The organism is Stutzerimonas degradans (assembly GCF_024448505.1).
GTDB lineage: Bacteria > Pseudomonadota > Gammaproteobacteria > Pseudomonadales > Pseudomonadaceae > Stutzerimonas > Stutzerimonas degradans.
This window is the reverse complement of sequence record NZ_JAMOHV010000001.1, coordinates 54,625-167,634: the sequence shown is the minus strand read 5'-3', so window position 1 is coordinate 167,634 and position 113,010 is coordinate 54,625. Positions and strand designations below refer to the sequence as shown.

The 113,010-nt window shown below is 67.5% G+C and carries 104 protein-coding genes and 1 tRNA gene (2 of these 105 cut by a window edge); 68 read left to right on the top strand and 37 right to left on the bottom strand.

Annotated elements, in window-relative coordinates; genetic code table 11:
- Both NAV27_RS00815 and NAV27_RS00810 read right to left on the bottom strand, forming a co-directional pair.
- Window positions 1-373, bottom strand: partial view of a YybH family protein gene (locus NAV27_RS00815; RefSeq protein WP_054093910.1) — the 5' portion only. Its footprint begins 77 nt before the window's first position; 373 of the gene's 450 nt are visible here — the first part of the coding sequence; the start codon lies at window positions 371-373; its stop codon lies off the left edge, out of view.
- Window positions 351-506 carry a hypothetical protein gene (locus tag NAV27_RS00810; protein ID WP_180981406.1) on the bottom strand — a complete coding sequence of 52 codons (156 nt, stop codon included), beginning with the start codon at window positions 504-506 and terminating at the stop codon, window positions 351-353. Before NAV27_RS00810 ends, NAV27_RS00815 begins: the two co-directional genes overlap by 23 nt.
- A gap of 131 nt (window positions 507-637) precedes the next feature.
- Between NAV27_RS00810 and NAV27_RS00805 the strand changes: the two genes are divergently transcribed.
- The 19 genes from NAV27_RS00805 to dctM all read left to right on the top strand — a co-directional run bounded on the left by NAV27_RS00805 (window position 638) and on the right by dctM (window position 23,317).
- Window positions 638-2,842, top strand: coding sequence for a TonB-dependent receptor (locus tag NAV27_RS00805; protein WP_102828072.1), 2,205 nt, complete (start codon window positions 638-640; stop codon window positions 2,840-2,842).
- Entirely contained in the window at window positions 2,842-3,969 is a 1,128-nt protein-coding gene (locus tag NAV27_RS00800; protein WP_102828073.1) for a PepSY-associated TM helix domain-containing protein, read from the top strand. Before NAV27_RS00805 ends, NAV27_RS00800 begins: the two co-directional genes overlap by 1 nt.
- On the top strand, window positions 3,966-4,142 hold the full coding sequence (locus tag NAV27_RS00795) for a hypothetical protein (protein ID WP_180981407.1): 177 nt from the start codon (window positions 3,966-3,968) through the stop codon (window positions 4,140-4,142). Before NAV27_RS00800 ends, NAV27_RS00795 begins: the two co-directional genes overlap by 4 nt.
- Before the next feature lie 173 nt (window positions 4,143-4,315).
- On the top strand, window positions 4,316-5,461 hold the full coding sequence (locus NAV27_RS00790) for an MlaE family ABC transporter permease (protein ID WP_102828074.1): 1,146 nt from the start codon (window positions 4,316-4,318) through the stop codon (window positions 5,459-5,461).
- Window positions 5,458-6,243 (top strand): ABC transporter ATP-binding protein, encoded by a 786-nt coding sequence (locus tag NAV27_RS00785; protein WP_369805788.1) that lies wholly within the window; start codon window positions 5,458-5,460, stop codon window positions 6,241-6,243. Before NAV27_RS00790 ends, NAV27_RS00785 begins: the two co-directional genes overlap by 4 nt.
- A complete protein-coding gene (locus tag NAV27_RS00780; protein ID WP_008569279.1) occupies window positions 6,243-7,181 on the top strand; it encodes an MlaD family protein in 939 nt (312 codons plus the stop codon). The genes NAV27_RS00785 and NAV27_RS00780 overlap by 1 nt, the downstream gene beginning before the upstream one ends.
- Entirely contained in the window at window positions 7,178-7,798 is a 621-nt protein-coding gene (locus NAV27_RS00775; protein WP_102828075.1) for an ABC-type transport auxiliary lipoprotein family protein, read from the top strand. The genes NAV27_RS00780 and NAV27_RS00775 overlap by 4 nt, the downstream gene beginning before the upstream one ends.
- Before the next feature lie 102 nt (window positions 7,799-7,900).
- The gene (locus NAV27_RS00770; RefSeq protein WP_102828076.1) at window positions 7,901-8,977 is read left to right on the top strand and encodes an HlyD family secretion protein; all 1,077 of its coding nucleotides are present in this window, start codon (window positions 7,901-7,903) and stop codon (window positions 8,975-8,977) included.
- The gene (rbbA, locus tag NAV27_RS00765) at window positions 8,974-11,718 is read left to right on the top strand and encodes a ribosome-associated ATPase/putative transporter RbbA (RefSeq protein WP_102828077.1); all 2,745 of its coding nucleotides are present in this window, start codon (window positions 8,974-8,976) and stop codon (window positions 11,716-11,718) included. The genes NAV27_RS00770 and rbbA overlap by 4 nt, the downstream gene beginning before the upstream one ends.
- A gap of 1 nt (window position 11,719) precedes the next feature.
- On the top strand, window positions 11,720-12,847 hold the full coding sequence (locus NAV27_RS00760) for an ABC transporter permease (RefSeq protein WP_102828078.1): 1,128 nt from the start codon (window positions 11,720-11,722) through the stop codon (window positions 12,845-12,847).
- 290 nt (window positions 12,848-13,137) lie between these two features.
- A complete protein-coding gene (gene rfbB, locus NAV27_RS00755; RefSeq protein WP_008569274.1) occupies window positions 13,138-14,211 on the top strand; it encodes a dTDP-glucose 4,6-dehydratase in 1,074 nt (357 codons plus the stop codon).
- Window positions 14,208-15,080, top strand: coding sequence for a glucose-1-phosphate thymidylyltransferase RfbA (gene rfbA, locus NAV27_RS00750; protein ID WP_008569273.1), 873 nt, complete (start codon window positions 14,208-14,210; stop codon window positions 15,078-15,080). The genes rfbB and rfbA overlap by 4 nt, the downstream gene beginning before the upstream one ends.
- Window positions 15,077-15,622 (top strand): dTDP-4-dehydrorhamnose 3,5-epimerase, encoded by a 546-nt coding sequence (gene rfbC / locus NAV27_RS00745; RefSeq protein ID WP_102828079.1) that lies wholly within the window; start codon window positions 15,077-15,079, stop codon window positions 15,620-15,622. Before rfbA ends, rfbC begins: the two co-directional genes overlap by 4 nt.
- The gene (rfbD, locus tag NAV27_RS00740; protein WP_054093900.1) at window positions 15,619-16,530 is read left to right on the top strand and encodes a dTDP-4-dehydrorhamnose reductase; all 912 of its coding nucleotides are present in this window, start codon (window positions 15,619-15,621) and stop codon (window positions 16,528-16,530) included. Before rfbC ends, rfbD begins: the two co-directional genes overlap by 4 nt.
- An 87-nt stretch (window positions 16,531-16,617) precedes the next feature.
- Entirely contained in the window at window positions 16,618-18,426 is a 1,809-nt protein-coding gene (locus tag NAV27_RS00735) for a sensor histidine kinase (RefSeq protein ID WP_102828080.1), read from the top strand.
- Window positions 18,423-19,808: a sigma-54-dependent transcriptional regulator gene (locus NAV27_RS00730; protein ID WP_102828081.1), complete on the top strand. Its 1,386-nt coding sequence runs from the start codon at window positions 18,423-18,425 to the stop codon at window positions 19,806-19,808. Before NAV27_RS00735 ends, NAV27_RS00730 begins: the two co-directional genes overlap by 4 nt.
- Before the next feature lie 339 nt (window positions 19,809-20,147).
- The gene (gene dctP / locus NAV27_RS00725; protein WP_102828082.1) at window positions 20,148-21,143 is read left to right on the top strand and encodes a C4-dicarboxylate TRAP substrate-binding protein DctP; all 996 of its coding nucleotides are present in this window, start codon (window positions 20,148-20,150) and stop codon (window positions 21,141-21,143) included.
- Between the two features lie 263 nt (window positions 21,144-21,406).
- Window positions 21,407-22,036, top strand: a complete 630-nt coding sequence (locus NAV27_RS00720; protein WP_054093896.1) for a TRAP transporter small permease — start codon at window positions 21,407-21,409, stop codon at window positions 22,034-22,036.
- Window positions 22,037-23,317, top strand: a complete 1,281-nt coding sequence (gene dctM / locus NAV27_RS00715; RefSeq protein WP_102828083.1) for a C4-dicarboxylate TRAP transporter large permease protein DctM — start codon at window positions 22,037-22,039, stop codon at window positions 23,315-23,317. It begins immediately after the preceding gene.
- Window positions 23,318-23,377: 60 nt separating this feature from the next.
- On the opposite strand, the gene NAV27_RS00710 is transcribed toward dctM, so the two are convergent.
- Entirely contained in the window at window positions 23,378-23,986 is a 609-nt protein-coding gene (locus NAV27_RS00710; RefSeq protein ID WP_102828084.1) for a 2OG-Fe(II) oxygenase, read from the bottom strand.
- Window positions 23,987-24,260: 274 nt separating this feature from the next.
- Between NAV27_RS00710 and NAV27_RS00705 the strand changes: the two genes are divergently transcribed.
- A complete protein-coding gene (locus NAV27_RS00705; RefSeq protein ID WP_102828085.1) occupies window positions 24,261-25,016 on the top strand; it encodes a DUF2059 domain-containing protein in 756 nt (251 codons plus the stop codon).
- Window positions 25,017-25,029: 13 nt separating this feature from the next.
- Here the strand turns inward: NAV27_RS00705 and bipL are convergent, their stop codons facing one another.
- Window positions 25,030-25,968, bottom strand: coding sequence for a phospholipase BipL (gene bipL / locus NAV27_RS00700; protein ID WP_102828086.1), 939 nt, complete (start codon window positions 25,966-25,968; stop codon window positions 25,030-25,032).
- A 133-nt stretch (window positions 25,969-26,101) separates the two neighbouring features.
- Between bipL and NAV27_RS00695 the strand changes: the two genes are divergently transcribed.
- The 6 genes from NAV27_RS00695 (at window position 26,102) to NAV27_RS00670 (ending at window position 32,667) form a co-directional block, all read left to right on the top strand.
- Window positions 26,102-26,668, top strand: a complete 567-nt coding sequence (locus NAV27_RS00695; protein WP_102828087.1) for a DUF6436 domain-containing protein — start codon at window positions 26,102-26,104, stop codon at window positions 26,666-26,668.
- 99 nt (window positions 26,669-26,767) lie between these two features.
- Complete coding sequence (locus NAV27_RS00690; protein WP_102828088.1) at window positions 26,768-28,801, top strand: TonB-dependent receptor plug domain-containing protein; 2,034 nt, start codon at window positions 26,768-26,770, stop codon at window positions 28,799-28,801.
- Between the two features lie 2 nt (window positions 28,802-28,803).
- Window positions 28,804-29,814 carry an ABC transporter substrate-binding protein gene (locus tag NAV27_RS00685; RefSeq protein WP_102828089.1) on the top strand — a complete coding sequence of 337 codons (1,011 nt, stop codon included), beginning with the start codon at window positions 28,804-28,806 and terminating at the stop codon, window positions 29,812-29,814.
- The gene (locus NAV27_RS00680) at window positions 29,811-30,602 is read left to right on the top strand and encodes an ABC transporter permease (RefSeq protein ID WP_008569259.1); all 792 of its coding nucleotides are present in this window, start codon (window positions 29,811-29,813) and stop codon (window positions 30,600-30,602) included. Before NAV27_RS00685 ends, NAV27_RS00680 begins: the two co-directional genes overlap by 4 nt.
- Window positions 30,599-31,423, top strand: a complete 825-nt coding sequence (locus NAV27_RS00675; protein WP_008569258.1) for an ABC transporter ATP-binding protein — start codon at window positions 30,599-30,601, stop codon at window positions 31,421-31,423. The genes NAV27_RS00680 and NAV27_RS00675 overlap by 4 nt, the downstream gene beginning before the upstream one ends.
- Window positions 31,417-32,667, top strand: a complete 1,251-nt coding sequence (locus NAV27_RS00670) for an NnrS family protein (protein ID WP_102828090.1) — start codon at window positions 31,417-31,419, stop codon at window positions 32,665-32,667. The genes NAV27_RS00675 and NAV27_RS00670 overlap by 7 nt, the downstream gene beginning before the upstream one ends.
- A 36-nt stretch (window positions 32,668-32,703) precedes the next feature.
- On the opposite strand, the gene NAV27_RS00665 is transcribed toward NAV27_RS00670, so the two are convergent.
- The 8 genes from NAV27_RS00665 to NAV27_RS00630 form a co-directional block, all read right to left on the bottom strand.
- Complete coding sequence (locus tag NAV27_RS00665) at window positions 32,704-33,591, bottom strand: ABC transporter permease subunit (RefSeq protein WP_102828091.1); 888 nt, start codon at window positions 33,589-33,591, stop codon at window positions 32,704-32,706.
- A complete protein-coding gene (locus NAV27_RS00660; protein WP_102828092.1) occupies window positions 33,588-34,487 on the bottom strand; it encodes an ABC transporter permease subunit in 900 nt (299 codons plus the stop codon). Before NAV27_RS00660 ends, NAV27_RS00665 begins: the two co-directional genes overlap by 4 nt.
- Window positions 34,484-35,635, bottom strand: a complete 1,152-nt coding sequence (locus NAV27_RS00655) for an ABC transporter ATP-binding protein (protein ID WP_008569253.1) — start codon at window positions 35,633-35,635, stop codon at window positions 34,484-34,486. Before NAV27_RS00655 ends, NAV27_RS00660 begins: the two co-directional genes overlap by 4 nt.
- 82 nt (window positions 35,636-35,717) lie before the next feature.
- Window positions 35,718-36,821, bottom strand: coding sequence for a polyamine ABC transporter substrate-binding protein (locus NAV27_RS00650; protein WP_102828093.1), 1,104 nt, complete (start codon window positions 36,819-36,821; stop codon window positions 35,718-35,720).
- 226 nt (window positions 36,822-37,047) lie between these two features.
- Window positions 37,048-38,145: a polyamine ABC transporter substrate-binding protein gene (locus NAV27_RS00645; RefSeq protein WP_008569251.1), complete on the bottom strand. Its 1,098-nt coding sequence runs from the start codon at window positions 38,143-38,145 to the stop codon at window positions 37,048-37,050.
- Between the two features lie 177 nt (window positions 38,146-38,322).
- Entirely contained in the window at window positions 38,323-39,681 is a 1,359-nt protein-coding gene (locus tag NAV27_RS00640; protein WP_102828094.1) for an aspartate aminotransferase family protein, read from the bottom strand.
- A 72-nt stretch (window positions 39,682-39,753) separates the two neighbouring features.
- The gene (locus tag NAV27_RS00635) at window positions 39,754-41,112 is read right to left on the bottom strand and encodes a glutamine synthetase family protein (RefSeq protein ID WP_043295134.1); all 1,359 of its coding nucleotides are present in this window, start codon (window positions 41,110-41,112) and stop codon (window positions 39,754-39,756) included.
- A 35-nt stretch (window positions 41,113-41,147) separates the two neighbouring features.
- Window positions 41,148-41,894 (bottom strand): gamma-glutamyl-gamma-aminobutyrate hydrolase family protein, encoded by a 747-nt coding sequence (locus NAV27_RS00630; RefSeq protein WP_008569248.1) that lies wholly within the window; start codon window positions 41,892-41,894, stop codon window positions 41,148-41,150.
- A gap of 251 nt (window positions 41,895-42,145) precedes the next feature.
- On the opposite strand from NAV27_RS00630, the gene NAV27_RS00625 reads away from it, so the two are divergent.
- From NAV27_RS00625 to aguA, 3 genes are all read left to right on the top strand, one after another.
- Complete coding sequence (locus NAV27_RS00625; RefSeq protein WP_008569247.1) at window positions 42,146-43,522, top strand: glutamine synthetase family protein; 1,377 nt, start codon at window positions 42,146-42,148, stop codon at window positions 43,520-43,522.
- Between the two features lie 140 nt (window positions 43,523-43,662).
- Complete coding sequence (gene aguB / locus NAV27_RS00620; protein ID WP_102828095.1) at window positions 43,663-44,544, top strand: N-carbamoylputrescine amidase; 882 nt, start codon at window positions 43,663-43,665, stop codon at window positions 44,542-44,544.
- A 93-nt stretch (window positions 44,545-44,637) separates the two neighbouring features.
- On the top strand, window positions 44,638-45,735 hold the full coding sequence (gene aguA / locus NAV27_RS00615; protein ID WP_102828096.1) for an agmatine deiminase: 1,098 nt from the start codon (window positions 44,638-44,640) through the stop codon (window positions 45,733-45,735).
- 22 nt (window positions 45,736-45,757) lie between these two features.
- Here aguA and NAV27_RS00610 read toward each other — a convergent pair whose 3' ends face one another.
- The gene (locus NAV27_RS00610; RefSeq protein ID WP_102828270.1) at window positions 45,758-46,756 is read right to left on the bottom strand and encodes a GGDEF domain-containing protein; all 999 of its coding nucleotides are present in this window, start codon (window positions 46,754-46,756) and stop codon (window positions 45,758-45,760) included.
- 409 nt (window positions 46,757-47,165) lie between these two features.
- Here NAV27_RS00610 and NAV27_RS00605 point away from each other — a divergent pair, with 409 nt between their 5' ends.
- The 10 genes from NAV27_RS00605 to NAV27_RS00560 all read left to right on the top strand — a co-directional run bounded on the left by NAV27_RS00605 (window position 47,166) and on the right by NAV27_RS00560 (window position 61,973).
- Window positions 47,166-50,165: a PAS domain S-box protein gene (locus NAV27_RS00605; protein ID WP_102828271.1), complete on the top strand. Its 3,000-nt coding sequence runs from the start codon at window positions 47,166-47,168 to the stop codon at window positions 50,163-50,165.
- Window positions 50,162-50,548, top strand: coding sequence for a response regulator (locus NAV27_RS00600; protein ID WP_043295124.1), 387 nt, complete (start codon window positions 50,162-50,164; stop codon window positions 50,546-50,548). Before NAV27_RS00605 ends, NAV27_RS00600 begins: the two co-directional genes overlap by 4 nt.
- A 39-nt stretch (window positions 50,549-50,587) precedes the next feature.
- The gene (locus NAV27_RS00595) at window positions 50,588-53,005 is read left to right on the top strand and encodes an ATP-binding protein (RefSeq protein ID WP_102828097.1); all 2,418 of its coding nucleotides are present in this window, start codon (window positions 50,588-50,590) and stop codon (window positions 53,003-53,005) included.
- On the top strand, window positions 53,002-53,394 hold the full coding sequence (locus NAV27_RS00590) for a response regulator (protein ID WP_043295096.1): 393 nt from the start codon (window positions 53,002-53,004) through the stop codon (window positions 53,392-53,394). The genes NAV27_RS00595 and NAV27_RS00590 overlap by 4 nt, the downstream gene beginning before the upstream one ends.
- Complete coding sequence (locus NAV27_RS00585; protein WP_102828098.1) at window positions 53,384-55,033, top strand: diguanylate cyclase; 1,650 nt, start codon at window positions 53,384-53,386, stop codon at window positions 55,031-55,033. Before NAV27_RS00590 ends, NAV27_RS00585 begins: the two co-directional genes overlap by 11 nt.
- A gap of 150 nt (window positions 55,034-55,183) precedes the next feature.
- The gene (locus tag NAV27_RS00580) at window positions 55,184-57,964 is read left to right on the top strand and encodes an ATP-binding protein (RefSeq protein ID WP_232249081.1); all 2,781 of its coding nucleotides are present in this window, start codon (window positions 55,184-55,186) and stop codon (window positions 57,962-57,964) included.
- Window positions 57,961-58,350 (top strand): response regulator transcription factor, encoded by a 390-nt coding sequence (locus NAV27_RS00575; protein WP_102828100.1) that lies wholly within the window; start codon window positions 57,961-57,963, stop codon window positions 58,348-58,350. Before NAV27_RS00580 ends, NAV27_RS00575 begins: the two co-directional genes overlap by 4 nt.
- Window positions 58,347-59,474: a YaiO family outer membrane beta-barrel protein gene (locus NAV27_RS00570; protein ID WP_102828101.1), complete on the top strand. Its 1,128-nt coding sequence runs from the start codon at window positions 58,347-58,349 to the stop codon at window positions 59,472-59,474. The genes NAV27_RS00575 and NAV27_RS00570 overlap by 4 nt, the downstream gene beginning before the upstream one ends.
- The gene (locus tag NAV27_RS00565; protein WP_102828102.1) at window positions 59,464-60,576 is read left to right on the top strand and encodes a HEAT repeat domain-containing protein; all 1,113 of its coding nucleotides are present in this window, start codon (window positions 59,464-59,466) and stop codon (window positions 60,574-60,576) included. The genes NAV27_RS00570 and NAV27_RS00565 overlap by 11 nt, the downstream gene beginning before the upstream one ends.
- Entirely contained in the window at window positions 60,573-61,973 is a 1,401-nt protein-coding gene (locus NAV27_RS00560) for a glycosyltransferase family 2 protein (protein ID WP_102828103.1), read from the top strand. Before NAV27_RS00565 ends, NAV27_RS00560 begins: the two co-directional genes overlap by 4 nt.
- 39 nt (window positions 61,974-62,012) lie before the next feature.
- Here the strand turns inward: NAV27_RS00560 and NAV27_RS00555 are convergent, their stop codons facing one another.
- Entirely contained in the window at window positions 62,013-63,506 is a 1,494-nt protein-coding gene (locus tag NAV27_RS00555; RefSeq protein WP_102828104.1) for an aldehyde dehydrogenase, read from the bottom strand.
- A gap of 206 nt (window positions 63,507-63,712) precedes the next feature.
- Between NAV27_RS00555 and aptA the strand changes: the two genes are divergently transcribed.
- A complete protein-coding gene (aptA, locus tag NAV27_RS00550; RefSeq protein ID WP_043295085.1) occupies window positions 63,713-65,038 on the top strand; it encodes an omega-aminotransferase AptA in 1,326 nt (441 codons plus the stop codon).
- Between the two features lie 61 nt (window positions 65,039-65,099).
- On the opposite strand, the gene rpmG is transcribed toward aptA, so the two are convergent.
- Window positions 65,100-65,255, bottom strand: coding sequence for a 50S ribosomal protein L33 (rpmG, locus tag NAV27_RS00545; RefSeq protein WP_014854577.1), 156 nt, complete (start codon window positions 65,253-65,255; stop codon window positions 65,100-65,102).
- 10 nt (window positions 65,256-65,265) lie between these two features.
- Entirely contained in the window at window positions 65,266-65,502 is a 237-nt protein-coding gene (rpmB, locus tag NAV27_RS00540; RefSeq protein ID WP_003290799.1) for a 50S ribosomal protein L28, read from the bottom strand.
- Between the two features lie 341 nt (window positions 65,503-65,843).
- On the opposite strand from rpmB, the gene NAV27_RS00535 reads away from it, so the two are divergent.
- Window positions 65,844-66,629, top strand: a complete 786-nt coding sequence (locus tag NAV27_RS00535) for an IclR family transcriptional regulator (RefSeq protein ID WP_102828105.1) — start codon at window positions 65,844-65,846, stop codon at window positions 66,627-66,629.
- A 28-nt stretch (window positions 66,630-66,657) separates the two neighbouring features.
- Here the strand turns inward: NAV27_RS00535 and NAV27_RS00530 are convergent, their stop codons facing one another.
- A complete protein-coding gene (locus NAV27_RS00530; RefSeq protein ID WP_043295080.1) occupies window positions 66,658-67,236 on the bottom strand; it encodes a TetR/AcrR family transcriptional regulator in 579 nt (192 codons plus the stop codon).
- Between the two features lie 85 nt (window positions 67,237-67,321).
- Between NAV27_RS00530 and NAV27_RS00525 the strand changes: the two genes are divergently transcribed.
- Window positions 67,322-68,188: an alpha/beta hydrolase family protein gene (locus tag NAV27_RS00525; RefSeq protein WP_102828106.1), complete on the top strand. Its 867-nt coding sequence runs from the start codon at window positions 67,322-67,324 to the stop codon at window positions 68,186-68,188.
- Window positions 68,189-68,294: 106 nt separating this feature from the next.
- Here the strand turns inward: NAV27_RS00525 and NAV27_RS00520 are convergent, their stop codons facing one another.
- From NAV27_RS00520 to gabD, 5 genes are all read right to left on the bottom strand, one after another.
- Complete coding sequence (locus NAV27_RS00520) at window positions 68,295-69,437, bottom strand: acyl-CoA dehydrogenase family protein (RefSeq protein WP_102828107.1); 1,143 nt, start codon at window positions 69,435-69,437, stop codon at window positions 68,295-68,297.
- A gap of 12 nt (window positions 69,438-69,449) precedes the next feature.
- Complete coding sequence (locus tag NAV27_RS00515) at window positions 69,450-70,646, bottom strand: acyl-CoA dehydrogenase family protein (RefSeq protein ID WP_102828108.1); 1,197 nt, start codon at window positions 70,644-70,646, stop codon at window positions 69,450-69,452.
- Window positions 70,643-72,760 (bottom strand): 3-hydroxyacyl-CoA dehydrogenase NAD-binding domain-containing protein, encoded by a 2,118-nt coding sequence (locus NAV27_RS00510; protein ID WP_102828109.1) that lies wholly within the window; start codon window positions 72,758-72,760, stop codon window positions 70,643-70,645. Before NAV27_RS00510 ends, NAV27_RS00515 begins: the two co-directional genes overlap by 4 nt.
- Before the next feature lie 198 nt (window positions 72,761-72,958).
- Window positions 72,959-74,164: an HDOD domain-containing protein gene (locus NAV27_RS00505; RefSeq protein WP_102828110.1), complete on the bottom strand. Its 1,206-nt coding sequence runs from the start codon at window positions 74,162-74,164 to the stop codon at window positions 72,959-72,961.
- 150 nt (window positions 74,165-74,314) lie between these two features.
- A complete protein-coding gene (gene gabD, locus NAV27_RS00500; protein ID WP_102828111.1) occupies window positions 74,315-75,763 on the bottom strand; it encodes an NADP-dependent succinate-semialdehyde dehydrogenase in 1,449 nt (482 codons plus the stop codon).
- 313 nt (window positions 75,764-76,076) lie between these two features.
- Here gabD and NAV27_RS00495 point away from each other — a divergent pair, with 313 nt between their 5' ends.
- Window positions 76,077-76,529, top strand: coding sequence for a c-type cytochrome (locus NAV27_RS00495; RefSeq protein WP_008569221.1), 453 nt, complete (start codon window positions 76,077-76,079; stop codon window positions 76,527-76,529).
- Between the two features lie 43 nt (window positions 76,530-76,572).
- On the opposite strand, the gene NAV27_RS00490 is transcribed toward NAV27_RS00495, so the two are convergent.
- Window positions 76,573-77,397, bottom strand: coding sequence for a cytochrome b/b6 domain-containing protein (locus tag NAV27_RS00490; protein ID WP_305127956.1), 825 nt, complete (start codon window positions 77,395-77,397; stop codon window positions 76,573-76,575).
- Window positions 77,398-77,438: 41 nt separating this feature from the next.
- Here NAV27_RS00490 and NAV27_RS00485 point away from each other — a divergent pair.
- Window positions 77,439-77,515, top strand: a tRNA-Arg gene (locus NAV27_RS00485).
- Window positions 77,516-77,656: 141 nt separating this feature from the next.
- Here NAV27_RS00485 and NAV27_RS00480 read toward each other — a convergent pair.
- Both NAV27_RS00480 and NAV27_RS00475 read right to left on the bottom strand, forming a co-directional pair.
- The gene (locus NAV27_RS00480; RefSeq protein ID WP_102828113.1) at window positions 77,657-78,922 is read right to left on the bottom strand and encodes a sensor domain-containing diguanylate cyclase; all 1,266 of its coding nucleotides are present in this window, start codon (window positions 78,920-78,922) and stop codon (window positions 77,657-77,659) included.
- Between the two features lie 151 nt (window positions 78,923-79,073).
- Window positions 79,074-79,964 carry a chemotaxis protein CheV gene (locus NAV27_RS00475; protein WP_043295065.1) on the bottom strand — a complete coding sequence of 297 codons (891 nt, stop codon included), beginning with the start codon at window positions 79,962-79,964 and terminating at the stop codon, window positions 79,074-79,076.
- A 204-nt stretch (window positions 79,965-80,168) separates the two neighbouring features.
- On the opposite strand from NAV27_RS00475, the gene NAV27_RS00470 reads away from it, so the two are divergent.
- Window positions 80,169-80,375, top strand: coding sequence for a hypothetical protein (locus NAV27_RS00470; protein WP_054094303.1), 207 nt, complete (start codon window positions 80,169-80,171; stop codon window positions 80,373-80,375).
- A 38-nt stretch (window positions 80,376-80,413) separates the two neighbouring features.
- Here the strand turns inward: NAV27_RS00470 and NAV27_RS00465 are convergent, their stop codons facing one another.
- The gene (locus NAV27_RS00465; RefSeq protein WP_102828114.1) at window positions 80,414-81,178 is read right to left on the bottom strand and encodes an SDR family oxidoreductase; all 765 of its coding nucleotides are present in this window, start codon (window positions 81,176-81,178) and stop codon (window positions 80,414-80,416) included.
- Between the two features lie 250 nt (window positions 81,179-81,428).
- Here NAV27_RS00465 and phnC point away from each other — a divergent pair, with 250 nt between their 5' ends.
- The 13 genes from phnC to phnP all read left to right on the top strand — a co-directional run bounded on the left by phnC (window position 81,429) and on the right by phnP (window position 91,999).
- On the top strand, window positions 81,429-82,259 hold the full coding sequence (gene phnC / locus NAV27_RS00460; protein WP_102828115.1) for a phosphonate ABC transporter ATP-binding protein: 831 nt from the start codon (window positions 81,429-81,431) through the stop codon (window positions 82,257-82,259).
- Window positions 82,260-82,307: 48 nt separating this feature from the next.
- Window positions 82,308-83,312 (top strand): phosphonate ABC transporter substrate-binding protein, encoded by a 1,005-nt coding sequence (gene phnD / locus NAV27_RS00455; protein ID WP_102828116.1) that lies wholly within the window; start codon window positions 82,308-82,310, stop codon window positions 83,310-83,312.
- A 62-nt stretch (window positions 83,313-83,374) separates the two neighbouring features.
- A complete protein-coding gene (phnE, locus tag NAV27_RS00450; RefSeq protein WP_003303859.1) occupies window positions 83,375-84,169 on the top strand; it encodes a phosphonate ABC transporter, permease protein PhnE in 795 nt (264 codons plus the stop codon).
- A gap of 34 nt (window positions 84,170-84,203) precedes the next feature.
- Window positions 84,204-84,911: a phosphonate metabolism transcriptional regulator PhnF gene (gene phnF / locus NAV27_RS00445; RefSeq protein WP_102828117.1), complete on the top strand. Its 708-nt coding sequence runs from the start codon at window positions 84,204-84,206 to the stop codon at window positions 84,909-84,911.
- 11 nt (window positions 84,912-84,922) lie between these two features.
- On the top strand, window positions 84,923-85,369 hold the full coding sequence (gene phnG, locus NAV27_RS00440) for a phosphonate C-P lyase system protein PhnG (RefSeq protein ID WP_102828118.1): 447 nt from the start codon (window positions 84,923-84,925) through the stop codon (window positions 85,367-85,369).
- Window positions 85,369-85,977 carry a phosphonate C-P lyase system protein PhnH gene (phnH, locus tag NAV27_RS00435; RefSeq protein ID WP_102828119.1) on the top strand — a complete coding sequence of 203 codons (609 nt, stop codon included), beginning with the start codon at window positions 85,369-85,371 and terminating at the stop codon, window positions 85,975-85,977. Before phnG ends, phnH begins: the two co-directional genes overlap by 1 nt.
- Entirely contained in the window at window positions 85,977-87,086 is a 1,110-nt protein-coding gene (locus tag NAV27_RS00430; protein ID WP_102828120.1) for a carbon-phosphorus lyase complex subunit, read from the top strand. The genes phnH and NAV27_RS00430 overlap by 1 nt, the downstream gene beginning before the upstream one ends.
- The gene (locus tag NAV27_RS00425) at window positions 87,083-87,952 is read left to right on the top strand and encodes an alpha-D-ribose 1-methylphosphonate 5-phosphate C-P-lyase PhnJ (RefSeq protein WP_102828121.1); all 870 of its coding nucleotides are present in this window, start codon (window positions 87,083-87,085) and stop codon (window positions 87,950-87,952) included. Before NAV27_RS00430 ends, NAV27_RS00425 begins: the two co-directional genes overlap by 4 nt.
- Window positions 87,949-88,761, top strand: a complete 813-nt coding sequence (gene phnK, locus NAV27_RS00420; RefSeq protein ID WP_102828122.1) for a phosphonate C-P lyase system protein PhnK — start codon at window positions 87,949-87,951, stop codon at window positions 88,759-88,761. The genes NAV27_RS00425 and phnK overlap by 4 nt, the downstream gene beginning before the upstream one ends.
- A gap of 11 nt (window positions 88,762-88,772) precedes the next feature.
- Window positions 88,773-89,477, top strand: a complete 705-nt coding sequence (gene phnL, locus NAV27_RS00415; protein ID WP_077682340.1) for a phosphonate C-P lyase system protein PhnL — start codon at window positions 88,773-88,775, stop codon at window positions 89,475-89,477.
- On the top strand, window positions 89,467-90,612 hold the full coding sequence (locus NAV27_RS00410; RefSeq protein WP_102828123.1) for an alpha-D-ribose 1-methylphosphonate 5-triphosphate diphosphatase: 1,146 nt from the start codon (window positions 89,467-89,469) through the stop codon (window positions 90,610-90,612). The genes phnL and NAV27_RS00410 overlap by 11 nt, the downstream gene beginning before the upstream one ends.
- Window positions 90,613-90,704: 92 nt before the next feature.
- Window positions 90,705-91,259 carry a phosphonate metabolism protein/1,5-bisphosphokinase (PRPP-forming) PhnN gene (gene phnN / locus NAV27_RS00405; RefSeq protein ID WP_102828124.1) on the top strand — a complete coding sequence of 185 codons (555 nt, stop codon included), beginning with the start codon at window positions 90,705-90,707 and terminating at the stop codon, window positions 91,257-91,259.
- Window positions 91,250-91,999 carry a phosphonate metabolism protein PhnP gene (gene phnP, locus NAV27_RS00400; RefSeq protein ID WP_054094291.1) on the top strand — a complete coding sequence of 250 codons (750 nt, stop codon included), beginning with the start codon at window positions 91,250-91,252 and terminating at the stop codon, window positions 91,997-91,999. Before phnN ends, phnP begins: the two co-directional genes overlap by 10 nt.
- A gap of 281 nt (window positions 92,000-92,280) precedes the next feature.
- Here the strand turns inward: phnP and NAV27_RS00395 are convergent, their stop codons facing one another.
- On the bottom strand, window positions 92,281-92,523 hold the full coding sequence (locus tag NAV27_RS00395; RefSeq protein WP_077682342.1) for a hypothetical protein: 243 nt from the start codon (window positions 92,521-92,523) through the stop codon (window positions 92,281-92,283).
- 372 nt (window positions 92,524-92,895) lie between these two features.
- Here NAV27_RS00395 and NAV27_RS00390 point away from each other — a divergent pair, with 372 nt between their 5' ends.
- From NAV27_RS00390 to NAV27_RS00380, 3 genes are all read left to right on the top strand, one after another.
- Window positions 92,896-93,849, top strand: coding sequence for a TAXI family TRAP transporter solute-binding subunit (locus tag NAV27_RS00390; RefSeq protein WP_043295040.1), 954 nt, complete (start codon window positions 92,896-92,898; stop codon window positions 93,847-93,849).
- A 152-nt stretch (window positions 93,850-94,001) separates the two neighbouring features.
- Window positions 94,002-96,029, top strand: coding sequence for a TRAP transporter permease (locus NAV27_RS00385; protein WP_102828125.1), 2,028 nt, complete (start codon window positions 94,002-94,004; stop codon window positions 96,027-96,029).
- Window positions 96,026-96,421, top strand: coding sequence for a DUF1850 domain-containing protein (locus NAV27_RS00380; RefSeq protein WP_008569198.1), 396 nt, complete (start codon window positions 96,026-96,028; stop codon window positions 96,419-96,421). The genes NAV27_RS00385 and NAV27_RS00380 overlap by 4 nt, the downstream gene beginning before the upstream one ends.
- 29 nt (window positions 96,422-96,450) lie before the next feature.
- Here NAV27_RS00380 and NAV27_RS00375 read toward each other — a convergent pair whose 3' ends face one another.
- The 4 genes from NAV27_RS00375 to NAV27_RS00360 all read right to left on the bottom strand — a co-directional run bounded on the left by NAV27_RS00375 (window position 96,451) and on the right by NAV27_RS00360 (window position 101,777).
- Window positions 96,451-97,650 (bottom strand): PepSY-associated TM helix domain-containing protein, encoded by a 1,200-nt coding sequence (locus NAV27_RS00375; protein ID WP_102828126.1) that lies wholly within the window; start codon window positions 97,648-97,650, stop codon window positions 96,451-96,453.
- Between the two features lie 68 nt (window positions 97,651-97,718).
- On the bottom strand, window positions 97,719-100,196 hold the full coding sequence (locus tag NAV27_RS00370) for a TonB-dependent siderophore receptor (RefSeq protein WP_102828127.1): 2,478 nt from the start codon (window positions 100,194-100,196) through the stop codon (window positions 97,719-97,721).
- A gap of 112 nt (window positions 100,197-100,308) precedes the next feature.
- Entirely contained in the window at window positions 100,309-101,259 is a 951-nt protein-coding gene (locus tag NAV27_RS00365; RefSeq protein ID WP_102828128.1) for a FecR domain-containing protein, read from the bottom strand.
- Complete coding sequence (locus NAV27_RS00360; RefSeq protein ID WP_102828129.1) at window positions 101,256-101,777, bottom strand: sigma-70 family RNA polymerase sigma factor; 522 nt, start codon at window positions 101,775-101,777, stop codon at window positions 101,256-101,258. Before NAV27_RS00360 ends, NAV27_RS00365 begins: the two co-directional genes overlap by 4 nt.
- A 130-nt stretch (window positions 101,778-101,907) precedes the next feature.
- Between NAV27_RS00360 and NAV27_RS00355 the strand changes: the two genes are divergently transcribed.
- Entirely contained in the window at window positions 101,908-102,429 is a 522-nt protein-coding gene (locus NAV27_RS00355; RefSeq protein ID WP_102828130.1) for a DUF3617 domain-containing protein, read from the top strand.
- 45 nt (window positions 102,430-102,474) lie between these two features.
- Here the strand turns inward: NAV27_RS00355 and NAV27_RS00350 are convergent, their stop codons facing one another.
- Window positions 102,475-102,834, bottom strand: coding sequence for an NADH:ubiquinone oxidoreductase (locus NAV27_RS00350; protein WP_102828131.1), 360 nt, complete (start codon window positions 102,832-102,834; stop codon window positions 102,475-102,477).
- A 92-nt stretch (window positions 102,835-102,926) separates the two neighbouring features.
- Here NAV27_RS00350 and NAV27_RS00345 point away from each other — a divergent pair, with 92 nt between their 5' ends.
- Window positions 102,927-103,892, top strand: a complete 966-nt coding sequence (locus NAV27_RS00345; RefSeq protein ID WP_043295023.1) for a CobW family GTP-binding protein — start codon at window positions 102,927-102,929, stop codon at window positions 103,890-103,892.
- Between the two features lie 24 nt (window positions 103,893-103,916).
- Here NAV27_RS00345 and NAV27_RS00340 read toward each other — a convergent pair whose 3' ends face one another.
- The 3 genes from NAV27_RS00340 to NAV27_RS00330 all read right to left on the bottom strand — a co-directional run bounded on the left by NAV27_RS00340 (window position 103,917) and on the right by NAV27_RS00330 (window position 105,822).
- A complete protein-coding gene (locus tag NAV27_RS00340; RefSeq protein WP_043295022.1) occupies window positions 103,917-104,291 on the bottom strand; it encodes a DUF3301 domain-containing protein in 375 nt (124 codons plus the stop codon).
- A gap of 28 nt (window positions 104,292-104,319) precedes the next feature.
- Window positions 104,320-104,733 carry an SMI1/KNR4 family protein gene (locus NAV27_RS00335; RefSeq protein ID WP_043295020.1) on the bottom strand — a complete coding sequence of 138 codons (414 nt, stop codon included), beginning with the start codon at window positions 104,731-104,733 and terminating at the stop codon, window positions 104,320-104,322.
- 105 nt (window positions 104,734-104,838) lie between these two features.
- Window positions 104,839-105,822, bottom strand: a complete 984-nt coding sequence (locus tag NAV27_RS00330; RefSeq protein ID WP_102828132.1) for a zinc-dependent alcohol dehydrogenase family protein — start codon at window positions 105,820-105,822, stop codon at window positions 104,839-104,841.
- A gap of 219 nt (window positions 105,823-106,041) precedes the next feature.
- On the opposite strand from NAV27_RS00330, the gene NAV27_RS00325 reads away from it, so the two are divergent.
- Window positions 106,042-106,467: a VOC family protein gene (locus NAV27_RS00325; protein ID WP_045159503.1), complete on the top strand. Its 426-nt coding sequence runs from the start codon at window positions 106,042-106,044 to the stop codon at window positions 106,465-106,467.
- A gap of 6 nt (window positions 106,468-106,473) precedes the next feature.
- Here the strand turns inward: NAV27_RS00325 and NAV27_RS00320 are convergent, their stop codons facing one another.
- A complete protein-coding gene (locus NAV27_RS00320; RefSeq protein ID WP_102828133.1) occupies window positions 106,474-107,010 on the bottom strand; it encodes a gamma carbonic anhydrase family protein in 537 nt (178 codons plus the stop codon).
- Window positions 107,011-107,140: 130 nt separating this feature from the next.
- On the opposite strand from NAV27_RS00320, the gene prlC reads away from it, so the two are divergent.
- Together prlC and NAV27_RS00310 are read left to right on the top strand one after the other, a co-directional pair.
- Window positions 107,141-109,192, top strand: coding sequence for an oligopeptidase A (gene prlC / locus NAV27_RS00315; RefSeq protein ID WP_043295013.1), 2,052 nt, complete (start codon window positions 107,141-107,143; stop codon window positions 109,190-109,192).
- Complete coding sequence (locus NAV27_RS00310; protein ID WP_043295011.1) at window positions 109,189-109,467, top strand: YheV family putative zinc ribbon protein; 279 nt, start codon at window positions 109,189-109,191, stop codon at window positions 109,465-109,467. Before prlC ends, NAV27_RS00310 begins: the two co-directional genes overlap by 4 nt.
- A gap of 811 nt (window positions 109,468-110,278) precedes the next feature.
- Here NAV27_RS00310 and NAV27_RS00305 read toward each other — a convergent pair.
- On the bottom strand, window positions 110,279-111,343 hold the full coding sequence (locus NAV27_RS00305) for an acyltransferase family protein (protein ID WP_102828134.1): 1,065 nt from the start codon (window positions 111,341-111,343) through the stop codon (window positions 110,279-110,281).
- A gap of 236 nt (window positions 111,344-111,579) precedes the next feature.
- On the opposite strand from NAV27_RS00305, the gene NAV27_RS00300 reads away from it, so the two are divergent.
- Complete coding sequence (locus tag NAV27_RS00300) at window positions 111,580-112,644, top strand: PA0069 family radical SAM protein (RefSeq protein ID WP_054094279.1); 1,065 nt, start codon at window positions 111,580-111,582, stop codon at window positions 112,642-112,644.
- Between the two features lie 342 nt (window positions 112,645-112,986).
- On the top strand, window positions 112,987-113,010 hold the 5' portion of the coding sequence (locus NAV27_RS00295) for a hypothetical protein (protein WP_178099546.1). 207 nt of this gene lie beyond the right edge of the window; 24 of the gene's 231 nt are visible here — the first part of the coding sequence; it begins with the start codon at window positions 112,987-112,989; its stop codon lies beyond the right edge, outside the window.

Sequence of the window (113,010 nt, the reverse complement as noted above, 5' to 3'; positions counted from 1 at the left end):
TCACTTTCCAGTCACCGTCACGGCGCGCCCAGACCCGGCTGCCACGCATCCACGCGCTCTGCATCTGGCCCTCGGCGTTGGGGCCGCCGCAATGGTTGAGCATGCGGCTGTAGGCCAGCTCGCCGCCGACCTCCACATGCAGCTCATGGGTTTCGAAGAAACCCTCGCCCTGGCAGAACTCGAAGCAACGCTGCCAGTGCGCGCGGTAATCGGCCACGCCCTTGAATTGCAGCGGCCCGACGGCATCGAAGGCGACCAGCTCGTCGGCGTACTGGGCAAGGATGCGGTCCAGGTCCTTGGCGGCAATGGCGCGCTCGAATTCCTCGTGAAGCTGGCGGATGCGCGCTTCGTCATGGTGCTTTTGCTCGTTCATGTTGATCTCCTGTCGTCGGGTTGAACGGCTGTTCATCACCTGGTCGTTCGGCGCGCTCGGCAATCGACAGGCCGGCCGATTTTTTTTGCGACGCGAGGAATCCACGCGCCAGACGCCCGCCCAGCATTTCCACGAGGTGGCATCAGACGGAACACGGTTGCGAATTGTTATCATTAGAATATGATAGTGGCTCACAGATGGCACAGACTCCCAACTAACGTCGCGCCGTCGCCCTACGCAATCCAACGCCCGCTCAGGTCCGCCATGCCCACTCTCCGCTTGCCGCGTAAAACCGCACTGCTACCCGTTTGCCTGTTAGCCGGCTTCGCCAGTTCGCCGCTGATGGCCCAGCAACGGACCGAAAGCCAGGCACAGGACAATACCGGCGAGCCGGTGGAGCTGCAGTCCGTCGAGATCACGGCCAGCGCCGATGCCTCGGCCGAAGGCCTGACGCAGCCCTACGCCGGCGAGCAGGTGGCGCGCGGCGGCCGTGTCGGCATCCTCGGCAACCGCGACTACATGGAAACGCCGTTCACCTCGACGTCCTACACCTCGCAACTGATCCAGGACCAGCAGGCGCGCAGCGTCTCCGACGTGCTGCAGAACGACCCCTCGGTGCGCGTGGCGCGCGGCTTCGGCAACTTCCAGGAGCTGTACGTGGTACGCGGCTTCCCGGTGTACTCCGACGACATCTCCTACAACGGCCTCTACGGCCTGCTGCCGCGCCAGTACGTGGCCGCCGAGTTCATCGAGCGCGTGGAAGTGTTCCGCGGCGCCAACACCTTCCTCAACGGCGCAGCACCGGGCGGCAGCGGCATCGGCGGGGCGATCAACATCCTGCCCAAGCGCGCGCCGAACGAACCGCTGACCCGCCTGACCCTCGGCGCCGAGAGCGGCGGCCAGGCCATGACCCATGCCGACATCGCCCGCCGTTTCGGCGCCGAGGAGCGCTTCGGCGTACGCCTGAACGCCGCCAAGCGCGCCGGTGAGACCACCGTCGAGGACGAGGAGCGCACCCTCGACATGTTCGCCCTGGGCCTGGACTACCAGGGCGACAACTTCCGCCTGTCCGGCGACATCGGCCACCAGTACCACTTCATCGACCAGCCGCGGCCGAGCGTCACCCCCAACGGCGGCATCCCCAGCGCGCCGGACGCCGAGGACAACTTCGCCCAGCCCTGGACCTACTCGAAGGAGAAGCAGACCTTCGGCACCTTGCGCGCCGAATACGACTTCTCCGACGCAGTGACCGGCTGGCTCGCCGCCGGCGTGCGCGAGGGCGAGGAGAAGAACCGCCTGGCCAGCATCAAGGCCGGTCGCTCCGGCGCGGGCACCTTCTACCGCTTCGACAACGTGCGTGAGGAGGATGTCTTCACCAGCGAAGTCGGCCTGCGCGCCCGTGGCAACACCGGCGCCGTCTCCCACGAGTGGGTGATGTCCGCGGCGATGTTCGATCTGCAAGCACGCAACGCCTACGGCATGTCGGGCAACCTTGCCGCCGATATCCACGACCCGTTCGACGCGGCGATGCCAGGCACCACCTGGACCGGCGGCCAGATGTCCGATCCCGGCGTCACCGAACGCACCCACACCCAGAGCCTGGCGCTGGCCGACACCCTGGGCTTCCTCGACGACCGCCTGCTGCTCACCCTCGGCGCACGCCGCCAGGGCATCGAGGCCAAGAGCTACGACTACAACAGCGGCGACCGCCTGTCCTCCTACAACCGCTACAAGACCAGCCCGGTCGCCGGCGTGGTCTATCAGCTGACCGACGAGCTGTCGCTCTACTCCAACTACATCGAGGGCCTGGTCAAGGGCGACATCGCCCCGGCCAGCAGCGGCGGCGTGACCATCGCCAACGCCGGCGACGCGCTGGAACCCTATGTCTCGGAGCAGACCGAGGTGGGCATCAAGTACGACGGTGGCAACCTGGGCGGCAGCCTGGCGCTGTTCACCACCGACCGGCCATTCAGCACCGTAGAGAACGGCGTGTTCACCGATGGCGGCGAGCAGCGCAACCGAGGCATCGAGCTGTCAGTGTTCGGCGAGCCAACTTACGGCGTGCGCCTGCTCGGCGGCCTGACCCTGCTCGATGCCGAGCTGACCAGCACCCAGGACGGCCTCAACGAGGGCAACCGTGCGATCGGCGTGCCGCGCACCCAGGCCAACATCGGCGGCGAGTGGGACGTGCCGGGCAGCAACGGCCTGACCCTGACCAGCCGCGTGGTCTACACCAGCAGCCAGTACGCCGACGTGGCCAACGATATGCAAGCGCCATCCTGGACCCGTCTGGACCTCGGCGCGCGCTACCGCATGGTCATCGACGAGCGTGACGTGACCCTGCGCGCGCGCCTGGACAACGTCACCGGCCGCGACTACTGGGCCTCGGTGGGTGGCTACCCGAACGCCAACTACCTGGTCCTCGGCGCCCCGCGCACGCTGTCGCTCAGCGCCACGGTCGACTTCTGATGCAGGCACGCACCCTGCGTGGCTGGGGCTGGGTCCACAAGTGGTCCAGCCTCGTCTGCACGCTGTTCATTCTGCTGCTGTGCCTGACCGGCCTGCCGCTGATCTTTTCCCACGAGATCGAGCACCTGACCGGCAGCGAGATCGCCGCGCCGCCGATGCCAGAAGGCACGCCGCATATCGCGCTCGACCGGGTCGCGGCCGAGGCAGTCAAGGCCTATCCGGGCCTGGTGCCGCTGTACTTCTTCGCCGAGGAGGACCTGCCCGATCTCTGGTACGTCAAGCTCGATACCCGGGTGGATACCGACGAGAGCGAGTCGCGGCTGATCCTCTCCGATGCGCGCACCGGCGCCGTGGTCGACGTGCCGGCGTTCGACGAGGGCTTCATGAGCGTGATGTACCGCCTGCACGTCGACCTCTACGCCGGTCTGCCGGGCAAGCTGTTCCTCGGTTTCATGGGCCTGCTGCTGGTGGTGGCGATCGTCTCCGGCGTGGTGCTCTACGCGCCGTTCATGCGCAAATTGCGCTTCGCCGAGGTGCGTCGCGAGCGGGCGCCGCGCACACGCTGGCTCGACCTGCACAACCTGCTCGGCATCGTCACCCTGGTGTGGGCGCTGGCCGTGGGCTTCACCGGGGTGATCAACACCTGGGCGGACCTGATCTTCAAGGGCTGGCAGGCCGAGCAGGTCGCCGCGTTGCAGGCCGGCGACACGCGGGTACTGCTGACCGCCGATGCCAGTGATGCACCCGCTGCGGATGGCTCGCTGCAGACCGCGGTGGATCGCGTGCTGGCCGCCGCGCCGGGCATGGCGATCTCGATGATCGCCTACCCCGGCACGCTGCGCGCCACGCCCGAGCACGTCGCGGTGATCCTGCGCGGCGACACGCCGCTGACCTCGCGCCTGACCCAGGCGCTGCTGGTCGACCCGGCCAGCGGCGAGGTGCTGGAAGCCAGCGCGCGGCCCTGGTACGTCACCGCGCTACAACTGTCCGAGCCGCTGCACTTCGGCGACTACGGCGGCCTGCCGCTGAAGGTGCTGTGGGCGCTGCTGGATGTGCTCACGCTCGTGGTGCTCGGCAGCGGCCTGTACCTGTGGCTCAAGCGCGGTTCAACGGAGGTGCGGGGATGATGCGCATCTGGCGGTGGCCGCTGGTGATCGGCCTGCTCTCGCTGCTCGGCCTGCTCGCCGGGCTGGTTTCCGACGGCGTCGGTGACTGGCTGAGCTGGGCCACGCTGAGCCTGCCGGTAGCCATCGGCGCCAAGGCGCTGGCCGGCGGCCGGCAGACGCGGCGTGCCGGCTGAGGCGCCGGCAGGGGCGCATTCGCGGCCTAGTTATCGAGGGCGATGCCGCCATTCACCCCCGCCAGCCGCGCCAACGGTACGCCGCGCGGGCGGTGCTGCGCCGGCCGAGCTGCTAGGATGCTGACTGTCGCGATCGACGCGACGCACGCGCAGGCTGGATGGACAGGCCCTTCATGCACCCGACCTCATCGCCTCCCGGCACGCTGCAGCTGCAATCCGCGGCCCGATCCGCGCACCTGCGCATCGCCGGCGACTGGACGCTGGCGCACTACAACGCGCTGCGCGACGCCGTCGTGCGCATGGCCCCGCAGCTCGATGAGCACAGCACGGTGGAGCTGGACGGGCTGGGCGCACTGGATACCGCCGGCGCCGGCCTGCTGGTCGAGCTGCTCGGCCCGCAGCGCATCGCCGCCGTGGCGCAATGGGCACCGCAGCTGCCGGCCGAACGTCTGGCCCTGCTGCATACCGTGGCCGCGGCGCTGGATCGCCCCGCCGCCCCGCAGCCGGATCAGGGTTACGAGTTCGGTGACCTGCTGGCGCATATCGGCCGGACCATGCAGAACATCTGGTGCCAGCAGCGCGAGCTGCTCGGCTTCATCGGCCTGACCCTGCAGACGCTGCTCAGCGTTCTGGTGCGCCCGCAACGCTGGCGCCCGACGCCGCTGGTGGCGCACATCGAACAAACCGGGCTGGACGCCATCCCCATCGTCGCCCTGCTGACATTCCTGGTCGGCGCCGTGGTGGCGTTCCTCGGCGCCACGGTGCTGGCCGACTTCGGCGCCAGCATCTACACCGTCACCCTGGTTGGCTTCGCCTTCCTGCGCGAGTTCGGCGTGCTGCTGGCGGCGATCCTGCTCGCCGGGCGCAGCGCCAGCGCCTTCGCCGCGCAGATCGGCTCGATGAAGGCCAACGAGGAGATCGACGCGATCCGCGCGCTGGGCCTCAGCCCGGTGGATCTGCTGGTGCTGCCGCGGGTGCTGGCGATGCTGATCACCCTGCCGATCCTGACGTTCATCGGCATGCTCAGCGGCATCCTCGGTGGTGCGGTGGTCTGCGTCCTGGCGCTGGATATCTCGCCGACGCTGTTCATCACCATCCTGCAGCGCGACATCGACCTCAGCCATTTCCTCGTCGGCATCGGCAAGGCGCCGGTGTTCGCCTTCATTATTGCCGTGATCGGCTGCCTGGAAGGCTTCAAGGTCAGCGGCAGCGCGCAGTCGGTGGGCGAACACACCACCTCCAGCGTGGTGCAGTCGATCTTCATGGTGATCCTGATCGACGCCATCGCCGCGCTGTTCTTCATGGAGATGGGCTGGTGAACGGCGAAGCGCTGATCCAGGTGCGCGGGCTGGTGAACCGCTTCGGCCGCCAGACCGTGCACGAAGATCTCGACCTGGACATCCGTCGTGGCGAAATCCTCGGCGTGGTCGGCGGATCGGGCACTGGCAAGTCGGTGCTGCTGCGCAGCATCGTCGGTCTGCGCCGGCCGAATGCCGGCAGCGTGCAGGTGTTCGGCGAGAACCTGCTGCAGCTGCCGCCCGAGCGGCGCTCGCAGGTGGAGCGACGCTTCGGCGTGCTGTTCCAGCGCGGGGCGCTGTTCACCTCGCTGAACCTGCAGGAGAACGTCGCGCTGCCGCTGATCGAACATGCCGGCCTCGCCCGCGTCGACGCCGAGCATCTGGCGCGGCTCAAGCTGGCGCTGGCCGGTTTGCCGGCCGATGCCGCCTACAAGTACCCCGACGAGCTCTCCGGCGGCATGGTCAAACGTGCGGCGCTGGCCCGCGCGCTGGCGCTGGACCCGGAGGTGCTGTTTCTCGACGAGCCCACCGCCGGCCTCGACCCGATCGGTGCCGCGGCGTTCGACCAGCTGATCCTGACCCTGCGCGACGCGCTGGGTCTGAGCGTGTTCCTGGTCACCCACGACCTCGACACGCTGTACACCATCTGCGACCGCGTCGCGGTGCTGGCGCGCAAGCGCGTGCTGGTGGCCGACCGCCTGGAGGCGGTGCAGGACACCGACGACGCCTGGATTCGCGACTACTTTCATGGCCCGCGTGGCCGGGCGGCGCAGCAGGCCGCTCTTGTGCAGGAGAACTCCTGATGGAAACCCGCGCCCATCACGTGCTGATCGGCCTGTTCACCGTGCTCGCGGTCGGCGGCGCCCTGTTCTTCGCCCTCTGGCTGAGCAAGGCCAGCATCGACCGCGAGTACCAGTATTACGAGATCAGCTTCAACCGCGCGGTCAGCGGGCTGTCCACCGGCAGCTCGGTGGAGTACAGCGGCATCAAGGTCGGCGACGTCGAGCGGCTGTGGCTGGAGCCGGACGACCCGCGCAAGGTGCGCGCACGCATCCGCGTCTACGCCGGCACGCCGATCAAGCAGGACACCCGCGCGCGCCTGGCGCTGGCCAACATCACCGGCAGCATGGTCATCCAGCTGCACAGCGGCACGCCCGACAGCCCGCCGCTGCTGGGCAAGCGCGGCGAGCCGCCGCTGATCATCGCCGATCCCTCGCCGCTCTCCGCGCTGCTGGAGAACGGCGAAGACCTGATGAGCAACATCAACAACCTGTTGCGCAGCGCCAACCTGATGCTCTCCGAAGAGAACGCCGGGCGCATCGGCCAGACCCTGGCCAATCTCGAACAGGCCACCAGTGTGCTGGCCGAACAGCGCGGCGACCTCAGCCAGGCGCTCACCCAGCTCGCCGAGCTGGGCCGGCAGACCAACACCGCGCTGGAGGAAATCACCCGCCTGACGCGCAACGCTAACGGCCTGCTCGACGACGAAGGTCGCCAGCTGCTGGCCAGCGCCGGTCAGTCGATGGCCGCGCTGGAGCGTAGCACCTCGCGGTTGGACGCCCTGCTGGAGGACAACCAGGGCGCGCTGAACAGCGGCGTGAAGGGGCTGGGCGACATCGGCCCGGCGCTCAACGAGCTGCGCGGCACCCTCGGCGCGCTGCGCCGGGTCACCCAGCGGCTGGAAGACGACCCCAGCGGCTTTTTGCTCGGCCGCGAGAAGATCGAGGAATTCGCCCCATGATCCGCACAGCGCTGCACCGCTTCGCCCTGCCCGCTCTGCTGACGCTGCTGTCCGCCTGCTCGGTGCTGCCGCAGGCCAAGCCGGTGCGGGTCTTCCTGCTGCCCGGCGCGCCCGTCGCCCCGAGCACCACGCCGTCGACCCAGGGTGACCTGGCGCTGCGCGTGCACACCCCGCAGGCCAGCCGCATGCTGGCCAGCCCGCGCATCGCCGTGGTGCCGCAGGGTCATCAGCTCAGCGCCTACCAGGGTGCGCGCTGGGCCGATCCGGCGCCGCAGCTGCTGCGCGACCGGCTGATCGAAGCCTTGCGCGCCAGCGGCCGGCTGGCTTCGGTGAGCAGCGACGACAGCAACCTGCAGGCCGACCTCGAGCTGATTGGCGATCTGCGCGCATTCCAGAGCGTCTATCAGGATGGCACGCCGCAGGTGCTGATCCGCCTCGACGCCACACTGGTGGACAGCGCCAGCCGCCGCGGCCTCGCCAGCCGGCACTTCGAGATTCGCCAACCCAGTACCGACGCACAGCTGGAGAGCGTGGTCGAGGCCTTCGGCCAGGCCAGCGACGAGCTGAGCCGCCAGCTGCTCGCCTGGATGCTGGCGCAGCAGACCGGCGACCGTTGAGCCGCCGGCGCCGCCTTGGCGGCGCTTCCTTGATCTGGATGAACTACCTGTAACCCGTCCTCGCCTAGCATGGGGGCGGTCGTAATCGCGCAAGGACCCCGCATGAAACCCTCAGTCAAGAAAACCCTCACCCGTTCCGTGCTGGCACTGGCGGCGCTCGCGGCGGTCGGCCTGATCGTCTGGTCGGAGCTGCGCCCCAACGGCCTGGGCGAAGGCTTCGCCAGCGGCAACGGGCGCATCGAGGCCACCGAGATCGACGTGGCGACCAAGCTGGGCGGGCGCATCCGCGAGATCGCCGTCGACGAGGGCGACTTCGTCCAGCCCGGCCAGGTGCTCGCGCGCATGGACACCGAGGTGCTCGACGCCCAGCTCAACCAGGCCCGCGCGCAGGTACGCCAGGCCGAAAACGCCATCCTCACCGCGCAGGCGCAGGTCGCCATGCGCGAGAGCGAGAAGGCCACCGCCGAGGCCGTGGTGCACCAGCGCCAGGCCGAGCTGACTGCCGCACAGAAGCGCCACAAGCGCACCGAAACCCTGGTGGCACGCAACGCCATGGCGCGCCAGCAGCTGGACGACGACCTCGCCGCCAAGCAGAGCGCACAGGCCGCGCTGGCTGCCTCGCGCGCCCAGGTGCTCTCGGCCGAGGCCGGCATCGCTGCCGCGCGCTCGCAGGTGATCGAGGCGCAATCGGCGCTGGAGGCCGCCCAGGCCAGCGTCACGCGCCTGCAGGCGGACATCGCCGACAGCGAGCTGAAGACCGACCGCGTGGCCCGCGTGCAGTACCGCGTGGCGCAGCCGGGCGAGGTGCTGGCCGCCGGCGGCAAGCTGCTCAACCTGGTCGACCTGGCCGACGTCTACATGACCTTCTTCCTGCCCGAGCGCCAGGCTGGCCGCGTCGCGCTGGGCAGCGAGGTGCACATCGTGATCGATGCCGCGCCGGAGTACGTGATTCCGGCCAGGGTCAGCTATGTCGCCAGCGTCGCGCAGTTCACCCCCAAGACCGTGGAAACCGAGAGCGAGCGCGAGAAGCTGATGTTCCGCGTCAAGGCGCGCATCGACCCTGCGCTGCTGAAGAAACACATGGAGCAGGTCAAGACCGGCCTGCCCGGCATGGCCTACCTCAAGCTCGATGACGCCGCCGAGTGGCCGGCACACCTGCAGGTCAACGTCACGCCATGAGCGAGCCGCTCGCGCCGGTGGCGCAGATCACGGGCGTCACCCTGCAGTATGGCCAGACCCGCGCGCTGGACGCTCTCGACGTCGAGCTGCCGGCCCGCCGCATGGTCGGCCTGATCGGCCCGGACGGCGTCGGCAAGTCCAGCCTGCTGGCGCTGATCGCCGGCGCGCGGCGAATCCAGCAAGGCAGCGTGCGCGTGCTCGACGGCGACATGGGCGACGCCGGCCATCGCCGCGCCGTGTGCCCGCGCATCGCCTACATGCCGCAGGGGCTGGGCAAGAACCTCTACCCGACGCTCACGGTCGCCGAGAACCTGGAATTCTTCGGCCGGCTGTTCGGTCAGGACGCCGCCGAGCGGCGCTGGCGCATCGCCGAGCTAACCCGCAGCACCGGCCTCGCGCCGTTCCTCGAACGCCCGGCGGGCAAACTTTCCGGCGGCATGAAGCAGAAGCTCGGGCTGTGTTGCGCACTGATCCACGACCCCGACCTGCTGATCCTCGACGAGCCGACCACCGGCGTCGACCCGCTGTCGCGCGCGCAGTTCTGGGAGCTGATCGCGCGCATCCGCGCCGAGCGCCCGCAGATGAGCGTGCTGGTGGCCACCGCCTACATGGACGAAGCGCAGCGCTTCGATCATCTGGTGGCGATGGACGCCGGACGTATCCTCGCCACCGGCTCGCCGGCCGAGCTGCTGGCGCGCACCGCCAGCGACAGCCTGGAAGAGGCGTTCATCGGCCTGCTGCCGGAAGACAAGCGCCGCCGCCACCGCACGCTGGAAATCCCGCCACGCGAGGCCAGCGACAGCATCGCCATCGAGGCGCACGACCTGACCATGCGCTTCGGCGACTTCGTCGCGGTGGATCGCGTCAACCTGCGCATCGAGCGCGGCGAAATCTTCGGCTTCCTCGGCTCCAACGGCTGCGGCAAGACCACCACCATGAAGATGCTCACCGGCCTGCTGCCGGCCAGCGAGGGCCGCGCGCTGCTGTTCGGCAAGCCGGTGGACCCGCACGACCTGCAGACCCGCCAGCGCGTCGGCTACATGTCGCAGTCGTTCTCGCTGTACAGCGAACTCACCGTGCGACAGAACCTCGATCTGCACGCGCGGCTGTTCCACATTCCCGCCGAGCGCCGCGAGTCGCGCATCGGCGAGATGCTCGAGCGCTTCGAGCTGGCCGTCGAGGCCAACAGCCTGCCCACCGCGCTGCCGCTGGGCGTGCGCCAGCGCCTGTCGCTGGCGGTGGCGGTGATCCACGCGCCGGAGATGCTGATCCTCGACGAGCCGACCTCGGGCGTCGACCCGGTGGCGCGCGACGGCTTCTGGGAGCTACTGGTGCAGCTGTCACGCGAAGATGGCGTGACCATCTTCATCTCCACCCACTTCATGAACGAGGCGCTGCGCTGCGACCGCATCTCGCTGATGCACGCCGGCCGCGTGCTCGACAGCGACACGCCGCAGGGGCTGATGGCCAAGCGCGGCCTGGCGACGCTGGAAGAAACCTTCATCGCCTACCTCGAGGACGCCGTAGCCGAAGGCGCGGCTGCCGCCCCGGCGAGCCCAGCGCCGACGCGCGTCGCGCCACCGCCGACCGGCAATGGCAATGGCGCCGCGCAGAACCGCTTCAGCCTGCGCCGGCTGCTCAGCTACAGCCGCCGCGAGGCGATGGAGCTGCGCCGCGATCCGATCCGCGCCACGCTGGCGATGCTCGGCACGGTGATCCTGATGTTCATCATGGGCTACGGGGTCAGCTTCGACGTGGAGAACCTGAGCTACGCCGTGCTCGACCGCGACCAGACCACCACCAGCCAGGGTTACCTGCTGAACATCGCCGGCTCGCGCTACTTCATCGAGAAGGCGCCGCTGGCCAGCTACGACGAACTGGACCGGCGCCTGCGCAGTGGCGACATCAGCCTGGCGATCGAGATTCCGCCGAACTTCGGCCGCGACCTCAAGCGCGGGGCGGTGCCGCAGGTGGCGTTCTGGATCGACGGTGCCATGCCGATGCGCGCCGACACCATCAAGGGCTACGCGCAGGGCATCCACCTCACCTACCTGCAGCAACTGGCGCGCGAGGCCGGCGTCGAGGCGCAGCTGTCGCCGGCCGACGTGGCCATCCGCTACCGCTACAACCCGGACGTGCAGAGCCTGCCGGCGATGGTGCCGGCGATGATCCCGCTGCTGCTGATGATGATTCCGGCGATGCTCACCGCGCTCGGCGTGGTGCGCGAGAAGGAGCTGGGCTCGATCACCAACTTCTACGTCACGCCGACCACCCGCCTGGAGTTCCTGCTCGGCAAGCAGCTGCCGTACATCGCCCTGGGCATGTTCAACTTCGCCACCCTGGCGCTCTTGGCGGTGTTCGTTTTCGGCATTCCGATCAAGGGCAGCATCCTCACCCTGTGCCTCGGCGCACTGCTCTACGTCGCCTGCGCCACGGGCCTCGGCCTGTTGATGTCGTCGATCCTCAACAGCCAGATCGCGGCGATCTTCGGCACCACCATCGTCACGCTGCTGCCGGCGATCCAGTTCTCCGGGCTGATCCACCCGGTCTCGGCGATGGAAGGCGTCGGCGCCTTCGTCGGCAAGCTCTACCCGACCAGCCACTTCCTGATCATCAGCCGCGGGGTGTTCTCCAAGGCGCTCGGGCTGGTCGAGCTGTACCCGTATTTCATCCCCATGCTGCTGGCCATTCCGCTGCTGACGGCGCTCAGCGTCGCCGGTCTGCGCAAGCAGGAGAAATGACATGGGCCACACCGCACGCAAGCTCAGCAACATCCTCCAGCTCGGCCTCAAGGAGCTGCGCAGCCTCTACCGCGACCCGGCGATGCTGGTGCTGATCATCTATTCGTTCACCGTGGCCATCTACGAAGGCGCCACCGCGGTGCCGGAAGCGCCGCACCGGGCGAGCATCGCGGTGGTCGACGAGGACCGCTCGCAGGCCTCGCTGCGCATCATCAACGCCTTCCAGCTGCCGTATTTCATCCAGCCCAAGGCCATCGATCTGGCGCAGATGGACAGCGGCATGGACGCCGGCCTCTACACCTTCACCCTGAACATTCCGCCGGGCTTCCAGGAAGACCTGCTCGCCGGGCGCCAGCCGAGCATCCAGCTCAACGTCGATGCCACCCAGGTCAGCCAGGCGTTCACCGGTGCCGGACACATCCAGCAGATCATCGCCAGCGAGACCGGCGAGTTCGTCCGGCGCTACCGCGGCGGCGAAGCGCTGCCGGTCGAGGCGGTGGTGCGCACGGCGTTCAACCCCAACCTCAGCCGCGCCTGGTTCGGCGCGGTGAACGAGGTAATCAACCAGATCACCATGCTGGCGATCATCCTCACCGGCGCCGCGCTGATCCGCGAGCGCGAGCACGGCACCATCGAGCACCTGCTGGTGATGCCGGTGACGCCGTTCGAGATCATGGTCGGCAAGGTCTGGGCGATGGGGCTGGTGGTGCTGGCGGCGTCGGCGTTCGCCCTGCGCTTCGTCGTCGAGGGCTGGCTGGACATCCCGATCCAGGGCTCGCTGCTGCTGTTCGCCGGCGGCGCCGCGCTGCACCTGTTCGCCGCCACCTCGATGGGCATCTTCTTCGGCACGGTGGCGCGCTCGATGCCGCAGCTGGGGCTGCTGGTGATCCTCACGCTGATTCCGCTGCAGATCCTCTCCGGCGGGGTGACCCCGCGCGAGAGCATGCCCGAGCTGGTGCAGCAGGTGATGCTGTTCGCCCCGACCACGCACTTCGTCGAGCTGGCCCAGGCCATCCTGTTCCGCAGCGCCGGCGCCGCGGTGGTCTGGCCACAGCTGCTGGCCCTGGCGGCGATCGGCGCGGTGTTCTTCGTCGGTGCGCTGTCGCGGCTGCGCAAGTCGCTGCGCTAGCGCCGTTCGTCCTGATCCAGACAGGCGATTGCCGGGCATCAGGGCTCACACAAGGCTGGCCCGCGGATCGCCTCGGACAACGCGCGGGGCCTGGCTGGAGGTCCGCTCGCAGCACCTGCAACCCGCCGCCGGACTAGCATCCGGCCAGCACCCTATACTCCTCACCGTAACCAAACGGTCATGGCCGGCGCCGGGCGCCCCCGGGAATTTTTGCATCGCTGCCCGGTCTATCCAGCCGACACACGCTCAGAGCCTGACGCTCCAGAGCACGCCAAGGAAGCCCGATCACTATGCGCATTCTCGTAACTGGCGGGGCCGGATTCATCGGCTCGGCACTGATTCGCCACCTCATCCACGATACCGAGCACAGCGTGCTCAACCTGGACAAACTGACCTACGCCGGCAATCTCGAGTCGCTGGCCGCCGTGGAAGACCATCCGCGCTATCAGTTCCTCCAGGCCGACATCGCCGATCGTGAGCGGGTCAGCGAGGCGCTGCTGGACTTCCAGCCGGACGCCATCATGCACCTGGCCGCCGAATCGCACGTCGACCGTTCCATCGACGGCCCGGCCGAATTCATCCAGACCAACATCGTCGGCACCTATCAGCTGCTCGAAGCCGCCCGCGCCTACTGGCAGAGCCTGCCGGCCGAACGCCGCGAGGCCTTCCGCTTCCACCACATCTCCACCGACGAGGTGTACGGCGACCTGCACGGCACCGACGACCTGTTCACCGAGACCACACCCTACGCGCCCAGCTCGCCGTATTCGGCAAGCAAGGCCGCGTCCGATCACCTGGTCCGCGCCTGGCAGCGCACCTACGGCCTGCCGGTACTGATCACCAACTGCTCGAACAACTACGGGCCGTTCCACTTCCCCGAGAAGCTGATCCCGCTGGTGATCCTCAACGCGCTGGACGGCAAGCCGCTGCCGGTCTACGGCGACGGCGCGCAGATTCGCGACTGGCTGTTCGTCGAGGATCACGCCCGCGCGCTGCTCACGGTGGTGAGCAAGGGCGAGGTCGGCGAGACCTACAACATCGGCGGCCACAACGAGCAGAAGAACATCGACGTGGTGCGCGGCATCTGCGCGCTGCTCGAAGAGCTGGCGCCGCACAAGCCAGCCGGCGTGGCACGCTTCGAGGACCTGATCACCTTCGTCAAGGATCGCCCAGGCCATGACCTGCGCTACGCCATCGACGCCAGCAAGATCGAGCGCGAGCTCGGCTGGGTGCCGCAGGAAACCTTCCAGAGCGGCCTGCGCAAGACCGTGCAGTGGTACCTGAACAACCTCGAATGGTGCCGTCGCGTCCAGGACGGCAGCTATCAACGCGAGCGCCTCGGCGCCCTGGAGAACATCGCATGAAGGGAATCATCCTCGCCGGCGGGTCCGGCACGCGCCTGCACCCCATCACCCTCGGCGTGTCCAAGCAGCTGTTGCCGATCTACGACAAGCCGATGATCTACTACCCGCTGTCGGTGCTGATGCTTGCCGGCATCCGCGACGTGCTGATCATCTCCACCCCGCACGATCTGCCGCAGTACCAGAACCTGCTCGGTGACGGCAGCCAGTTCGGCATTCGCCTGCAATATGCCGAGCAGCCCTCGCCGGACGGTCTGGCCCAGGCGTTCCTGATCGGCGAGGAATTCATCGGCAGCGACCCGGTGTGCCTGATCCTCGGCGACAACATCTTCCACGGCCAGCACTTCACCGAGAAGCTGCAACGCGCCGCGCGCCAGGAAAAGGGCGCCACGGTGTTCGGCTACTGGGTCAAGGACCCGGAGCGCTTCGGCGTGATCGACTTCGACGAGAACGGCAAGGCGCTGTCCATCGAAGAGAAGCCGAAGAAGCCGAAGTCCAGCTACGCGGTGACCGGCCTGTACTTCTACGACAACGACGTGATCGAGATCGCCAAGTCGATCAAGCCCTCGCCGCGCGGCGAGCTGGAAATCACCGACGTCAACATGGCCTACCTCAAGCGCGGCGACCTCAACGTCGAGCGCTTCGGCCGCGGGTTCGCCTGGCTCGACACCGGCACCCACGACAGCCTGCTGGAAGCCTCGCAGTACGTGCAGACCATCGAGCACCGTCAGGGCCTGAAGGTCGCCTGCCTGGAAGAAATCGCCTACCAGCACAAGTGGATCGACCGCGAGCAGCTGCTGCGCCGCGCCGATGCGCTGGGCAAGACCGGCTATGGCCAGTACCTGTTCAAGCTGGCGGGTGAAGACGCATGAAGGTCGTCGAAACCAGCATTCCCGACGTACTGATCATCGAGCCCAAGGTCTTCGGCGACGAACGCGGTTTCTTCTACGAAAGCTTCAACGCGGCCGCTTTCGAGGCGGCCACGGGGCTCAAGCGCCAGTTCGTTCAGGACAACCACTCCAAGTCCCAGCGCGGCGTGCTGCGTGGTCTGCATTACCAGATCCAGCAGCCGCAGGGAAAACTGGTGCGGGTGGTCGCCGGCGAGGTATTCGACGTCGCCGTCGACCTGCGCAAGAGTTCGCCGAGCTTCGGCCGCTGGTTCGGCACCCACCTGAGCGCGCAGAACCAGCGGCAACTGTGGATTCCCGAAGGCTTCGCACACGGCTTCGTGGTGCTCAGCGAGAGCGCCGAGTTCCTCTACAAGACCACCGACTACTACGCGCCGGAGCATGAGCGCAGCCTGTTGTGGAACGACCCGGAGCTGGGCATCGACTGGCCGCTCGACACCCCACCGCAGCTGTCCGCCAAGGATCAGGCCGGCAAGCTGCTGTGCGATGCGGAGCTGTTTGCATGAAGATCCTGATCACCGGCAGCCGCGGCCAGCTCACCCGTGAACTGCAGCTGGAACTGGCCGGCGACGGCAAGGTGCTCGCCCTCGGGCACAACGTCCTCGACCTGGCCGATCCCGCGCAGATTCGCGAACAGGTGCGCCTGCTGCGCCCCGACCTGATCATCAACGCCGCCGCCTACACCGCGGTCGATCCGGCCGAACGCGAGCGCGAACAGGCGTTCGCGGTAAACGCGCGCGGCCCTGGCGTACTCGCCGAGGAGGCGGCACGGCTCGGCGTACCGCTGGTCCACTACTCCACCGATTACGTCTTCGACGGGCGCAAAGCCGGCGCCTACATCGAGCAGGACCCGCCACGCCCGCTGGGCGTATACGGTGCCAGCAAGCTGGCCGGCGAACAGGCGATCCAGGCGGTGGCCGGCGAGCAGCTGATCCTGCGCACCAGCTGGGTCTATTCCCTGCACGGCAAGAACTTTCTACTGACCATGCAGCGCCTGCTGCAGGAGCGCGACGAGCTCTCGGTGGTCGCCGATGAGATCGGCGCCCCGACCTGGGCGCGCAGCATCGCCCGCACCACCGGGGCGATGATCCGGCGCTGGCGCGACGGCCAGCGCCCGCTCGAAGGTCTCTATCACCTGAGCGCCGAGGGCGAGACGTCCTGGTACGGCTTCGCCTGCAGCATCGCCGAGCATCTGCAGAACCAGGGCACGCTGCGCGCGCGGATCGAGCCGATCCGCTCCTGCGACTACCCCACCGCCGCCCAGCGTCCGCTCAATTCACGGCTCGACTGTTCGCGCCTGCAGCGGGACTGGGACCTGCAGCTGCCGGACTGGGAAAGCGCCCTGCACGAATGCCTGAACGCCCCCTGCGCGATCCAGCTGGCGCGCCACGCCGCGCTGCAGCAAAGCCTCTGACCGCCCCGCCCACGGACCGGGCAACCGCGCGGCGCTGAATCTCGCATCACCGAACGTGCATAATGCGCCGGACTCACAGGCGCCCCCATGACCGCATCCGCACTCACTCATCGCCCCCGCTGGCGCAACCTCGCGCTGCTCGCCGTACTGCTGGCGCCGCTGCTGTGGCCGCTGCAGCAACTGGCCGACCGCTACTACCGCAGCGAACTGACCGAACAGAATCGCCAGACCCTCGACCTCTACGTCGCCAACCTGCTCGGCACGCTCAACCGCTACGAGGTGCTGCCGCGCATCCTCGGCGAGCTGCCGGAGCTGCGCTCGGCGTTGCACAATGCCGAAGTGCCGCAGGTCCGTGATCGCGCCAACCGCCTGCTGCGACAGCTGCAGCAACGCACCGGGGCCGACGTGATCTACCTGATGGATACCGCGGGCACCACGCTGGCGACCTCCAACTGGGACGCCGAGGACAGCTTCATCGGGCGCAACTTCGCCTTCCGCCCGTACTTCCGCCAAGCGATGGAAGGCCGTCTGGGGCGCTTCTTCGGCCTCGGCAACACCTCCGGCAAGCGCGGCTATTACTTCGGCTCGGCGGTGCGAGATGGCGACCAGATTCTCGGCGTGCTGGTGGTCAAGGTCGATCTGGACCACACCGAAACGCTGTGGGGCAACACCCCGGAGCAGCTGATGGTGACCGACGCCTTCGGCGTGGTGATCCTCACCTCGCGCGCGGACTGGCGTTTTCGCGCCAGCCGCGCGCTGAGCGCCGAGGAGCGCGAGCAGATCGCCTTCGACCAGCCCTACACCACCCTCGAGCCGCGCGACCTGGCGCTGAACATCGACGCCTGGCTGATCCAGAGCCGCGAACTGAAAGAGACCGGCTGGAGCGTGCGCATCCTCGCGCCGATCGCGCTGGTCGAGCGGCCGGTACGCACCGTGGTCGCCATCGGCGGCGCCACCCTGCTGGCGCTGCTGCTGTTGCTCGGCCTGCTGATGCAACGCCGGCGGCACTTTCTTGACCGCCTGGCGCTCGACGTGCAGGCCCGCCGCGAACTGGAGCAGCGTGTGCAGGAACGCACCCGCGACCTCGAGGCGCTGAACAGCCGCCTGAAGGTCGAGGTGCTCGAACGCGAACAGGCCCAGCAGGAGCTGGTGCGCGCCCAGGACGAGCTGCTGCAGGCCGGCAAGCTGTCAGCACTGGGCACCATGAGCGCCAGCATCAGCCACGAGCTGAACCAGCCGCTGGCGGCGATCCGCAGCTACGCCGACAACGCCGGCGTGCTGCTTGACCAGCAGCGCAACGCCGAGGCACGCGACAACCTCAGGCTGATCAGCGAACTGACCGCGCGCATGGCCTCGATCATCGCGCACCTGCGCGCCTTCGCCCGCCGCGACCAGCACGCGCCCGAGCGCGTCGCCCTGCAGCCGGCGCTGGACGATGCGCTGGCGCTGCTGGCCAAGCGCCGCCAGGCGATGGGCGTCGAGCTGGTGCGCGATCTGCCGGAAGCCACGTTGTGGGTACAGGCCGGCGAGACGCGCTTGCGGCAGATCCTCGCCAACCTGCTGGCCAACGCCCTCGACGCCCTCGCCGAGCGCCCGCCGGTCAGGCGCATCTGGCTGCGCGCCGAACAGCAGGGCAAGGGCGTACTGCTGACCCTGCGCGACAACGGCCCGGGGTTTTCCGCCGAGGCGCTGCGCCGCGCACGCGAGCCCTTCTTCACCACCAAGACCAGCGCCCAGGGGCTCGGTCTCGGCCTGGCGATCTGCGATACGCTGGTGCGCGCGCTGGGCGGCGAGTTGAGCCTCGCCAACCACCCCGACGGCGGCGCCCAGCTGGGCCTGTTCCTGCGCAGCGCCGAACCCGGCGCCGCCTTCCCGACCGAGGATCATCTGCAATGAGCGACAACCTGATCAGCGCCGACGCCCAGGTGCTGCTGATCGACGACGACCCGCACCTGCGCAAGGCGCTGAGCCAGACCCTCGATCTGGCCGGCCTGCGGGTGGTCAGCCTGGGCGATGCGCGCGAGGTGGGCGCACGGCTGCCGGCCGACTGGCCGGGCGTGGTGGTCAGCGACATCCGCATGCCCGGCATCGACGGCCTGGAGCTGTTGCAGCAGCTGCGGGGGCGCGACGCCGAGCTGCCCGTCATCCTCATCACCGGCCACGGCGACATCCAGCTGGCGGTGCAGGCGATGCGCGCCGGCGCCTACGATTTCCTCGAAAAACCCTTCCCCAGCGAAGCACTGCTCGACAGCGTGCGCCGTGCCCTCGCGCTGCGCCAACTGGTGCTGGACAACCGCAGCCTGCGCCTGGCGCTGGCCGATCGTCAGCAGCTGACCGCGCGCCTGCTCGGCCATTCGCCGGCGATGCTGCGCCTGCGCGAGCAGATCGGCGCGCTGGCCGGCACCCAGGCCGACGTGCTGATCCTCGGCGAAACCGGCGCCGGCAAGGAGGTGGTCGCGCGCGCGCTGCACGACCTGTCCAGCCGGCGCAACGGCCCGTTCGTGGCGATCAACGCCGGTGCCCTGGCCGAGTCGGTGGTCGAGAGCGAGCTGTTCGGCCACGAGCCGGGCGCCTTTACCGGCGCGCAGAAGCGACGCATCGGCAAGTTCGAGTTCGCCAACGGCGGCACGCTGTTCCTCGACGAGATCGAGAGCATGAGCCTGGACGTGCAGGTCAAGCTGCTGCGCCTGCTGCAGGAGCGCGTGGTCGAGCGGCTCGGCGGCAACCAGTCGATCGCGCTGGACATCCGCGTCATCGCCGCGACCAAGGAAGACCTGCGCGTCGCAGCCGATCAGGGCCGCTTTCGCGCCGACCTCTATTACCGCCTGAACGTCGCACCGCTGCGCATCCCGCCGCTGCGCGAGCGCAACGAGGACATCCTGCTGCTGTTCCAGCATTTCGCCGAAACCGCCGCCCAGCGCCACGGCCTGCCAATACGCGATCCGCAGCCGGAGCAGCGCGCCCTGCTGCTGCGCCACGACTGGCCCGGCAACGTGCGCGAGCTGCAGAACACCGCCGAGCGTTTCGCCCTCGGCCTCGGCCTGGGCCTGGAGCAGGCCGCCGCTGGCGCGCCGATGCCGGGCGGCGGCACGCTGGGCGAGCAGGTCGACGCCTTCGAGCGCGCGCTGATCGCCGCCGAACTGGCGCGCCCGCACAGTTCGCTGCGCAGCGCCGCCGAGGCGCTCGGCCTGCCGCGCAAGACCCTGCACGACAAACTGCGCAAACACGGCCTGAGTTTCGCCGAGGCTGGCGGAAGTCCGCCCGATGACGGGGAATGATTGGCGGGTTTCCGCCATCCCACCCGAACACGCCTCGCCTGCGACGAATTGCCTCGAATCCTCCCCGCGGCGCCGCCAGCCGCGCCGCGCGCAACCCGCAAAGCTGCGACCCAGACGGCTTTCCTGGCATCTGCCGATTCAAAGCGTCATGCGCAGCTGGTACAAGCTTTGCCCACGCGAGGCTGCAGCCGCCGGCTGGCACAGGCATTGCTAACCTACTGAAGCCTTGCGGGACATGTCGCTCGACGGCAGGAGGCATCGCCAAATGCTGCCTAGACTCATCGCAGGTCACTGCCGAATCGTCGCGCGGCGATTCTTCACAACAAGAGGGAAACACCAATGTTCAAACTGACTGCCAAGGCGCTGGCTTGCGCCCTGTCGCTGAGCATCGCCGGCCTGGCCCATGCGGCCGACCCGATCACCATCAAGTTCTCCCACGTGGTCGCCGAGAACACGCCGAAAGGCCAGGGCGCCCTGCTGTTCAAGAAGCTGGTGGAAGAGCGCCTGCCGGGCAAGGTCGAGGTTCAGGTTTACCCGAACTCCTCGCTGTTCGGTGACGGCAAGGAAATGGAAGCCCTGCTGCTGGGTGACGTGCAGCTGATCGCGCCGTCGCTGGCCAAGTTCGAACACTACTCTAAGGGCGTCCAGGTCTTCGACCTGCCGTTCCTGTTCGATGACATCGCCGCGGTTGACCGCTTCCAGAAGGGCGAGGCCGGCCAGAAGCTGCTGCGCTCGATGGAAGACAAGAACATCACCGGTCTGGGCTACTGGCACAACGGCATGAAGCAGCTGTCGGCCAACAAGAAGCTGATCGAGCCGAAGGACGCCCGTGGTCTGAAGTTCCGCGTACAGGCTTCCGCCGTACTGGACGAGCAGTTCAAGGCCGTGCGCGCCAACCCGCGCAAGATGAGCTTCGCCGAGGTCTACCAGGGCCTGCAGACTGGCGTGGTTAACGGTGCCGAGAACCCGTACTCGAACATCTACTCGCAGAAGATGCACGAAGTGCAGAAGTACATCACCGAGTCCAACCACGGTCTGCTGGACTACATGGTGATCACCAACACCAAGTTCTGGAACGGTCTGCCGGCTGACATCCGCGGCGAACTGGAAAGCATCCTGGCCGAGGTCACCGTCGAGGTGAACAAGCAGGCCGATGCGCTGAACCAGGGCGACAAGCAGCGCATCCTCGATGCGGGCACCACCGAAATCATCACCCTCACCCCGGAGCAACGCGGCATGTGGCGCGATGCGATGAAGCCGGTGTGGAAGAAGTTCGAGGGCGAGATCGGTGCTGACCTGATCAAGGCCGCCGAAGCCGCCAACCAGGCGAAATAAGCTGTACCAGGGGCGGGCTACCCGCCCGCCCCTGCTGTAATTCCGGAAGTACCGACAGCCCAGTGAAAAAACACAGCAGCTAGCGAAGACGACGCCCGCACCAAGGGCAGGACGGCAGAGGCCCAGGCGATCCCGGCCACACCGCTTCTCTGGCGACAACAAGAGTTTTCATTGTGCTGTTACTCCAGCCGCCCCGGCTGGTTCATGGCACACGTTCCGTGTTCGCCCACCGTAAACTTGCAGTCCATCGGGAGATGTCATCCATGAACGCCCTGCGGCGCGTCTGGGACCACTTCGAGGAGAGCTTCATCGCTTTCCTGCTGGCGGCCATGACACTGGTGACGTTCGTCTACGTCATTCTCAACAACCTCTACACGCTGTTCTACGACCTGGGCGATCGGTTCGAGGGCAGCGCCGATTTCTGGTTCGCCATCGGCGACTTCATCATCGGCCTGGCCCAGTCCATGACCTGGAGTACCGCGCTGACCAAGGCGCTGTTCGCCTGGCTGATCTTCTTCGGCCTGGCCTATGGCGTGCGCACCGCCGGCCATATCGGCGTCGATGCGCTGGTCAAGCTTGCGCCGCGCCACGTGCAGCGCATCATCGGCATCATCGCCGGCCTCATCTGCCTGGGCTACGCCGGGCTGCTGAGCGTCGCCAGCTTCGAGTGGATCCACACCCTGTTCAACGCCAACATCGGCGCCGAGGACTTGGGCCACATCGGTATCAAGCAGTGGCACATCGGCCTGATCGTGCCGTTCGGCTTCGCGCTGATGTTCATCCGTTTCGCCGAGATTTTCGTGCGCATCCTGCGTAATCAGCAGACCGGTCTGGGGCTCGCCGACGAAGCCGCCGATGCGGTCAAACTGACCGAGCACGAGGAGCACAAGTAAATGACCATCCTGTTTCTGTTCGCCCTGCTCTTCCTGCTGATGTTCCTCGGCGTACCGATCGCCGTGTCGCTGGGCCTGGCCGGCTCACTGACCATCATGATCTTCAGCGAGGACTCGGTGCGCTCGCTGGCGATCAAGCTGTTCGAGACCTCCGAGCACTACACCCTGCTGGCGATCCCGTTCTTCCTGCTTGCCGGTGCATTCATGACCACCGGTGGCGTGGCGCGCCGCCTGATCGACTTCGCCAATGCCTGTGTCGGCCATATCCGTGGCGGCCTGGCCATCGGCGCGGTCCTGGCGTGCATGCTGTTCGCCGCACTGTCCGGCTCCTCGCCGGCCACCGTGGCCGCGGTCGGCTCCATTGCCATCGCCGGCATGGTGCGCTCCGGCTACCCGCAGGCCTTCGGCGCGGGCATCGTCTGTAACGCCGGTACGCTGGGCATCCTCATCCCGCCGTCGGTGGTGATGGTGGTCTATGCCGCCGCGACCGAAACCTCGGTCGGCAAGCTGTTCATGGCCGGCGTGGTGCCGGGCCTGCTGCTCGGCACGGTACTGATGGTGGCGATCTACATCATCGCGGTGAAGAAGAACCTGCCGGCGCTGCCGCGCGCGACCTTCCGCGAGTGGCTGTCCTCTGCACGCAAGGCGATCTGGGGCCTGCTGCTGATGGTGATCATCCTCGGCGGCATCTATTCGGGCATGTTCACCCCGACCGAAGCGGCCGCCGTGGCAGCGGTGTACTCAGGCTTCGTCGCGCTGTTCGTCTACAAGGACATGACCATCCGCGAATGCCCGAAGGTGATCCTGGAGTCGGCCAAGCTGAGCATCATGCTGATGTTCATCATCGCCAACGCCATGCTGTTCGCCCACGTGCTGACCACCGAGCAGATCCCGCAGACCATCACCGCCTGGGTGCTGGAAGCCGGCCTGCAGCCGTGGATGTTCCTGCTGGTGGTGAACATCGTGTTGCTGGTGGCCGGTGCCTTCATGGAGCCGTCGGCGATCATCCTGATCCTCGCCCCGATCCTCTTCCCGATCGCCGTGCAGCTGGGCATCGACCCGATCCACCTGGGTGTGATCATGGTGGTGAACATGGAGATTGGCCTGATCACGCCGCCGGTGGGCCTGAACCTGTTCGTCACCTCGGCAGTGACCGGCATGACCGTCACCCAGGTGATCCGCGCCGCCATGCCGTGGCTGATGATGCTGCTGAGCTTCCTGGTGATCATCACCTACGTGCCGTGGATTTCCCTGGCGCTGCCCGAAGCCCTGGGCATGTAGCGTTCGACCTCTCTGCTTTCCTTTTTTGCCCGGCCTTAGTGCCGGGCTTTTTTTTGCCGTTCAGGCCGACAGCGGCAGCGCGGCGCGGCGACGGAACCAGCCAGTGACCGACAGGCGGTCGACCTGCGTCGGCAGCACTTCATGCGGGAACTCGCCGGCCATGAACACCACCAGGGTGCCTGCATCCGGGGCGACATCGAGGCTCTCACCGTCGGCCAGATACAGGCGCAGGGCGCCGCCGTGATCGGGCTGCCAGTCCGGATTGAGATAGAGCACGGCGGTCACGCTGCGGCTGTCATCGTCGCGAAAACGGTCGAGATGCGTCTTGTAGAACGCGCCCGGCGGATAGAAAGCGAAGTGACACTCGAACTCCTCCAGGCCGAGGTACAGCTCGCGGTTGAGCTGCTCGCGCAGCGCATCCATCAGCTGCAGGTAGAGATCGCTGGCGGCCGACTGGCCGGATTCCAGCCAGAGAATGCGGTCGCTGCGTATGCCTTCATGCACCGCCTGGCTTCCGCCGCGTCCGATCGCGGCTGGCACCATGACACCCTCCGCCTCGCGGCGGCGACACTCTTCGGCGAGGCGGAGGGAGTCATGGCCTGGGATGAACGCACGCTGTACCGACCAGCCACGCACGGCCAGGTCATCGATGAGAGTCGAAAACTGCAAGATCAGGGCTCCGAGAGATCGGGATCATCGAACCGCCACGGCGGGCCACGCGGCGCAACGGGGAACGATGCGCGCAGCTGACATTCAAGATGATCTGGGGAAGAGGCGCACGATCATGCGCCCGGTGGCGTATTCTGCGCCCGCCGGGTGGCATCGGGAAATGCCCACGTGGCGGCCGGACTGTGGCAATTCGTCCAGCCTCCCGACCGCGCCAGCCCCGCTCGACAGTCGGCCAGGCGGCGTCGACAATGCCCGACCCCGTACAGGAGATCCCATGCGCGCCTTTCTTGCCCTTGCCCTTTTGGTCATCAGCTTCGCCAGCCAGGCGGATGCCTACGAAGAACTCTACGAAACCGCCGGCTGGACCGAGCAGCGCGCCAATTTCAGCGACGCGCTGACCGCCGCCCAGCAGCGCTACAAGGACAGCCTGCCGCCGGCGGTATTCCAGGCGCTGGTCGACAACAGCAACCGCCGTTTCGCCAGCGACGCCGTGGATCGGCGCGCCCTGCAGGCGCTGCGCGAGCACCTGGCCGAGCCGCAGCCGGCGCTGCAGTTCTTCCAGACTCCGCTGGGGCGCAAGGTCGTCGCCGCCGAAGTACTGGCGGCACGCCGCGAACAGCTCGCACAGCATGCCAACGGCCTGCCGCGGATGGACGCCGGCAGCAATCGCCAGTTGTTGATCCGCCATCTGGCGCAGGCCATTCCGGCCAGCGCCGCCGGGGCCGAAGTCAGCCTGGCACTGGCCGGTGTGGCCGCCGACAGCCTCAGCCAGATGCTGCCCGGCATTCTCGGCGGCGGTCAGGCGCAGGGGCTGCTGAACAGCCAGCGCGAACGGCTGGTGCAGCAGATCGAGGGCGATCTGGACAACACCCTGCTGTATGTCTATCGCTCGCTGTCCGATGCCGAGCTGGAGGAGTACCTGCAGTACGCCCAATCCGCCGAGGGCACGGCGTACTACGCGGCGGCGCTACAGGCGCTGCGCGCGGGTCTGGCGGTAGGCCCGGATTCGGTCCAGGCGCAGCAGCGCTGAGCGCCACCCGCGCTCATTTCAGGCGCTCGCGCAGGAAGGCGAAATAACGCTGGCGCAGCGCCTCGCTTTCGTTGACCAAGTGATGGCGCGCGGCCGGCAGGCGCAGGATCTCCGGCGCGGCGAACTTGCTCTGCAGCACCGGCAGGTTGTACTGCCAGTCCACCGTCATGTCCGCCTCGCCCTGGATAATCAACGGCGACTCGCCGCTGCCCGTCGCCTTCTCGATGCGCGGAATCCAGCGCGACAGCGCGCCGACCCAGGCCGTCGGCAGGATGTTCGCCTGCAGCGGGTCCTCGGTCTGCACGAACTGCAGGAAGCGCGTGTCGCTGGAGTTGTCGCTGAAGCTGCGCGGGATCTGCTGGACGAAGCGGCGCACCAGCTCGTAGCTGAGCCTCGAGCGCAGCCAGGCGCGCGGCCGTACCAGCGGCGCCAGCAGGATGGTGCGACCGCGCTCGGCGTTCTGCGGCTGATGCAGCAGATGATCGAGCAGGATCGCGCCGCCGGTACTCTGCCCGAGCAGGTGCCACGGCCGTGGCAGATCGAGCTGGCGCGCCTGCTCGAACAGGCCGTTGAGCACCGCCTGGTATTCCTCGAACTCGTTGATGCTGGCCGGCGGCCCGCTGGACAGACCGTGTCCCGGCAGGTCGCAGGCGAGTACGGCGAAGCCCATGTCCAGGCCCCATTCGACGACATGGCGGTACAGCCCCATGTGATCGTAGTAGCCATGCATCACCAGCAGGCTGGCGTACGGCTGCGGCGGCCACCAGGCCTGGGCCACCACGTCGTAGTCGCCCACGCGAAAACGCCCGAGGCGGCTGTGAATGTCACGCCGCTGTGGCAGATCGAGGCCGTAATAGGCTTGGTAGTGCCGGGCCTCGGGGCTCAGCTCGGTGGCGGCGTGCAGCTCGCCAAGCTGCGCACGCAGCAGGTCGGGTTGGATTCGCTGGGGCATGGCCGTTCAGTTCGTCGAAACAGCGGACGTCATAAGTCCTGTGCAGAAAACCGCCGCAGCGGCGCGGCATGACGGCATATTCCGCTCTGTGGCGGGGCATGGCAAGCTGACGCCCCCGCCGCCGAGACCCGCCATGCACCCGCGCCGCAAACTCCTGCTTGCCTCCCTGCTCACCCTGCTCGTGGCTGGCGCCCTGCTGGCCGCGTTCAAGTGGTTCGAGGGGCGTTATCTGCGCACCTTCGAGGGCGAGCGCGCCGAACTGTTTTCCGGCGACGACCTCAGGCTGCCCACCGAACTGCAAGGCCCGGGGCCGGTGCGCTTCGTGCACTTCTGGGACCCGGGCTGCCCGTGCAACGTCGGCAACCAGCAGCATCTGGAAGAGCTGCTCAAGCGCTTCGCCGGACAGCCGGTGGAGTTCTACGAGGTGCGCAAACCCGGCAGCAAGGGCCGGCTGCCGCCGTCGCTGGCGGCGCTGAAGCCGCTGGCCAACCTCGAAGGCGCCGCCGAACTGCCCGCCAGCCCGGCCGTGGGCATCTGGGATCGCAACGGCGAGCTGGTCTATATCGGCCCCTACAGCGAGGGCGCGGTGTGCAGCTCGGACAACAGCTTCGTCGAGCCGATCGTCGAAGCCGTGCTCGCCGGCCGCACGGTACGCGCCACCCATTCGCTGGCAGTGGCGTGCTTCTGCGCGTGGGATTGAGCGAAACTTGATCCAAATCAAATGATAATTATTCTCACATAACTGAGAATTACTCCCATCTGGCCGGCGCCCCAGCCGGTGCATTTTGGGAGCAGCTCGATGATTCCGCGTCTCCACCCACTGGCCTTGGCCTGCTTCGCCGTCAGCACCACTGCCCTCGCCGCTCCGCTGGAGCTGCAGGAAACCGTCGTCACCGCCAAGGGCTACGAGGCGGCGACGCATGACATCCCGCAAGCCATCGAGGTACTCGAGCCCGCTGCGACTCACGGCACGCAAACTGCTGGTAGCCTGTTGCGCGGCAAACCTGGTCTGGCCGTGCACAGCGACGGCGCCTGGGGTCAGAACCCGGTGCTGCGCGGGCTGAAGAAGGAAAGCGTGGTGCTGATGGTCGATGGCGTGCGGGTCAATTCGGCGCAACCGCTGGGCTCGCTCGGCTCCTTCCTTGATCTCGGCCTGCTGGAACGCGCCGAAGTGGTCAAGGGACCGGGCTCGGTGCTCTATGGCAGCGGCGCGATGGGCGGTGTGGTCAACCTGATCACCCCCGAAGCACGCTTCACTGAGCGGGCCGAACAGGGCGGACGCTTCGGCCTGTCCGCCAGCAGCGTTGATGAAGGTTTCAACGGCGCGCTGCTGCTGCGCGATTCCAGCAGCAATCACGCACTGGTGCTCGGCGCAGCGGGTCGCAAGGCCAACGATTACGACAGCCCCAGCGGCACCGAGGAACGCACCGGCTACAGCTCCGACAGCCTGTTGCTCAAGTACAAGCAGCGCCTGAGCGACGATGTGAACGTCAGCCTAAACCTGCAGCGCCACACCGACCGCGACGTCTGGTATCCCGGCTCGACGCGCACCGGCACACCCGCGCGGCTCGGTCAGGTGACCATGCACTCGCCGGAGCAAAGCCGCGAGCTGTACCAGCTAGGCCTGGAGAACCGCCTCGGCGACGGCACACTGAACACCGAAATATACCGCCAGGAGGTCTACCGCGAGATCCGCGCCTACTCGTCGGCGCTCGAGCGCAACCAGGTGCGCAACGACGTCAGCTTCATCACCCACGGCCTGCGCACGTCCTACCTCATGCCGGTGGGCGATCATTTGCTCACCGTCGGCGGCGAAGGCTGGAAGATGACCGGCGACCCCGAACGGCATATCCACAACAACCCGCCGCTGTTCAATAACGACCAGCGCAACGACCCGTTCAAGGATGGCGAGGTCAGCTCTTACGGCGTCTTCGTGCAGGACGAGTTCGAGCTGGGCCGCACCGCCATCGTTGCCGGCGCACGCCTGGACCACGTCAGCGGTGACGCCAAACAGAAAGGCGCCAACCAGACCAGCGGCCTCGCCAGCAGCGACAACAACCTGTCCTGGTCGCTGGGCGCCACTCATCCGCTGACCGACACGCTCAACTTCTACGCGAACGTCGGCCAAGCCTACCGCGCGCCCGACCTGCGCGAGCGCTTCGAGGACGCCGCGCGCGGCGACGGCTACTACCACATCGGCAATCCGCAACTGGACCCCGAGCGCTCCACCAGCTTCGAGATCGGGCTCAAGGGTCACGGTGGCGCTTTCGATTATCGCCTGGCGGCCTTCCATACCCGCATCGACGACTACATCGCCGGCCGCGTGACCGGCGCCCGCGCGCCCAACGGCCTGCCGATCAAACGCACCGAGAACCTCGACGAAGTCGTGATCTATGGCCTGGAAGGCAGTGCCAGCAAAGCTGTCGGTGCCTTCGTGGTCGACGCCGGCTTTACCTGGCTGCGCGGCGAGAACAAGCAGGACGACGAGCCGCTGTACCAAATGCCCGCCCATGAGCTGACCCTGGGCATCGGCCAGCCTGCCGAGCGCGGCCTGTACTGGCACGCCCAGCTGCGCGCGGTAGCCGAGCAGGACCGCGTCGCCACGCGTTTCTCCAACGGCACCGAGGACGAAACCTCCGGTTTCGTCACTGCCGATGCCAGCCTCGGCTGGGGTTTCGGCAGGATCGGCGTACTGCAGACGGCCAATCTTGACGCCAGGCTGAGCAATATCTTCGACCGCGCCTACCATGAGCACCTTGCCGACGGCGTCAGCGGTTACGAGCTGGAGGCGCCGGGCCGGGGACTCACCTTGGCACTGAGTGGAAGCTTTTGAACATGAGCCTGCTGAACATGAATGTCGTAAGCCGCCTGCTGTTGACCGTCCTGCTGCTCGCCAGCGGGCCGGCCCTGGCGGAAAAATTGCCGCGCCTGGTGCTGGCGGGGCCGTCCTCATCGGTCTCCAATCCGCTGATCCACATGGTCGAGTCCGGCGCTCTGGCCGATCTGGCCGACCAGGTGGAGTTCGTCAACTGGCGAGACCCCGATCAGCTGCGGCTGATGGCGCTCAACGGCCAGGCCGACGTGCTGGCGATGCCGGTCAACGTCGCAGCCAACCTCTACAACCGCGGCGCCAAGCTGCGCTTGCTCAACGTCTCGACCTGGGGCCTGCTCTGGCTGGTGTCGCGCGACCCCGGCCTGACGCGCATGACCGACCTGCGCGGCAAGGAAGTCACCCTGCCGTTTCGCGGCGACATGCCGGACATTCTCTTCGCCCTGCTGGCCGAACGCGAAGGCCTGGACCTGCGCAAGGACCTGCGTCTGCGCTACGTCGCCACCCCCATCGACGCCATGCAACTGTTGCTGACGCGTCGCACCGACCATGCCCTGCTGGCCGAGCCAGCCATCTCGATGGCGCTGCGCAAGGCCAACTCCGGCGCGCTGAGCCTGGTCGCGCCGGAACTGCACCGCAGCATTGACCTGCAGCAGGAATGGGGCCGTCTGCTGCAGCGCGAGGCGCGCATCCCCCAGGCCGGCATCGCGCTGATGGCCAGCGTCAAAGACAACCCAACAATCGCCGCGCGCATCGAAGAGGCCTACGCCGCCTCGCTGCAATGGTGCGGCGAGCATGCGCAGGATTGCGGCAAGCTGGTCGCCAGCCGCCTGACCATGCTCAGCGCCGAGGCTGTCAGCGATTCGCTGGCCGTGGCGCAGATGCATGCCGTGCCAGCCGCCGAGGCACGTGCAGAGGTCGAGTACTTCTTCGATCAGCTGCTGGAGAAGAACCCGGCACTGATCGGCGGCAAACTGCCGGCAGCGGACTTCTACGCTGCGCCGGCTGTGCCATGAGCCTGCTGCGCAGCTGGCTGGGCAGCCTGCCAGGCTACCTGTGGAGCGGCTGGGGCGCGCTGGCCAGCCTGTTCCTGCTGCTCGGCGCGTGGGAGGCAGTCGCCGCCTACTACGGCCCGCTGGTACTGCCTGCGCCGCTGGAAACCTTCACCCGTCTCGGCCAGCTGATCGATGCCGGCGCCGCCGGTCCGGAGCTGCTGGCCACCGCCCGTCGCGCGCTGCTCGGCTTCGCCCTGTCGGTACTGGTCGGCAGCGTGCTGGGCCTGGCCGCCGGCGTGTCGATGACCGCCTCGATGATGTCGCGGCCGCTGGTCACGGTGCTGATGGGCATGCCGCCGATCGCCTGGCTGGTGCTGGCCATGCTCTGGTTCGGCGCCAGTGACGGCACACCGGTGTTCACCGTGTTCATCGCCAGCTTCCCGCTGGTATTCGTCGGCGCGCTGCAGGGCACGCGTACGCTGGACAACCAGCTCAAACAGGTGGCGCTGGCGTTCCGCCTGCCGCGGCGCATGCTGTTCTTTGATGTGTACCTCCCGCACGTGGTGTCCTACCTATTTCCCGCGTGGATCACCGCGCTCGGTATGTCCTGGAAGATCGTCGTGATGGCCGAGCTGCTGGCCACCCAGGATGGCGTCGGCGCCGCCCTGGCGGTGTCACGCTCGCACCTGGACACCAGCGCCACGATGGCCTGGATCGTTGCGGTGGTGGCGCTGCTGCTGGCGGTCGAATACCTGTTGCTGGAGCCGATCAAGCGCGAAGTCGAACGCTGGCGCGAGGTGCCGTCATGAAACGCCTGCATGCACGCGATCTGGCCCACGCCTTCGGTCGCGACGAGATCTTCAGCGGCATCGATTTCAGCCTCGACGCTGGCGAGATTGTCGCCCTGGTCGGCCCGTCCGGCTGCGGTAAGACCACCCTGCTGCGCCTGTGCGCCGGTTTGCTGGACGTGCAGGACGGACGGATCGAAAACGCCTTCGACAACCCCGCCAGCATGTTTCAGCAGCCCAGCCTGCTGCCGTGGAAAACCACCCTCGACAACATCGCCCTGGGGCTCAAGGCCCGCGGCATCGGCAAGCAGCAGCGCCTGCAGGCGGCCGAAGCGCTGGCGTTGCGCCTGGGCCTGGCGACGAGCGATCTCGGCAAGTTTCCGCATCAGCTCTCCGGTGGCATGCAGAGCCGCGTGTCACTGGCCCGTGCGCTTGCGCTGCAGCCGGACCTGCTGCTGCTCGACGAACCCTTCGCCGCGCTGGACATCGGCCTCAAGGAAGAACTCTATGCGCTGCTGCTGGCCGAGCAGGCCGCACGCGGAATGGGCGTACTGATGATCACCCATGACCTGATGGAGGCCGTGCGCCTGGCCGATCGCATACTGGTCATGGCAGCCGAGCCGGGACGCATCGTCAGACGGCTGGAGCTTGGCCTGCCGGCGCTGCAGCGCGACGATGCCTGGATCTACCGGCAGACCGCCGAACTGCTGCAACTGTCGGCGGTGCGCGACAGCTTCGGCCTGACGCCACGCGCCACGCCCGCATCCGATGCCGGGCAGTGCACCGCGCTACGCGAGACGGTCGTCACTCCCCTGGCTGCGAAGGCGCGCTCACGATGCTGACCTCCTCTTCCCGTCTGGACGGCTGGCCGCTGCTGCTGTGCAGCTTCCGTCCGCTGTTCTTGCTCACCGTGCTACTGGCGGTGCTGGCGGCCGCCCTCTGGCTGGGCTTTCTCGGTCTGGGTCTGGCGCTGCCGGCGGTGCCTGGCGGGGCGCTGGTATGGCACGCCCACGAACTGCTGTTCGGTTTTGGCCTCGCCGCCGTGGCCGGCTTCGTACTCACCGCGGTGCCGGAGTTCACCGCCACTGCGCCCTTCGGCCGGCGCATCGGTCTGGCGTTCATGCTGCTCTGGCTGCTGGCGCGCCTGACGTTCTGGCTGTCCGGCCTGCTCGGCCCGTGGCCAGCGGCGCTGTGCAACGGCGCCTTCGCCGTAGCGCTGCCGTTGCTGCTGACGTCGCGCCTGCTGGGCGATCCGCTGCGGCGCCAGTGGGGTTTCTTCGGCGGCCTCGGCGCGCTGGCGCTGGTGGTGCTCGGTTTTCAGGTCGACGTGCTGCGCGGGTTGTACCCGATGCGCTGGCTGCATGCGGCGGTCGGCGTGATGATGGTGCTGATCGTCGTCGCCATGAGCCGTATCTCGATGCGTATTGTCAACGACGCCATCCAGGCCCACCGAGATGCCGGCCACGAGGTGGACGAGGATTACCGCGCGCGGCCACCCCGGCGCAACCTGGCGATCTTCTGCATCACGCTGTTCAGCCTCGGCGAATGGCTGGCGCTGCCCGGCGCGCTCAATGGCTGGCTGGCATTGGCAGCGGCGGCGGCAATGCTCAATCTGCTCAACGACTGGCACGTCGGGCGCGCTCTGCTGGAGCGCTGGGCGCTGATGCTCTACAGCGTCTACGCGCTGATGGCGCTGGGTTATGCGGCACTCGGCGTGGCGCTGCTGTTCGGCGACCTTGCCGCCAGCGCCGGCCGGCACCTGCTGACCGTCGGCGCGATGGGCGTGTCGATTCTCGCCGTGCTGTGTATTGCCGGACGCACCCACAGCGGCTACGCGCTAGATCAGCGGCGCTGGGTGCCGCTGGCCACACTGCTACTGGTAGCGGCGGCGCTGCTGCGTGCGGGTTCGGGACTGCCGGGGATGCCAGCGCAGGCCATGATCCTGCTCGCCGGCATCGGCTGGCTGGGCGCTTTCGCCCTCGCCTGCCGCTACTTGGCGCCGATCTGGCTGAGCCGGCGACCGGATGGCGGCGCAGGCTGCGAGGAGCCGCTGGCAACCGAAGGCACTGGCGGCTGTCGGGTCTGAATTCAGAAAGGGCGCAGTCAAGCACCCTTTGCGCATTCAGCTGTGTGCCGACGGCGGCGCGACGACCGTGGGCCGCCAAGCGGGATGGCCGCTGCTCTCGTCCATCGCCTGCTGCATGGCGCGCACCCGACGCTTCTCGGCGCGACGGCTCAGGTACCAGGCGAAGAACGTCGCCAGCGACACGCTGAGCAGAATCAGGCTGGCCACGGCGTTGATTTCCGGCTTCACGCCCAGGCGCACGGCGGAGAAGATCTCCATCGGCAGCGTCGTCGCACCGGGGCCGGAGACGAAGCTAGCCAGTACCAGATCGTCCAGCGACAGGGCGAACGACAGCATGCCACCCGCGGCCAGCGACGGCGCGATCATCGGCATGGTGATCAGGAAGAACACCTTCCACGGCCGCGCGCCGAGGTCCATCGCCGCCTCCTCGATGGACAGGTCCAGCTCGCGCAGGCGCGCCATCACCACCACCGCCACATAGGACGAACAGAAGGTGGTATGAGCGATCCAGATCGTCACCAGACCGCGCTGCTCTGGCCAGCCGATCAGCTGCGCCATAGCCACGAACAGCAGCAGCAGCGACAGGCCGGTGATCACCTCGGGCATCACCAGCGGCGCGGTGACCAGCCCGCCGAACAGCGTGCGGCCGCGGAACACCGGAATGCGGGTGAGCACGAAGGCCGCCATCGTACCCAGCGCCACCGCAGCAATGGCGGTGTAAAAGGCGACCTCCAGCGAGCGCATCACCGAGCCCATCAGCTGGCTGTTGTCCAGCAGACCGACATACCACTTCACCGACCAGCCACCCCAGACGGTCACCAGCCGCGAGTCGTTGAACGAGTAGATGACCAGGATGACCATCGGCAGGTAGATGAACAGCAGGCCGAGCACCAGGATCAGGTTGGAGAAGCTCCAGCGTTTCATAGCTTGCCCTCCAGCTCTTTCGCCTGGTTTCTGTTGAACAGAATGATCGGCACCAAGAGGATCGCCAGCATCACCACCGCCAGCGCCGAGGCCACCGGCCAGTCGCGGTTGTTGAAGAATTCCTGCCAGAGCACCTTGCCGATCATCAGCGTCTCCGGGCCGCCGAGCAGCTCGGGGATGACGAACTCGCCGACCACCGGGATGAACACCAGCATGCAGCCGGCGATGATGCCGTTCTTCGACAGCGGCACGGTGATCTTCCAGAAGCTGGTGAGGTTGCGTGCGCCGAGGTCGGACGCCGCCTCCAGCAGGCTCGGGTCGTGCTTCACCAGATTGGCGTAGAGCGGCAGGATCATGAACGGCAGGTAGGAATAGACCACGCCGATGTACACCGCGATGTCGGTGTTGAGGATCTGCAGCGGCGTGTCGATCAGCCCGAGGCCCTGCAGCAGGCCGTTGAGCAGGCCGTTGCTGCTGAGGATGCCCATCCAGGCGTAGACGCGGATCAGGATCGCGGTCCAGGTCGGCATCATGATCAGCAGCAGCAGGACCGTCTGCAGGTCCTTGCGCGCGCGGGCGATGGCGTAGGCCATCGGGTAGCCGATCAGCAGGCACAGCAGCGTGCTGAAGAAGGCGATGCGCAGCGAGCCGAGGTAGGCGGCCAGGTACAGTTCGTCCTCGCTGAGGAAGATGTAGTTGCCCAGGTTGATCAGCACCTGCAGCTGCTGCTCGGCGTAGCGGAAGATTTCCGTGTACGGCGGAATCGCCACGTCGGCCTCGGCGAAGCTGATCTTCAGCACGATGGCGAACGGCAGCAGGAAGAACAGCATCAGCCAGAGGAACGGAACGCCGATGACCAGCCGGCGGCCGTTATTCAGCGCGGGCCGGCGGCTCATGCCTGCAGCACCACGCCGCTGTCACTGAGCCAGTGCAGGTAGACCCGCTCCTCCCAAGTCGGCCATTTGACGTGGCGCTCGGCATTGGCGACGAAGGCCTGCAGCAGCATCCCAGACTCCAGCTTGATGTAGTAGACCGAATGGCCGCCGAGGTAGGCGATGTCGTGCACCACGCCCTCGACCCAGTTGTAGTCCGCCATTTCCAGCACCGGCTTCTCCAGGCTCATCAGCAGCTTCTCCGGGCGCAGGGCGTAGGTCACACGCTTGTCCTGGGCGCGGGTACTGATACCGTGGCCGACGTAGATGGGCCGTTCCAGCTGCGGGCAGGCGATCACCGCGTGGTCTTCGAGGTCTTCCACCAGTTCGCCATCGAACAGGTTGACGTTGCCGATGAATTCGCAGACCAGCCGGCTGGCCGGGGTCTCGTAGATGTCCATCGGGCTGCCGACCTGGGCAATCCAACCCTGGCTCATGATGGCGATGCGCTCGGCCATGGTCATGGCCTCTTCCTGGTCATGGGTAACCATCACGCAGGTCACACCGACGCGCTCGATGATCTGCACCAGCTCCAGCTGCATCTGCGAGCGCAGCTTCTTGTCCAGCGCGCCCATCGGCTCGTCGAGCAACAGCAGCTTGGGTCTTTTCGCCAGCGAACGCGCCAGAGCCACGCGCTGGCGCTGGCCGCCGGAGAGCTGGTGCGGCTTGCGCTTGGCGTACTGGGTCATCTGCACCAGGCCGAGCATCTCGCTGACGCGCCCGGCGATCTCGTCCTTGGACAGGCCATCCTGCTTGAGGCCGAAGGCGATGTTCTGCTCGACCGTCATGTGCGGGAACAGCGCGTAGGACTGGAACATCATGTTGATCGGCCGCTCGTAGGGCGGCAGATCGGTGATGTCCTGACCGTCGAGGAAGATACGCCCCTCGCTCGGCCGCTCGAAGCCGGCGAGCATGCGCAGCAGGGTCGACTTGCCCGATCCGGAACCGCCCAGCAGCGCGAAGATCTCGCCCTGATGAATGTTCAGCGAGACGTCATCGACCGCCACCGTTTCGTCGAACTTCTTGGTGACGCGGTCGATCTTCAGCAGCACCTGCTTGTTCTTGCTCTCGCCGGTGAGGGCTTTCTTGTAGGCGCTGGAGGCAACGGCCATGCGCGAACTCCCGAAAATGTAGGTTGGCCGGTCAGCGCCGGATATCGATGGTCGTTGCAGCGGGCGGCAACCGCCCGGGTATCTATTTGCCGGACTTCACCTTGGTCCAGCTGCGATTCATCAGCCGCTGGATCTTCGCCGGCAGCTCGGCCGAGACGTACAGGCGGTCCAGCACTTCCTGCGGCGGATAGATCGAAGGATCGTTGCGTACCTCTTGATCCATCAGTTCGCCCGCCTTGAGGTTGGGGTTGGCATAGCCGACGTAGTCGCTCACCGAGGCGATCACCTCGGGGCGCAACAGGTAGTCGATGAATGCATGGGCCTGTTCGACGTTGCCGGCATCGGCGGGGATGGCGAGCATGTCGAACCAGAGGTTGCCGCCTTCCTTGGGAATGGCGTAGGCGATCTCGATGCCCTTGCCAGCTTCCTCGGCACGGGCGGCGGCCTGGAACACATCGCCGGAGAACCCGGCGGCGACGCAGATATTGCCATTGGCGAGATCGGAAATGTACTTGGAGGAGTGGAAATAGCGCACGTGCGGACGCACTGCCAGCAGCTTCTCCTCGGCCTTGCGGTAGTCGGCGGGATTCTCGCTGTTGGGATCTAGGCCCAGATAGTTGAGCATGGCCGGAATCATCTCGTCGGCCGAGTCGAGCATGGCGATGCCGCAGCTGGCGAGCTTCTCCGCATTCTGCGGCTCGAACAGCACCGCCCAGGAGTCGATGGTGTCGACGCCGAGCGCTGCCTTGACCTTCTCCACGTTGTAGCCGATGCCGTTGGTGCCCCACAGGTAGGGCGCGGCGTGGGCGTTACCCGGATCGTTCTTCTGCAGTTGCTTGAGCAGCGCGGGGTCGAGGTTCTCCCAGTTCGGCAGCTTGGACTTGTCGAGCTTCTGGAAGGCGCCGGCGCGGATCTGCTTGCCGAGGAAGTGGTTGGACGGCACCACCACGTCATAGCCGGTGCGACCGGCCAGCAGCTTGCCCTCGAGGGTTTCGTTGGAGTCGAAGACGTCGTAGACCGGCTTGATGCCGGTCTCCTTCTCGAACTCTTCCAGCGTCGTTTCGCCGATGTAATCCGACCAGTTGTAGATGTGCACCGTGGCAGCCTGGGCCGTGGCGGCGCCAGCGAACGCGGCGGCGCCAGCGAACGCGGCGGCGATGATCAGCGACGTGAGGGTCGAGCGCATGGGATGAGTCCTCTGGTTTCAGGCCGTGCGTTGCCCCGAGGGGAAAGCCGGGCTGTTTATTGGAAAAACCTCTGAAAATCAACAGGTGACGCAACAAAAACCGAGTGTTGCGCGAGGAAATGCTGCGCCAGCGGACTACAGACTGGCGCAACTCCCGTCGGCTCGGCACTCCCTCGCCTTATAGCGACCGGGCAGCACGACGGCTGCCGGGCCGGCACGTCAGGCTTCAGCGACCCGACTTGATCTTGGTCCAGCTGCGGGTCATGGCGCGCTGGGTCTTCGGATCGAGGTCGGGGAAGGTGTAGAGCTTCTGCAGCACCTCCTGGCTCGGGTAGATGCCCGGGTCGGTACGAATAGCCTCGGCCACCAGCGGGGTCGACGCGGCGTTGGCGTTGGGGAACTGCACGTAGTCGGTGATCGACGCCATGACTTCCGGCTTCATCAGGTAGTTGATGAAGACGTGGGCGTTCTCGACGTTCTTCGCATCGGCGGGAATGGCGACCATGTCGAAGAAGCTGCCGGCGCCTTCCTTGGGAATCTTGTAGCCGACGTTGACGCCGTTCTTGGCTTCCTCGGCGCGCGCCTTGGCCTGATAGATGTCGCCGGAGTAGCCGATGGCCACGCAGGTCTCGCCGTTGGCCAGGTCGGAGATGTACTTGGACGAGTGGAAGTAGGCCACGTGCGGGCGAATCTGCATGAACAGCTCTTCGGCCTTCTTCAGTTCATCGGCCTTGCCGCTGTCCGGCGCGTAGCCCAGGTAATGCAGGGCGGCCGGCAGGATCTCGGTCGGCGAGTCGAGGAAGGAAACGCCGCAGGCCTTCAGCTTCTCGATGTTTTCCGGCTTGAACACCAGGTCCCAGGAATCCACCGGCGCGTTGTCGCCGAGCACGGCCTTGACCTTGTCGACGTTGTAGCCGATGCCGATGGTGCCCCACATGTAGGGAATCGCGTACTGGTTGCCCGGATCGCTCGGGTCCAGCGCCTTGAGCAGGCTCTTGTCGAGGTTTTCCCAGTTCGACAGCTTGGATTTGTCCAGCTTCTGGAATACCCCGGCCTTGATCTGCTTGGCGAGGAACGGGTTGGACGGCACCACCACGTCGTAGCCGGAGCTACCGGCGAGCAGCTTGGCTTCCAGCACTTCGTTGCTGTCGAAGACGTCGTAGACGACCTTGATGCCGGTTTCCTTGGTGAAGTTCTCCAAGGTGTCTTCGGCGATGTAGTCGGACCAGTTGTAGACGTGCAGTACCTTTTCCTGGGCCTGCGCAGCCCCGGCGACAGCGCCGGCCAGCGTCATGGCAAGTAGGGTCTTGGCGAAGGGATTCATCCGTGCAGCTCCTGTTGTCGTCATTTATGTCGGGGCAGTGGAACAGACCATGAACAGCGCGGCGGTCTGACGATGCACCGTATCGGCGCATCTTCGGTTGGCTCCGGCCACGCACAGCGCGCAGTCTGGCAAGGTCGGGGACGCTTTTTCAACAGACCGTACGCTGCCCGGTGAACCTTAGCCCAGCACGTCACGCGCGGTGGCATCCAGACACAGCCGGACCTTGCCGATCAGCTCGTCGATTTCCTCCTCGGCGATCACCAGCGGCGGCGAAACGATCATGGTGTCGCCGACCGCGCGCATCACCAGGCCGTTGCGGAAGCAGTGCTCGCGACAGCGCATGCCCACCCCCGCCTCGGCGAAGCGTTCGCGGGTTTTCTTGTTCTTCACCAGCTCCAGCGCGCCGAGCATGCCGACGCCGCGCGCCTCGCCCACCAGCGGATGCTCGGCGAGTTCCTGCCAGCGAGATTGCAAATAGGGTGCCGTCTTCGTCTTCACCCGCTCGACGATCTTCTCCTCGCGCAGGATGCGGATGTTCTCCAGCGCCACCGCGGCGGCCACCGGATGCCCCGAATAGGTGAAGCCGTGGTAGAACTCGCCGCCCTCGTTGAGCGTGCGCACCACTTCGTCGCGCACCACCACGCCGCCCATGGGGATATAGCCCGAGGTCAGCCCCTTGGCGATGGGCATCAGATCCGGCTCGAGGCCGTAGTAGTCGCTGCCGAACCACTCACCGGTACGGCCGAAGCCGCAGATGACCTCGTCGGCGATGAAGAGGATGTCGTAGCGCGCGAGGATTTCCTTGATCCGCGGCCAGTAGCTCTCGGGGGGGATGATCACGCCGCCGGCGCCTTGGATCGGTTCGGCGATGAAGGCGGCGACCTTGTCCTCGCCGACCTCAAGAATCTTCTGTTCCAGCTGGTCAGCGATGCGTACGCCGAACTCTTCCGGGCTCATGTCGCCGCCCTCGCCGAACCAGTAGGGCTGGTCGATATGCTCGATGCCTGGGATCGGGCCGTCACCCTGCTCGTGCATGGCCTTCATGCCGCCAAGGCTGGCGCCGGCGATGGTCGAGCCGTGATAGCCGTTCCAGCGGCCGATGATCACCTTCTTCGCCGGCTGGCCCTTGATCGCCCAGTAATGGCGCACCATGCGCAGCACGGTGTCGTTGGCTTCCGAACCGGAGCCGGTGAAGAACACATGGTTCATCCCCTGCGGGGCGATGTCGGCGATCGCCTTGGCCAGCGCCACCGCCGGCGGGTGCGCGGTCTGGAAGAACAGGTTGTAGTAGGGCAGCTCGCGCATCTGCTTTGCCGCGGCCTCGACCAGCTCCTCACGGCCGTAACCGACGTTGACGCACCACAGGCCGGCCATGGCATCGAGGATCTTGTGGCCCTCGCTGTCCCACAGGTAGACGCCGGACGCCTTGGTGATGATGCGCGTGCCCTTGGCGTTCAGCGCCTTGTAGTCGGTGAACGGCGGCAAGTGGTGGTCGCGGCTCAGGGCTTGCCAGTGCAGGGTTTGCGAATCGCTCATCGAATCACCTCTTTTTGCCTATGTGAGTGGTCGGTGGATGAGCACCGCGTCATCCACCCCTACGGCAGTTCGTTACACCGAGAGCATCAGGAACTCGCGCTCCCAGGAGCTGATGACCCGGTGATAGTTCTCCTGCTCGGTGCGCTTGACCGCGACGTAGCCGGTGATGAACTTCGGGCTCAGGTATTTGCGCAGCTCGCGGCAGTTCTCCATGCGCTCCAGCGCCGCTTCCAGCGTCAGCGGCAGCCGCAGGTTGCGGCGCTCGTAGCCGCGCCCCTTGACCGGCGGGCTCGGGTTGATGCCCTCGACCATGCCGATGTAACCGCACAACAGGCTGGCGGCGATGGCCAGGTAAGGGTTGGCGTCGGCGCCCGGCAGGCGGTTTTCCAGGCGACGGTTCTGCGGGTCGGAATCCGGCACGCGCAGGCCGACGGTGCGGTTCTCCTCGCCCCACTCGACGTTCACCGGCGCCGAGGTATCGGGCAGGAAACGGCGGAACGAGTTGACGTTGGGGGCGAACAGCGGCAGCAGTTCGGGGATGTATTTCTGCAGACCGCCGACGTGATGCAGGAACAGCTGGCTCATCGAGCCGTCCGGGTTGGAGAACACGTTACGCCCGCTTTCTAGGTCCACCACGCTCTGGTGCAGATGCATGGCGCTGCCCGGCTCACCGGTCATCGGCTTGGCCATGAAGGTGGCGGCGACGTTGTGCTTGAGCGCGGCCTCACGCATGGTGCGTTTGAACACCAGAATCTGATCGGCCAGATGCAGCGCCTCGCCATGACGGAAGTTGATCTCCATCTGCGCGGTGCCTTCCTCGTGGATCAGCGTATCGAGGTCCAGGCCCTGGGCCTCGCACCAGTCGTACATGTCCTCGAACAGCGGATCGAATTCGTTGGCCGCGTCGATGGAGAACGACTGGCGGCCGGTCTCCTGGCGACCGGAACGACCGATCGGCGGCTGGAACGGCAGGTCCGGGTCCTCGCAGCGGCTGGTCAGGTAGAACTCCATCTCCGGCGCAACGATCGGCTGCCAGCCACGGTCGGCGTACAGCTTCAACACGCGCTTCAAGATGTTGCGTGGCGACAGCTCGATGGGGTTGCCCATCTTGTCGTAGGTGTCGTGGATCACCTGGGCGGTGGGCTCGATGGCCCAGGGCACGAGAAACACGGCATTGGGATCGGGGCGGCAGAACATGTCGATGTCGGCCGGGTCGAGCAGTTCGTAATAAATGTCGTCCTCGACGTAGTCGCCGGTGACGGTCTGCAGCAGCACGCTCTCGGGCAGGCGCATGCCCTTCTCGCCGAGGAACTTGCTGGTCGGGGAGATTTTGCCGCGGGCGATGCCGGTCAGGTCGCTGATCAGGCATTCCACTTCGGTGATCTTGCGTTCTTTGAGCCAGCTGGTGAGCTGGTCGAGCTGGGTAGTCATGATGACCTCGGGTTGGGTGTTGGCGCCGCGTCCGATCAGCGCTGTCTCGCGCGCTCCCGACAGGCTTCGGCGAAGCCCTGGAACAACGCCAGGTAATGCGGGTGCTCGTGCACCTTCCATTCCGGATGCCACTGTACGCCGAGGGCGAAACTGCGGGCATCCTCCACCGAGAACGCCTCGATAAGACCGTCCGGCGCCAGCGCCTCGATGCGCAGGCCCTCGCCCAGACGCTCGACGCCCTGGCCATGCACCGAATTGACGCGTACCAGCGGCGGCAGGCCGAGGCGATCGAGCAGGCCGCCGGGTTGTACGTGCAAGTCATGGCTGAGGCCGTACTGATCGTCGAGCGGCGCCTCGGGGTTCTCGCGATGGTCCTGGTAGGGTTCCACCTCGTGCACTTTTTGCAACAGGCTGCCACCGAAGGCCACGTTCATTTCCTGGAAACCGCGACAGATGCCGAACACCGGAATACCGGCATGCACGGCCGCGCGGATCAGCGGCAGGGTCAGGCGGTCGCGCGGCGGATCGTGCGGAGTGCCGGGCGCGCTCTGCGGCCCGGCGTAATGCTGCGGTTCGACGTTCGACGGCGAGCCGGTGAACAGCAGGCCATCAAGGCTTTCCAGCAGCGTGGCCTGGTCGATCAGTTCGTCCAGCGCGGGGATGATCAGCGGCACACCGGCGACCGCGGCGGCGCGCAGATATTTGTCGCCGGCAATATGAAAACCGTGCTGGCCGATCATGCGGGTGCAGGCGGAAACGCCGATCAGGGGCTTGCGCGACATGGGATGCTCGTCTTCCGGTTGATGGCCTACCGGAGAGTAGTCTTGTTCATTTTTATAGACAATAGCCGAACGGAGCGGCGATCTCGTGGTTTTTTCAACATCGCACGCCGGAGACGAAAATGCCCCGCAAGTGCCCACTCTGGGCCATCATGGGGCGTCCGGGAGGGCTATTGACAGGCAACAGGCTTTCGGATTGACTCCTAATCGAGCAGTCTGATGATTGAAATTTTTAACAATTAAGGTGCTTCATCATGCTTCCCCCGCCGCGTGCCGTTCAGCTCAACGAAGCGAACGCGTTTCTCAAGGAACACCCGGAGGTGCTTTACATCGACCTCCTCATTGCAGACATGAACGGCGTCGTGCGTGGCAAGCGCATCGAACGCGCCAGCCTGCACAAGGTGTACGAGAAAGGCATCAACCTGCCCGCCTCGCTGTTCGCCCTGGATATCAACGGCATCACCGTGGAAAGCTCCGGTCTGGGCATGGACATCGGTGACTCGGACCGCACCTGCTTCCCGATTCCCAACACGCTCAGCCGCGAACCCTGGCAGCGTCGCCCCACCGCACAGCTGCTGATGACCATGCACGAGCGCGATGGCGAGCCGTTCTTCGCCGACCCGCGCGAGGTGCTGCGTCAGGTGGTGAGCCGCTTCGACGAACTGGGCCTGACCATCTGCGCCGCGTTCGAGCTGGAGTTCTACCTGATCGACCAGGAGAACGTGAACGGCCGGCCGCAACCGCCGCGCTCGCCGATCTCCGGCAAGCGCCCGCAGTCGACCCAGGTCTACCTGATCGACGACCTCGACGAGTACGTCGACTGCCTGCAGGACATTCTCGAAGGCGCCAAGGAACAGGGCATCCCGGCCGACGCCATCGTCAAGGAAAGCGCCCCGGCGCAGTTCGAGGTCAACCTGCATCACGTCGCCGACCCGATCAAGGCGTGCGACTACGCGGTGCTGCTCAAGCGGCTGATCAAGAACATCGCCTACGACCACGAGATGGACACCACCTTCATGGCCAAGCCCTATCCGGGCCAGGCCGGCAACGGGCTGCACGTGCACATCTCGCTGCTCGACAAGGACGGTAACAATATCTTCGCCACCGACAACCCGCTGGAAAGCCAGGCCCTGCGCCACGCCATCGGCGGCGTGCAGGAGACGATGGCCGCGTCGATGGCCTTCCTCTGCCCCAACGTGAACTCCTATCGCCGCTTCGGCGCGCAGTTCTACGTACCCAATGCACCCTGCTGGGGCCTGGACAACCGCACCGTAGCGCTGCGCGTGCCGACCGACAGCCCGGACGCCGTACGCATCGAGCACCGCGTCGCCGGCGCCGATGCCAACCCCTACCTGTTGCTCGCCTCCGTACTGGCCGGCATCCATCACGGGCTGACCAACCGCATCGAGCCGAACGCGCCGATCGAGGGCAACTCCTACGAACAGGTGGAACCGAGCCTGCCGTCCAACCTGCGCGACGCGCTGCGCCAGCTCGACGACAGCGAGATCATGGCGCGCTACATCAGCCCGGATTACATCGACATCTTCGTCGCCTGCAAGGAAAGCGAACTGGCCGAGTTCGAGCATTCGATCTCCGACCTGGAATACAACTGGTACCTGCATACCGTCTGATCCACCGGCCCCGCTGCCGCGCGCCCGAGCGGGCGTGCAGCGCGGCGCCGTGAGCGGCCGCCCCCTGCCCGGCGCCGAACAATCTCGCCTAGAATCACTCCATTCCTGACCGAACCATTATTTTTCCGCGAGGCCAGCCCATGTCCCGTACCGTCACTGTCGCCGCCACTCAGATGGCCTGCTCCTGGGATCGCCAGGCGAATATCGCCAACGCCGAGAAGCTGGTGCGCGCAGCCGCCGCCAAGGGCGCGCAGATCATCCTAATTCAGGAACTGTTCGAGACCCCCTACTTCTGCCAGAAGCCCAACCCCGAATACCTGCAGCTGGCCACCTCGGTCGAGGACAATCCGGCGATCCGGCATTTCCAGAAGGTCGCCGCCGAACTCAAGGTGGTACTGCCGATCAGCTTCTTCGAACTGGCGGGCCGCGCGCGCTTCAATAGCATCGCCATCATCGATGCCGACGGCTCGCTGCTCGGCGTCTACCGCAAGAGCCACATTCCGGACGGCCCCGGCTACCACGAGAAGTACTACTTCAACCCGGGCGACAGCGGCTTCAAGGTGTGGAACACCCGCTACGCCAGGATCGGCGTGGCCATCTGCTGGGACCAGTGGTTCCCCGAGACCGCCCGCAGCATGGCGCTGATGGGTGCCGAGCTGCTGTTCTACCCCACCGCCATCGGCAGCGAGCCGCACGACCCGAACATCACCTCGCGCGACCACTGGCAGCGCGTGCAGCAGGGCCATGCCGGCGCCAACCTGATGCCGCTGATCGCCAGCAACCGCGTCGGTAAAGAGGAGCAGGACGGCTACGACATCACCTTCTACGGCTCGTCGTTCATCGCCGATCAGTTCGGCGCCAAGGTCGAGGAAATGGACGAGACCAGCGAGGGCGTGCTGGTGCACCAATTCGATCTCGACCAGCTGGAGCACATCCGCAGCGCCTGGGGCGTGTTCCGCGACCGCCGGCCGAACCTCTACGGGCCGATCCGCACCCTCGACGGTCAGACGCCGTCGGAATGAACGCAGGGTGGAAAATGGCCAACGGCCTTTTCCACCGGTTGCACCCTCGGTGGAAAACGCTGCGCGGTTTTCCACCCTACGAGAGAGATCGCGATGACCACCCTCACCTCCACGCCCCGCCAAGACGGCTTCCACATGCCCGCCGAATGGGCGCCGCACAGCCAGACCTGGATGGTCTGGCCGGAGCGCCCGGACAACTGGCGCAACGACGCCGGCCCGGCGCAGCAGGCCTTCACCGCCGTGGCCAAGGCCATCGCGCGTTTCGAGCCGGTGACTGTGTGCGCCTCGGCCGCGCAATACCTGGCCGCCCGCGAGCAGCTCGACGATCCGCGCATCCGCGTGGTGGAAATCAGCAGCGACGACGCCTGGGTGCGCGACACCGGGCCGACCTTCGTCATCGACGGCAAGGGCGGCCTGCGCGGCGTCGACTGGAGCTTCAACGCCTGGGGTGGCGAGGATGGCGGGCTGTATGCGGACTGGCAGCGCGATGATGAAGTGGCGCAGAAGATCCTCGAACTGGAACGCTGCGAGCGCTACCGCACCGAAGGTTTCGTGCTCGAGGGCGGCTCGATCCACGTCGACGGCGAAGGCACGCTGATCACCACCGAGGAATGCCTGCTCAACCGCAACCGCAACCCGCAGCTGTCACGCGAGGAAATCGAGGCGGTGCTCGCCGAGCACCTGGCCATCGACAAGGTGATCTGGCTGCCGTGGGGCCTGTACAACGACGAGACCGACGGCCACGTCGACAACTTCTGCTGCTTCGTGCGGCCCGGCGAGGTATTGCTGGCCTGGACCGACGATGTCAACGACCCCAACTTCGAGGGCTGCCAGCAGGCGCTGCGCTGCCTCGACCAGGCCCGCGACGCCCGCGGTCGCGCGATCAAAGTGCACAAGATGCCGATTCCCGGCCCACTGTATGCGACCGAGGAAGAATGCGCCGGCGTAAAGCCGGCCGAAGGCAGCCAGACACGCGCCGCAACGATCCGCCTGGCCGGCAGCTACGTGAACTTCCTCATCGTCAACGGTGGCATCGTTGCGCCGAGCTTCGACGACCCGCACGACAGCGAGGCCGAGGCCATTCTGCGCCGGCTGTTTCCCGAGCGGGAGGTGGTGATGGTGCCGGGACGGGAGATTCTGCTGGGCGGCGGCAACATCCACTGCATCACCCAGCAGCAGCCGCAACCGTAGGTCGCGGCAAGGTGCGCGCCGGCTAGGCGACGATGACCTGGTTCTTGCCGAGTCGCTTGGCCTTGTACATCGCCGCATCGGCGCGGGCGAATACCGACGCCAGTTCGGTGTCGTCGGCCCGCAGGTAGGTCAGGCCGAAGCTCGCGGTGACGCTGAAGCGCGTCCCGTTCGGCAGGGCGAACGACAGGCGCTGGATTTCGCGCTGCAGGCGCTGGGCGATCTGCTCGGCCAGGTCCGGCTGGCAGCCGGGCAGCACCGCGGCAAATTCCTCACCGCCGATGCGGCCGAACACATCGCCACGGCGCAGCACCGAGGCGCCGCACTGCGCCACGCGCTGCAACACCTGGTCGCCGATCGGGTGGCCGTGGGTGTCGTTGATGCGCTTGAAGTCATCGATATCCAGCAGCAGGAACGCCAGTGGCGAAGCGAACTGCTGGGCATGTTCGAATTCGCGCTGCGCGCAGTCGAAGAAGTGCCGGCGGTTGCTGCTCTGGGTCAGCACATCGGTGGTGGCCAGACGCTGCAGTTCGCCTTCGAGCTGCTTCTTCTCGGTGATGTCCTCGGCGATGCCGACGATGATCGGGCCCTGGCCGTTCTCGGCGCGCCGGCCGAGGAAGCACTTGTCGCTCAGCCAGCGCAGCTGGCCGTCGCCGCGGATGATGCGGTACTCGCGGGTTTCCACGGCACCCTCGTCGAGCACTTCGAGCAGGCTCTTCTGCGCATAGTCCAGGTCGTCCGGGTAGATGCTGTTGCGCCACTCGCCGTAGTCGGCCAGCAGCAGCGCCGCCGAGCGACCGAAGATCTGCTCGTAGGCCGGGCTGACGTAGACCATCCGCTGCGCCTGCCAGTCGAAGGCCCAGAGCACGGCGTTGACGCCGCCGAGCAGGGTGCTGAACAGCTGATCGCGCGCACTCAGGCGCGCCACCTCGCCGCGCGCATGCATCAGCGCCATCAGCGTCTGTGCATCTACGCCCGGCAGCATCCCTATCCCCTTTTCGCTTTGCTTGCTCGCCAACTGCATGTGCTCGTCCCGACCCGCCGCAACCGTCTGCCGCAGCAGCTTCAATGATTCAAGAAGCTGTTCAGAGAGTCGGCAACCGACAAAGTTCCGGGGCAGCCCCCAACGGTCGCTTGCGCCGTCCGAAAGGTCGCAAGCGGGCTGTCGGGTGGCGTATCTCGCACATGCCGCAGACAAGACCGACCGTCGCCTGACAGCTGATTTTCCGTCGCCCTTCGGTTGTGATGAACGACATGTTGGCGCCGACCCCTGCAAACCGCCGCACGAGTTGGCTACAATTCGCGCCCTCATGATGTCAGTACGCCATCACCCGTTGTTTCTGGAATCTGCCGGCGATGCAGCATCGATCTGACGTTTCTCCTCCCGTGTACCGTGTGGCCGCACACCGCTGCTGCCGGAACGCGCCATGCGCATGACCTTTCTGCGTCTGCCCAAGCCCCGGCGGTTGTTCGGCCTCGGCAGTCTGCTGCTGGCGCTGCTGTTCGGCGCACTGGCACTCAACGACCATTTCGGCCGCGCGGCACTCTGGAAACTGGAAGTCAGCAACCACGGCAACCTGCAGAGCCTCGCCCTGCAGAGCGCTCAGCGCGGCCAGGAACGCCAGGCGCAGACCCTCGCCGCCACGCTGGCGGATGACCCACGGGTGCTCGCGGCGATGCGCCAGCTCGACCCGCTGCTGCGCGCCGGCACGCCCTGGAGCGACTCGCGGGTACGCCTGCTGCGGCTGCAGCTGAGCGAGTACCTGCTGCCGGCGTGGCAGGCCATGCAGACTCAGCAGGGCTTGCAATTGCAGCTGTTCTGGGGCGCCGAGGGCTACAACGTGCTGCGCATGCAGCGCCCCGATGCCTATGGCGATCCGCAGGCCGCGCAGCGCCCGCTGCTCGCCGCGGCGCTGCGTGAAGGGCGCAGCCAGGTCGGCCTCGACATCGGCCGCCACGGCGCCAGCAACCGCAGCATCGTGCCGCTGCGCGGCGAGGGTGACGCCGCCGGCGAGGTCATCGGCGCACTGGAGGTCGGCTTCGACGCCCTGCCCCGGCTGGACGAGCTGGGCGAGCAACTACGCGCCGGGCTGGCACTGATCGTCGACCGCAAGGCCTTGCTGGCCGCACAGGTGCCGCCGCCGGTCGGCGCGCAGCTGGGCCGTAACAGCGACTGGCTGCTCGTCGGCCACTCGGCCACGCAGGTCCTGCACTGGGCGCAGCGGGAGCTGCTGCCGGCACCGGCGAGCGGCATGGCGCAACGCGTGCTGCAGGCGGACGGGCGCAGCTTTCTGGTCAACCAGATTCCGCTGCACGATGCCCGGCAGCTGCAGGCGACGCGCGCGCCCGTGGCCGCCGCGCTGGTCTGGCGCGACATCAGCACACTGGTCGCCGAGCGCGCGCGGGCCGAGCAGCTGGTACTGCTGAAATGGGGCATGGCCTGGCTGATCGCCGAGCTGCTGCTGTGGCTGCTGGTCTTCCTGCTGCAGCGGCGCCTGATCGTCCAGGAACAGCACCGCCTCAGCCAGCAGCAACAGGCCCGCAGCCACCAGCGCATGCTCGAACGCGCGCAGAAGATCGCCAGCCTGCTGCCGGGCATGGTTTTCCAGCTCAAGCGCTACGCCGACGGCCGCTACGCATTCCTCTATATCAGCGAAGGCGCCAGCGCGCTGTATGGCCGGAACGCCACCGAGCTGACCGGCGATCCACGCCTGGCGATGCGCAGCGTGCACCCCGACGACCTGCCGCGCCTGCGCCACACGCTGACCCGCGCGATCCGCGAAGGCAGCGCAGCCACCGAATTTCGCCTCGACAACCCACAGCGCGGCACCCTCTGGCTGGAGGGTCGCGCCAGCGCCGAGAATCTCGCCGACGGCTCGGTGCTCTGGCACGGCGTCGTCACCGAGATCACCGAGCTGATGCAGGCCACCCGCGCGCTACAGCAAAGCGAGAGTCGCTATCGCGGCATGGTCAGCAACCTGCCTGGCGCGGTCTATCGTTGCAGCGACGATGCCGAACGCCGCATGCACTACCTGAGCGAGGGCATCGAACGCCTGACCGGCTACCGGGCGGACGACCTGATCGGCGAGCGCGCGCGCAGCTATTTGAGCCTGGTCCATCCCGACGATCTGCCACAGGCGCGGCGCCCGGCGGGGCAGGACGTCTACGAACTCACCTACCGCATCCGCGACGCCAGTGGCCGCGGGCTCTGGCTGCGCGAACGCGGCCGGCTGCTGCACGACGCCGACAGCGGCGAGGCATGGTGCGAAGGTTTCATCTGGGACATCACCGCGCACCGCCGCGCCCAGCAGGACATGCAGGAGCGCGAGCGCTACCTGAGCATGCTGATCGCCAACGTCATCGACGCGATCATCATCATCGACCAGCGCGGAATCATCGAAACCTTCAACCACGCCGCTGAGACCGTGTTCGGCTACAGCGCCGCGCAGGTGCTCGGGCGCAACCTGTCGATGCTGATGCCCGAGCCCGATCGCTCGGCGCATGACGGCTACCTCGACACCTACGCCCGGCGCGGCATCCCCCGCGCGCTGGAGCAGAACCGCGAGCTGACCGCGCTGCGCAGCAATGGCGAAACCTTCACCATCGAACTGCGCGTGTCGCAGATCACCCACCACGGCGAATGCAAGTTCATCGGCCTGGTGCGCGACATCACCGAGCGCAAGCGCATCGAACGGCTGAAGAGCGAGCTGGTCTCCATCGTTAGTCACGAACTGCGCACGCCGCTGACCTCCATTGCCGGCGCGCTCGGGCTGATCACCGGCGGCGCGCTCGGCGAGGCGCCGGCGCCGATGCGCGACATGCTCGCCATCGCCCAGCAGAACAGCCTGCGCCTGGGCCGGCTGATCGACGACCTGCTGGACATGGACAAGCTGGTCGCCGGCAAGATGACCTTCGCCCTGCGCGTTCAACCGCTGCTCCCGCTGCTGCAGCAGGCGCTGGCCAGCAACCGCGGCTATGCCGGGCAGCAGCGCGTGCGGCTGGTCCTGCGCGGCGAGGCGGACCCGCTGGTCAACGTCGACGACGATCGCCTGCAGCAGGTGCTGGCCAACCTGCTGACCAACGCCATCAAGTTCTCGCCGGTCGAAGGTGTGGTCGAACTGAGCATCGAACAGCGCGGCGGGCACGTCTGGGTCGGCGTGCGCGACCAGGGCCCCGGCGTGCCGGAGGCGTTTCGCGCGCGGATCTTCGAGAAGTTTTCCCAGGCCGATTCGTCCGACACCCGGCAGAAGGGTGGCACCGGCCTGGGCCTGGCGATCAGCAAGGAGCTGATCGAGCACATGGGCGGACGCATCGGTTTCGACTCCGTGGCCGGCCAGGGTGCCTGCTTCTGGTTCGAACTGCCCGTCGCCACGCCTGCACCGTTCGAGCGCCGCAATGAACCCGATTGGCAACCACCGGAGAACATCGCATGAGTGAGCTACGACGCATCCTCCACGTCGAGGACGATCCGTCCATCCAGGCCGTGGCCCGCCTGGCGCTCGAAGTGGTTGGCGGCTTTCAGGTGCTCTCCTGCGCCTCGGGCGCGCAGGCACTGGACGAAGTCGAGACCTTCGCCCCCGACTTCATCCTGCTGGACGTTATGATGCCGGGCATGGACGGCCCGCAGACGCTGCGGTGCCTGAGCGAGCGCATCGATCTGGCGCAGGTGCCGGTGGCTTTCATGACCGCCAAGGTGCAGCCGCGCGAGATCGAACACCTGCGCAGCCTCGGCGCCCGCGACGTGATCATCAAACCGTTCGATCCGATGCGCCTGGCCGATCAGATTCGCAGCATCTGGGCGGCTGGCCGATACTAGAGCGCTAGTCACCCCGATTCATGACCCGTGCAGGCTTCCATGCAGTCAACACCACCGAGCCCAGCGTCACCCCCGGCGCCCTCCGCGCCCCGCGAGCTGTCGCGGCTGGCGGCGCTGCTGCGCTACGAAATCCTCGATACGCCCGAGGAAGACCAGTTCGATGACTTCACCGTGCTCGCCGCGCGCCTGTGCGGTACGCCGATCGCGCTGATCTCGCTGGTCGACGAGCACCGCCAGTGGTTCAAGAGCCGCGTGGGTCTGGGGGTCAGCGAAACCCCGCGGGAAATCTCCTTCTGCACCCACACCATCGCCGGCAGCGGCATCTTCGAAGTCGCCGATGCGCAGCAGGACCCACGCTTTGCCGACAACCCGCTGGTCACCGGCGACCCGCACATCCGCTTCTACGCCGGCGCGCCGCTGAGCACCCCGGATGGCTACCAGCTCGGCACGCTCTGCGTCATCGACCGCCAGCCGCGCCAGCTCGACGCCGAGCAGCGCGACACCCTGGCGCGTCTGAGCCGCCAGGTCATGCGCCTGTTCGAGACACGCCTGCTGGCACACCGCCACGCCGAACAGGCCGCGCTGCAGCAGGCAATGCTCGACAGCGCCACCTCGGCGGTGCTGGTCACCGACATCGACGGCCATATCGCCAGCCTCACCCCTACCGCCGAGCGGCTGCTCGGCTTCAGCCAGCAGGAGCTGCTCGGCCAGCCGCTGGTCGGGCTGTTCGACCCGCGCGCGCTGCAGCGGCACGCCGCGGTGCTGAGCGCCGAATTGGGCCGCTCGCTGGACAGCGACTTCGCCGCGCTCACCACGCCGCTGCCCAACTGCCGGCGGGAAATGTCGCGCTGGCAACTGCGCCATCGCAACGGCGCCGAAGTGCCGGTGCTGCTCAGCGTCGCACCGATCCGCGACGAACAGGACGCGCCGCGCGGCTACCTGATCAGCGCCTACGACCTGGCCTACCAGGAGCAGCTGCGCCTGCGCCTGCAGCAGATCGCTGCGCAGGTGCCGGGCATGCTCTTCCAGTTCCAGTGGCGGCCGAACGCACCGGGACGCTTCCTCTACGTCAGCGAAGGCGTCGAGGCGATCTACGCGCTGACGCCCGCCGAGCTGAGCACCAGCATCGCGCCGATCTTCGCGCGGGTGCCGCTCGCAGACCGCCCGGCACTGCTGCGCAGCATTCGCCAGGCCACCTCCAGCCTGAGCAGCTGGCATGCCGAACACCGCATCGATCACCCGCGCAAGGGCCTGATCTGGATCGAAGCGCGCGCCACGCCGCTGCCGCAGGCCGACGGCTCGGTGCTCTGGCACGGCCTGGTCACCGACATCACCGCGCGCAAGGCCGAGCAGCTCGAGCTGGACAAGCAGCAGGAAATGAACCGCCGCCTGCTCGAAGCGCTGTCCGAAGCCGTCATCGCCTGCGACGCGGCCGGCAACCTGACGCTGTTCAACGAAAAGGCCAAGCAGTGGCACCGCGCCGATGTGCTGCCGATCCGCGTGCAGGAGTGGAGCGCGCATTACCGGCTGTGCCTGCCCGACGGCGTGACGCCGATGCCGGCCGAGCGGATTCCGCTGTGGCGCGCGCTGCACGGCGAGCGCATCAGCAACGAGGAAATGACCCTGATCGCCGGCGACGCGCCGCGCCACGTGCTGGTCAACGCCGATCCGCTGTACACCTCCGACGGCGAGCCGATGGGCGCGGTGGCGGTGCTGCACGACATCACCGAACGCAAGCGCATCGAACGCCTGCAGCGCGAGTTCATCTCCACCGTCAGCCACGAGCTGCGCACGCCGCTGACCTCGATCACCGGCGCGCTGGCGCTGCTCGGCTCCGATGTCATGGGCGTGGTGCCGGGCGAGATGCGCGAGCTGCTGGACATCGCCTACCAGAACAGCCAGCGGCTCGGCGTGCTGATCGACGACCTGCTCGACATGGACAAGCTGGCCGCCGGCAAGATGCGCTTCGTCCCGCGCCTGCAGCCCCTGCAACCGCTGCTGCAGCAGGCGCTGAGCGGCAATCGCGGCTACGCCGAACGCCACGGCGTGCATTTGCAACTGCAGCCCGGCGAGGCCCTGCGGGTGCGCGTCGACGACCGGCGCCTGCACCAGGTGCTGAGCAACCTGCTGGCCAACGCGGCGAAATTCTCCCCGCCCGGCGAAACCGTCGAGTTGCGTGCCGAACGACGTGACGGCCGGGTACGCGTCAGCGTCCGAGACCGGGGGCCGGGAATCCCCGCGGGCTTTCGCGAGCGGGTGTTCCAGAAGTTCGCTCAGGCCGACTCCTCCGACAGTCGCCAGCAGGGCGGCACCGGCCTGGGCCTGGCGATCAGCAAGGAGCTGATCGAGCACATGGGCGGACGCATCGGCTTCGATTCGGTCGAAGGCGAAGGCGCCTGTTTCTGGTTCGAACTGCCCTGCGAGCCACCCGCGACGGCCGAGGAAGGCGCCCGATGAGAGAGCTCAAACGCATTCTGCATGTCGAGGACGTGCCGTCGATCCAGGTGATCACCCGCATCGCGCTGGAGAAGCTCGGCGGTTTCGAGGTGCTCAGCTGCCCGTCCGGTCAGGCCGCGCTGGAGCAGGTCGAGGCCTTCGCGCCGCAGCTGATCCTGCTCGACGTGATGCTGCCGCAGATGGACGGCGTCGAGTTGCTGCGCCAGCTCGCCGAACGCATCGACCTGAGCGACGTGCCCGTGGTGTTCCTGACCGGCAATCTGCAGTTCGAGGAGCACGACGAGCTATCCCGGCTGGGCATGCACGCCGTGCTGCACAAGCCGTTCGACCCGCTGCAGCTGGCCGCCCGACTGCGCACCATCTGGGAGGAGCGTCACCATGCTGTCTGAGGGCGCACTCGCCGAACTGCAGCGCCAGCTGCAACTGCAGAACGAGCAGTTCGCCGAGCGCCTGCGCCACGAGCTGCCGGCACTCGGCGAGCTGGCCGGCGAACTGCAGCACAGCGGCAGGCCGGCGCAACGCCGCGAGCAGGTCCGGCGGATCCGCGAGCAACTGCACAAGCTGGCCGGCGCGGCAGGCAGCTTCGGCTTCGGCCCGCTCGGCGAGCGCGCGCGCGTGCTCGAACAACGCGCAAACCGCTGGCTCGACAGCAGCAAGCCGAGCGCGCAGGCGCTCGGTGCGTTCGCCCGCGCCGTGCGCCAGTTCGCCGAGTTCGCCTGGCACGACGGCCATGCGGTACCCGACCTGGGTCCCGGCGATCTGCACGACGAGCCGCTGCCGGGCTGCCGCATCTATCTGCTGGAAAGCGATGCCGTCGCCGGCGCCGGCATGGCGCAGACGCTGGACAACTTCGGCTACGAAACGCTGCTGTGCCGCGATTTCCCCACGCTGCAGCAGGCCGTCGAGCAGCAGCTACCGGATGCGCTGATCGTCAGTGTCAGCCGCGACGACGAGCTGCTGCCGATCGCCGCGCTGCAGCAGCGCCTGGGCACCCCGCTGCCGCTGCTGGCGATCCATGCGGACGCCGGCTTCGCCAGCCAGCTGGCCGCCGTGCGTGCCGGCGCCCAGGGCTTCTTCTCCCGTCCGCTGGACCTCGCCCAGCTGGAGAACAGCCTGGAGCGCTGCCTGAACCGCCAGCAGGGCGAACCCTATCGGGTGCTGATCGTCGACGACGACCACGCCCTGGCCGAGCGCTACGGCCTGGTGCTGCGCAACTCGCAGATGCAGGTGCAGACGCTCAGCGAGCCGCAACGCGTGCTGGAGCTGATGCACACCTTCAATCCCGAGGTGCTGGTGCTGGATGTCGACATGCCCGGCTGCAGCGGTCCGGAGCTGGCGCAGATGATTCGCCTGCACGACGAATGGCTGCGGGTGACGATCATCTACCTGTCCGCCGAGACCGACATCAACCGGCAGATGGCCGCGCTGCTCAAGGCCGGTGACGACTTCCTCAGCAAGCCGCTGGGCGACAGCGAACTGATCGCCGCGGTGTACTCCCACGCCCAGCGCGCCCGCTCGCTGAGCACCGCGCTGTCGCGCGACAGCCTGACCGGCCTGCTCAAGCACGCCGACATCAAGGACCAGCTGGCCATCGAAGTGCAGCGCGCCAGCCGCGCCAGCAAGCCGACCAGCGTGGTAATGCTCGACCTCGACCACTTCAAGCAGGTCAACGACCGCTACGGCCACGCCGCCGGTGACAGCGTCATCCGCGCGCTGGCCAATCTGCTGCGGCAGCGCCTGCGGCGGATCGACAGCCTCGGCCGCTACGGCGGCGAGGAATTCGTCGCGGTGCTGCCCGAATGCACCGCCGAGGAGGCGCGGCGCATCTTCGACGAGATTCGCGAGCGCTTTGCCACGCTGACCTTCAACGCCAGCGACGCGCGCAGCTTCACCGTTTCGCTCAGCGCCGGCATCAGCGCCACCGACGGCGAGACCCCGCCGGCCGTGCTGCTCGAACAGGCCGATCAGGCGCTGTACATCGCCAAGGGCGACGGCCGCAACCAGGTCCGCATCGCCAGCGTCGGCTGACCACCGAACCACCGCAGCCGCAGCGGGTCCAACGTCATAGCCCGAATCCGGACGGCCATGCCATGCGCGTTCGTCCAGCGGCACAAGGAGTCCAGTTTGCATACCCGGCCCGCCATACGCTGGCACCCATTCGCCTTTGTCGTTGCGTTCATGCTACTGGTCGCCCTCGGCTGGCAAGGCAAGCGCACCCAGGAAGCGGTGCTGCAGACCAACCAGGCCGTCAGCCAGAGCCTCGAAACCATCACGGCGATCCAGGCGATTCGCTCCGCGCTGCAGGACATCGAAACCGGCACGCGCGGCTTCGTCATCACCGCCGACGAGGCCTATCTCGACGCCTATGCCAGCGGCCTGATCGAACTGGAAGCCCACCGCCGCCAGCTGCAGGAGTTTGCCGACGCGCGCGGCTACCCGCAGCAGCGCTGGTTCGAGCAGTTCGACAGCACCGCCGCCGAGCGCCTGACCATCGCGGCCAGCAATATCCGCGTGCGCCGCGAGAGCGGCCTGGCCACTGCCGCCACGCACCTGCACCAGGCCGGCGGCAAGCAGCTCATGGACCGTCTGCGCGAACTGCTGGATGGCGTCGAACGTCGCGAGCGGCAGCAGCTCACCGATGCCAGCCTGGCGGTGCGCGAGACCATCGCCCACAGCCGCCGCGTGGCGCTGATCGGCAGCCTGCTGGTGGCCGCGCTGTTTTTCGCCGCGCTGTGGGCGGTACGCCGCAACCTGGTCACGCGTCAGGCGCTGGCCCGACAGGCGCAGGCCGGCGAGGCACGACTGGATGCGCTGCTGCAGACCATTCCCGATCAGCTGTATGCGATCGACGCCCGGCAGCAGGTTTCCAGCCTGTCGCAGCCGCGCAGCATCCGCGGCCCTGCGCCGCAGGCCATCGAACCGCTGCTGCTCGACCTGCTGGCGCAGCCGGATGCCGACTACCCGCGGCAGAACATCTGGTGCGAGGTGGCCAGCCGACGCATGTTCGAGGTCCGCCTGCTGCCCACCGGGCTCGGCGACCACCTGGCCATCGCCCGCGACATCACCGAGCTGCAGCGTAACCGTGACAGCCTGCAGCAGCAGCAGGCGTTCCTGCGCAAGGTGGTCGACACCGACGAAAACCTGATCTTCGTGCGCGACGCTCACGGCCGTTTCCTGCTCTGCAACACCGCCTTCGCCGCGCTGCTCGACTGCCAGCCACAGCATATCGAGCAGCGCCGCCTCGACGAGCTGCCGGGCGCGCAGCGGCTGCTGCCGTTGTTGCAGGGCGAAAGCGAACTGCTTGCCGGCGGCGAACTGCGCAGCAGCGACGTCAGCCTGATCGACGCCTTCGGCCAGGAACGCTGGCTGCAACTGGTCAAGCGGCCGCTGCGGCTGTCGCCGAGCATCTGTCACGTGGTCACCGTGGCGGTGGACATCTCCCTGCGCCGGCGCATGGAACAGATGAAGACCGAGTTCATTTCCACCGTGAGCCACGAGCTGCGCACCCCGCTGACCGCGATCCGCGGCGCGCTGGGCATGCTCGCCAGCGGTTTCGTCGCGCCCGGCACGGCCGAGGCACAGCCGCTGCTGGAGATCGCCCACAAGAACAGTGAGCGCCTGGTGCGCCTGATCAACGACATCCTCGACATCGAAAAGCTCGAGGCCGGCCGCCTGACCTTCGACCTGCAGCTGTGCGATGTGCGCGCGCTGGTCGCGCAGGCGCTGCACGACATCGAACCCTATGCGCGCAGCTTCGACGTGCAGCTGCAGCAGGTGCCGCCGGACGCCGCCGCACGCGTCGAGGCCAACCTCGATCCGGACCGCTTCGCCCAGATCATGGCCAACCTGCTGTCCAACGCGATCAAGCACTCGCCCGCCGGCGGCCGCGTCAGCGTCGACCTGCGCAGCGGCGCGGACGGCCTCGAACTCGGCGTGCAGGATCAGGGGCCAGGCATCCCGGAGAGTTTTCGCGGGCGCATCTTCGAGCGCTTCGCCCAGGCCGACGCCTCCGACGCCCGCCGCCGCGGCGGCACCGGCCTCGGCTTGGCGATCACCCGCTCGCTGGTCGAGCAGATGCACGGCAGCATCGGTTTCGACAGCCAGGAAGGCCGTGGCACGCGCTTCTGGCTGCGCCTGCCGCTGGCGACTGCGTCGGCCCCTGCGCTCGCGCCGCCAGCCGCGGCCGGGCAGAGCCACATTCTCATCGTCGAACCGGATTGCGCCGCGGCCGCGCGACTGGCCGAGACGCTGCACGAGCAGGGCTACGCCACGCTGCTGGCCGCCACGGCGCTGGACGCCCGCGACCTGCTGGCCGAATACCGCGTGCAGGCGCTGACGCTCAGCCCGGCGCTCGCCGACGAGGACGTCGGCGCCTTTCTCCAGGGCCTGCGCAGCCAGCCGGCCTACCGCCATCTGCCGGTGCTGATCGTCGGTCTGCAGCCGCAGCGCCGCGACGAAGACGACGGCCAGCTGCGCGGCGGCGCGGTGCGCGTGATCGACTGGCTGCCCAAGCCGGTCGACCCGGCGCGCCTGCTGGATGTGGTCAACGCCTGCCTGACCGAGCACCCGGCACGGCCACGCATCCTCCATGTCGAGGATGACCAGGACCTGCGCCTGCTGCTGGCGCGGCAGATCGAGCCGCTGGACATCGAACTGCAGGGCGCCGCCAGCCTGGCCGAGGCGCGCCGCCTGCTCGGCGCGCAGAGCTACCAGCTGGCGATCGTCGACCTGATGCTGCCCGACGGCGACGGCAGCGAGCTGTTCGACCAACTGGCGCAGGCCGTACCGCCGCCGCCGGTGATCATCTTTTCCGCGCTGGATGCGCCCGTGCACGACAGCCGGCTGGTCCTGCGCCAGCTGGTCAAATCCCGCCACGACGGCCGTGAGCTGGGGGCGCTGATCCAGCACCTGTTGCACCACCGTACCCCCGCAACCGAGGCAGACGAGGACGATGCATGAGTGACTCCAGCGGCCAACGCATCCTGATGGTGGAAGACGAAGAAGACATTTCCTTCCTGGTGCGCTTCATGCTGGAGCGCCACGGCTTCAGCGTCGAACACGCAGCCAACGGGCGGGAGGCACTGGAGCTGATCGCCGGTTCGCCGCCGCCCGACCTCACCCTGATGGACATCATGCTGCCGTACCACGACGGCCTCGAACTGATCGAGCGCCTACGCGCGCAGCCTGGTTGGGAACGGGTGCCGGTGCTGATGCTGACCGCCAAGGCCCGCGAGGTGGACATCGTCCGCGCGCTGGAGCTGGGCGCCGACGACTACGTGACCAAGCCGTTTCAGCCGGAGGAATTGCTGGCGCGCATCCGCCGCCTGCTGCGGAGGCCGCGATGAAACGATGGCTCTGGCTGGCGCTGGCACTCTGCGCGCCGCTGGCGCAGGCGGATGTCGCCACAGCGCGGCGCCAGGTCGAGGCCCAGCAGCTCGGCGCCGCGCAGGCGACGCTCGAAGCGCATCTGGCGCGCCAGCCGGAAGACGCCGAGGCGCAGTTCCTGCTGGCGCGCGTGCTGGCCTGGCAGGGCCGCACGCAAGCGGCACTGGCGCGCTATCGACAGCTGCTGCAACGCGAACCGGACAACGCCGACTACCTGCTCGGCCAGGGCCAAGCGCTGCTCTGGGTCGGCCGGCCGCGCGCCGCACTGGAGGTGCTGGAACGCGCCGCGCGCCGCGCGCCGGACTATGCCGAGGTGCAGCAGCTCATGCAGCAGGCCCGCGCCGCACTGACCTCACCGGCCACCACAACGGCGCCGGCACTCGCCGAGCCGCCGCGGCGACGCCACGAGCTGGAACTGTCGACCCGACGCGACTGGCTCGACAGTGGCTACGACGACTGGCGCAGCCAGCGCCTGGACTACGCCTCGACCCAGCCCGAAGGGCTCGGCTGGTACGCCGCGCTGCTGCGCGAACAGCGCTTCGGCGAGTGGGATCGCGGCGCCGAACTCGGCGGCGTGCTACCGCTGGATGCCAACTGGACCGTCCAATCGGAAGTCGGCTACCAGCCTTCGCCACATTTTCTGCCGCAGTGGCATGCCGACCTGCGCCTACAGCGGCGCCTGCCGGCGGGCTTTCTCGGCGCGGCGAGCATCCGTCGCACCGAGTACGAAACCACCCGCGTCGATCGTCTGGCGCTCAGCGGCGAGCGCTACTGGAATGCCTGGCGCGCCAGCTACACGCTCAACCTGACCGACGTGCAGAACGCCGGCACGCCGATCGGTCACGACCTGGCGCTGGACTACTACTACGACAACCTCAGCTACGCCGGCCTGCGCCTGACCGTCGGCGAGGAAGAGGCCGTCGAGGAGCAGCGACTGATCACCAGCGACGTGCGCGCCATCGGCCTGCAGGGGCGCCACTGGCTCGACGGGGGCTGGGCGCTGACCTGGGAATTCGGCCAGCACCGCCAGGGCGACTACTATCAGCGCCGCTGGCTGCAGCTGGGGCTGCGCCATGCGTTCTGAGTGGCTCGCCGGCTGCCCGACCTGGCTGTGCGCCCCGCTGCTCGACCTCTGGCCGCAGGACCGCATGCTGCAGCTGGCCCTGCAGGCGGCGCTGGCGTTGAGCGCACTGACCCTGCTGGTGATGCTGCAGGTCCTGCTGCTCGGCGAACTGGCGCGCCGTCGCGCCGCACGCCGCCAGCAGTTCAACGAACGATGGCGCCCGCTGTTCGCCCTCTGCAGCCTCGGCGAGGAGCTGCCCGACCCGTTGCCGGCGCTGCCGCGTCGGCAACGCCTGTGGTTCCTGCTGCAATGGAACCGCACCCAGCTGCAGCTGCGCGGCAGCGCCCGCGAGCGGATGAACCGCGCACTGCTGGCGCTGGGCATGGATCGGCACGCGCTGGAGCTGCTGCGCGGGCGGGTGCGCAGCAAGCTGATCGGCCTCACCTGTCTGCGCCACCTCGCCGACCCGGCGCACTGGGACGCGGTGCAGCCGCTGCTGTTCAGCCGCAATGCCAGCGTCTCGCTGGCCAGCGCCTACACGCTAATCGCCATGCAGCCGGCGCGCGCCATGCAACTGATCCTGCCGGCCGCCGCGGCGCGTACCGACTGGGCCTTGCCGCGTCTGGCGGGCCTCTGTCAGCAGGCCGGCGAGCAGGCGGTGACCGAACCGCTGCTGGCGGCCCTGGCCGATCCGGTGATTGCCGGCCGCGAGCGGCTAATCGCACTGTTGCCGCATGGCGAGCCACGCCAAGCCGCGCCCTGGGCACGGGCGCAGCTGGACGAAGGTGCCGCGGCCGAGCACCAGCAGGTCGCGCTGCGCTGCCTGACCGAGCTGGGCGATCCGCGTGACCGTCCGCGCCTGTTGCTGGCGCTCGGCCACAGCGACCCGGATGTGCGCCTGCACGCGCTGCAGGCGCTGGGCCGGCAGGCACGCAGCGATGATGCGGAACTCTTCCTGCCGCTGCTCGCCGACCAAAACTGGGGCGTCCGACAGGCAGCCGCCGATGGCCTGGCCAGGCTGCCCGGCACCAGCCTCGAGCGCCTGCAGGCACTGCTTGCCCAGGTGCCGGACCGCTACGGCCAGGACGCCCTGCGCCGCGCCATCGCCGAGGTACGCCGATGAGCATCGACTGGCTGTGGTGGCTGCAGCTGGGCTTCATCCTCTACTTCCTGCTGCTCAACGGCATGTACCTGCTGCTCAACGTGCTGTCGATGGCGAGCCTCACCGGCTACATGCGCCAGCGCGCCGAAGTCGGCGAGATCACGCCTTATCTCGGCGTCGAGCCGCCGGTTTCCGTGCTGATGCCGGCCTTCAACGAAGAGGCGACGATCCGCACCTCGGTGCGCTCGATGCTGCAGCTGCAGTACCCGGAGTTCGAAGTGCTGGTGATCAACGACGGCTCGAAGGACGCCACGCTGGCGCTGCTGATCGAGGAGTTCGATCTGGTGGCGCACCCCGCCCCGCTGCGCCAGAGCGTGCCCCACCAACCCATCGAGGCGGTCTACCGCTCGCGCCGTTACGCCAACCTGCGGGTCATCGACAAGCTCAACGGCGGCAAGGCCGATGCGCTGAACGCCGGCATCAATGCCGCGCGCCACGGTCTGTTCTGCGGCGTCGATGCCGACTCCATCCTGCAGCGCGACAGCCTGCTGCGCGTGGTGCAGCCGTTTCTCGAGGACGAACGCACCGTCGCCGCCGGCGGTACGGTGCGCATCGCCAACGGCTCGCAGGTGCGTGGCGGCTTCCTGATCCAGGCTGGCCTGCCGCGCAACTGGCTGGCGCGTCTGCAGATCGTCGAGTATCTGCGCGCCTTTCTCTTCGGCCGCCTCGGCTGGTCGCCGCTCAATGCGGTGCTGATCATTTCCGGCGCCTTCGGTCTGTTCGACCGCGAGCGGGTGATGGCCGTCGGCGGCTATCGCACCGACACCGTCGGCGAGGACATGGAGCTGGTGGTACGCCTGCACCGCTACCATCGCGAACGGCGCCTGCCCTATCGCATCCGCTACCTGCCCGATCCGATCTGCTGGACCGAATGCCCCGAAGACCCCGGCACCCTCGGTCGCCAGCGCAGCCGCTGGCAACGCGGACTGGCCGAAAGCCTGAGCCGGCACGCACGGCTGGCCTTCAGCCTGCGCGGCGGCGCCGCCGGCTGGCTGGCCTGGCCGTTCATGGCGCTGTTCGAGTGGCTGGGGCCGCTGATCGAGCTGGCCGGCTACGCCTTCATGCTCGGCGGTTTCGCCGTCGGTGCGGTGTCCTATGCGGCGCTGGCGGCGTTCCTGCTGGTGGCTATCGGCATGGGCATCCTGCTGTCGGTCAACGGGCTTCTGCTGGAAACCCTGTCGTTTCGCGTCTACGAACGGCGCCGCGACATGCTGCGGCTGTTCCTGATGGCGGTGCTGGAGAATTTCGGCTATCGCCAGCTCAACACGCTCTGGCGCTGCCGCGGGCTCTGGCAGTGGTTCTCGCGGCGCAAGCACCACTGGGGGGCGATGCGCCGCAGCGGGCGCTGGGGGCAGTAGGCGAAGGGCCGGCACGCGGCCGGCCCTGCGCAACCGCCGTCAGAGCTTGATCCAGGTGGCCTTCAGCTCGGTGTACTTGTCGAAGGCGTGCAGCGACTTGTCGCGGCCGTTGCCGGACTGCTTGAAGCCACCGAACGGCGCGGTCATGTCGCCGCCGTCGTACTGGTTGACCCACACGCTGCCGGCACGCAGCGCCCGCGCGGTGCGGTGTGCCTTGGACAGGTCGGCGGTCCACACCGCGGCAGCGAGGCCGTAGGGCGTGTCGTTGGCGATCGCCACCGCTTCCTCGACGCTGTCGAAGCTGATCACCGAGAGCACCGGGCCGAAGATTTCCTCCTGGGCGATCTTCATCGCATTGTCGACGCCATCGAAGATGGTCGGCTCGACGTACAGCCCGCCGGTTTCCTCCAGCGTCCGCTGACCGCCGATCAGCACCTGCGCGCCGGCCTGACGCCCGGCGTCGATGTAGCCGAGCACGGTATTGAGCTGCTGGGTATCCACCAGGGCGCCGACGTTGGTTGCCGGGTCCAGCGGGTTGCCCGGCTTCCAGCCCTTGAGCGCCTCCACCACCATGGGCAGGAAGCGCGCCTTGATCGAACGCTCCACCAGCAGCCGCGAGCCGGCGGTGCAGACCTCGCCCTGGTTGAAGGCGATGGCGCCGGCCGCGGCCTGGGCAGCGGCCTGCAGGTCGGGCGCGTCGGCGAAGACGATGTTCGGGCTCTTGCCGCCCGCCTCCAGCCAGACGCGCTTCATGTTGGATTCGCCGGCGTAGATCATCAGCTGCTTGGCCACCCGCGTGGAGCCGGTAAAGACCAGGGTATCGACGTCCATGTGCAGCGCCAGCGCCTTGCCGACGGTGTGGCCGTAGCCCGGCAGCACGTTGAGCACGCCGGCCGGAATGCCGGCCTCGATCGCCAGCCGGGCAATGCGGATGGCTGTCAACGGCGACTTCTCGGACGGCTTGAGCACCACCGAGTTGCCTGTGGCCAGTGCCGGGCCGAGCTTCCAGCAGGCCATCATCAGCGGGAAATTCCACGGCACGATGGCCGCCACCACGCCGACCGGTTCGCGGGTCACCAGACCGAGCTGGTCGTGCGGCGTCGGCGCGACTTCGTCGTAGACCTTGTCGATCGCCTCGCCGCTCCAGCGCAGCGCCCGCGCCGCGCCGGGAATGTCCACCGTCAGCGAATCGCCGATCGGCTTGCCCATGTCGAGGGTTTCCAGCAGCGCCAGCTCCTCGGCGTGCGCCTCCAGCAGCTCGGCGAAGCGGATCATGACTGCCTTGCGTTTGGCCGGTGCCAGCTGCGCCCAGCTGCCTGCCTCAAACGCGGCCCGCGCGCTGGCTACGGCGCGCTCGGCATCGGCCTGGTCGCAGCTGGCCACCTGCGCCAGCAGCCGACCGTCGATCGGGCTGATGCAGTCGAACTGGGCGCCGTCCGCGGCCGCGGTGTATTCGCCCTGGATGAAGGCACGGCCTTCGATGCGCAGGTCACGGGCACGCTGTTGCCAGTCGGCGAGGGTCAGGGTGGTCATGAGGCATCCTCTTGCGGTTATTCGGCTGCGGGAAAAGGCACCCTAAACCAGCGGCGCGGGGGCTATCAATATTTTTTACGGGCGCCGCCGTTTGTGCCTTGTTTTGTTCGTTTTATTAAACATAGACTCGAACGACCTTCGCCGTGCACACGGCCTCTCGCCGGTGCATGCCCATCGCCGCACTGCCGCCTTTGCCGGAGCCCGTCATGGCCAACGATCTTCATCCGACCGCATCGCCCGATCACTTCTGGATGCCCTTCACCGCCAATCGCCAGTTCAAGGCCGGCCCGCGACTGCTGGAGAGTGCCGAGGGGCTGTACTACACCGCCAGCGACGGCCGCCAGATCCTCGACGGCACCGCCGGGCTGTGGTGCTGCAACGCCGGTCACGGCCGCCGCGAGATCAGCGAAGCGGTGAGCCGGCAGATTGCCAAGATGGACTTCGCACCGACCTTCCAGATGGGGCATCCGCTGCCATTCGAGCTGGCCGAGCAGCTCAGCCGCATCACCCCACCGGGGCTGAACCGGGTGTTCTTCACCAACTCCGGCTCCGAATCGGTGGATACCGCGCTGAAGGTCGCCCTGGCCTACCAGCGCGCCATCGGCCAGGGCACTCGCACCCGCCTGATCGGCCGTGAGCTGGCCTATCACGGCGTCGGTTTCGGTGGCATTTCGGTCGGCGGCATGCCGAACAATCGCCGCGCCTTCGGTGCCCTGCTACCGGGCGTCGATCACCTGCCGCATACCCTCGATCTGCAGCGCAACGCCTTCAGTCGTGGCCTGCCGCAGTATGGCGTCGAGCGCGCCGACGAACTGGAGCGGCTGGTGACGCTGCATGGCGCGGAAAACATCGCCGCGGTGATCGTCGAGCCGATGTCCGGCTCGGCCGGGGTGATCCTGCCGCCGCTGGGTTACCTGCAGCGTCTGCGCGAGATCACCGCCAAACACGGCATCCTGCTGATCTTCGACGAGGTGATCACCGGCTTCGGTCGCGTCGGCAAGGCCTTCGCCGCCGAACGCTGGGGCGTCACGCCGGACATCCTCACCTGCGCCAAGGGCCTGACCAACGGCGCGGTGCCGATGGGCGCGGTGTGCGTCGCCGATCACCTGTTCGAGGCCTTCATGAGCGGCCCGGAAAGCGCCATCGAGTTCTTCCACGGCTACACCTACTCCGGCCACCCGGTGGCCTGCGCCGCAGCGCTGGCGACCCTGGAGATCTACCGCAACGAGCAGCTGTTCGAGAAGGCCATCGCGCTGGAAGACTACTGGCAGGACGCGCTGTTCAGCCTGCGCAGCCTGCCCAACGTGATCGACATCCGCACCGTCGGGCTGGTTGGCGGCCTGCAGTTCGCCCCCCATGCCGACGGCGTCGGCAAGCGTGCCTACGAGGTGTTCCGCCAGAGCTTCGAGAACGGTCTGCTGGTGCGCGCCAGCGGCGACACCATCGCGCTGTCGCCGGCGCTGATCGTCGACAAGCCGCAGATCGACGCGATGATCGCGCGCTTCGCCGATGCCATCCGCACGGCCGGATAAACCCCGGCCCGGAAATGAAAAAACCCGCCGAAAGGCGGGTTTTTCTTCAAGGGCCGATCAATTACTTGATCTTGGCTTCCTTGTAGATCACGTGCTTACGCACGACCGGATCGTACTTCTTGATCTCGATCTTGTCGGGGGTGGTGCGCTTGTTCTTGTCGGTGGTGTAGAAGTGGCCGGTACCGGCGCTGGACACCAAACGGATCAGGTCACGCATGATTTTCTCCTTAAACCTTTTCGCCGCGGGCGCGCAGCTCGGCCAGAACGGCGTCGATGCCACGCTTATCGATGACGCGCATGCCCTTGGCGGAAACGCGCAGACGCACGAAGCGCTTCTCGGACTCGACCCAGAAGCGGTGATGCTGCAGGTTCGGCAGGAAACGACGACGGGTTTTGTTGTTCGCGTGGGAAATGTTGTTCCCGGTTACCGGACCCTTACCGGTAACTTGACAGACTCTCGACATGCCTCAGCCCTCTAAACCACATGCCCAACCCGGCATGGGTTGGCCGCTTGAATTCACTTGTCAGTTCGGCGCTCAGCGCCACGTTTCATGGGGGTCTTACCGGTCACGTTGCGCACAAAGATACCGGGCCCCTAGAAAAGAGCGCTGCTTTATATCAGAAAGCCCCCAGAGCAACAAGCGCGGGATGGTTTTTCCCGCCTGGCTGCGATGGACGGAGCCGGCCGCAACACAAGCGCCTTCATGGCCCCGCCAGCCTGTATAAGCGGGCCGAGGACCGGGTGCGACGGTCGGGCGATCTGCTATCGTTCGCCACCCGCTGTTCACCGCCGCACGAGCCCACCATGAACGACGCCGCCGAAGATTCCAGCCAGCCCAAGGACCGCAAGTTCGTCGAGGCCCTCTCGCGCGGGCTGGAAGTGCTGCGCGCCTTCACCCACGGCTCGGTGGTGCTCGGCAACCAGGACATCGCGCGCATCACCGGGCTGCCCAAGGCGACGGTCTCACGCCTGACCTACACGCTGACCCAGCTCGGCTACCTCAGCTACTCGCAGCAGCTGGAGAAGTACCAGCTGGATTCCGGCGTGCTGGCGCTCGGCTACGCCTACGTCTCCAACCTGCGCGTGCGCCAGCTGACCAAGCCGTACATGGACGAGTTCGCCCGGCGCACCAATACCACCGTCGGCCTGACCTGCCGCGACCGGCTGTCGATGATCTACGTGGAGAACTGCCGCCCGGCCGACGTCACCACCCTGCGCATGGATGCCGGCGTGCGCCTGCCGCTGGCAACCACCGCCGCCGGCCGCGCCTTTCTCGCCGCCACGCCGGAACAGGAGCGCGAACACCTGTTCGCCGCGCTGGCCGCCAAGTACGGCGACGGCTGGCCCGCCATGCACGCCTCGCTGCTGAGCTCTTTCGCGGAGTTCGAGCAGCACGGCTTCTGCCTCTCGCTCGGCGACTGGGACCGCAATGTCATGGCTGCCGGCGTGCCGCTGCGCCTGGCCGACGGCAGCATCATGGCGCTGACCTGCGGAGCGCCGTCCTTCCAACTGACCGAAGACACCCTGCGCACCTCGCTGGCCCGCCAGCTGGAGATGCTCGCGCGGGATATCGAGAGTCTGGGCGCCTGACCCCGCTCGACCGGCCCACCAGCCGGCGCTAGGCGCGCACGCTGTCCCAGGCGATCTGCGCCAGCAGGTCGCGATGATCGGCCAGCGGGCGTTTGCTGCGCCCGGCCAGCCAGTTGCGCGCCATGTCCTGCGCCGGGCCGATCACCACCGAAACGAAGCACTCGCCGGGAATCGCCTTGAACGCGCCGGCCTCGCGATGCCTGCGCAGCACCGCGCCGATCCGCTCGCCATGGCTGCGGTTGACCTCGCGCAGCTGGTCGCCCAGCTCGCCGGCCTCCACCCGTCCGCGGTTGTGCAGGACAAAGCGCGCCCAGTCCGGGTTGGCCACCACCCAGTCGATATAGCTGGTGACGAACAGCTTCACGCAGGCCTCGGCGTCCAGCGTGTCGATCAGTCCCGCCTCCAGCAGCGCGGCGTACTCGCCGATGCCCTCCAGATAGAGCGCGGCGATGATCCGCTCGCGGTTGCCGAAGTGGTGATAGAGGCTGCCGATGCTGGCGCCGGAGCGATCGCGGATCATCTCGATGGTGGTGCCGTCGACCCCGGATTCGGTGAAACAGGCCAGGGCGGCCTGGAGAATCTCCTGCTTGCGACTGCTGCGGGCCATGCGCGCTCCGATACTAGAATAATTTTCTAGAACAATTTTCCGAACGCCCTATACTGCCACGCACCCGTCGCCTCGGAGAACAACAATGACCGCACCCGAATTCCAGCCACGCACCCTGGAAAACCGCAAGGGTCGCCCGCTGGCCAGCCGCTGGTACGCGCCGCGCGGCGAGCCGCTGGGTGCCGTGCTGATCGCGCCGGCCATCGGCGTGCCGCAGCGCTTCTACCGTGACTTCGCCAGCTGGCTGGCCGAGCGCGGCTATCTGACCGTCACCTTCGACTACCTGGGCATCGGTGAATCGCTGCCCGGCTCGCTACGCGAGCTGGAGGTGAACGTGAGTGATTGGGGCCGCGATGATGGCAGCGCGGTGCTCGATGCGGTCGCGGCGGCCGCCGGCGATCTGCCGCTGTTCTGGCTGGGCCATAGCCTGGGCGCGCAGATCCTGCCACTGGTGGAAGGGCACCAGCGCATCGCGCGGATCATCACCGTCGCTGCCGGTAGCGGTTACTGGCGCGACAACAGCCCGCAGATCCGCCGGCAGGCCTGGCTGCTGTGGCACGGCCTGGCGCCGGTGCTGACGCCGCTGTTCGGTTACTTCCCGGGCAAGCGCATCGGCGCCGTCGGCGATCTGCCGGCCGGGGTGATCCGCCAGTGGCGGCGCTGGTGTCTGCACCCGGAGTACCTGGTGGGCGCCGAGGGCGAGCCGATGCAGCGCGCCTTCAATGCCGTGACCACGCCGCTGGTGTCGCTGTCGTTCAGCGACGACGAGATGATGTCGGCGCAGAACACCGCCTCGCTGCACGGCTTCTACCGCTCAGCGCCGAAGACCATGCACCGCATCGCGCCGCGCGATGTCGGCGTGGAGCGCATCGGCCACTTCGGCTTCTTCCGTCCGACGCTGCGCGAAGCGCTGTGGGAGCCGCACCTGCTGCCAACGCTGGCGCCGGCCTGATTCGCCGGGCGTAGGGTGGAAAACTCGCACCGCGATTTTCCACCGGCTCGGTGTAGATCGGTGGAAAAGCCTTCGGCGTTTTCCACCCTACGGCCGGCCGCCGCCTTCAGGCCACCTGCAGCAACTTCGCATAGGCCTTCAGGTGATGATCGTCGTCACCGAACTGGTGGGCGATCATCACCAGGCGCTTGGCGTGATGGGCGAGGTTGTATTCCCAGGTCATGCCGATGCCGCCGTGCAGCTGGATGGCTTCCTCGGCCACCTTGCGCGCGGCGCGGGCGCAGATGTATTTGGCGGCGGCGATGATGCGGCGGCGCTCATCGGTGTCTTCGCCATCGGCAAAGGTCGCGGCGAGGATCGCCATGCTGGTGGCCTGCTCCAGCTCGGTCTGCATGTCCACCATGCGGTGCTGCAGGACCTGGAACTTGCCGATCGGCACGCCGAACTGCTTGCGCGTCTTCAGGTAGTCGAGGGTCAGCTTGCAGGCTTCCTGCATGCTGCCCAGCGCATCGGCGCACTGCGCAGCGATGGCGCGGCCCTGCTGGTAGCGCATCGCGGGCAACCCATTGCCCAGCTCGCCAAGCAGCGCATCGGCACCGACCTGCACGTTGTCGAGGAACAAGTCGCAGCCCTTGCGCCCGTCAATGGTCGGGTAGACGCGACGACTGACGCCGGCGGCGTTCGGGTCGATCAGGAACAGGCTGATGCCGGCTTCATCGCGGCTGTCGCCGGCACTGCGCGCGGAGACGATGATCTGCCCGGCGCTGTGCCCGCCGATGACCACGGCCTTGCGGCCGTTCAGACGATAGCCGCCGTCGACCGCTTCGGCGCGAGTCTGTACATCGTTCAGGTTGTAGTGGCTCTGCGGCTCGTCGAAGGCGACCGCCAGTTGCAGCGAACCGGCGGCGAGCTGCGGCAGCAGGTCCTGCTTCTGCGCGTCGGAACCGAGCTGGTTGATCAGGCCACCCGCGAGGATCACCGATTGCAGATACGGCTCCAGCGTCAGGCCGCGACCCAGTTCGGTCATGACCAGCATGGTTTCCACGCCGCTACCACCAAAGCCGCCGATGTCCTCGGAGAACGGCACCGCGGTCAGGCCCAGTTCGCCCAGCTGCGACCAGAATTCGGCGGAAAAGCCCAGCTCGGACTCGCTGAACTTCTCGCGCTGTTCGAACGGGTAGGCGTCACGCACCAGACGCGCCGCGGTGTCTTGCAGCATCTGCTGCTCTTCGGTCAGTTTGAAGTCCATGGCGTTGCCCCCTTACAGCTCGAGAATCATCTTCGAGACGATGTTCTTCTGGATTTCGTTGGAGCCGCCGAAGATCGACAGCTTGCGCATGTTGAAGTAGTCGCCGGCCAGCGACGCGCTGTAGTCGGCGTGCAAGAGCTCACCGTCGTAGTCCAGCTGCAGCTCCTCTTCGAGGAACGGCAACGCGTAGGGACCGATGACCTTGCGCAAGAGGTGAGTGATCGCCTGACGGATCTCGGTGCCCTTGATCTTGAGGATCGACGACTCGGCGCCGGGTACGCCGCCCTCCTTCGCTGCCGCGAGGATGCGCAGGGTGCTCATCTCGATGGCCATCAGCTGCATCTCGACCTCGGCGACCTGAGCGCGGAACAGCGGGTCTTCGAGCATCGGCTTGCCGTCGCAGACTTCCTGCATGGCGATGCGCTTGAGGTGCGCCAGCACCGCCTTGGACGAGCCGATGCCGGCCAGGCCCGTGCGCTCGTGGGTCAGCAGGTACTTGGCGCAGGTCCAACCCTGGTTTTCCTCACCGACAAGGTTTTCCACCGGCACGCGGACGTTGTCGAAGAAGACTTCGTTGACCTCGTGGTCGCCGTCCAGGGTGATGATCGGCCGCACACTGATGCCCGGGCTCTGCATGTCGATCAGCAGGAAGCTGATGCCGCGCTGCTGCTGGGCCTCGGGGTCGGTGCGCACCAGGCAGAAGATCATGTTGGCGTGCTGACCGAGGGTGGTCCAGGTCTTCTGGCCGTTGACCACGTAGTGGTCGCCATCACGCACAGCGCGGGTCTTGAGGCTGGCCAGGTCGGAACCGGCACCGGGCTCGGAATAGCCCTGGCACCACCAGTCCTCGCCGGAGAGGATGCGCGGCAGGTAGTGGTCGATCTGCTGCTGGGTGCCGAACTTGATGATCACCGGGGCGACCATGTTGACGCCGAAGGGCACGGTACGCGGCGCCCCGAAGGCGGCGCACTCCTCGTCGAAGATGTGCTTTTCCACCGGGCCCCAGCTGGTGCCGCCCAGCTCCACCGGCCAGCCCGGCGCATACCAGCCGCGCTTGACCAGGATCTGCTGCCAGCGCTGGTGATCTTCCTTGGACATGTGCTTGCCGAGCTTGACCTTGGCGGCGATATCCGCCGGCAGCTCGCTTTTCAGGAAGGCGCGTACTTCGTCGCGGAAGGCGAGCTCTTCGGCCGTGTAGTTGACGTTCATGCCTGTTCTCCTGAGTGATGCGCGGGCTGCCAGCCCGAAAAGGTCCGCCCCTCGGCGGCCAGCTTTTCCAGCAGCGGTGCCGGTTTCCACCAGTCGCCGCAACGTGCGTGCAGTTCCTTCACCGTGGCCAGCACCTTGTCCAGGCCGACGCTGTCGGCATAGAACATCGGCCCGCCGCGCCAGGCCGGGAAGCCATAGCCGTTGAGGTAGATGAGATCGATGTCGCTGGAGCGCTGGGCGATGCCCTCTTCGAGGATCTTCGCGCCCTCGTTGACCAGCGCGTAGAGGCAGCGCTCGACGATGTAGCGCTCGTCCAGCGTCTGGCGTTCGAGGCCCTTCTCGCGCGAGGCGGCTTCCAGCACCGGCGCCAGCGCCGGGTTCTCCAGCGGCGTGCGGTTGCCGGGCTCGTAGCGGTAGTAGCCGACGCCGGTCTTCTGCCCGAGCATGCCGGCGGCACAGAGGCGGTCGGCCACCGTCGGGAACGTCAGGTGCGCCGGCAGGATCGCGCGCTGGCGCTTGCGGATCGCCTGGCCGATGTCCAGGCCCGACAGGTCGCGCACGGCGAACGGCCCCATGGCCATGCCGAACGTGCGTAGCGCGCCGTCGACCTGCTGCGGCGTGGCACCTTCCTCCAGCAGGAATTCCGCCTCGCGGCCGTACTGGAACAGCATGCGGTTGCCGACGAAGCCGTCGCAGACGCCGACCACCACCGCGACCTTCTTCAGGCGCTTGCCGATGGCCATCGCGGTGGCCAGCACCGCGTGGCTGGTCCGCGCGCCGCGCACCACTTCCAGCAGGCGCATGACGTTGGCCGGGCTGAAGAAGTGCAGGCCGACCACGTCCTCGGGGCGCCGGGTGAAGGCGGCGATCTGGTTGAGGTCGAGCGACGAGGTATTCGAGGCGAGGATCGCGCCGGGCTTGCACACCGCATCGAGCCGCTCGAAGACCTGCTGCTTGACGGCCATGTCCTCGAACACCGCCTCGACCACCAGATCGACCTCGGCCAGCGCGGCGTAATCGGTGACGCCCGCGATCAGCGCCAGACGCCGCTCCATCTCCGACTCGCTCAGGCTGCCGCGCCGGACACTTACGGCACAGGTGTCGCGGGCGCGTTGCAGCGCACGCTGCAACGCTTCCTCGCCGACCTCCAGCAGCTTCACCGGCACGCCGGCGTTGGCGAAGCACAGGGCGATGCCGACGCCCATGGTGCCGCCGCCGATCACCGCCGCCGTGGCGATCTCACGCGGGCGGGTCGCGGCCGGCAGATCGGCGATCTTGCTAGCCTGGCGTTCGGCGAAGAAGGCATGCACCAGTGCCGCGCGCTGCGGCGAATGCAGGCATTCGAGGAACAGCTGACGCTCGCGCTCGAGCCCTTCGGCGAGCGGCAAACGGGTCGCGGCATCCACCGCGGCGATGCAGCGCAGCGGTGCGAACAGGCCGGGCGTGCGCTTGGCCACCTCGGCGTGCCGGGCGGCGATCAGCTCGGCGCTGTCGGTGCCGGGAACGCTCAGCTCACCGGTGCGGCGCGGGCCGCGGCCCTCGTCGAGCAGCCGCTGCGCGTAGGCCAGCGCGGCCGCGCGCGGGTCACCGTCGAACAGTTCATCGACGATGCGATGCTCCAGCGCCTCGGCCGCGCCGATCGGCTGGCCGCCGACGATCATCTCCAGCGCCTTGGCCACACCGGCCAGGCGCGGCAAGCGCTGGGTGCCGCCGGCGCCGGGCAGCAGGCCCAGCTTCACTTCCGGCAGGCCGACCTTGGCGTCCGCACGGGCGATGCGGTAATGGCAGCCCAGCGCCACTTCCAGCCCGCCGCCCAGCGCCGTGCCGTGGATCGCCGCGACGCAGGGCTTGGTGCAGGCCTCGATGGCGGCGATGACTTCCGGCAGCGCCGGCGCCTGCGGCGGCTGGCCGAACTCCTTGATATCGGCACCGGCGAAGAAGGTGTTGCCGGCGCAGACCAGCGCCACCGCGCGCACCTCTGCGTCCGCCTCGGCGGCGCGCAGGGCGTGCAGCAGTCCCTGACGGACCGCCACGCCGAGCGCATTGACCGGTGGGTTGTTGACCGTGACGAGCGCGATGGCGCCCAGTCGTTCGAGCCGTACGACGTCCGTCATGCTGGCCTCCGCTGTACTGATTGGATTTGTTATTTCACGGAATCATGTTTCGCACTGCAGAATATGCGAGTCATTTATTCGTGTCGATAGCACGCGCAGCCCAGGAAAAATAGCCGCGCAACCGCGCGCCGTGGCGGCTCAATGGCAGCAAGCTGAGCGTTATTGACCCACTGAATAAGGCGCCACAGCGCCGTGGGCTCAGCCCTGAATGGCGTGGCGAGGCGCGCGGGCCAGCAGCACGGGGTCGAGACGCAGCAGGCGCACGCTGCGTTCGTCTGCCAGACGGCTCGCATCGGCCTCGGCCGGCAGTTCGAGCAGCAGGCGTGCGAGGTTGAGGACCAGCGCCTCGCGGCGCAGCACGCCGGCGCCCAGCGCGTAGTAGGCGCTGATCACCTGGCGCAGCTCCAGCGGCAGGCGCCAGTGCGCGCGCAACGCCGAACCGAAGCCCGCGGCACGTTCGCGCAGACTGCGTTGCACGGCCGCCTCGTCCAGCTCGCCACCGCTGTCGAGCCACTCCTGCAGGCTGCGCAGCAGCGTCAGTTCACCGAGGTTCTGCAGCAGGCCGGCGGTGTAGCACAGCGCCTCGTCGAGCCGGAGCTGATGCGCCAGCCAGCTCGCCAGGCGCGCGGTGCGCAGCGCCTGGGCGCCGAGCTGCGCGGTCAGCTCGGCCAGTCGCGGCTCGGCCAGCCAGGCGTTGTGCTGCAGCGCCAGCTCGGTCACCAGTTGCTGGCTGCGCAGCGTACCCAGACGCTGCTGCGCCTGCGCCAGGCTCAGACAGGGCGCCGTCTGCTGGGCGTCGCTGGCATTGGCGAGGCTGATCAGCCGCGCGGTGGCCTGCGGATCGCGCGCCAGCAGCTCGGCCAGCTCGCCAGGGTCCTGATCGCCACCCTGCAGGCGCTGCAGGGCCTGCAGCAGCGGTTGCTGCAGCGGCGCGCCACGGTTGTGCTGGCGCATGCGTTCGAGGAAGTGGTCCAGGCTGTCCGACTCGGCCACAGCCACCACGCCGCCGCCGGCCGAGCGTGGCAGCAGCCGGTCCAGGCGCAGGCGCAAGTCGTCGAGATCGTAGGGTTTACCGAGATAGGCCGCCGGCGCCAGCGGCAGCACGGTGCGCACGCTGGCGGTATCGGTGCGCGCGCTGATCAGCACGCAGGGCAGCCGCTGGGTCGGCCCGTGCCGGCGCAGCTCGCGCAGCAGCTGGCGGCCGTCGAGGCCATCGAGTTCGCCATCGATGATCAGCAGGCTCGGCACCTGACGCTTGCAGGTCGCCAGCGCCGCATGGCCATCACCCACCGGCACCACGCGCGTGCCGGGACGCAATGCACGCACCAGCTGGCACAGCTGATCCGCCCGCCAGGGCTCGTTGTAGGCGACGAGGACGAAGGAAACTTGGGCCGAGATGCTCACTGCGCTGCTCGCTGGAAGACACTGCCAGCCTAGCAAGCGGACGGGCAGCTGCAGCGCGTCGCCGATGACAGGCAACGACGCGCGGGGCAGCGATTCTGACCGTATAGATGGCAAAGAGCCAGCCCGCCGGACGGGACGGGCTGTCGCAGGCTAGAGCGCCATGCAGAGGTACTTGATCTCCAGGTAGTCCTCGATGCCGTACTTGGAGCCTTCGCGGCCGAGGCCGGACGACTTCACCCCGCCGAACGGCGCCACTTCGGTGGAGATCAGCCCGGTGTTGATGCCGACCATGCCGTACTCCAGCGCCTCGGCGACGCGGAACACCCGGCCCAGATCGCGGGCGTAGAAGTAGGAAGCCAGGCCGAACTCGGTGTCGTTCGCCTTGGCGATCACCTCGGCCTCGTCCTTGAAGCGGAACAGCGGCGCCAGCGGGCCGAAGGTCTCTTCCTTGGCCACCTTGGCGCTGTCCGGCACATCGACCAGCACGCTCGGCTCGAAATAGCTGCCGCCCAGCGAATGCGCCTGCCCACCGGCTACCAGCCGCGCGCCCTGGGCGACGGCATCCTCGATGTGCTCGCGCACCTTGGCGGCGGCGCGATCGTCGATCAGCGGGCCGATGTCGGTGCCCTCTTCCAGGCCGTTGCCGATCCGCAGCTTGGCCACCGCCGCCTGGAATTTCTCGGCGAAGGCGTCATACACGCCGTCCTGCACATAGATGCGGTTGACGCACACGCAGGTCTGCCCGGCGTTGCGGTACTTGGACTGCATGGCGCCCTTCACCGCCTCGTCGAGGTCGGCATCGTCGAAGACGATGAACGGCGCATTGCCGCCCAGCTCCAGGGAAACCTTCTTGATGCCCGGCGCGCACTGCTCCATCAGCCTGGCGCCGACTTCGGTGGAGCCGGTGAAGGAAATCTTGCGCACCTTGGGGTTGGCGGTCAGCTCGTTGCCGATGTCGCCGGCCGAGCCGGTGACCACGCTGAGCACGCCCTTGGGAATGCCGGCGCGCTCCGCCAGCGCGACCAGCGCCAGCGCCGAGAATGGCGTCTGCGAGGCCGGCTTGATCACCATGGTGCAGCCAGCCGCCAGTGCCGGGCCGGCCTTGCGGGTGATCATCGCCGAGGGGAAGTTCCACGGAGTGATCGCCGCGGTCACGCCGATCGGCTGCTTGATGACGATGATGCGCTTGTCTTTCTGATGGCCGGGAATGGTGTCGCCGTAGATGCGCTTGGCTTCCTCGGCAAACCACTCGATGAACGAGGCGGCGTAGGCGATCTCGCCCTTGGCCTCGGCCAGCGGCTTGCCCTGCTCCAGCGTCATCAGCCGGCCGAGGTCGTCCTGATTTTCCATCAGCAGTTCGAACCAGCGGCGCAGCTTCTGCGAACGCTCCTTGGCGGTCAGCTCGCGCCAGGCCGGCAGCGCCCGCTCGGCGGCCTCGATGGCGCGGCGGGTCTCGGCGGCGCCCATCTTCGGCACCGTACCGAGAATCTCGCCAGTGGCCGGATTGTTCACGCTGATGGTCTGGCCGCTGTCGGCATCCAGCCAGGCGCCATCGATATAGGCCTGCTGGCGGAACAGCGCGGGGTCTTTGAGTTGCATGGCAGTCTCCTCGGACATCGTAGCGGCAGGCCCGCTGCGGAAAATTTGGCTAACGCGACGATGATCTGAACCGTCCTCGGGCGTCCGGTTCCTGCCGCTTCGTTACTGCGAATGGTCATGCTAGGACCGCGGCCAGCCGGCCGGCAAGTTCATGGCGCGCGGCGTTGTCCTGCCATTGACCGGTCTGATGCACGGGCGCGTCTGTTACGCCTTGTTACCCATTGCCGGCCACCCCGCACGGTATAGTCACGCGCCGGCGGCCAGGCCGCCGCATACCGTTGACCGATAAATGGAGCTATTCGTGAAAGCATTGATGACAGGCGTCGCGACTGCCGTTCTGCTGCTCAGCACCGCCGCGCAGGCGCAGTTGAAACCGGAAGAAATGGTCGAAACCCGCCAGGCCGGCTACCAGTTCATGTCGTGGAACATGGGCAAGATCAAGGCCCAGGTGGTCGACGGCGAGGAGTCCTACGATCAGGCCAAGGTCGCCGCCGCCGCCAACGCCATCGCCGCCATCGCCAACTCCGGCATGGGCAGCCTCTACAGCCCGGACACCACCACCGCACAGCTGGGCGACAAGACCCGTCTGAAGCCGGAGTTCTTCCAGAACCTCGACGAAGCCGGGCGTATCGGCCGCGAATTCAACACGGCCGCCAACCAGCTGGCCAAGGTGGCCGCGGAAGGCGATCAGGCCGCTATCAAGAAGGCCTTCGGTGACGTTGGCGGGAGCTGCAAATCCTGCCACGACAAATTCCGCGCCGAGTAAGCGCTCCGGCCTGCCGGTCGCCTGCCGCGACCGGCCGTGCCCCCTACCAGTCCAGACTGGGCGCCGCGGCGGCGGGTGCCGGCTTCATCCGCTCCGCCACCGCCTGCACCGCCCATACGCTCCCCACCGCCACGATAACCGCCAGCGCGGCCGCCAGCAGCGAGCCACCGCGGGCATCCTGCTGCGCCGGATGCTCACGCCGGGCGCGCCCGCCGATCATCGCGCGCACCAGCGGCTTGCGCCTGACCAAGCCGTACCAGGCGATCGCCGCGAGGTGCAGCCCGATCAGCGCCAGCAGCAGCCACTTGGCCTGGCGATGCAGGCCGCTCAGCCAATCGCTGGTCGCGCTGTCGACCAGCGCATAGAGCGGCCCCTGAAAGGCGATGTCGTCGGTCGCCAGCAGTCCGCTGCCCACCTGGAAGCCGACCAGCCCCAGCATCGCCAGTACCGAGAACGCGCCGAGCGGGTTGTGCCCGGCCTCGCGCCAGTTGTCCTGCAGGTAGTCGCGCACGCCGAGCGTCGCCGCAAGAATCCGCGACCAGCGTGCATAGGTGGAACCGACAAAGCCCCACAGCAGGCGGAACACCAGCAAGCCCAGTACCAGCAGACCGAGGCGGCCGTGCCAGACCATCAGATTGCCGCCGATCCAGCCGGTGACAATGGCAGCCGTCACCGACGCGGCGAACAGCCAGTGAAAGATCCGCAGTGGCGCATCCCACAGTTTGATATGACCCACGTGCCCCCTCAGCGATCCAAACCCACACGGCCGCCGTGGCCGTGCGGCCGCAAGGGTAACAGCCGTCCGCAACGCCGGCAGCCGTCCGGCGGTCGCACCGCGTCGCGCCGACAACGGCGCCCCGGCCGGCATGGACGCCTGCGGAGGACATGCGTATGATTGCGCCCCGCAACGCATCCGTAGCTCAGCTGGATAGAGTACTGCCCTCCGAAGGCAGGGGTCGTGGGTTCGAATCCCGCCGGATGCGCCATCTCTCCCGCCGCTGGTTTGCCTGAAGCCAGCGCCGCGCTCAGCAGCACTTCTTCCTGCTTCCGAACGCATCACCCGTCGCATCGCGGCCGGTGCGCTCATGCACGCCGCTGCGGTGCCATGGCGTCACTTCGCGTGCCGCTTAGTCGGCGCTGCAGACGCGATTGCGGCCCTGGCGTTTGGCCTCGTACAGCGCGCGGTCGGTGCGGTCGATCAGGCTGGCGACGGTTTCGCCGGCGTTCAGTTGCGCGACACCCAGCGACAGCGTGATCGGCCCCACCTCCGGTTGCGGCGTACGTTCGATGCGTGCGCGAATCCGTTCGGCCTGCTCCATCGCGGCACGCAGCTCGCAGTGCGGCAGGATCACCATGAACTCCTCGCCGCCCCAGCGCACCACGCCATCGGTCGCCCGCACGCAGGCGCGCAGCAGACGCCCGACGCGCTGCAGCACGCGGTCGCCGGCCGGATGGCCGAAGGTGTCGTTGATCGCCTTGAAGTGGTCGATATCCGCCAGAATCAACCCAAAGGGCGCGCCACCCTCGCGCGCGCCGATGTAGATGCGCTCGAGCAGGCTTTCGCCGCCGCGGCGGTTGTACAGCCCGGTCAGCACGTCCAGTGAGGCGGCGTCACGCAGCGCCTGTTCGTGGCGCACGCGCGCCGTCAGGTCGCGGATGATGCTGACGAAGTGGGTGCGGTTGTCATCGCGGCCACGCACCGGCGAGATGGTCTGGTCGGCGTGAAAGATGTGACCGTTGCGGTGGCGGTCGGCGAAGGTCGCATGAAATGGCCGGCCGGCGCGCAGGCTCTCGTAGAGGCTGGCGTAGAAGGCGTCGTCGTGCTCGCCGGAGCGCAGGAACGCCGGGGTGCGACCGAGCACTTCAGCCACCGCGTAGCCGGTCATGGCCTCGAAGGCCGGGTTGGCGAATTCGATAACGCCGTTCTCGTCGGTGATCAGCACCGCGTCATGCGAGACAGCCAGCGCCTCGAAGAGCAACTGGCTGGTGTTCTGCGCCGCGACCAGTTCGGAGAAGCCGCGCTGCACCGACACGTAGTGGCTGACGGTTCCCTGCGCATCGCGAATCGGCGAGATGTTCCATTCGACCCAGTACGGCTCGCCGTCCTTGCGGTAGTTGACCGTCGAGCCATGGAAGAAACGTCCGTCGCGCAGGCACTGGCGCAGCTCGTCGAGCACGTCGCGATCGGTCAGTGGGCCTTGGAGGATGCGTGGCGTCTGCCCAACCAGTTCCTCGGTGCTGTAGCCGGACAGTGCGCAGAACGCGGCATTGGCATAGAGAATCCGCGGGCCGTGCGGGGCCGGCTGCGCGTCGGTGATCAGGACCGAGTTGAAGGCCTGCTCGACTGCCTGAAGCAGCAGCTGCGGCGAGATTGCATCGGGGATGGCCTTCATGGCTTCACTCTGGCGGCAGGAACAACGTGCATTCTAGAGGCAGGCCACCGTGACGCACTTGATCGACACGCACCTGCCACTCATCCATTAGGCGTAGTCGAAGTGCGCCGCGGATTAATCATCCACTGCCCTGCAAGCCCGCGCGGCCTGCTCAGCGACGATGGATCGCCCGCGCGGCGTTGAGGATGCAGCGCGTCAGCTCCGGCACCGAGAACTTGGTGAGAATCTCGTTGGCGCCCACCGCCTTCGCCCGGTCGGTGCTGATGGTGCTGTCCAGCGAGGTGTGCAGCAGCACATAAATGCCGGCGTAGGTCGGGTGCTGGCGCAGCGCCTGGGTGAAGGCGTAGCCGTCCATCTCCGGCATCTCGATGTCCGAAACCACCACGTTGATTTCCTCCGGGCCGCCGTGCAGCTCATCGAGCCTGGCCAGCGCGGCGCGCGCGCCGGTGACGGCATGGCAGGTCACGCCCAACTGGCCCAGCGCAGCCAGCGACATGCTGCGCGCGACCTGGCTGTCGTCGACGATCAGCGCGCGCGTCTCGGTGAGCAGCTGCGCATCCTCGACGTTCAGGTCGGACAGATCGGCTTCGGCCGAAGCCGGCGAGATGTTATGCAGCACCTTTTCAATATCCAGCACCTGGATCAGCTCGCCATCCACCTCGGCGGTGCCGGTGATGAACGAGCGCCCCTTGGCGCCGTAGGGCGGCGGCAGGATCTTCGAGGTGGCGCAGCTGACGATCCGCGCCACCGCCTGCACGTGCAGGCCGTGCTTCTGCCGGCTGATCTCGGTGACTACCAGGCAGCCGCCGCGCGGGTCCTCCAGCGGCGCCATGCCGATCGCCTGGCTCAGATCGATCACCGACAACGGCTCGCCGCGCAGGGTCGCGACGCCTTCGATGTGCGGATGCGCCTCGGGCAGCCGCGTTAGCCGCGGCATCGGGATGATCTCGCTGACCTTCAGCAGGTTGATCGCCATCTGCTTGCCGCTGCGCAGCGTGAAGAGAAGAAGCGACAGTGAATCGGCGGTGTAGGAGTTGCTCATGTCTTGCCCTGCGACTGCGTTGGCCGATGGCCGTTGCGCGGGTTATCGGCACGCCTTGGATTTCTTGCAGTCCGGCGATGCGCTTTGCCTGCCGTTCGGCGGCTGTCATCTGCCGGACGATGAATGGTCGGCCGTGCATCATGCCTCAATGTCACAATGACATCATTGTTCAGCCCTACCCCGCACCACCACGAGCTCACCTCCATGCACGCCGACATCCGCTATTCCGTCATTCTCGAACGCACCGGGCAGACGCTGCTCGCCCAGGCCGATCTGCAGCAACTCGAAGCCTTCTGGGACGCCCACGATGCGGAGTACGTCGGCCTGCGCATCGAGGACGAGCAGAGCCGCCACCCGCGGGTGATCGTTACCGACCAGCTGCCCGCCGAGGAAGACGCCGATCTGGTGTGACGACGCGGCGCTACCGCGCCACGTCGGCGGCAGGCGGTTTACTTGTCGCGATCGATGTTGAACGGCGACCAGGCCTGGCGCGTCGGCATCACCTCCAGGCGGTTGATGTTGATGTGATCCGGCAGCGTGGCGACGTAGAAGATCTGCTCGGCGATGTCCTCGGCGGTCAGCGGCGTGGTGCCGCGGTAGAGCTTGTCGCTGGCGGCCTGATCGCCCTTGGTGCGCACCAGGGTGAATTCGGTTTCGGCCATGCCCGGCGCGATGTCGGTGACGCGCACGCCGGTGCCGAGCAGGTCGCAGCGCAGGTTGTAGCCGAACTGCTCGACGAAGGCCTTGGTCGCGCCGTAGACGTGGCCGCCCGGATACGGCCAGTGGCCAGCCACCGAGCCGATGTTGACGATGCTGGCGCCGGCGCCGGTGGCGATCAGCGTCGGCAGCAGGGCGTGGGTGACGTTGACCAGGCCGGTGATGTTGGTGTCGATCATGGTGTGCCAGTCGGCGAGATCGACCTGCTGCGCCGGCTGCGGCGCGAGCGCCAGGCCGGCGTTGTTGACCAGGCAATCGATCTGGCGGAATTCGGCGGGCAGCTGCTCGACCACCTCCTTCACCGCGCCGGCGTGGCGCACGTCGAGCGTGGCGATGTGCACCGGCACCTTGGCCGACAGCTCGGCCTGCAGTTCTTCCAGACGCTCGCTGCGCCGCCCGGTGAGGACCAGCGCCCAGCCGGCCTCGGCGAAGCGGCGGGCGGTGGCGCGGCCGAAGCCGGAGGTGGCGCCGGTGATGAATACGATCTTCTGTTTCATGCTCTTCCTCTTTTCTGACAGGCCCGACCGTCGTGTAGGCGACGCGGCAGCTCGCTGACCAGCTTAGGGGCGCGCGCCGCGAAGGCAAAGCCTTGCGTGCGCCGACTGGCCGCTGCGCTGACCGTCGAAGCTTCACCGAATGGTCATCGCAGGTTCACGGACGCTTAGCGGGACTGCAACAGAGCCTGACTACCTTCTCGTCTAGACAAGTTGGCCGACCTCCCCGGCCGCGCAGACGAGAGGGCAAGACATGAATGCGGCTATTCGAGTCGAGCGACTGAACAAGACCTTCGCCGGCAAGCAGGCGCTGTTCGACCTGGGCCTGGCGATACAGCCGGGCGAGATGGTGGCGCTGATCGGCGCGTCCGGTTCCGGCAAGTCCACGCTGTTGCGCCACCTGGCCGGACTGGCCTGCTGCGACCGCTCCGCCGGCGGGCGCATCGAGGTGCTCGGCCGCGAGGTACAGGCCACCGGCCGACTGCATGGCGAGGTGCGCCGCCTGCGCGCCGACATCGGCTACATCTTCCAGCAGTTCAACCTGGTCACCCGCCTCAGCGTGCTGGACAACGTCCTGCTCGGCTTTCTCGGCCGCATGCCGCGCTGGCGCGGATCGCTGGGCATGTTCAGCGACGAGCAGAAGCGCCAGGCCATGGCCGCACTGGAGCGCGTCGGCCTGGCCGAGCGCGCCGCGCAGCGTGCCTCGACGCTCTCCGGCGGCCAGCAGCAGCGGGTGGCGATCGCCCGTGCGCTGACCCAGCAGGCCGAGGTGATCCTCGCCGACGAACCCATCGCCTCGCTCGACCCGGAGTCGGCGCGCAAGGTCATGGAAATCCTCGCCGACATCAACCGCCAGGACGGCAAGACCGTGGTGGTGACCCTGCATCAGGTCGATTACGCCCTGCGCTACTGCTCCCGCGCCGTGGCGCTCAAGCACGGCCGCATCCACTACGACGGCCCCTCGGCGGCACTCAGCGACCACCTGCTCAACGATCTCTACGGCGCCGATCTGGACGCCAGCCTGCTGTTCTCCGACCGCGCCCGCAATGCCGAGCCGCGGCAGCTGCAGCTGGTCAACGGCTGAGCCGCAGGCCAACCCGACAACCAACGCCACACCCCAGGAGTGATCTCCATGTTGAAACGCTTCAGCCGCGCCCTTGCCGCCTCCACGCTGCTGGCCGGTGCGCTCGCCGGTACCGCTCAGGCCGCCGAGACCATCACCTTCGGCATCATTTCCACCGAGTCCTCGCAGAACCTGCGCAGCGTCTGGGACCCCTTCCTTGCCGACATGAGCAAGCAGACCGGCTACGAGGTGAAGGCCTTCTTCGCCCCCGACTACGCCGGGGTGATCCAGGGCATGCGCTTCGACAAGGTCGATCTGGCCTGGTACGGCAACAAGTCGGCGATGGAGGCGGTGGATCGCGCCGGCGGCGAAATCTTCGCCCAGACGGTCGCCGCCAACGGCAGCCCGGGCTACTACAGCCATCTGATCGTGCACAGGGACAGCGCCCTGAATTCGGTCGAGGACGTGCTGAAGAACGCCAAGAGCCTGACCTTCGCCAACGGCGACCCGAACTCCACCTCCGGCTACCTGGTGCCCGGCTACTACGTGTTCGCCAAGAACAAGGTCGACGCCAGCCAGGCCTTCAAGCGCAGCCTCAACGGCAGCCACGAAGTGAACGCGCTGTCGGTGGCGAACAAGCAGGTCGATGTCGGCACCTTCAACAGCGAAGGCATGGAGCGCCTGGAGATCACCGCGCCGGACAAGGCCGCGCAACTGAAGATCGTCTGGACCTCGCCGCTGATCCCGGCCGACCCGCTGGTCTGGCGCAAGAACCTGAGCGACGAGCAGAAGAACAGGGTGCGCGAGTTCTTCATGAGCTACGGCGCCAAGCCGGCCGAGAAGGAAATTCTCGCCGCGCTGCAGTGGGCACCGTTCCGCGCCTCCGACAACGACCAGCTGCTGCCGATCCGCCAGCTGGAACTGTTCAAGAAGCGCAGCGAAGTCGCCGCCGACAGCAAGCTCTCCGACAGCGACCGCCAGGCGCAGCTGCAGGGCATCGACCAGGAGCTGGCCAAGCTGGAGCAGCGCATGGCCGAGCGCGAGCAGAAGAGCGCCGCCGCCAAGGCCAGCTGAGCAACGCCGGGCGTGGCGCGCTGGCGCCACGCTCCCGTCCGCGCCGTTTTCGAGAACCGAACATGACCACTCTGAGCACCACACCGCCACTGGCGGGCAACGACAAGCGCAGCTGGTTGCGCCTGCTCGGCTGGGGCCTGTGCCTGGCCGTGCTGGCCTGGTCCTGGCAGGGCGCGGAGATGAATCCGCTGCTGCTGATTCGCGACAGCGCCAACATGGCGACCTTTGCCGCCGACTTCTTCCCGCCGGACTTCAGCAACTGGCAGCTGTACCTCAAGGAGATGGTCACCACGGTGCACATCGCCCTCTGGGGCACCCTGCTGGCGATCGTCTGCGCCATCCCGCTGGGCATTCTCAGCTCCGAGAACATCGTGCCCTGGTGGGTCTACCAGCCGGTGCGCCGGCTGATGGATGCCTGCCGGTCGATCAACGAGATGGTCTTCGCCATGCTCTTCGTCGTCGCCGTCGGCCTCGGACCCTTCGCCGGCGTGCTGGCGCTGTGGATCAGCACCACCGGCGTGCTCGCCAAGCTGTTCGCCGAAGCGGTGGAAGCCATCGAGCCGGGCCCGGTGGAAGGCGTGCGTGCCACCGGCGCCAGTGCGCTGCAGGAAGTCATCTTCGGGGTGATTCCGCAGGTGCTGCCGCTGTGGATTTCCTACTCGCTGTACCGCTTCGAATCCAACGTGCGCTCGGCCACGGTGGTCGGCATGGTCGGCGCCGGCGGCATCGGCGTGATCCTCTGGGAAGCCATCCGCGGTTTCCAGTTCGGCCAGACCGCCGCCCTGCTGCTGATCATCATCGCCGTGGTGAGCCTGATCGACCTGCTCTCCCAGCGCCTGCGCAAGCTCTTCATCTGACGGAGCGAGGCGCTGTGCGCCTCTCGAAAACACCATGCAGTTGTCTAGACAACCCAGCGAACCGCTCTACCTCGAACTGGCCCAGGTGCTGCGCGGCGAGCTGCGCCACTACCGCATCGGCGACTTCCTCCCCGGCGAGATGCAGCTGGCGCGGCGCTTCGCGGTCAACCGCCACACCCTGCGCCGCGCCGTCGACGAGCTGATCAACGAAGGCCGCCTGCTGCGCCGCCAGGGCAAGGGCACCCAGGTGTTGCAACGCCCGCTGGTCTATCCGCTGCAGGCCGACAGCGCCTACAGCGAATCGCTGGCCGCCCTCGGCTTGCGTACCGAGGCGCGCCTGCTCGAGCGGCGCCAGCTCAGCGCCAGCGCCGAGGAAGCGCGCCACCTGGAACTGGCCGAAGGCGCCGCGCTGATCGAGCTGAGCACCCTGCGCCTGCTCGACGGCGAGCCGGTCAGCCTGATCCGCCACCGCTACTGCGCCAGCCACGCCGAACGGCTCGCCGATTACCAGGGCGGATCGCTGCGCCGCTACCTCGGCGAACGCGGCCTGCCGCTGACGCGCCGTTTCAGCCTGATCGGCGCACGCCTGGCCGATCGCGACGAGGCCGCACAGCTGCTGATGCCCCTGCGCATGCCGCTGCTGTCGGTATTCACCCTGTCCTGCGATGCCAGCGGGCAACCGGTGGAGATCGCCCTCTCGGCCAGCCGTTCCGACCGCTTCCAGTACCAGGTCGCCACCTGATGGAGAACCCCATGCACACCCGCGAACGATCCCCCCGCCAGCGCTGGATGGCCGTGCTGGCCCGCGCCAGCGCCGCCGACCTGGCGCCTTTCGAGAGTGACCTGCGCGACTGCGCCTACCAGCTGATCCGCCCCGCGGAAATCGGCATGACCCTGGTGCGCGGCCGCATGGGCGGCACCGGTGCGCCGTTCAACCTCGGCGAGATGAGCGCCACCCGCTGCGTGGTGCGCCTGGCCGACGGCAGCACGGGCTACAGCTACCGCGCCGGCCGCGACAAGCGCCAGGCCGAGCTCGCCGCCCTCGCCGACGCCCACCTGCAAGGCCCGCAACAAAGCCGCTGGCTCAATGAACTGATCGAGCCGCTGGCCGCCGCGCAGGCCCGAAGCGCCGCGCAAAAGGCCGCCGAAACCGCCACTACCCGCGTGGAGTTCTTCACGCTGCTGCGAGGAGAAGACTGATGAATCGCGCCCCATCCGACCTGTTGCAGGCCGCCTTCGCCGACCCGGTGCTGGATGCACAGAAGAGCTTTCGCGCCGCGCTCAAGTCCCTGGCCGAGCCGGGCACGTGCCAGCCGCTGGTCAACGTCGCCGCCATCGACCATCTGCAGGCCGCCAGCTACGCGCTGTGCCTGAGCCTGCTGGATAACGACACACCATTGTGGCTGGCGCCGGCCTTCGACACCCCGGCGATCCGCGCCAACCTGGCCTTTCACTGTGGCTGCCCGATCGTCGAGGCACGCGAGGAGGCGATGTTCGCCCTGCTCGACGCCGCCGCGCTGGACGACCTTTCCGGCTTCTACGCCGGCAGCGAGCGCTACCCGGACCAGTCCTGCACGCTGCTGATCCAGCTCGACCGTCTCGACCGCGGCCCGGCGCTGAGCTGGCAGGGCCCGGGCATCGACGGCAGCCGCCTGGTCGGCCTGCCGCTGAAGCCGGCCTTCTGGCAGCAGCGCGCCGCACGCAACGACTTCCCGCGCGGGCTGGACGCGCTGTTCTGCGCCGACGGCGAAGTGCTCGGCCTGCCGCGCAGCACCCGCATCGGCGATTCGCTGCAGGAGGTGGCCTGATGTACGTCGCGGTCAAGGGTGGCGAACAGGCCATCGATAACGCCCACGCGCTGCTGGCGAAGAAGCGCCGCGGTGACACCGCTATCGCCGAGCTCGGCGTCGAGCAGATCCGCCAGCAGCTGCCACTCGCCGTGGCGCGAGTGATGAGCGAAGGCTCGCTGTACGACGAGCAACTCGCCGCACTGGCGATCAAGCAGGCCGCCGGCGATCTGGTCGAGGCGATCTTTCTCCTGCGCGCCTACCGCACCACGCTGCCGCGCTTCGCCGAAAGCCTGCCGCTGGACACCGGCGCCATGCAGCTCAGCCGGCGCATCTCGGCGACCTTCAAGGACGTGCCCGGCGGCCAGCTGCTCGGTCCGACCTTCGACTATACCCACCGCCTGCTGGACTTCGCCCTGCTCGCCGAAGGCGAACGCCCAGGCCCGCCGGTGGATGAAAGCGCCACGCTGAGCAACTGCCCCCGCGTACTCGGCCTGCTCGGCGAGGAAGGCCTGATGACCCCGGAAATCGACCGCGGCGAGCCGGTTCCGGACCTAACCCGCGAGCCGCTGGAGCTGCCCTGCAGCCGCGCCGAGCGCCTGCAGACGCTGGCCCGTGGCGACGAGGGCTTTCTCCTGGCGCTGGGCTATTCGACCCAGCGCGGCTACGGCCGCAACCACCCGTTCGCCGGCGAGATTCGCATCGGCACCGCCGAGGTCTGGATCGAGCCGCAGGAGCTGGGCTTCCCGCTCTGCCTCGGCGAGATCGAGCTGACCGAGTGCGAGATGGTCAACCAGTTCGTCGGCGAGAGCGCCGCGCAGGCGCAGTTCACCCGCGGCTACGGCCTGGCCTTCGGCTATGCCGAGCGCAAGGCGATGGGCATGGCGCTGGTCGATCGCGCGCTGCGTGCCGCCGAGTACGGCGAGGAGGTGCAGGGCCCGGCGCAGCAGGAGGAATTCGTCCTGATGCACTGCGACAACGTCGAGGCTGCCGGCTTCGTCTCGCACCTGAAGTTGCCGCACTACGTCGACTTCCAGTCCGAGCTGGAGCTGATCCGCAAGCTGCGCCAGCCGCAGGCCGAGCCGACCGAAGCGCTCGCTGAAACGCCTGCTAAGGAGAAACGCGCATGAATGCCCACGCCATTCCCGCCCGCGAGGCGGGCTACAACTTCGCCTACCTCGACGAGCAGACCAAGCGCATGATCCGCCGCGCACTGCTCAAGGCGGTCGCCATACCCGGCTATCAGGTGCCATTCGGCGGCCGCGAGATGCCGCTGCCCTACGGCTGGGGTACCGGCGGCATGCAGCTGACCGCGGCCATTCTCGGCGCCGACGACGTGCTCAAGGTGATCGACCAGGGCGCCGACGACACCACCAACGCGGTGTCGATCCGCCGCTTCTTCGCCCGCACCGCCGGGGTCGCCACCACCGAACGCACCCCGGAAGCGACGGTGATCCAGACCCGCCACCGCATCCCGGAAACCCCGCTCGCCGCCGGGCAGATCATGGTCTATCAGGTGCCGATACCCGAGCCGCTGCGCTTCATCGAACCGTCGGAAACCGAGACGCGCACCATGCACGCGCTGGGCGACTACGGCGTGATGCACGTGAAGCTCTACGAGGACATCGCCACCTTCGGCCACATCGCCACCAGCTACGCCTACCCGGTGACGGTGGACGGGCGCTACGTGATGGACCCGTCGCCGATTCCCAAATTCGACAACCCCAAGCTGGACCGCAGCCCGGCGCTGATGCTGTTCGGCGCCGGCCGCGAGAAGCGCCTCTACGCCGTGCCGCCGTATACCCGCGTGGTCAGCCTGGATTTCGAGGATCACCCCTTCCAGATCCAGCAGTGGGAGCAGAGCTGCGCCATCTGTGGCAGCGGCGATTCCTACCTCGACGAGCTGATCGTCGACGACGCCGGGACCAAGCAGTTCGTCTGCTCGGATACCGACTATTGCGCGCAGCGCGCCCAGCCCCAGGAGAGCCGCCCATGAGTGCCGCCGAACAATTGCTGCCCGCCGCGAGCGTCGCCACCGAGCCGCTGTTCGCGGTGCGCGACCTGACCCGTCTGTACGGCCCGGACAAGGGCTGCCAGGGCGTGTCCTTCGACCTCTACCCCGGCGAGGTGCTGGGCATCGTCGGCGAGTCCGGCTCGGGCAAGTCCACCCTGCTCTCGCTGCTCTGCGGCCGCTGCCCGCCGGATCGCGGCACGGTGCTCTACCGCGACGCTGCCGGCGACTGGCTCGACCTCTACGCCGCCAGCGAGGCCGAGCGGCGCACGCTGCTGCGCACCGAGTGGGGCTTCGTCGAACAGAACCCGCGCGACGGCCTGCGCATGGGCGTTTCCGCCGGCGCCAACATCGGCGAGCGGCTGATGGCCCAGGGCGTTCGTCATTACGGCCAGCTGCGCGCCGCCGGGCTGGACTGGCTGCAACAGGTGGAGATCGACCCGGCGCGCATCGACGACCTGCCGCGGACCTTCTCCGGCGGCATGCAGCAGCGTCTGCAGATCGCCCGCAATCTGGTCTCCAGTCCGAAGCTGGTGTTCATGGACGAACCCACCGGCGGCCTCGACGTGTCGGTGCAGGCACGCCTGCTCGACCTCCTGCGCGGGCTGGTGCGCGAGCTGGATCTGGCGGTGGTGATCGTGACCCACGACCTCGCCGTGGCACGCCTCCTGGCCGACCGGCTGATGGTGATGCGCCGCTCGCGGGTGGTGGAGGCCGGCCTGACCGACCAGATCCTCGACGACCCGCAGCATCCCTATACGCAGCTGCTGGTGTCCTCGGTGCTGCAGCCATGAAGGAATCCGCCATGAACACGCTGATCGAGGTCCGCGACCTCGCCAAGACTTTCACCCTGCACCAGCAGCACGGCGTCAGCCTGCAGGTGCTGCGCGGGCTGAACTTCACCGTCGCCGCTGGCGAATGCCTGGTGCTGCACGGTCAGTCCGGCGCCGGCAAGTCGACCCTGTTGCGCACGCTGTACGGCAACTACCTGCCGGCCGGCGGCAGCATCCGTATCCGCCACGCCGGCGACTGGCTGGAGCTGGTCGGTGCCGAGCCACGCCAGGTACTCGCCGTGCGCCGGCAGACACTGGGCTACGTCAGCCAGTTCCTGCGGGTGATCCCGCGGGTGCCGGCGCTGGAGGTGGTGATGGAGCCGGCGCTGGCGCGCGGCTGGAGCCGTGCCGATGCCGAGGCGCGGGCCAAGGCCCTGCTGACCCGACTGAACATTCCCGAACGGCTCTGGCAGCTCGCCCCCGGCACCTTTTCCGGCGGCGAGCAGCAACGCGTCAACCTGGCCCGCGGCTTCATGGTCAGCTGGCCGGTGCTGCTGCTCGACGAGCCCACCGCCTCGCTGGACGAAGCCAACGCCGGCGTGGTGCTGGAACTGATCGACGAGGCCAAGGCCGCCGGCAGCGCGCTGATCGGCATCTTCCACGATCGCGCAATCCGCGAGGCAGTCGCCGATCGTTACCTGGACATGACGCAGGAGGACCTGGCCCATGCCAGCTGAACAGATACTCAGCAACGCCCGACTGGTGCTGGCCGATCAGGTGATCCACGGCAGCCTGCTGATCCGCGACGGTGTCATCGCCGACATCAGCGAGGGCGCCAGCAGCCTGCCGCAGGCCCAGGACCTGGGCGGCGATCTTCTGCTGCCGGGGCTGGTGGAACTGCACACCGACAACCTGGAAAAGCACATGAGCCCGCGTCCTGGCGTGGACTGGCCGTCCGCCTCGGCGGTGCTGACCCATGACGCACAGATCGTCGCCGCCGGCATCACTACGGTGTTCGATGCGCTGTCGATCGGCGATATCAATCCCAAGGGCAAGCGCATGCAGCAGCTCGGGGTGATGCTCGAGGCCATCGCCGAGGCCGAGGCGGCCGGGCAGACCCGCGCCGAACACCGCCTGCACCTGCGCTGCGAAGTCAGCCACCCGCAGTGCCTGGAGCTGTTCCGCGAGCTGGTCGAGCAGCCGCTGGTGCAGCTGGTCTCGGTGATGGACCACGCGCCGGGCCAGCGCCAGTTCGCGCGCATGGAGAAGCACCGCGAGTACTACATGGGCAAGTACCACCTGAGCCCGGCGGAGATGGATGCCTTCGTCACCGAGCAGCTGGCCAACTCGGCGCGGCACAGCGACCAGCAGCGCGCCGCCATCGTCGATATCTGTCACAGCCGCGAACTGGCGCTGGCCAGCCACGACGACGCGACGCTCGATCATGTCGAGGAATCGGCCGGCTACGGCATGGCCATCGCCGAATTCCCGACCACCTTCGAAGCCGCCGAGGCCAGCCACGCGCGCGGGCTGAAGGTGCTGATGGGCGCGCCGAACATCGTCCGTGGCGGCTCGCACTCGGGCAATATCGCCGCTGCCGATCTGGCCCGGCGTGGCGTGCTGGACATCCTCTCCAGCGACTACTACCCGGCCAGCCTGCTGCAGGCCGCGCTGGGCCTGGCCGAACAGGACAACGGCTACAACCTGTCGCGCGCCATCGCCACCATCAGCCTGGCGCCGGCACGCGCGGCCGGGCTGGATGATCGCGGCGAGATCGTCGTCGGCCTGCGCGCGGATCTGGTGCAGGCGCAGGTGCACAAGGGCCAGCCGGTGATCGGCCAGGTCTGGCGCCAGGGCCGGAGGGTGTTCTGATGCAGTCGCGTCGTGCAATGCTGGCCCCTGCCGGGCGGGTTACCGCTACGATGCCGGCACGTTCGCGTTCTTGTGCTGATGGAGGTGATCTGATGCAAGGCCGCCTGATCTACCTGATCGGCCCTTCCGGCGCCGGCAAGGACAGCCTGCTCGACGCTGCCCGCGCGCCGCTCGCCGAGCGTGGCGTGCGCATCGCCCGGCGGGTCATCACCCGTTCGGCCGAGGCGGTCGGCGAAGCCGCGCATTCGGTGAGCGCCGAAGAGTTCGCGCGGATGGAGGCCGAGCAGGCCTTCGCCCTCGCCTGGCGCGCCAACGGGCTGGCCTATGGCATCCGCGCCGAGATCGACGCCTGGCTGGCGGCCGGCGAGGATGTGCTGGTCAATGGCTCGCGTGGTTACCTGGCCGAGGCGCGCCAGCGCTACCCGGACCTGCTGGCGGTGCTGCTGACCGTCGAGCAGGACGTGCTGCGCGAGCGCCTGCTGAATCGCGGACGGGAAACCCCGGAGCAGATCGAGGCGCGACTGGCGCGCAACGCGCTGTTCAGCGGCGAGCTGGACGACTACATCCGCCTGGACAATTCCGCCTCGCTGACCAGCAGCGTCGAACGCCTGCTGCAGCTGCTCGACGAGCACCGCCAATGCGGCTGACCCTGCTCGGCACCGGCGATGCCGCGCAGCTGCCGGTGTACAACTGCGGCTGCCCGGCCTGCGCCCGCGCCTGGCGCGAACCGGCCTATCGCCGCGGTCCGTGCTGCGCACTGATCGAATGCGCCGGCCAGCGCTGGCTGCTCGACAGCGGCCTGACCGATCTCGGCGAGCGCTTCGTCCCCGGTAGCCTCAGCGGCATCCTGCAGACGCACTACCACGCCGACCACGCCCAGGGTCTGCTGCAGCTGCGCTGGGGCACCGGGCTGCGCATTCCGGTACACGGCCCGGACGATCCCGCGGGCTTCGCCGATCTCTACAAGCACCCGGGCATCCTCGATTTCAGCCAGCCGTTCGCCGCCTTCGAGCGCCGTGCGCTGGGCACGCTGCGCGTCACGGCGCTGCCGCTGCAGCACTCGAAGCCGACATTCGGCTACCTGCTCGAAGGCGTCGGGCGCAAGATCGCCTATCTCACCGACACCCTCGGCCTGCCGGACGACACCCGCGCCTACCTGCAGGGCATCGCGCTCGACGTGCTGGTGCTCGATTGCTCGCAGCCGCCGCAGGAACCGCCGCCGCGCAATCACAACGACCTGACCCGCGCGTTGCAGAGCGTCGAAGCACTGCAGCCGGCACAGGCCGTGCTGACCCACGTCGGTCATGCGCTGGATGCCTGGCTGATGGAACAGCCACGGGAACTGCCAGGCAACGTGCGGCTGGCGTACGACGGCATGATGCTCTAGCGCTTCGCAGATAGGCGTTTCCATGGACCCGAGGTGGGAGAAACACCGAGCCGCCTGCTCGCAACGCGTGGAAAACGCTGCGCGATTTTCCACCCTACGAGTGCCAATCCGATGGCGATGGCGATGGTGATGGCGGTCGTAGGGTGGATAACGCGAAGCTTATCCACCATGGGTCCGTTGCATGGCGAAACGTCGGGCAGGGCCTCCGACGCGTGGAAAACGCTGCGCGATTTTCCACCCTACGGCCATGAAGCATGGAGCGGATTCCGGGCTGACGCCGGCTAGCGCCCCGGCTGCGGCCGGAAACCCGGAACTGTACTGGGCCGTTCGACCCGCGCGGCGGGCAGCGAGCAGTTGAGATCGCGGAAGGCGCGCTCGTTGAGCCGCTGCCAGCCCTCGCCCGGGGAGGTCTGGCGGCAGATGACGGTGCCGTCGAGCTTGCTCTGCCACTGGTAGTACGGCGCCGGCGCGGCGTCGGCCAGCAGCGGCAACGACAGGCAGAGGAACAACGGAAGCAGGCGCATGACAGGCTCGGGAGGGACGATGGCGCCACTCTAATCCATCGTCGGCGCCACGCAAGCACCGCCGGGCGCGCCGGGTATCGGCAAGAATCCGCCGATCACCGATGCAGCATGAGCGATTCTCCGCCTATCGGGAGTCCGCAGCGGCCGCGCACGCCCGAGATAGCGCCTTCGCGCTAGCTGGCACAGCACATGCAAAGGCCTTCCTGCCCGTTGCGATCACACGAACAAGAAAAGCCGCACGCCGCGCTCCGCTTCCCCGGGAAGCCTCCGCTCGCCGCCTCGTCTTTTCCTGTCCGCCGGCAACCTGCAGGGTTGCCGCCGATCGCCTATGGTCTACAGCGCCCGAATCCAATAACAACACGGAGAAACACCATGAGACTGACCAAGCGCATCAGCCTGCTGGCTGCCGCCGCAGCCTTCACGGCCAGCACCGCGGCCGTCGCCGCGCCGACCTTCATCAACATCCTCACCGGCGGCACCAGCGGGGTGTACTACCCCATCGGCGTGGCGCTGTCGCAGCAGTACAACAAGATCGACGGCGCCAAGACGTCGGTGCAGGCGACCAAGGCCTCGGTGGAAAACCTCAACCTGCTGCAGGCCGGGCGCGGCGAACTGGCGTTCGCCCTCGGTGATTCGGTGGACGATGCCTGGAACGGCGTCGAGGATGCCGGCTTCAAGGCGCCGCTCAAGCGCCTGCGTGCCATCGCCGCGACCTACCCGAACTACATTCAGATCGTCGCCAGCCAGGAATCGGGCATCAAGACGCTGGAAGACCTCAAGGGCAAGCGCATCTCCGTCGGCGCGCCGAAGTCCGGCACCGAGCTGAACGCCCGCGCCATCTTCAAGGCCGCCGGGCTGAGCTACGAGGACATGGGCCGGGTGGAATTCATGCCCTACGCCGAGTCGGTCGAGCTGATCAAGAACCGCCAGCTGGATGCCACGCTGCAGTCCTCGGGCCTGGGCATGGCGGCGATCCGCGACCTGGCGTCGATGGTGCCGATCACCTTCGTGGCGATCCCGGCCGAGGTGGTGGAGAAGATCGGCAGCAGCGCCTATCAGGCCAAGGTGATCCCGGCCGGTACCTACGACGGCCAGGACGCCGACGTGCCGACCGCGGCGATCACCAACATCCTGGTCAGCCACGACAAGGTGTCCGACGAGGTGGCCTATCAGATGACCAAGCTGATGTTCGACAACCTCGATCGCCTGGTCAGTTCGCACTCCGCGGCCAAGGACATCAAGCTGGAGACCGCCACCGAAGGCCTGCCGATCCCGCTGCATCCGGGCGCCGAGCGTTTCTACAAGGAAGCCGGCGTGCTCAAGTAAGCACGTCCGCCGCCAGCCACCGCGCGATGCAGCCGGTGGCCGGCGGCCCTTGCGGAACCCGCAATGACACGCTGCCCGCGCCACGGGCAGCGTCCCCCGCATCGTCCGCTTGAAGCCCCGACGCTTGAAGCCGCTGTTCCGGAGAGTTCTCCATGAGCGAATCCAAAGGCCTGCACGCCAGCCCCAGCGAATGGCCGAAGGCGCTGTTCTACACGGCCCTGCTGTTTTCCACCTATCAGATCATCACCGCGGCCTTCCACCCGGTGTCCAGCCAGGTACTGCGCGCCGGCCACGTCGGTTTCCTGCTGCTGATGGTGTTCCTCTGCTACCCGGCGCGCGGCAACGACCGCCCGTGGCAGCCGATGGCCTGGCTGCTGGGCCTGGCCGGCATGGCCACGGCGTTCTACCAGTGGTACTTCGAGGCCGATCTGGTGCAACGCTCCGGTGACCTGACGCAGACCGACCTGATCGTCGGCATCACCCTCACCGTGCTGGTATTCGAGGCCGGGCGCCGGGTGATGGGTATCGCCCTGCCGCTGATCTGCGCGCTGTTCCTGGCCTACGGGCTGTTCGGCGAATACTTGCCGGGCGACTTCGCCCACCGCGGCTACGGCTTCGACCAAATCATCAACCAGCTGTCGTTCGGTACCGAAGGGTTCTACGGCACGCCGACCTACGTCTCGGCGACCTACATTTTCCTGTTCATCCTGTTCGGCTCGTTCCTCGAGCAGGCCGGGATGATCAAGCTGTTCACCGACTTCGCGATGGGCCTGTTCGGGCACAAGACCGGCGGCCCGGCCAAGGTCTCGGTGGTGTCCTCGGCGCTGATGGGCACGATCACCGGCTCGGGTGTGGCCAACGTGGTCACCACCGGCCAGTTCACCATCCCGCTGATGAAGCGCTTCGGCTACAAGCCGGCCTTTGCCGGCGCGGTGGAAGCCACCGCGAGCATGGGTGGGCAGATCATGCCGCCGGTGATGGGCGCGGTCGCCTTCATCATGGCCGAAACCATCAACGTGCCGTACGTGGAAGTCGCCAAGGCAGCGCTGATTCCGGCGATGCTGTACTTCTTCGCGGTGTTCTGGATCGTGCACCTGGAGGCGCGCAGCAAGGGCCTCAAGGGCCTGCCGAAGGACCAGTGCCCGAGCGCCTGGGCATCGGTCAAGGAGCGCTGGTTCCTGCTGGTGCCGCTGGCGGTGCTGGTGTTCCTGCTGTTTTCCGGCCGTACGCCGATGTTCTCCGGCACGGTGGGCCTTGCGCTGACGGCCATCGTCATCCTCGGCTCGGCGATCATCCTCAAGGCCAACAGCTTCTGGCTGCGCGCGGTGTTCTGGATCGCCCTGGGCGTGCTCTGCGCCGGCTTCTTCCAGCTCGGCATCGGAGTGATCTTCGGCGTCATCGGTGCGCTGGTGGTGGCCTGCTGGTTCATCAAGGGCGGTCACGACACCCTGCGCGCCTGCCTGTACGCCCTGGTCGAGGGCGCACGCCACGCGATCCCGGTGGGTATCGCCTGTGTGCTGGTGGGGGTGATCATCGGCATCGTTTCGCTGACCGGCATCGCCAGTACCTTCGCCGGCTACATCCTGGCCATCGGCGAGAACAACCTGTTCCTCTCGCTGCTACTGACGATGCTGACCTGCCTGGTGCTGGGCATGGGCATTCCGACGATTCCCAACTACATCATCACCAGCGCCATCGCCGCGCCGGCGCTGGAGCAGTTGGGCGTGCCGCTGATCGTCTCGCACATGTTCGTCTTCTACTTCGGGCTGATGGCCGACCTGACGCCGCCGGTCGCACTCGCCTGCTTCGCCGCGGCACCGATCGCGCGCGAGAACGGCTTCAAGATCAGCCTGTGGGCGATCCGCATCGCCGCCGCCGGGTTCGTGGTGCCGTTCATGGCCGTCTACGACCCGGCGCTGATGATGCAGGGCGACAGCTGGCTGGCCACGGCGTACATGGTGGTCAAGACGGTCTTCGCGGTGTGCCTGTGGGGCATGGCGGTTACCGGCCACCTGAGCCTGCGCATGCCGATCTGGGAGCGCCTGTGGGCGTTCGCCGCTGGCGTCGCGCTGATTCTGGCCATGCCGGTCAGTGATGAAATCGGCTTCGTGCTGGGCATTGCGCTGGTGGCGCAGCATATCTGGCGTGCCCGTCGCACCGAGCGGCTGGCGACGGCGTGATCGGCCTCTGTCTGGGCCTGGCCGGGGTGGTGTGGGCGCAACTGCCCACACCCGCCTTCACCCTGGCGTGGAATCACACCATTGAGAAGATCCGCTGGGAGGAGGATTACCGCGTCACGGCGGACGGCCTGCTGCTCGGCGAAGCGCGGATCAAGGGTTCGGGGGCCGGCATGGAAGCGCCGCAAGGTGCCGAACTGCGCGACGGCGCCTGGCACTACCGGCGCCAGGTGCCGGCGCTGCAGCCACTGCGCGTCGGCCGCACCCCAGAGGCCGGCGACTACCAGCTGTGCTTCGACGGGCAATGCCACGCATTGAGCGAATGGCTCGGCCCGCCGCGCGCCGACCGGCCGGCGCTGGAGCTGTGGAGCTGCGAGGTGGCGGCGCAGTCCTGAGCCTCGGCGCTGGATCGTTAAAGCGTTGCCTACTCGACGCTCCTGCTCAGACCGCCAGCTCTACTTCCCGCCGCAAGCGCCGCGTGCTGCCGCGCGCGGCGCTTGCGCCACCAGATCACCACGCCGGTCACCGATAGCACGGCAATCGCCACACCGAGAACGGCGATCAGGATGCGCCCCGGCAGGCCGAGGATGCGTCCGCCGTGGATCGCCGGTTGCAGCAGGTGGAACTGCTGGCCCAGCGTGCCCTGGCCGGGAATCTCCTGGCCGAGCAGACGGGTGCCGTCGGTGCCGTGGAAGAACAGCCAGGCGTTGCCCTGGTTGCTGTCGTGCGCACCGAAACCGGCGCCGTAGAAGTTGTACTCGAAGCTGTAGTACAGCTCGGTGATCGGCTCGCTCAGGCCCAGCGTCGCGGCGTGCTGCATGGCGTAGTCGTAGGCCTGATGGAAGTCGTAGGCGGTGCTGCCCAGCTGATCGGCCGGCAGGCGGCCACGCGCCTCATAGACGCTCAGCTCCACGGGCGAGAACAGCGAAACCACCGGTTTGAACACCTGCTCCGGCAGGTTCATCGCCACGCTGCTGACCGCCACCGGCGTCAGCAGCAGCCACAGCCACAGGCCGCCGGCGCGGTGCACGTCGTGGTTGAGGCGCTGGCGCTTGATCTTCCACGCCGTCCACCACTTGCCGAAGAACGGCCGCCCGCGCGGCAAGGTCAGCAGCAGCGAGACCAGGCAGTCGATCACCCAGGCGATCGCCACCAGGCCCATCAGCCACAGCCCCCAGTTGCCGGGCAGCGCCAGGTTGTAGTGGAACTCGAGCAGGAACGGCACCAGATTCTTGCGCGAGAAGCAGCACTCGCCCCAGTAGCGCGTGCCCACCGTCTCGCCGGTCACGGTGTCGAGGTAATGCACCACCGGGCGCTCGGCAAAGGGCTTGCCGCTGACCGGATCGTTGCGCGGCACCAGGGCCAGCAGCGCGGCGTGGCCCGGCTCGTCCGCGAACTCCATGTACCAGACCTGCAGGCGCGGGTTGGCCGCCTCGACCCGCTCGACCAGCGTGCCCGGCGCCAACACAGGCCCCTCGCTTGCGGTGTGGTAGAACTCCGGGTTCAACCACTCGTCCAGCTCGTGATGGAAGGCCAGCACGCTGCCGGTGAGGCCGGCGAGAAACAGGAACAGCGCGGTCGCAAGGCCGACGTAGCGGTGCAGCAGCACGAGGATCGGGCGCATCGGCAGTCTCCATTTGCAGAAAATACAAAGCCGCCGGCCCGTTGGGAGCCGGCGGCCGCTGGGGGCGCTCAGAAGTCGTAGGTCACGGTCGCCATGACATTGCGCGCCTCGCCGTAGTAGCACTGGCTGAGGCTGTTGCACGCGGCCACGTACTTCTCGTCGGTGAGGTTGTTCAGGTTCAGGCGCACGCCGACCCCCTGCAGCCCGACGCGCGACAGGTCGTAGCCGAGCATGGCGTCGTACAGCGTGTAGGACGGGATGTGCAGGGTGTTCTCCGCATCGGCCCAGCTCTTGCCGAAGTAGCGCGCGCCACCGCCGATCTGCAGACCGGCCAGCGGTCCCTGATCGAACGTGTAGTCGGCCCACAGCGAAGCCATGTTGCGCGCCACGGCGTTGGGCCGGTTACCGCGGTTGTTCACCCCGGCGGCGCCGGTGAAGTCCTTGGAATACTCGACGTCCATGTAGGTGTAGCTGGCGATCAGGTTGACCTGCTCCACCGGCTTCAGGCGCGCCTCGACTTCCACGCCCGTGGAGGTCAGCTCGCCGACCGCGCGGTAGAAGTTCTCGTTGGAATCCTTGTTCGCCAGGTTGGACTGTTTCAGGTCGAACCAGGAGATGGTGTAGAGATCATCGGTGCCCAGCGGCTGGTACTTCAGGCCGACCTCGACCTGCTCGCCTTCGGTGGGATCGAGCAACGCGATGTCGTAGACGCCCGGTGCAACCTCGTTGTAGGCCGCGGTGGCGTTGGGGTTGAACGACTCGGAGTAGCTGGCATACGGCGACAGGCCGTTGTCGAAGGCATAGAGCACGCCGACGCGGCCGGTGAACTGCTCGAGCTTGGCGTTATCGGCCTGATCGCCGTAGCTCGCATCCTCGGTATGGTCGAACGACACATCCACCCAGTCCTGACGCATGCCCAGCGAGAAGCGCCAGTTGCCCAGGCTGATCAGGTCCTGCACATACAGGCCGGTCTGCTCCAGCTCGCGGGTCTCGTCGTACTGGTGGTAGAACACCGGGCTGCCGACGCCGACTGCGCCGCTGTAAGGGTTGATCGGCGCCAGGCCGTAGCCGGCGTCGTAGGCGACCTTCGCCTTGCGCCGCTGATAGTCGAGGCCGGTCACCAGGGTGTGGCTGAGCGCGCCGGTATCGAAGAGAAACTGCAGCTGGTTGTCGATCGTCCAGGCGTGCAGCGCCTCGTCGGCACCGGTGTAGTAGCGCACCAGCTCGTCGGCCGTCGCGTAGCCGTACTGGTAGACCTGGCCGGATTCCACGGTCGAGTCGAGGTACTGGAAGTTCTGCCGCGCCGAAACCACGTCGTTGAAGCGATGCTCCAGCTGATAGCCGATCATCTGCTGGTCGCGCTCGAACTGCTCGTAATCCTCGTCGCCCTCGAAGAAGCTGCGCGCAATGCGCTTGCCGTTGTGCGAGGTCATCGTGCCGTCCGCCGGCAGGCCACCGTGATAGCCGCTCTCGGGGTCCTTCTGCAGCATCGCCAGCAGGGTCAGGCGGGTGTCGTCGGTAAAGTCGATGCTCACCGACGGCATCACCGCGTAGCGCTGTTCCTCGATGCCATCGACCTGGTTGTCGGCATCCTTGACCACACCCGCGAGGCGATAGGCGATGCGCTCGTCCTCCAGCGGCCCGGTGAAATCGAACGCGGTCTGCTTATAGTCGTGGCTGCCGTAGGAGAACTGCAGCTGGCGACGGGTTTCGTGCTGCGGCTTCTTGGTGGTCATCGCCACCAGCCCGCCGGGCAGGCTGCGGCCGTAGAGCACCGAGGACGGCCCCTTGAGGATGTCGATGCGCTCGATGAAGTATGGATCGACCTGCAGGCTGCTGTAGGTGCCGCTGTCACCGAGCAGCTTCTGCCCGTCGAGGTAGAGGTTGTCCACCGAACCATCGGTGATGCCGCGCATGGCGACATAGTCGTAGCGGGTCGTCGCGCCGTAGGGCGTGCTCATCAGGCCCGGCGTGTAGCGCACCGCCTGGGCGATGGAGCGCGAGCCCTGATCCTCGATCTGCTGGCGGGTGACCACCGAGACGGTCTGCGAGGTTTCCACCAGCGGCATGCTGGTCTTGGTCGCCACGCTGCTGTGGGTGGCGCTGTAGCCGTCCATCTCGCCCAGCGCGTTGCCCAGGGCGAAGCCCTGCACCGTCATCGGCTGCAACTCGACCGCACCGGTTTCGCTGGCGCGGCGGACCAGCGAGTAGGTGCCCTGGCTGTCGCGCACCGCCTGCAGGCCGCTGCCGGCAAGCAGTGCGGCAAAGCCATCGTCGACACCGTACTGGCCGCGCAGACCGTCCGACTGCAGGCCCTGCAGCAGGCTGCCATCCACCGACAGCAGCACGCCGGCCTCGCCGGCGAAGCGGCTCAGCACGCTGGACAGCGCGCCGGCGGGAATGTCGTAGCGGCTCTGCGCCTGCTGGCTCGAAGCCGGTTCGGTGGCGCTCGCCAGGCCGGGCAGCGTGGCCGTCAGCGGCAGGCAGAACAGGGTGGCGCGGATGGCGCGCGCAAGCACGCGCGGACGATGGGGGGCTGAACGCATGAAGAAATCCCTAGTGGTGAGGACCGGCACATGGCCTTTGCAGCTGAAGCCCGTCACCACCGATAAAAGGGAACCTCATATGCGATTATTTTTCATTGGCGATGCAATCGCATCACGCCGCGCCGGAAGGCTCCAGGCTGACCCACCAGGACATGCGCCGCTGCACGCGTACCGGCAGCGTCGCCGCCAGCGCATCGAGCACACGGTCACTGTCGGCCAGCGGGAAGGCACCGACCACGCGCAGTTCGGCGATGCGCGGATCGCAGCCGAGATAGCCGTGGCGGTAGCGCGCCAGCTCGGCGAGGAAATCCACCAGGCGCAGGTTGTCCGCCAGCAGGATGCCGCGCGACCAGGCCTGCTGCCCGGCCTGTACCGGCGCGGGCGGACCGATCCGGTTGGCACTGAAGCCGACCTGCTGCCCCGCGCCGATGCCACGGCCGAGTCCGCTGTCATCCGGCTGGATGTCCACCATGCCGCTGAACACGCTGAGCTGGGTGCTGCCGTCACGCTGGCGCACCGAGAAGCGCGCCGCCTGCGTGACGCGCAACTGGCCCTCGCGGCTTCGCAGCAGCAGCGGTCGCGCTTCGTCCACGGCTTCGACCAACACTTCACCGCGATACAGCGCCAGCCGCCGGATCGCGCCGTCGAAGCCGGCATCCGCCGCGCTGTCGGTGTTCAGCCAGAGCCGCGATCCATCGGCGAGCCGCGTCTCGCGCACCTCGCCGACGCCGGTGCGCAGATCGGCGCTCCAGCCCTGCCAGGGCAGCCTGCCGCCCGCCAGCCCCAGCGCCGCACCGCCACACACCAGCGACAGCAGCTTGAGCGCCTGCCGGCGGCTCGGCGTGCGCTGCTGCAGCATGCCACCCGCCGCGCGCCCGGCCGGATGCGCGCTCAGCGGCGCGAATCGACCGCTGATGCGCTGCACCTTCTGCCAGGCGCGCGCGTGTTCCGGCTGGCGCACCCAAGCGGCCCAGGCCTCGCGCTCGGCGGCGTCGTCCGTATCCGATTCGAGCCGCGCGAACCATTCGGCAGCCTCCTGCAGCACGCGATAATCGAGGCTCATGCGTCGTCGTCCAGCAGCATCAGGCAATGCAGCATGGCCTGCGCCATGTACTTCTTGACCATCCGTTCGGACACTTCCAGCTCGGCGGCGATGGCGGCGTAGGTCATGCCCTGCAGCTGCGACATGAGGAAGGCGCGGCGCACCTTGTGCGGCAGGCGGTCGAGCATCGCGTCGATCTGCAGCAGCGTCTCGACGATCAGCGCCTGCTCTTCCGGCGACGTCGCCAGCGGTTCGGGCTGCAGCGCCAGCGCATCGAGATAGGCCTGCTCGATCTGCCGACGCCGCCAGTGGTTGATCAGCAGCCCCTTGGCGATGGTGTGCAGGTAGGCGCGCGGCTCGCGGATGGCGGACAGGTTCTGCGGTTCCCTGGTCAGCACGCGGACGAAGGTGTCCTGCGCCAGGTCGGCGGCACGCTGGCTGCACTGCAGGTGGCGGCGCAGCCAGCCGTTCAGCCAGCCATGATGCTCGACATAGAGCCGCTGGACGAATTGCTGCCGGATGAAACCGTCGGCGGCCATGAGGACCTCCCGAATGCTGAGCGCTGAATGCTAACGCTTCTCAACAACCCACGCCACGGCATTCGCCTTGCGCGCGTGCTCCCAGGGTTTGGCTACGCTGGGTAAACCCCTGTTGCCACGGAGCCACGCCATGAACCGCACCCTGATCGCCTTCGCCTTCCTGCTCTCATGCAGCCTGCCGGTGCAGGCCGCGCCGATCCTGCCTGGCCTGTGGGAATTCACCAGCCGCGACATCCAGGTCGACGGCCAGCAGATGCCTGGCGTCAGCGAGATGCTCGAACAGATGCAGAACCTGCCGGCCGCGCAGCGCCAGCAGATGGAGGACATGCTCGCCGCGCAGGGCGTACAGCTCGGTGGCCAGGGCGTGCGTATCTGCCTCAGTGAGGCGCAGGTGAATGCCGAGGAGCTGCCGTTCAGCGATCAGCCCGACTGCACCCAGGAGATCACAGAACGCACGGATCGCCTGTGGAAATTCCGCTTCCAGTGCCCGGATGCCAGCGGCCAGGGCGAAACCCGCTTCATCAGCGAGCGTGAATTCGTCAGCGTGGTGGAAAGCCAGTACAGCGCCGGCGGCGAGCGCGGCAGCAGTCGCATGGAGTCGCAGGCGCGCTGGCTCGGGGAGGATTGCGGCGCGCTGAAACCCGCACGCTAGCCGGTCGTTCCACGTGAAACCCCCGGCCGCACTGGGCTGCGCGGGTCAGTCGCCGCTTTCCCAGCGCCCGCCGCTGTTCTGTTCGCAGGCCGGCCGGAGGAAGCGGCCGTCGCTGGCGACGCCGTAATAGTGGATGTCCTGGCGGTACGGCAGGTTGGACACCTGCGCGTCGCGGCAGACACCGAATGCACCACCCGGGCAGCTCTCGACGAACTCCACGTCCACCTGCTGGTCCTTGAGCTGCGGCTGGCAGAAGCCGCTGCGAAACAGTTCGGCGGGGATGTTGCGGTTCTGCTGGCAGAGCCGCACTTCGATGCGCGCGTCCTGGCTATGGACGATGCAGGCCTCGGCCAGCACCTCACCGGCCAGACTCAGCAGCAGCGGCAGCAGCAACATCGGACGCATCGCGTGACCTCTCCCTCGAACGGCGGCGACTCTAGCATGGCGGCGCGGAAAAACGGCTTCCCCGTGCACGCCAAAATGCGGACCATGCCGGCATGCTCACACAAATTCCTACCCACCTGATCGGCGGCCCGCTGGGCGCCGGCAAGACCAGCCTGATCCGCAACCTGCTGAGGCAGAAGCCGGCGGGCGAGCGCTGGGCGGTGCTGGTCAACGAATTCGGCCAGATCGGCCTGGATGCCGCCCTGCTGAGCACCGATGCCGCTGGCATCGGCATCGCCGAGGTTGCCGGCGGCTGCCTGTGCTGCGTCAACGGCCTGCCGTTTCAGGTCGGCCTGACGCGCCTGCTGCGCCAGGCCCGGCCGCAGCGCCTGCTGATCGAACCCTCCGGGCTTGGCCATCCGGCCGAGCTGCTGCGCCAGCTCCGCCAGCCGCCGTGGACCGAGGTGCTGGCCGTGCAGCCCAGCGTGCTGGTACTGGATGCCGCCGCGCTGGCGCACGGCGCGGCACTCCCGGACAGCCAGCAGCAGGCGCTGGACAGTGCCGGCCTGCTGGTGCTGAACAAGAGCGCAGCGCTGGATGCCGCGACGCGGACGGCACTCGCCGCGCGCCTGCCGGCGCGGCCGCTGCACTGGACCGAACAGGGCGCGCTACCGCTGGCGCAGCTGCCGGGCAGCGCCCAGCAGGCGTGCGCGGACAATGGTCGGGATGCACTGCCGGCCGCTGCGGCGCCACTGCCCGGCATCTGGCTCGATCCGCGTCAGCCGATCTGCCAGGTTCAGGCCGGCGCGGACGGCTGGAGCATCGGCTGGCGCTGGCATCCGAGCCAGCGCTTCGACATGGCACGGCTGCAACACTGGCTGCGCCGCTGGCCATGGCGGCGCGCCAAGCTGGTGCTGCATGGCGAAAGCGGCTGGTTGTCCGGCAACGCGCTGGATGGCGCGCCGATGCATCTGCAACCGAGCGAGTGGCGCAAGGATTCGCGACTGGAGCTGATCTTCGTCGCACCGCAAGCGCAGGCGGCGCTGCAACAGTCGCTCGATGAATGCCGGATCGGCTAGTCAGCAGGTTGCTTTCAGCGCCGGCTAGTGGCGCCGCCAGTCATCGAGCTGGATGACCTGCCCGCTCGGCGGCTCGGCGGGGGCACGGAACGGATGCGCCTCAAGCTCGATCCGCCCGACGTGCGCGCCGAACATGACGATCTGCCCGACGTGCCGCTGCTCGCCGGTCACGGTGAACTCGAAGCCATAGACGCGCGCCAGGCGACGATGTCCGGCGCCATCGCGCAGCAGCGCCAGACGCTTGAAGGCGACGTTGCCGTCGAGCAGCTCGACGTCCAGCTTCTGACAATGCCGGCGCGCCGCGACCAGCGCGCGCTCGCGAATGCCGTGGCCGTGCCAGAGCCACGCCACCACGCTGGCCAGGACCAGGAAGACGAACAGGTTACCGAGCGTCAGCATGGCGCGTTCCCGCCGCTCATCGCGATGCTCATGCGCCGCTTTCCAGCCACACGTCGCGCACCCAGTGCCAGACCGTTTCCCAGGTCTGCTCGGTGAGCTCGTGGCTTTCGCCGTCGAACAGCGTGACCTCACCCTCCAGATCGACCACGTAGTAATCGGGGCCGTCCTGGCAGATCGGCAGCAGATCGCGCGGCACGCCGGCGTCCCAGGCGTTGGCGGCCACTTCCGGCAGGTAGGTGTGCGACTGCGGATCGCTGGCGGTGACCGGCTCCAGCCGGCCGTAGACCACGTCGCTGACCAGCAGCAGGAACTCGCGCAGGCCGAACGGCAGGTTGATGAACAGCTGCTCCTCGACCTCGACCAGTTGTTCGTCGTCCGGCAGCTCGAGCGGCACCGGCACCGGCTCGTTGCGTTCGCGCAGCTCTTCGATGACTTCTTCCATCGCTCCTCCTGTTCATGCACCGCGGGGCAAGGCGCCGTTATACAGCCCCGCGGTGCGCCGAACCAGCCGCGCGGCGCCGGTGGCGCGGCAGCCGTGCCCGGCGGTTCAGGGCACCAGTACCGCCGCGCCCTGAAAGCGCCCGTGGCGCAGATCGTCCAGCGCCTGGTTGGCCTTTTCCAACGAGTAGGCATGGATTTCGGTATGGATGCCGACCTGCGCGGCGACCGGGAAGAAGTCCAGACCATCCTGTCGGGTCAGGTTGGCCACCGAAACCAGCTCGCGTTCCTGCCAGAGGATGTCGTAGGGAAAGCTCGGGATGTCGCTCATGTGGATGCCGGCGCAGACCACCCGGCCGCCCTTGCGCACGGCACGCAGCGCCGCCGGCACCAGTTCGCCGGCCGGTGCATAGATGATCGCCGCATCCAGCGGCACCGGCGGAAGCTCGCCCGAATCACCCGCCCAGAGCGCGCCCAGCGAGCGGGCGAAGTCCTGCGCGGCCACATCGCCAGGGCGGCTGAAGGCATAGACATCACGTCCCTGCCAGCGCGCCACCTGCATTACGATATGCGCCGCGGCGCCGAAGCCGTATAGCCCGAGGCGCTTGCCGTCACCGGCCTTGACCAGCGAACGCCAGCCGATCAGCCCGGCGCAGAGCAGCGGCGCCAGTGCTACGGGGTCGCCGTCCTCGCCGAGGGCGAAGGCGAAACGCGCGTCGGCCACCACGTATTCGGCGTAGCCGCCGGGACGGGTGTAGCCAGTGAATTGCGGCGCGTCGCAGAGGTTTTCCTCGGCGTGCTGGCAATAGCTGCAGGTGCCGCAGGTATGCCCCAGCCACGGAATGCCGACGCGCTGGCCCAGCTCGAAACCGCTGACGCCCTCGCCCAGTGCATCGACCCGCCCGACGATCTCGTGGCCCGGAATGATCGGCAGCGGCGCCGCCGGCAGCTCGCCATCCACCACGTGCAGGTCGGTGCGACACACGCCGCAGGCCAGCACCTTGACGCGCAGCTCGCCGGGGCCGGGCTGCGGCTGGGGAATGTCACGCAGGTGCAGCGGTTCGCCGGTTCGTTCCAGCAGCATGGCGCGCATCGACGGCTCTCCTTTCGTCTCCTGTTCTGCTGCAGGGTAGGCCGATCAGCGGAAAAAGGCTCTAGGTACCGCCCATTCGAGGCACGCCTGGTGGGCTGAAGCCCACCCTACGGGTTCGGCGTGGCTTTGTAGGGTGGGCTTCAGCCCGCCCACGGCACTCGGCACTGCGAGAAAAGTCTCTACACTCGACACGTCTTGCCATTTCCGGAGTACGACCCGATGACGCTTTCGCCCTTCCATCTCGCCATTCCCGTCTACGATCTGGCCGCCGCCCGTGCCTTCTACGGCGAGGCGTTCGGCTGCGCCGAGGGCCGCAGCAGCGAGCACTGGGTGGATTTCGATTTCTTCGGCCACCAGCTGGTGATCCACGAAGCGCCGAAGATGCCGCATCAGGAGGCGGCGCACAGCAACCCGGTGGATGGCCACGACGTGCCGGTGCCGCACTTCGGCGTGGTACTCGGCTGGGAGCAATGGGAGGCGCTGGCCGAACGGCTGAAGGCGCGCGGCACGCGCTTCGTGATCGAGCCCTACGTGCGCTTCCAGGGCCAGGTCGGCGAGCAGGCGACCATGTTCCTGCTCGATCCCTGCGGCAACGCCCTGGAGTTCAAGGCGTTCAAGGACATCGGCCAGCTGTTCGCCAAGTGAGCGGGATCAGCCGCGCTCGGCGAGGTGCTGGTCCTTGAGCTTGACGTAGTTGCCGGCGGTATAGCTGAAGAAGCTGCGCTCCTGGTCGGTCAGCGGGCGCGCCTGCTTCACCGGGCTGCCGACATAGAGGTAGCCGGACTCGAGCGTCTTGCCCGGCGGCACCAGGCTGCCGGCGCCGATGATCACCTCGTCCTCGACCACCACGCCGTCCATCACGATCGAGCCCATGCCCACCAGAATGCGGTTGCCCAGGGTGCAGCCGTGCAGCGTGACCTTGTGCCCGACCGTGACCTCGTCGCCGATGGTCAGCGGAAAGCCGTCCGGGTTGTACGGCCCGGCATGGGTGATGTGCAGCACGCTGCCGTCCTGGATGCTCGAGCGCGCGCCGATGCGGATGCGGTGCATGTCGCCGCGGATCACCGTCAGCGGCCACACCGAGCTGTCGGCGCCGATCTCGACATCGCCGATGACCACCGCGGAGTCGTCGACGAACACGCGCTCGCCCAGTGTCGGAGTGCTGTTTTGGTAGCTGCGTATCGCCACGATAGAAACCTCTCTGGCTGCGGGAAGGATCGATTGTAATTAAGATGGCCGGCATTGCCGCCGCCGCACGCCCGGAGCATCGCCCGGCCGGTGTGGTCTGAGTTCTACCCTCTTCGATCCAAGGTGTCCCGTGAGCGCGAACAATCCCCTGCTGCAAGACTTCGACCTGCCGCCCTATTCCGCCATCCGCCCGGAGCACGTCGAACCGGCCATCGACAGCATCCTCGGCGACAACCGCGTGGCGATCCTGGAGCTGCTCAGCCGTCCGGCCGAAAGCCTTGACTGGCAAACCCTGGTGGTCGGCCTCGACGAGCTGAACGACCGCCTCGGCCGCGCCTGGGGGCCGGTCGGCCATCTCAACGCGGTGTGCAACAGCCCGGAACTGCGCGCCGCCTACGAGGCCTGCCTGCCCAAGCTGTCGGCCTACTGGACGGAACTCGGGCAGAACCGCGCGCTGTTCGAGGCGTACCAGGCGCTGGCCCAGCGCCCGGAAGCGGCCGGTTACGAGGTGGCGCAGAAGACCATTCTCGACCACGCGCTGCGCGACTTCCGCCTGTCCGGCATCGATCTGCCGCCGGTCGAGCAACAGCGCTTCGGTGAAATCCAGATGAAGCTCGCCGAGCTGGGCAGCCGCTTCTCCAACCAGCTGCTGGACGCCACCCAGGCCTGGACCCGCCACATCACCGACGAAAGCCTGCTGGCCGGCATCCCCGACTCGGCCAAGGCGCAGATGGCCGAGGCAGCCAAGGCCAGGAACCTCGACGGCTGGTTGATCAGCCTGGAATTCCCCAGCTACTACGCGGTGATGACCTACGCCGACGATCGTGGCCTGCGCGAGGAGGTTTACGCCGCCTACTCCACCCGCGCCTCCGATCAGGGGCCGAATGCCGGGCAGTTCGACAACGGCCCGGTGATGGAAGAAATCCTCACGCTGCGCCACGAACTCGCGCAGCTGCTGGGCTACGGCAACTTCGCCGAGCTGTCGCTGGCGACCAAGATGGCCGAATCCACCGAGCAGGTGCTGAGCTTCCTGCGCGACCTGGCGGTGCGCAGCAAGCCTTTCGCCGCGCGCGACCTGGCCGAACTGCGCGCCTTCGCCGCCGAGCAGGGGCTGGACGACCTGCAGAGCTGGGATCTGGGCTACTACGCCGAGAAGCTGCGCCAGAGCCGCTACAGCCTGAACCAGGAGGAGCTGCGCGAGTACTTCCCGATCGACAAGGTGCTCTCCGGCCTGTTCGCCATCGTCCAGCGCCTGTACGGCATCGAGATCCGCGAGCTGGAGGGCTTCGAGCGCTGGCACCCGGACGTGCGCCTGTTCGAGATCAGCGAGCACGGCGAGCACATCGGGCGTTTCTTCTTCGACCTCTACGCGCGGCCGAACAAGCGCGGCGGCGCCTGGATGGACGGTGCCCGCGACAAGCGCCGCACCGCCGCCGGCACGCTGCAGACGCCAGTGGCCAACCTGGTCTGCAACTTCACTCCGCCGGTGGGCGAGCGCCCGGCGCTGCTGACCCATGATGAGGTCACCACGCTGTTCCACGAATTCGGCCACGGCCTGCATCATCTGCTCACCCAGGTCGAGCACGCCGGCGCCTCGGGCATCAACGGCGTGGCCTGGGATGCGGTGGAGCTGCCGAGCCAGTTCATGGAGAACTGGTGCTGGGACCCCGAAGGCCTGGCGCACATCTCCGGCCACTACCAGACCGGCGAGCGCCTGCCGCAGGACAAGCTGGACCGCATGCTGGCGGCGAAGAACTTCCAGTCCGGCATGATGATGGCGCGCCAGCTGGAGTTTTCCCTGTTCGACTTCGAGCTGCACGCCACCCACGGCGACGGCCGCAGCGTGCTGGAGGTGCTCGAACACATCCGCGACGAGGTCTCGGTGATGCGGCCGCCGGCCTACAACCGCTTCCCCAACAGCTTCGCGCACATCTTCGCTGGCGGTTACGCGGCCGGTTACTACAGCTACAAGTGGGCCGAGGTGCTGTCGTCTGACGCCTTCTCGCGCTTCGAGGAAGAAGGCGTGTTCAACGCCGAGACCGGCCGCGCCTTCCGCGAAGCGATCCTCGCCCGTGGCGGCTCGCAGGAGCCGATGGTACTGTTCGTCGATTTCCGAGGCCGCGAGCCGTCCATCGACGCCCTGCTGCGCCACCTCGGGCTGGTAGCGGAGGCCGCGGCATGAGCAACGACGTATCCCGAATCACCACCAAGCGCTTCATCGCCGGAGCCGTGTGCCCGGCGTGCAGCGCCAGCGACTGCATCAAGATGTGGGATGTCGACGGCGTGCCGCACCGCGAATGCGTGGTCTGCGGCTATGCCGATATCCTCAACGCCCAAGGCCAGTCGGTGCCGCTGGAGCTGGGTACGCGGGTCAACCGCGTGCAACCCAAGGCGGCCAATCCGCAGGTGCAGTCGGTGCAGTTCTTCCCGAATCCGAAGTTGAAGAAGCCGGAGTGATGCGGCTCGGTTGAACCAAAAAAAGCCCGCCAAATGGCGGGCTTTTTGTTTTCTTCTCATTCATGTTTGGGGCGAACTGCCAGTTTTCGGGCATTGCTGGGCACGTTGCAGTCACGCCGGTCGGCAGAGTCGCTTGAAAGCTTGGTTTCGCCCTGCTGGGCGAGTCACTTTTGCCAGTCGCGGCAAAAGTAACCAAAACCGCTTGCCCCTGCATCCGGCCCTGCGCTTCGCGCAGGGTCCGTTCGTTCCATCGCCGCTTCAAGGGGGCCGGCTTACAAGGCCATCCTTGGCCCTTTAAGCCTCTCGCCGCATCCATGCGGCTCGCTCCCTTACGCAACGATTCCACTCACCCTCCTGAAAGGGGCGGTTGGTGCCGCCTGAAAGCCCGTGCAGCTAAAAGCCAAAGCAACAACGAAAAACCTTCAGGCGACTCGGGCTCCGATCCCGTCAGGAGGCCGAGTAGAGGTGTCGCGCAGGGGGACGCGAGGCAGGACGCCGAGCGAGTCACGAAGGGACAGGGACGTCCCTTCGTGACGTGCCCCCGGAGCGGCGCCGGAGCGAGGGAAGTCTGGTCGCAGGCCAGACCCGGATGTCGGGCGCGCTTTCTCTTTGGTCACTTTCTCTTTCGCGCGAGCAAAGAGAAAGTGACTCGGCCGGGTGGCCGAAACCAGAACCACCATCTCACGCGGTAATGGCCCTGATCTCCAGACCACAAACCTAAACGAGCAGGCAGACCACCCAGTCCTGCCAGCCCAATACCGCCAATCTTTGCTTTTTCAGGGAAAGCGCGATGACCCTTGGGGCCGCCGGATCAGCCCTCGCTGCCCCGTGCCGCCCGCCCCGGCTGCGGCGCGCGGGCAAACAGGCGCTTGAGCTTCATCGCCGGCGCCTCGACCAGGTGCCAGGACAGCGCCGCGCAGATCAGCGTCGGCACGAACGCGATCAGCGACAGACCAAGCACCCCGATCTGCGGGCCGAACAGGTAGACCGCCAGCTGCTGGAACGGAAAGGCGTAGATGTACAGACCATAGGAAAAGTCGCCGTACTTGCCGAAACGCGACACCCACGGCAGCGGCGCGTAGGCGAGGTAGAGCACCAGATACGGCAGCGCGACGAAGTACACCAGCTGTCCGATGTCGGTGCGGAAGGTCGCTACCAGCGCGGCGAACAGCAGCGCAGCGATCCAGCCGCGCCAGGGGATGTCGTCGCGATAGAGAAACAGCGCCGAGCCCGCGTAGTAGAGCAGGCCGAGCTTGAAGATGTTCTTGATGAAATACGAGTCGATGCCGAGTTTGCCCAGCAGCCAGAAATGCCCGACAGCGAGCGCGGCGATCGGCAGGAAGATCAGCCGCCGCTTGAGGAAGCCGGTCAGCCCGAGGATCATCACGCCGATGTACATCAACACTTCCAGCGGCAACGTCCACAGCGAACCGTTGACCACGTCCGGGTAGATGTTGCCGTCGAACACCCCGGGCAACTCGAAACGGGTCACCAGCAGGATGTTCTGCAGGTAGGTCCAGGTGCCGTCCGCGGCGAGGTAGCGAGCAAGGTCGAACTGCGTGACCAGCGGGCCGAGAACGAAGGTGGTCAGCAGCACCGCGACGATCAGCGCCGGGAAGATGCGCAGTGCGCGCTTGAGCAGGAAGCTCTGCGGACTGCTGCTGGCCAGCCAGGACGAGGCGATCAGGTAGCCGCTCATGACGAAGAAGATGCCGACCGCGATCGAGCCGCCCTTCTCGTAGCCGGTCAGCACGGTCAGCGGCTCGTCACCGCGCCGCCCGACCAGCGGATAACTGTGGGCGAACAGCACCAGCGCCGCGGCGAAGAAGCGCAGGAAGTCGAAGTTGTTCTCCCGCGTGTGGAAGGAGGTCTGCATGGTCTGCTCCTGAGGTGTCGGCAGCCGATGGAATTGAAGAGGCCTGGCCGGTACTGCCGGGCCGGTACGCGTACCGGCATCCCTGTGGAATCCGACCAGACTGGTTTGTCCCGGGCGCGGCGCAAATGTTCCCGGAGCGGATGACCGGTGGTCATCGCACCGTCGATCGGATCGCGCTAGCAGGCTGCTGCTCGAGTAAAATACTGTACGAATAAACAGTAACAGGCTCGATCCTCATGCCCGGCTTGCCTCAGACACCCCGCGGTCGCGGAACCGCGATCAATCCCGACAACCGTTTCGCGCCGACACGCAGCGAGGCCTACGATGACGGCTGGCAGCAGGACGTGCCGCCGACACGCGCCACCGAGGTGCGCCGGGAGATCGCCAAGTCGGTGCTGACACGCAATCAGTCGCCGGATGTCGGCTTCGACCGCTCGGTGAACCCCTATCGCGGCTGCGAGCACGGCTGCATCTACTGTTTCGCGCGGCCCAGCCATGCCTACTGGGACCTGTCGCCGGGTATCGATTTCGAGACGAAGCTGATCGCCAAGACCAACCTCGCCGAGCGCCTGGAAGCGGAGCTGAGCAAGCCGGGCTATGTGCCGCAGCCGATCGCGCTAGGGGTGAATACCGACGCCTACCAGCCGCTGGAGCGCGAGCAGCGGCTGACGCGCCAGGCGCTGGAGATCCTGCTGCGCTACCGCCATCCGGTGCACATCATCACCAAGGGTTCGCTGGTGCTGCGCGACCTCGACCTGCTGGTGCCGCTGGCCGAGCAGCGGCTGGTCAGCGTGTCGGTCAGCCTCACCACGCTGGACGACGAACTCAAACGCATCATGGAGCCGCGCGCGGCCTCGCCGGCGGCGCGCCTGCGGGTGCTGCGCACGCTGCACGAGGCCGGCGTGCCGGTCAGCGTGATGTGCGCGCCGATGATCCCGATGATCAACGATATGGAGCTGGAACACCTGCTCGAAGCCGCCCGCGGCGCCGGCGCGGCGTCGGCGGGCTACGTCCTGCTGCGTCTGCCGCACGAGCTGGCAGAGCTGTTCGAGGCCTGGCTGGCCGAGCACTTCCCGCAGCGCGCCGCGCATGTAATGAGCCTGGTGCGCCAGTCGCGTGGCGGCCGCAGCAACGACAGCCGTTTCGGCAGCCGCATGCGCGGCGAAGGCCAGTTCGCCGAGCTGCTGGCGCAGCGCTTCCGCCTGGCCTGCCGGCGCCTGGGCTTCAACCGCCGCGAGCAGAACCATGGTCTGGATTGCAGCCGTTTCGCCCCGCCCGGCCGGCAGATGAATCTGCTTTGACGGCGTGCCCCGGCAGCGCGTAGATGCCGGCGCATGCGTGGAAAACGCTGCGCGGTTTTCCACCCTACCAGCGGACCGGGCAGGCGTAGGGTGGATAACGCTCTGCTTATCCACCGAAAGGCAAGGCCAGGCGTGTTTGCCCAGCGAGAGCGGTGAGGCCAGCCAGAGTCGGCAGCGCGCAGATGCCGACGGACGCGTGGAAAACGCTGCGCGGTTTTCCACCCGACGCAGCGTCCGCGGGCCAGGCGGCGAGGAACTAACTGGCGCTGCCGCCGCACCAATTCCTGTACCCCCGTATCGGAGTGGGCTGTGGACTGGATCGATCTGCTGCAATGGCCGGCCATGCTCGTCACGGTGATCGCTGCC

Coding starts and splice junctions, on each gene's coding strand:
- NAV27_RS00330 (WP_102828132.1), bottom strand. CDS start 105,822: ATGCGCGCCATGCTGCTGGAACGAACCGGCGAACCGCTGCACCTGCGT.
- NAV27_RS00770 (WP_102828076.1), top strand. CDS start 7,901: ATGAAACCCTCAGTCAAGAAAACCCTCACCCGTTCCGTGCTGGCACTG.
- NAV27_RS00595 (WP_102828097.1), top strand. CDS start 50,588: ATGCAGTCAACACCACCGAGCCCAGCGTCACCCCCGGCGCCCTCCGCG.
- NAV27_RS00480 (WP_102828113.1), bottom strand. CDS start 78,922: ATGAAGGCCATCCCCGATGCAATCTCGCCGCAGCTGCTGCTTCAGGCA.
- NAV27_RS00355 (WP_102828130.1), top strand. CDS start 101,908: ATGAACCGCACCCTGATCGCCTTCGCCTTCCTGCTCTCATGCAGCCTG.
- NAV27_RS00605 (WP_102828271.1), top strand. CDS start 47,166: ATGACCTTTCTGCGTCTGCCCAAGCCCCGGCGGTTGTTCGGCCTCGGC.
- NAV27_RS00465 (WP_102828114.1), bottom strand. CDS start 81,178: ATGAAACAGAAGATCGTATTCATCACCGGCGCCACCTCCGGCTTCGGC.
- NAV27_RS00625 (WP_008569247.1), top strand. CDS start 42,146: ATGCTTCCCCCGCCGCGTGCCGTTCAGCTCAACGAAGCGAACGCGTTT.
- aguA (WP_102828096.1), top strand. CDS start 44,638: ATGACCACCCTCACCTCCACGCCCCGCCAAGACGGCTTCCACATGCCC.
- phnG (WP_102828118.1), top strand. CDS start 84,923: ATGCACACCCGCGAACGATCCCCCCGCCAGCGCTGGATGGCCGTGCTG.
- rfbD (WP_054093900.1), top strand. CDS start 15,619: ATGAAGATCCTGATCACCGGCAGCCGCGGCCAGCTCACCCGTGAACTG.
- bipL (WP_102828086.1), bottom strand. CDS start 25,968: ATGCCCCAGCGAATCCAACCCGACCTGCTGCGTGCGCAGCTTGGCGAG.
- NAV27_RS00575 (WP_102828100.1), top strand. CDS start 57,961: ATGAGTGACTCCAGCGGCCAACGCATCCTGATGGTGGAAGACGAAGAA.
- NAV27_RS00535 (WP_102828105.1), top strand. CDS start 65,844: ATGAACGACGCCGCCGAAGATTCCAGCCAGCCCAAGGACCGCAAGTTC.
- NAV27_RS00790 (WP_102828074.1), top strand. CDS start 4,316: ATGCACCCGACCTCATCGCCTCCCGGCACGCTGCAGCTGCAATCCGCG.
- NAV27_RS00375 (WP_102828126.1), bottom strand. CDS start 97,650: ATGCGCCCGATCCTCGTGCTGCTGCACCGCTACGTCGGCCTTGCGACC.
- NAV27_RS00360 (WP_102828129.1), bottom strand. CDS start 101,777: ATGGCCGCCGACGGTTTCATCCGGCAGCAATTCGTCCAGCGGCTCTAT.
- NAV27_RS00730 (WP_102828081.1), top strand. CDS start 18,423: ATGAGCGACAACCTGATCAGCGCCGACGCCCAGGTGCTGCTGATCGAC.
- NAV27_RS00520 (WP_102828107.1), bottom strand. CDS start 69,437: ATGGACTTCAAACTGACCGAAGAGCAGCAGATGCTGCAAGACACCGCG.
- NAV27_RS00675 (WP_008569258.1), top strand. CDS start 30,599: ATGAAACGCCTGCATGCACGCGATCTGGCCCACGCCTTCGGTCGCGAC.
- NAV27_RS00370 (WP_102828127.1), bottom strand. CDS start 100,196: ATGCGTTCAGCCCCCCATCGTCCGCGCGTGCTTGCGCGCGCCATCCGC.
- NAV27_RS00780 (WP_008569279.1), top strand. CDS start 6,243: ATGGAAACCCGCGCCCATCACGTGCTGATCGGCCTGTTCACCGTGCTC.
- NAV27_RS00665 (WP_102828091.1), bottom strand. CDS start 33,591: ATGAAACGCTGGAGCTTCTCCAACCTGATCCTGGTGCTCGGCCTGCTG.
- NAV27_RS00425 (WP_102828121.1), top strand. CDS start 87,083: ATGAATGCCCACGCCATTCCCGCCCGCGAGGCGGGCTACAACTTCGCC.
- NAV27_RS00590 (WP_043295096.1), top strand. CDS start 53,002: ATGAGAGAGCTCAAACGCATTCTGCATGTCGAGGACGTGCCGTCGATC.
- NAV27_RS00690 (WP_102828088.1), top strand. CDS start 26,768: ATGATTCCGCGTCTCCACCCACTGGCCTTGGCCTGCTTCGCCGTCAGC.
- NAV27_RS00325 (WP_045159503.1), top strand. CDS start 106,042: ATGACGCTTTCGCCCTTCCATCTCGCCATTCCCGTCTACGATCTGGCC.
- NAV27_RS00395 (WP_077682342.1), bottom strand. CDS start 92,523: ATGCGCCTGCTTCCGTTGTTCCTCTGCCTGTCGTTGCCGCTGCTGGCC.
- rfbB (WP_008569274.1), top strand. CDS start 13,138: ATGCGCATTCTCGTAACTGGCGGGGCCGGATTCATCGGCTCGGCACTG.
- phnF (WP_102828117.1), top strand. CDS start 84,204: ATGCAGTTGTCTAGACAACCCAGCGAACCGCTCTACCTCGAACTGGCC.
- rpmG (WP_014854577.1), bottom strand. CDS start 65,255: ATGCGTGACCTGATCCGTTTGGTGTCCAGCGCCGGTACCGGCCACTTC.
- phnL (WP_077682340.1), top strand. CDS start 88,773: ATGAACACGCTGATCGAGGTCCGCGACCTCGCCAAGACTTTCACCCTG.
- NAV27_RS00795 (WP_180981407.1), top strand. CDS start 3,966: ATGATGCGCATCTGGCGGTGGCCGCTGGTGATCGGCCTGCTCTCGCTG.
- NAV27_RS00800 (WP_102828073.1), top strand. CDS start 2,842: ATGCAGGCACGCACCCTGCGTGGCTGGGGCTGGGTCCACAAGTGGTCC.
- aptA (WP_043295085.1), top strand. CDS start 63,713: ATGGCCAACGATCTTCATCCGACCGCATCGCCCGATCACTTCTGGATG.
- NAV27_RS00475 (WP_043295065.1), bottom strand. CDS start 79,964: ATGAGCAACTCCTACACCGCCGATTCACTGTCGCTTCTTCTCTTCACG.
- NAV27_RS00515 (WP_102828108.1), bottom strand. CDS start 70,646: ATGAACGTCAACTACACGGCCGAAGAGCTCGCCTTCCGCGACGAAGTA.
- NAV27_RS00680 (WP_008569259.1), top strand. CDS start 29,811: ATGAGCCTGCTGCGCAGCTGGCTGGGCAGCCTGCCAGGCTACCTGTGG.
- NAV27_RS00735 (WP_102828080.1), top strand. CDS start 16,618: ATGACCGCATCCGCACTCACTCATCGCCCCCGCTGGCGCAACCTCGCG.
- dctP (WP_102828082.1), top strand. CDS start 20,148: ATGTTCAAACTGACTGCCAAGGCGCTGGCTTGCGCCCTGTCGCTGAGC.
- NAV27_RS00525 (WP_102828106.1), top strand. CDS start 67,322: ATGACCGCACCCGAATTCCAGCCACGCACCCTGGAAAACCGCAAGGGT.
- gabD (WP_102828111.1), bottom strand. CDS start 75,763: ATGCAACTCAAAGACCCCGCGCTGTTCCGCCAGCAGGCCTATATCGAT.
- phnE (WP_003303859.1), top strand. CDS start 83,375: ATGACCACTCTGAGCACCACACCGCCACTGGCGGGCAACGACAAGCGC.
- NAV27_RS00560 (WP_102828103.1), top strand. CDS start 60,573: ATGAGCATCGACTGGCTGTGGTGGCTGCAGCTGGGCTTCATCCTCTAC.
- NAV27_RS00510 (WP_102828109.1), bottom strand. CDS start 72,760: ATGACGGACGTCGTACGGCTCGAACGACTGGGCGCCATCGCGCTCGTC.
- phnC (WP_102828115.1), top strand. CDS start 81,429: ATGAATGCGGCTATTCGAGTCGAGCGACTGAACAAGACCTTCGCCGGC.
- NAV27_RS00410 (WP_102828123.1), top strand. CDS start 89,467: ATGCCAGCTGAACAGATACTCAGCAACGCCCGACTGGTGCTGGCCGAT.
- NAV27_RS00660 (WP_102828092.1), bottom strand. CDS start 34,487: ATGAGCCGCCGGCCCGCGCTGAATAACGGCCGCCGGCTGGTCATCGGC.
- NAV27_RS00645 (WP_008569251.1), bottom strand. CDS start 38,145: ATGAATCCCTTCGCCAAGACCCTACTTGCCATGACGCTGGCCGGCGCT.
- rpmB (WP_003290799.1), bottom strand. CDS start 65,502: ATGTCGAGAGTCTGTCAAGTTACCGGTAAGGGTCCGGTAACCGGGAAC.
- aguB (WP_102828095.1), top strand. CDS start 43,663: ATGTCCCGTACCGTCACTGTCGCCGCCACTCAGATGGCCTGCTCCTGG.
- NAV27_RS00705 (WP_102828085.1), top strand. CDS start 24,261: ATGCGCGCCTTTCTTGCCCTTGCCCTTTTGGTCATCAGCTTCGCCAGC.
- NAV27_RS00365 (WP_102828128.1), bottom strand. CDS start 101,259: ATGAGCCTCGATTATCGCGTGCTGCAGGAGGCTGCCGAATGGTTCGCG.
- phnD (WP_102828116.1), top strand. CDS start 82,308: ATGTTGAAACGCTTCAGCCGCGCCCTTGCCGCCTCCACGCTGCTGGCC.
- NAV27_RS00650 (WP_102828093.1), bottom strand. CDS start 36,821: ATGCGCTCGACCCTCACGTCGCTGATCATCGCCGCCGCGTTCGCTGGC.
- NAV27_RS00490 (WP_305127956.1), bottom strand. CDS start 77,397: ATGCCGGCCGGGGCGCCGTTGTCGGCGCGACGCGGTGCGACCGCCGGA.
- NAV27_RS00640 (WP_102828094.1), bottom strand. CDS start 39,681: ATGAGCGATTCGCAAACCCTGCACTGGCAAGCCCTGAGCCGCGACCAC.
- NAV27_RS00300 (WP_054094279.1), top strand. CDS start 111,580: ATGCCCGGCTTGCCTCAGACACCCCGCGGTCGCGGAACCGCGATCAAT.
- rfbA (WP_008569273.1), top strand. CDS start 14,208: ATGAAGGGAATCATCCTCGCCGGCGGGTCCGGCACGCGCCTGCACCCC.
- phnK (WP_102828122.1), top strand. CDS start 87,949: ATGAGTGCCGCCGAACAATTGCTGCCCGCCGCGAGCGTCGCCACCGAG.
- NAV27_RS00775 (WP_102828075.1), top strand. CDS start 7,178: ATGATCCGCACAGCGCTGCACCGCTTCGCCCTGCCCGCTCTGCTGACG.
- NAV27_RS00530 (WP_043295080.1), bottom strand. CDS start 67,236: ATGGCCCGCAGCAGTCGCAAGCAGGAGATTCTCCAGGCCGCCCTGGCC.
- NAV27_RS00635 (WP_043295134.1), bottom strand. CDS start 41,112: ATGACTACCCAGCTCGACCAGCTCACCAGCTGGCTCAAAGAACGCAAG.
- NAV27_RS00310 (WP_043295011.1), top strand. CDS start 109,189: ATGAGCAACGACGTATCCCGAATCACCACCAAGCGCTTCATCGCCGGA.
- NAV27_RS00385 (WP_102828125.1), top strand. CDS start 94,002: ATGAGCGAATCCAAAGGCCTGCACGCCAGCCCCAGCGAATGGCCGAAG.
- NAV27_RS00340 (WP_043295022.1), bottom strand. CDS start 104,291: ATGCTGACGCTCGGTAACCTGTTCGTCTTCCTGGTCCTGGCCAGCGTG.
- phnP (WP_054094291.1), top strand. CDS start 91,250: ATGCGGCTGACCCTGCTCGGCACCGGCGATGCCGCGCAGCTGCCGGTG.
- NAV27_RS00390 (WP_043295040.1), top strand. CDS start 92,896: ATGAGACTGACCAAGCGCATCAGCCTGCTGGCTGCCGCCGCAGCCTTC.
- NAV27_RS00565 (WP_102828102.1), top strand. CDS start 59,464: ATGCGTTCTGAGTGGCTCGCCGGCTGCCCGACCTGGCTGTGCGCCCCG.
- NAV27_RS00760 (WP_102828078.1), top strand. CDS start 11,720: ATGGGCCACACCGCACGCAAGCTCAGCAACATCCTCCAGCTCGGCCTC.
- NAV27_RS00600 (WP_043295124.1), top strand. CDS start 50,162: ATGAGTGAGCTACGACGCATCCTCCACGTCGAGGACGATCCGTCCATC.
- NAV27_RS00345 (WP_043295023.1), top strand. CDS start 102,927: ATGCTCACACAAATTCCTACCCACCTGATCGGCGGCCCGCTGGGCGCC.
- NAV27_RS00655 (WP_008569253.1), bottom strand. CDS start 35,635: ATGGCCGTTGCCTCCAGCGCCTACAAGAAAGCCCTCACCGGCGAGAGC.
- NAV27_RS00585 (WP_102828098.1), top strand. CDS start 53,384: ATGCTGTCTGAGGGCGCACTCGCCGAACTGCAGCGCCAGCTGCAACTG.
- NAV27_RS00570 (WP_102828101.1), top strand. CDS start 58,347: ATGAAACGATGGCTCTGGCTGGCGCTGGCACTCTGCGCGCCGCTGGCG.
- phnH (WP_102828119.1), top strand. CDS start 85,369: ATGAATCGCGCCCCATCCGACCTGTTGCAGGCCGCCTTCGCCGACCCG.
- phnN (WP_102828124.1), top strand. CDS start 90,705: ATGCAAGGCCGCCTGATCTACCTGATCGGCCCTTCCGGCGCCGGCAAG.
- rbbA (WP_102828077.1), top strand. CDS start 8,974: ATGAGCGAGCCGCTCGCGCCGGTGGCGCAGATCACGGGCGTCACCCTG.
- NAV27_RS00495 (WP_008569221.1), top strand. CDS start 76,077: ATGACAGGCGTCGCGACTGCCGTTCTGCTGCTCAGCACCGCCGCGCAG.
- NAV27_RS00470 (WP_054094303.1), top strand. CDS start 80,169: ATGCACGCCGACATCCGCTATTCCGTCATTCTCGAACGCACCGGGCAG.
- NAV27_RS00630 (WP_008569248.1), bottom strand. CDS start 41,894: ATGTCGCGCAAGCCCCTGATCGGCGTTTCCGCCTGCACCCGCATGATC.
- NAV27_RS00805 (WP_102828072.1), top strand. CDS start 638: ATGCCCACTCTCCGCTTGCCGCGTAAAACCGCACTGCTACCCGTTTGC.
- NAV27_RS00305 (WP_102828134.1), bottom strand. CDS start 111,343: ATGCAGACCTCCTTCCACACGCGGGAGAACAACTTCGACTTCCTGCGC.
- NAV27_RS00670 (WP_102828090.1), top strand. CDS start 31,417: ATGCTGACCTCCTCTTCCCGTCTGGACGGCTGGCCGCTGCTGCTGTGC.
- NAV27_RS00695 (WP_102828087.1), top strand. CDS start 26,102: ATGCACCCGCGCCGCAAACTCCTGCTTGCCTCCCTGCTCACCCTGCTC.
- NAV27_RS00350 (WP_102828131.1), bottom strand. CDS start 102,834: ATGCGTCCGATGTTGCTGCTGCCGCTGCTGCTGAGTCTGGCCGGTGAG.
- NAV27_RS00720 (WP_054093896.1), top strand. CDS start 21,407: ATGAACGCCCTGCGGCGCGTCTGGGACCACTTCGAGGAGAGCTTCATC.
- NAV27_RS00555 (WP_102828104.1), bottom strand. CDS start 63,506: ATGACCACCCTGACCCTCGCCGACTGGCAACAGCGTGCCCGTGACCTG.
- NAV27_RS00430 (WP_102828120.1), top strand. CDS start 85,977: ATGTACGTCGCGGTCAAGGGTGGCGAACAGGCCATCGATAACGCCCAC.
- dctM (WP_102828083.1), top strand. CDS start 22,037: ATGACCATCCTGTTTCTGTTCGCCCTGCTCTTCCTGCTGATGTTCCTC.
- NAV27_RS00580 (WP_232249081.1), top strand. CDS start 55,184: ATGCTACTGGTCGCCCTCGGCTGGCAAGGCAAGCGCACCCAGGAAGCG.
- NAV27_RS00335 (WP_043295020.1), bottom strand. CDS start 104,733: ATGGAAGAAGTCATCGAAGAGCTGCGCGAACGCAACGAGCCGGTGCCG.
- NAV27_RS00610 (WP_102828270.1), bottom strand. CDS start 46,756: ATGCAGTTGGCGAGCAAGCAAAGCGAAAAGGGGATAGGGATGCTGCCG.
- rfbC (WP_102828079.1), top strand. CDS start 15,077: ATGAAGGTCGTCGAAACCAGCATTCCCGACGTACTGATCATCGAGCCC.
- NAV27_RS00685 (WP_102828089.1), top strand. CDS start 28,804: ATGAGCCTGCTGAACATGAATGTCGTAAGCCGCCTGCTGTTGACCGTC.